Raw genomic sequence first — 115,343 nt, forward strand, 5'->3', positions numbered from 1 at the left:
GTCACCGAGGCGAACCTGAACTATCACGGGTCGATAACGCTCGATCCAGCCCACTGCGAGGCGGCTGGCATCCTGCCAATGGAATTTGTCGAGATATGGAACAAGAATTCCGGCGCGCGGATTTCGACATATGTGATCCTTGGCGAGCGGGGCTCTCGGTGCTGTGTTCTGAACGGCGCCGCCGCGCGGACGTGCCAGCCCGGCGACCAGATCATCGTCTGCAATTCGATCTACCTCGACGAAACCGCACTCACCTCGCTGAAACCACGGATCGTCACCTTTGATCAGGACAATCACATTCGTGACCGCCTGAGCTATTCGGTCGATGTCGACGCAAACGGCCGATACAGTTTCAGTATCCTCGACGAGACAAACGCGCCTGTGGCCATTCCTGCCCGAGCCGCCGGCGCATGACCTGGTCAAATTGTCCCAAGCTAAAGCCGCGACGCTGGGACGGGCCGAGCCGGGGCTCCACCGATCCAGGCGGACACTTGATCGAAGTTGTTGCGGTGAAATCAATCGGCCGACCGCAAGATCGGGGCCGAGCGGGAAAGCTTGGCTCGTCCTCAACGCAATTGCCCCTACCCGTTGCTCCCGCATGAGATCACCGTCGGAAAAAGAAACTTGTCGACTGATCCCGTTTGCGGGCCGCTCCGGTCGGGCGCTCAATCGCAAGCTTGGTGCGGGGTGGAAGCTCTCCCACATGCAATTCAAGGAGACGCTGGTCCAGCTCCTTGTCCGCCGCTGTGAGCCGATGGTTCAGGCGAAGGTAATCCATCCAGGTCGGCGTGCGGAATGTCTCTGTCCAATGCTGCGGCTCCTGCAGATCGCGCTGAAGGGTCCAGTGCCGCGCACCGACGCGGCTTTGCACCCGGCGTCGTTCCCGCATCTGATCCAGGAAGGCTTCCAGATTGGTCTCCGGTATCGAGTACTCGATCTTGACGACGATCGGGCCGCTTCTCGACTTCAGGTCCAGGGCGAGTTCGGGCGTTTCGAAGCCCGGGGAATCCTGGTCAGAATCTTTCCATTGATGAATTGGCAGCAGGAAGCCGGTGGCGGCAACCAACAGGAGAGCGCCAGCGGAGCATTCCAGCGCCAGGCTGAGCGAATAATTCTCAGCCAGCACGCCCCAGAGCCAACTGCCGGCCGCGATGCCGCCCGAGGAAAGGGCAGAGTAGATCGAAAGCGTGCGACCAACGACCCACCGTGGGCTCGACAATTGCACGCTCACGTCAAGCCCCGTCCAGGTGACGACCCAGCCCGCACCGCCAAGCGTCAGCGCAATAGTTGCCACCAGCAGTGAAGGAGTAAACGCAAGAGCCAGACAGCACGCCGCGCAGGCGATGCACGCCAACGTCGTCAATCGCTCCTGCGACAGCGACCGTCTCAGCACGTTGTTGGATATGCCGGCGCATAAGGCGCCCGCCCCAAATCCGGCCATCAGGGTGCCATAAGCTATCGGTCCTCCCCCCAGCTGATCGCGGGCGACCAGTGGCAGCAGCGCCAGTATCGAGATGCTTGTCAAGCCAAACAGAGTTCCGCGCGCGATTGCCGCCTTGATCTCTCCCGACAGTGCCGTGAAGCGCGCTCCATCATGAATGGCCGTGGTCATTGGCTCTCGGGGGAGAGGCGAAGAGCGACCACTCCATTTGCAGAGCCCTATCGCCCACAGCATCGTCAGGTAGGTCAGCGTCGCGATGGCGAAAGCCGTCAACGGTCCAAACGAGGCAACGACGACGCCGCCGAGCGCCGGACCAATGCTTCGCATGGCATTGTAGCCCACGGAGATCAGCGTGACCGCGGCCGGAACTTCTCGCTTTTGCAGGATGTCGCCAACCGAGGCGTGCCAAGCCGGATCCGTAAAGGCAGCGCCGCATCCGGCCAGGCAGCTGAAGGCGAGGATCATCCATGGATTGTAAAATCCCAGCCCCACAAGAGCAGTCAACGTTATCGACGACAAGGCTATCACGCACCAGCCGAGCGCCATCACTTTGCGACGGCTGAAATTGTCGGCAATGGCCCCGGCAAAAATCGACAGAATGAACACGGGCAGCGTCGTCGAGGTCTGCACCAGGGCGACCATCACGTCCGAGGTCGAGATGGTTGCCATAAGCCAGCTGACCGCGACGGTCTGCAGCAGCCAGCCCAGGCTGGACACCTGTGCGGCAAGCCAGATCACTCGAAAGGTGGGGTTCTCCAGCGGAGCAAACGTAGCCGACGAAACTGCAGCCGCGTCCGCGCGCGCTACCCTGCTCATTGGGCTGAGCCTCTCTGTTCGTGTAGAGGTTAAGTTGGAGATTTCCCTCAGCCCACTTGCCCATGGACAATGGCAGGATCAGGGCGTCACAGGGGATGGCACAACTTAATTTTCGATGGCTCCCAAAGGCCAAAGCGAAAACAGGTCGCAACGTATGGGAGCCCCATCGCATAGCGCTCCGCGACGCGAAAAATGCAGGATCGCGCTTGTCAGCGGCAAAGGTCATCACCGCAAAATTTCCTCGCAGATCGATGATGGGGATCGTCACACCACAGCAAATGCGGGAAACACGCCCCTTCGCAAAAGGACCTTCGCTTAGCTTCTGATAGCCCAATACCCGTTCGTCCAAAGCCCCATCGCATAGGGCATCCGCTGAAGGCGACGCGCACGATGAGGGATCGACCCTCTGGTGCTGGGGCTGAAGACAGCGCGCCGTCCAGGGCGCCGGACAATTCGAGATCAACGTGGGCTTGTCACGAGGCCGCGGAGGCAGAGCAAGTTAGGAGAAGGAATGCCCTGCCGGCGGGGAGGTGCACCGGCAGGGCTCGCCGCCCGCGGTCAAATGGGAGGACCGGACAGCAGGGCAAAAAAGCAGGTTGGTGCTCGTAAAGATTATACGGGGCCGGGAATGTGAAACAGGTTGGCGATGGGATCGTGGATGAGACGAAGCACTGAAGCTGTCGCGCTGACTTGAACCGCTTCATAGTCCTCTCCCGCCGTCGAACCAGTTGGCGAGAATTCTCAGCGCGATTGTTCAGGCCCTAGTGTGAGCGATGCTCGACGCCCGGCATGATATCGCATCGCAGCACTGTAGGATCGAAGCTTGTCGGTGACCATCACACGCGGCCTCGTTTGACGGTGCCGGCCGCTGTCAGCAGGAGCAGAACGCGACGCTGGCGGAGAGCGGTCCGCCTCACAGTCGCTCGCGATCCATCTCGCTTGCGCGAGTCCGATGATAACCCCCAAAAAAGGGCGCCCGGGAACAGGGCGCCCTTCTCATCAACGGAATGCTCGGATTGGAGGTCCGTGATCAAGCAATCCGCCGAAACCTCTACAAGCCTCACCACAATGGTTCAGCCGTGAATTGAAGGCTCGCAGGTACCGCTTCGAACGCGGGCAACGAGCCCTTCAACCTCAGAACGAGCGCTGGAAGCGGAGGAAACCGCCAACGTTGTTCTTCTTGTCGGCAGCGGTCCAGTTGCCGAACGGGGTGCCGTCGTTGAAGTGACCAAAATGATCGTAGTCAACTTCCGCGGTCATCTTGAGGCCGGAGACGATGTCGTAGGCAACGTTCGCCGCCACGCCATAATTCTTGTCCTGGTCACCCGAAACCTGCAAGTTGAATGACGTCTTTGGATTGAACTTATAGGTGCCACCAGCCCACCAAGCCCAGTGACCGCCCCACTGCTTGTAGAAGTCGCGGCCGCTAGCCGCTGCGAGCGAATGTGTATCGGTGCCGTAGCCGAACATGGCGAACAGCGACAGCTCGCTAGTCACGTTGAAGTCAGCACGAACCTTGCCGGCCCATTCTTCGTAGTTGCTGTCATAGGCGACGACGCCGGTGATGGCGCCCCAGCCCTGCGTGTACTTCACACCGCCGACGACATGCGGAACGTAGCTATCGATCGTGCCCACGTAGAAGACATTGTTGACGTCAACCGAACCTTCTTCGAGCGAGACCACGGCCGAGAAGCCGTTGCCGGCGTCAAAGTTGTACTGGATGAGGTTAGTGTAGAAATCGCCATAGGGAACGATGGTGTCGTTGATAACATTGCCGGCATAGCCAATGAAAGTATCGAACGCCGAATCGTCCAGACCGACGCGGAGCCCACCAAGCTGGATCCAAGCTTTATTCAGCGTAGCGCTCTTGTTGTGGGCTTGATTGCCGTCTGCGCCAGCATAGTAGGCGCTGTTGCCGAAGTTGAAGCGGGTCTCGGTGTAGGTCTTCAACGTGCCAAGCTCGGTTTCCTGGCCAGTCCAGGTCTTCAGCGACAAGCGGGCATTCTTGTGCCATGTGCCCTGGTCCTTGCCGTTGAGAACGTCTGTCGAACGTGCGCCATCGAAGCTGCCTACATCGCCAGCGCTGATGTCGTAACGGACATAGCCGCCGATGCGCAGGCAAGTTTCAGTGCCCGGGATATAGAAGTAGCCCGAGCCGTATACGTCGCAGATCTTGACGTATTCAGCCGGTTCCGGCTCGGCGACGACGACGGCGTCGGCGGCGCGGGCACCGGAAACTGCGATCAGGGCCGCAGCTGAGCCGAGAAGAAGGCTCTTGATGTTCATATTTGATCTCCATTCAAAGATTTGAAAAAGGGCGAGGACGTCGATGGACGAACCGCTGCCTGTCCCCACGATCGAAAAAGATGCGCATCGCTATGCATCCTTCCCGGCCCGACGCTATCCACCGGGTGAATTAGTGCAAGTTCAAATTCCGTTTGCCGGCGACATAGCGAAGTATCAGTGGTATTTTTGACACTAAAAAAGTCGTATTAGTTGCACGAATTGTACATTTATACATTTGCACAAATCGCACAAATGGCACATTGCCTTATTTGCGCAGTAAAGTATGCGCCGAGAGCGGCCAACAACACGTGAGAGAGACGGCTTCGGGCGAGGGAAAGCTGGCGTCCGGCCAATTGTCAGATAGATTGGACCAGAGAAAGAGCCTGGGCGGCCGACGCAACGACTTCTGTGTTCATACCTTCTTTGAGCAATTCGATAGGAACACGGCCCTTGAGAAGAGGCGACGGACTGATCAGCCATAGCCAAGCCAATCTGGGATCGGAGATTGAGGAAAGCACCTGCCTAATTCCCGGCATTGGTCTGCCGTCGATGAACTGGGCTAAGGGAAAAACATGCTTGCGGGAGCCTCTCCGAAAGGCAATCACGTCATTGTGCCGCTGCCACCAATGCAGTGTGGACCGAGGTATTCCAAAACGGCTCTCGAGACGCGTCGACCCTGCAACCGGGCCAGCCCACTCTGCAATGCGCGCGCCTTCTCTCGAGCAATCTTTCAGAACCGGATGCCCGAGGGGATGATCTGGCAGGGGTCGCGAAGCGATCTCACACGCCTGGGCGTCTAGCCGTCGCGCCGCTTCAGCCTCAAGCCTACCAAGAAATTCGGCTGCCACGGCGGTCAAATCGTTGGAGGCAGAACCCGAAGGCACGACAGCAGCCTTTTCACCTTGTCTCGCCTCATCGCATTGGGCAAGAATTCGCTGCACCTCCCTCATGACAAAGCTTGAAAGCTCGGTCTGGCGCTTTTCATCCCCGGACATATGTGGCTTTCCCGATAGCATTCCCTCAGCAAACCGCCGAAAGAGCGTTGGATACATTGAAGTTTTGAGGACGGCGATGGGCCTTGATATCATTACGCCGAGGAGTCTCATCATTAAATGCAGCGCGACATCAGGATCAATCTTGAGAAAACAGACGGGATGACCCGAGGCGCTTGCCGTGCTGCGGCACGCGCCTGAGATGCGGTTGGAACGGTTGATCTCACCGCCGTTGGCGTTGGCACCTGCGACCATTCTTGCAACAGGAGTTGACTAACTCAACATCGCCGTTCCGCTCATGGTCGAGGGCGACTCTGGGCTCGAGCTCTCGATCTGGCCGAGAGCATCGAACGGGTCTTCGACCCGCGGCCAGAAGGGCGTCCTGAATTTGGTGTACGGCACCGTTGCATAGTCGAGGGTCAGAAGACCATCGGTTGCGGGGTATAGAATCTCAGTTGCAATCGGCGCGAATCCCGCCCGGAAATGGTTGGACGATTTCACAATGATTGCACGTTTTCCCGTGAGTTCGATCCCGAACTGCGTGAAAGCGTCTGGCTGGTATATCTGTTGGCGCGTCTCGGTGAGCACAATATCGATGGCATCGTCTGTACGGACGCAAACCGCGTCGCCGATCGAGTCGGTGGTGCCGGCAAAATGCTGCGAGGCATTCTCGATGATGCGCATAACGGTCACATTCAGGTCTAGCGGCTGACCGGACGCCCTGCAAACCTTGCCGCCGATCCGCAGATCGAGCTTGGCGCCTTCCCCGGCGGCGATGCAAAGGCCGACAGCGCCCTGGTCCCAGATAAAGCCGCAAGCGGAATTTCCGATTCCCCGCTCCACCAGCGCGCGGAGAATATGCGTTGAATCGCTCGGCGCGCCACCTCCGGAATTGTCGCAAAAATCGGCAATGACGATCGGCCCCGACTTTGCTGTTGCCACTTTGTCGAGAACGGCGTCGAGGCTCTCCCATGTGCGGGCGGTTTCCCGCCGCATATCCCACAGCCTTTGTCCAAGGTCGCGCGCAAGCGTTTCGGCAGCAGCCGCATTCCCGTTCGCAATGACGAGAACCTTTGCGCCGCCTTCCGGCACGTCGGCCAATCCGAAACCATGCGCAAAAGAGGCTGAAAGAATATCCCCTCGCCCCTCGCAGTCCATCATGTACCGAACGAAGCCGGCCATGGGCTCGCGGTCCGTCGGCCACGTTGAAACCATCCGGCATTCATGGATCGCCGTGACCGGCTTTATTTCTCGGCGAACGGCTGCGTCGCAGAGGGCGAACACTTCCGGGGCCCTCTCCTCGACATCCGTGTGAGGGCTGAGTTTATAGGTGATAAGAATGTTCGCGGCGGCGACCATTTTGCGGGTTATGCTGCAGTGAGGATCGAGTTCTGCGCCAATAACTACATCGGGACCGACAATGGACCTCACCCGTTCAAGCAAGTCACCTTCGCAGTCGTCATAGCCCTCCGCGATCATCGAGCCATGTAGGGACAAAAGTACCATATCCACATCGCCCGCGCTGCGCAGGTCATTGAGAATCTCGTCCCGAAGCTCCTCATAAACAGCGCGCACCACCGGAGCGCCCGACCCGGCACTCGCACAAAGGCTCTCTATGACCTCGTAACCCTTTTGCTCGGCCAGTGTCTTCCAGATGTGCATCGGCGCCGAAGCCCAGCCCGGTGGGTGAGCCGTGGCGTCACCATGAAAGGTTTCCCCGGCGAAAGACCCGCGCCCAATGGGCACAGGAGAGAAACTGTTGGTCTCGGTATACAGACCACACATGAACATACGCATATTGGAAAGCCCTCTGCTTAACGGTCCCCAATGGTCCCAGCCGAGTGCTCTTCCGTCAAATTCAGTTTGTTCGCTAACAACGCTGATGAGGTTATGAAGTCATGGTTCGATGCATCGCCATGCCCGCCGTGCGAGCTTTTGCAGGAGGAAGTAAAATGGGCTCGCTGACGAAGCCCTGAATCGTCGCCATTGCGGATGTAGAAATGGAAAACGAGGCGGGCGGGCGTACCGATGGTCACCGTCCGCGACCGTAGGCTGGATCGTTCTCGTCGCAACCTTGCCACGAGGCTCGGCGCCGGGCGGCGACGTCGCGAACGTTAAGAAAGCCTTGCAAATAGGGAAGCAGAGACACGGCGTCATCGACCAACCCACAACCAGTTCACTGGGCCGCCAAGCGGACCGGGATGTCCCCCGCCGGGACGGCGATTGCAGTGATCTCGTTGTTTCGGCAGAACGCGGCCTGACCGCCTTTGCCATGCACAGATTGAGGCCCCCGACCGCGACATGATCATGAGGCCATGACCTCGAATAGGACCATGACACCCGCGATGACAGCTACAAACAGCATTAACTATTGACCGCAACTAAAGGGCCGAAACATTCTGGTGACGGCAATGATGCTCGTCCAGACCAATTCCGAAATCTCCAAATCCAGGGTCTTGCGACTGACCGTTGAAGGCTGCACGATCCGGATGACCGACCGGTGCCTACCGGCGAACTTCCAACTGCTAAGCACGACGGAAAGCTTAAGTGCGCTCGTCGGTCGCCGATAGTCGGCGGGAGAAAAGACACATGATCACAGAGGCACTACACGGTGTGCTGGATATCTCTCTCGAGGACACAAGCGTCTGCATTATCGACAAGGACGGCTCGCATCTGCGCGGGATAGGGTACGCAGCGTACCTGCTATCATGCCGCCCGGCTGCGCGTCGTATGCTGCCGGCTGTTCGGCCTAGACCAACCACGCTTTTGACCAGGTGCATCGCGGCTGCAATTACATTCTCCTTCATCATACCGCGGCGGCAGGTAGCATTTCACACCGCAGCAAAGTCAACAGCGGTCCGCTATCACCCCTCCTTAGCTGCGAAACAGCATCGATCACCTGTTGCTGTGCATCTCGAGACATCAAACGCCGGGTCGCAAAACGAAACTTTTCTTCGAGTTCCTGCAGTGACATGGGGCTTGTCGGCCCGCCATGCGGCTCAGTCACCGGAGAGGAAATCTTGCGCCCTCCAGACGTGATCTCGACACGCGCCAACCGGCTTCGGGGAAAGAGTCTCGAGAATTCCGGGTCAGGGCGGACCGTAATTCGCTCTGCAAGTTCGGAAATGTCCGCACGGTTCAAAAGAGAGGCGTCAATGGGTAACAGGGCATTCCCGCCGCAAATTGACGCAATCGCAAGGCTGTAGGGAATACTGTACTGTATGTCCGTCAGCGTCTCCGGCTTTGTCTTGTTAGGCAGCGCTAATGCGAAGTCAAAAGTATGTACATCAATCTTTTCGATAGTATCTGGTCGCAATTCGTGGTCCATGATCAATTTTTCAAGTGCCCGCAACGGACCGTGAATGTGCCTACATACCGCATAGGGCTTGAAATAGGTCTCACAGATTCTCGGCGCCTCTTGGCCCAATCCGGCGAGAATACGCTCAGCATCATAATAAGCTTTGTGATCAAAAATATCTTCGCAGGCGGTAAAGCCGTGCTCTGCAAGCAGTAAAGCCTGATATGCAGTGGTTGCGCTCCAAGGAATGCCCTCTTTGATGTCGCTGCCGCTGAAGGCGGTGTAGTCCCCGACTATCAAGTTGGGGCTGAAGCCGCCGGCCAAGGCGATTGCATTTGAGAGTGCCGCCGGGGTCAGACGGCGCAGTTTGCCCGCAGCAGCGGCTACCGCAAATCCGGTCCACACGCCGCTCGGACCATGCGTTCGAGCCGACTTTATCCGCACCCCTACCTCGTAGCCCAGGACGATCGCAATTAGCAGCTCTTCGGCCGAAACGCCTGTCTCCGCAGCGACAGCCAAAATTGTGGGAATGACCGCGGCCCCAGGATGGCCACGCGCTTCCCAATGCCCGTCATCGAGATCAAGCACTGAGGCAGCGCTGCTGTTCGAAAGTATCGCGCCGGCCGCAGTACTGGACGTACCCGTAAACCAGACCGGCACCTGCCCTGCACCGTAGAGTGAACGTGTTGCTGTACGTGTCGAAACAACGCTAGGCTCCTCATGCCCCGCGACCGCAGCGGTGAGGGCATCAAGGATGCAGTTCGCGGCCATTTCGAGGCTATCCGCCGGCAGGGTTGCCGCGTTGCTGGTGCAGATATATTCAGCAAGAGTTCTTGTAGTGGACATCGTGCTTCTCTCTTCCAACCCGATCAACAAAATTATTTACTTCAAAAACCTAAACCGATGGGTGTTGTAAAACAGAACTCAACCACCCGTAGCCACGTACGCCGCGTTTCGCGCGCCTTGCCCGACGAGCGCATTGACCTGCAGCGCGTTAAGGGATTTCGCCGCGCCACCGGCGCGGCGGTCGCCGCAAACCGTGACAATCTCCTCGGGTATCGATTGTTCACCATTCTCGGCCATCCGTTTCCGAACCGTGACGGTGGACCGACTCAGTTGGGGAGAGCCTCAGAGCTCGCCCACTTGAATCAGATGCCCAGGGGTCACTTCGGAAAAAGCAACATCGGGCGGAACATAGCCCACCGGATGGATCGAGGACTTCAGACTATCTTCAGGCGCTGCGCTGCGTATGCGTGGGTGGTCGGGGTCGGGTATGGGCACGGCTTGCATAAGCTTTTTGGTGTAGGGATGTTGAGGGTTTTCAAACACAGCCTGACGCGGTCCGTATTCGACGACCCGCCCGCGACACATCACCGCGACCCTGTGGCTGATCCGCTCGACAACCGCGATGTCGTGAGATATGAAGATGTAGGAAAGTCCGAGTTCCTGCTGCAGATCCATCATCAGATTGACCACCTGCGCACGGATGGACACATCCAGCGCAGAAACCGCCTCGTCTGCAATGATCAGTTTGGGGCTGGTGCTTAAGGCGCGGGCGATACATATGCGCTGTCGCTGTCCGCCGGAAAATTCATGGGGATAGCGATAGGCGTGTTCTGCCGTAAGGCCGACCTTCTCCAGCAGGGCGACCGACCTATCCATCGCCTCATTTCCTTTCGCGATGCCGTGGACGATCATGGGTTCGGCAATGGCTGCGCCCACCATCTTCTTGGGGTTGAGCGAGGAATAGGGATCCTGAAAAATCATCTGCATCTGACGCCTGAGACGGCGCAGCGAGGAAGGATCGGCGGCAGAAACGTCCTCCCCATCCAAGACCACGCTACCGGATTGCGGTTCGACCAGACGTAGGATACTCCGTCCCGTTGTCGACTTGCCGCTACCACTTTCGCCCACGAGGCTGAGCGTTTCGCCCCTCTCAAGGGAAAGCGAGACATTTTCGACCGCGTGAATATGGCCCGCCACGCCATGCATCAGCCCCCCGCGAATGGAAAACTTCGTGCATAGGTTCCTCACATCGAGGAGCGGTTCGCGCGACACGACTGTCGCTTGAACCCGCTGTTTCGTTGTAGCCGGCACCGGGGTTGCACTGCTCGTTTCAAGCGTTGCGAATTTCTTCGGGAGCGGAACGCCGGTCATGCTGCCCAAAACCGGCACTGCGTACAGCAACCGGCGGGTGTACGGATGTGCCGGGGCGGAAAACAGCGTCCTTACGTCGGCCTCCTCGACTTTCTCGCCATCCTTCATCACCACAGCGCGACTTGCGATCTCGGCAACCACGCCCATGTCATGGGTGATGAACAGGACCGACATTCCGACCTCGGCCTGCAACTGTTCGATCAGTCCCAGAATCTGGGACTGGATGGTCACGTCCAGGGCCGTAGTTGGCTCGTCGGCAATCAGCAGTCTAGGCTTGCAGGCGAGGGCCATAGCGATCATGACCCGCTGCCGCATACCGCCCGAGAACAAGTGAGGATAATCGCTAAGCCGGGCCTTCGCATTGGGAATCTGCACCTGGTTGAGCAGTCGTAACGCCTCGGCTTCGGCTTCTGCAGCGTCCATGCCCCGGTGGCGCCGAAGGACCTCTCCCACCTGACGGCCTATGGTCATGACCGGATTGAGGCTGGTCATGGGCTCCTGGAAGATCATGGAAATGTCCTTGCCACGAATGTCGGACAGTTCCGACTCGTTCAGTCCAACAAGTTCACGGCCATCGAGGGTGATCGATCCGGTAACCTTGCCGTTCACCCTCGACACCAGACCGAGAATGGACATGGCCGTAACGGATTTTCCGGAGCCCGACTCGCCGACAATAGCAACCGTCGAATGATCGGGTACGCTAAAATTGAGATCCTTGACGACCCTCGTTTCCCGCCCGCCGCCGCGGAACGTCACGTTCAGATTTCTGACTTCAAGCATAGTAAATCCCGTCCATACCGACAAAACCAGACCAGATCCCGTTCACGCGACCTCCCCCCTCAGTTTGGGGTCGACCGCGTCGCGCAGCCCGTCGCCGATCAGGTTAAGCGAAAAGACCACTAAAAGGATTGCGATGCTCGGGACGATCGCGAGGGTGGGATTCGTCAGGATGCTTTCAAACCCCTCTCGTACCATGCCGCCCCAGGTTGGGATGGGCGGTCTTACACCCAGGCCAAGAAAGGCCAGGGACGCTTCGGTACGGATGGCCGTCGCCAGCCACATGGAGGTCACAACCAATATTTCAGGCAGGATGTTGGGGACAACATGGAAAATCATGATGCGGGCATTGGAAAACCCCATGGACCGGCAGGCGTCTACAAAATCGCGGTTCTTGATCCCGATGGTTGGCGCGCGCGCGATGCGCGCATAGGAGGGGACAAGCCCAACCGCGATCGCGATGACCAGGTTGGTCATTGTGGGACCGAGGACGGCCACAAGCAGAAGACCCAGAATGATGGAGGGCAAAGCCAGCATCGCATCCATGACCTGCATCACGACAATATCGAAACGCCCGCCGTAATAGCCTGCCAAAATTCCAAAAATAGAACCGACAAAAGCGCCCAGCATTGTCGACAAAAGGCCGATCAGAAGCGAAATCCGGGCTCCATACAAAAGGCGTGAAAGGATGTCCCGGCCAAGTTGATCGGTTCCAAGCAGGTATTTCACACTTGGCCCCTGCAGACGATCGACAATATGTTGCGCGTTGGGGTTGAACGGCGCGACCAGCGACGCGAAGGCGGCCAGAAGGATTAACGCTAGAAAGATCAATATTCCGATCCAGGTCGTCTTGTTGACGTTGAACGCCTGAAGTATCTGGCCGAGCGCATGACGCAGGGCTATCCGGAAGGCGGAGTGACGGAGCGTGTGCAAGCCTGTTGTCGTCATTTGAATTTCCTTAGTCAGTTGACCCTGATGCGCGGATCAATCAGGCCATAGGTCAAGTCGGTCACAAGATTCACGACAATCACAATGAAGGTGTAAACGACGATCAGCCCCTGCAGCATCGTGTAGTCGCGCTGAGAAATTGCACCCACGATAAGCTTTCCGAGCCCGGGCCGACTGAAGACTATCTCTGTTAAAACCGAACTGCCGATCAGGACCCCAATATAAAGGCCAATGACGGTTACGACCGGCATGAGCGCGTTGCGGAAGCAATGTCTCCAGACCACGACCGTTCCTTTAAGGCCCTTGGCGCGAGCGGTCCGGACATAGTCCTCATTGAGGACGCCCAGCATTGAGGATCGCGTCACGCGTGTGACATAGGCCGCCATGACGAGCGCGAGGCTGATCCCCGGCAGTACGAGACTGCGTAGTTGATTACCGAGACCACCCGAACCGTCGCTGACGACGGGAAATACCGGAAACCGGATTGAGAACACTAGCATGAGAACGATTCCGGATACGAAAACCGGGAACGACAGACCCGCCAGGGAAAGGATCCTTATCAGGTAATCCGCCATGCGGTTGCGCCGGATTGCCGCCCAAATGCCCAAGGGAAGGCCAACGGCGAGGCCGAACACGATGCCGACACCAGTAAGCTCCAGCGTCAGCGGAAGAACCTTCATCAATTCGCCAGAGACCGGCGCATCGGTGATCATGGATCTGCCAAGATCGCCATGGAAGATGCCGGACAGAAAATCCCAATACTGAATGATAAGCGGACGGTCGAGCCCCAGCCTCTCCCGGGTCGCAACCAGCGCTTCCGAACCCGCCTGGTCACCGAGAATGACGAGTGCGGGGTCGCCCGGGATGACGCGGACGATTAGGAACACAGCGGTCAAAACTGAAACCAGTGTGAAGATAGCGACGAGAAGACGGGTGATAAAGAACCTGACCATGAAACCTACTCCGGCGTAATAACGAGGGTACGGCTGATCCTGCAGCCGTTCGCCCTAAGTGACGAGACAACCACACTTAGGCGAGACATATCCCCTCGACAAAAAGTCCGCTGAATGCGCCGCTTTGGCGCATTCAGCGGGGATACTGCCCTACTTCGCAAAGTGCGTCTGCTCGGTCAGCATCGGACCGCCGGTAAGGCTGCCGACATATTCAAACCCAAGGTCCAGGTCGTTCGCCTTGCCCCAATCCCACAAGCCTTCATACAGTGGAATGGCGCAGACATTCTCGATCACCTTTCGCTGCGCTTTCGCCCAGAGCTGGAGCTGCTTATTTGCATCAGTCTCGACCCGAGCGGCGTCTATATCGACATCAGCCACGTCGCAATGCGAGAAGTTGGTTACCGCAGTCGGCTTATTAATGGCGCTACGCGAGTGGTAGAATTGGGTCAGATAAACATCCGCTATAGGGAACCTGGACGCGCCATAGTACACGACCTCGCTCAAATCTTTACGGATCTGCTGGTGATATGTGGCATGATCTACGACGTTGATCTCAAGCTCGACCCCTATCTGAGCTAACTGAGCCTGCAAGACTTGCATCGTAGGAAGAATAGTTGGCTTGTTGGAGACTATAGTGCTTAGTTTCAATCCGTCAGCAAAACCCGCTTCCGTCAGAAGGGCTTTGGCGGCCTTAATGTCGTATTTGGGAAGGATATCGGAGAAGTCCTTGTAGCCGAGGTTGTTGGACGGGATGACAGACGTTGCCGGCCATGCCGTGTGGCCGAACAGTGCGATTATGTCGTCCCTATTGATCGCCATGGCGAGCGCCTTGCGCACACGTATATCGTTGAGCGGAGGCACTGTCACATTCAGGTGGAGCACAGACAATTCAGGTGGTCCGCCAAGAAAAGCATGAAACCCGTTCTTGGCATTGATGCGGTCGACATAGTCCGATGTCCCAGTACCCTGCATAATATCGATCTCACCGGACATCAGTGCAAGTTCCCGGCTTGCATCCGATGGCAGGTACCGGTAGAGGATTTTCTTGATCTGCGGCGAACCTCGGAAATAGGCTTCATTCGCCGAAAGCGTGATCGCCTGCTGCGGAGCATAGCTTTCAAACACGAATGGTCCAGTACCGACCGGGTCGCGGGCAAAGTCATCGCCCAGCGCTTCTACCGCTGCTTTGCAGACAATATTGCCTCCTTGGAAATTGGTCACAAGGCCCAGAAGGCTGGGCACATGGTCGGACAAAGTGATCTTGACTGTATACCGATCGACGGCAACGACCGTCTTGAACTGGGCGAAGTCAGACGCAAAACTTGACGTCTTGGGGTTGGCGGCCCGATGGAGCGAGAACACGACGTCGTCCGCTGTCAATTCTCCATAGCCCTTGTGGCACATCACGCCGTGACGCAGGTGAAAGGTCCATTCCAGACCGTCGGCACTCGAGTCCCAGCTTTCGGCCAGATCCGGCTCGATGTATTTCGGGTTGGACTGGCCTGGTGCGATGCGAACGAGACCGTTGAAAATCCAACTTAGCACCACCTTGTCCTGAGTTGTGGCCGTCTTGTGCGGATCGAGGGAATTGGCATCAGCGGCTGCAATGCCAAAGTTCAGCGTGGTGCGTTGGGCAAGCGCTGGCGCCGCGCCTCCTCCCGCCAATGCGGCCGCTACAAATGCGGCTCCAATCAGTTTCCTAATTTTTCCCATTTGAGGTCTCCCTGTTTATTATTTTGCCCCTGCGAAAAAGGACTATGATTTGCAGGCTGGTTCAGAATCTCGCGGATGGCCGATACGATGGGCGAAACGTGCTGGCGCCGCAGGCAAGCTGGATCGACGATGAGAATGTTTTCGGCGATCAGGCGTTCGGTCAGCTGGATAGGTGGACTGGATTGACCGAGTTGGCGTGCCACGTCGATTGCGGCAAGACCCAAAGATATTTCATCGAAATGGAGCTCCAGCGCGGGCCGTCGGTAGGTGGTGGAGGCTGACCTCAATTCGGTCTTCAGCCCCCGGACGCCGGCGAGGCCATCGGCGATCGCGCGAAGAATGCCCTCCATCTCGGCAAACTCGCCTTCATGATCGCGCGCGACAAAGCGCTCGAGCGCGACGATCAAACCGAAAATCGTCTCCTTTGAAACCTTGAAACCGCGGCCAATTCCGTGCCTCGGAATAGCTGTCAAGTTGCCCCCTGGCAAAAGCGTTTCAGGCAGGCGCCAGTTGTCCGCGACGACATTCATGTCTAGCTGCTGGAGAAGCGCCGAGGCCACGAGTTCTTTTTGTCCGCAGAGAATGCCCGAGGCCTGCGGGCCACGAATAGCCTTGCCCCCGCTGAAGGCCACGAGCGACGCGCCCGCATCGCAAAAAAGGCGAAGATTTTCCACGGGCGGGAGCCAAGGTGCGGCATCAACCAGGACAGGAAGGCCATGCTTTTGACCGAGCCTCGCCCAGACTTCCAGTTCCCGCAGGTTGTGCGGGGTCGCCATAAAGGCGAAGCCGGCCGTCTTTTCAGAAATCGCACTCTCGATCTCCCAGGTATCGGTGCGCCTGATTCCCGCGTTGAGCGCCTGATCGTTCACGCCGACGTCGATGATCTTCGCCCCGGCGGCCCGTATGGCATGGTCGTAGCTCGACCGATGCGCCCGCATCATGATGAACTCAGACGGCATATTCGCCGCGTGCGGAAGCGCATCCATGCGCGCCGGATCGAGGCCGGCCATGCACGCTGCCGCCCCGAGTGTCAGAGCCGCCGTTGCGCCAGCGGTTACGATCCCCGATTCAGCTCCTGTGTGGCGGGCGATGATGCCCGCCGCGATTGCTTGGAGCTCCGCGATGTCGACAAACACTCCGGTGGCTTCGCGCATCGCCGACGACACTTCCTCCGGTAGCTCGTTGCCCCCGAGCCGAGTGAGATATCCGGCGGCATTGATCCATGTCCGGATGCCAAGGCTGTCGAGAGTGTGACCCTTCATGATCGCTCAATTCTCCTAATCGTGTTCGCGGCGTTGTTAGCAATGGTTCGCGCTCAACGCTTGAAGTTAGGGAGGATTTTGGCTTGCATGGCTAATTAACGTCAAATACAAAAGTATCCTGACGTTATTCACCAAGTTATGAAGTTGATGCGATATGAACCTGCGCCAGGTCGAGGCCTTCAGGGCGGTGATGCTGACTGGTACCGTAACGGCGGCCGCCGAAATGCTCCACATCTCGCAGCCTGCCGTCAGCCGGTTGATTGTCGACCTCGAGCGTGTCAGCGACCTGCGGCTTTTCGTGCGCGAGAAGAAACGGCTGACCCCCACGCCCGAAGCGAAGATCTTTTTCGTGGAGGTCCAGCGGGCGTTCGTGGGGGTAGAGCACCTCAGGAAGAAGGCTCAGGACATAAGAAACTTTAATACTGGGCACCTGCGGATCGCGGCCAACCCCGCATTAAGCATGGGGTTTTTGAGAACCGTGCTCGAAGAGTTCCTCACCTCGCACGAAGGGGTCACGGCAACGTTGCAAACCCATGTTTCGACCATCGTCAAGGACACCGTCGCTTCTCAACTCAACGACATTGGGCTGGTTTTCGGCGACGCGGACGAACCCTCCCTCCGCTCCGAGGTCTTTGCCCGGGTGAACGCTATCTGCATTCTGCCACCCGGCCATCGCCTCGCGGACAAGGACATCATTGAGCCGCAGGACCTTGCGGATGAGGATTTCGTCTCACTGGGCGCAAACGACACCACACGCCTTCGGATTGATCAGGCGTTCCAGCAGGCCGGCATCGACAGAGTAATTCCTCTTGAGGCACAGCTTGCGACAGTCGTCTGTGGCTTTGTCCTCGATGGGTTCGGCGTGTCTATCGTCAACCCGTTCACAGCCTTAGAATACCGCGAGCGCGGACTGCTCCTGAAAGCCTTCCGGCCGGAAATTCCGATCCACTTTCAGCTGGTGCGACCCGCGCAACAAACGCAATCGACGCTCACGGACGGCTTCGTCAAAACCCTTCACCGCTATTGCGGCGAGTGTCTCAAGACCTTCCAAGAATTGGGGCTGATGACCTGACCACATCCTTGCTTTCAGGAATAAGGTTCGCAACAAATTCTATTTGATCTTTCTCGGCCAAACCGAACTTCTCGACACGGAGAAACGTAAAATCGGAGTTTGGCCATGACGAGACAAATTAACATCACCACGCATTGCTGGCCGCTGACCCAACCGTTCCGGTCGGCTTATGGCCGGATCACCCAAGTCGAGTCGGTTCGGATCGAACTCACCGAGGGGCCCCATCGCGGGCGGGGCGAATGCCGGCCCTTCCATGCCTACGGCCAAGACGTGACCCGTGTGCTTTCGGAGATGGGCGCCGTCACCGAAAAGCTTGCCGAGGGCATGACCCGTGCCGCATTGCAGGAAGCGCTGCCGCCGGGCTCGGCGCGTAACGCCATCGATTGCGCATTGTGGGATCTCGGGGCCAAACAGGCCGGGGAACCGGTGTGGCGACTCGCCGGCTTGTCCGCACCACGCCCGTTCCCGCAGATGCTTTTCGTTCCGGCCATCGACCCGACGGGCGCGGGCGAGATTGCGGCGGAAGTCGCCGCCCCTTTTGCTGCGCCGCTGATGAAGGTGAAAATGCCAGGAGACAACGATCTAGAGCGGATCGTTGAAATCCATCGGCGCGCACCTCACGCCCGCATCGTGGTAGATCCCAATGGCTCTTGGACCGAACAGGACTATCTCAATGCCATGCCGGTTCTAGCTAGGAACGGCGTGGTGCTGGTCGAGCAACCATTTGCACCAGAGGAGGACCAGCGGCTGGACCATCTGCCCCATCCAGTCCCGCTCTGTGCGGACGAGTCGTGCCGAGACGCTGCCTCGCTTGACGGTCTCCGAAATCGATACAAGTGCATCAGCATCAAGCTAGAGAAAGCAGGAGGGCTGACCGAAGCTCTTGCCGTGTTGCGGCGAGCACGGGAGTTGCGGTTTGGTGTCATGGTCTCGTGCATGATCTCACCGTCGCTAGCGTTGGCGCCCGCGATAATTCTCGCGGGAGAAGCAGACTACCCGGATATCAGCGTTCCGGGCGGCATCGAGGGCGACCCTCAGCCCACCCTCGAGACACGCGACGGCCTGTGCCTGCCGCCGGCGCCCGAACTCTGGGGCTAGAGCGTGCTATTGTTCATGCGGAAGCATAGCCCACGCAATGGCCTCGACCGATTCGCCGGCTTTCGCCGTGTTGCCTCGACGGTTCGGCGGCTTTTCTGATCAGGAGCTGAGGCGAAGGCCCATGTGTGCCGGCGGCCAGGACGGCCGGCACACTACTCCACCTTTGTGACTGGCGATGTTTGTCGAGAATGACGACGTCGCCCTTCGCCACTGTAGACGAGGACTGTCTCGACACAGAGGTGAAGAGTTCGCCGTTGCTCGGTCCGTCATTGACCCGGGTCGCTGACTCTCCCGATCAGGGCGTCCCGTCAGTAGACCGCTCCTCCAATCACCACCTCTCCCGGGCCAACGGTTTGTTCAATCCCCGGCTCCGAAGTCGTGGCCGCAGCCTACACGGCCGGAGAGGATCAACGCGCCTCAAATGGGTCCTCAACGCACGGCCAGAAGGGGGTCTTGAATTTGGTGTATGGCACCGTTGCATAGTCGAGGGTCAGAAGACCATCGGTTGCGGGGTATAGAATCTCAGTTGCAATCGGCGCGAATCCCGCCCGGAAATGGTTGGACGATTTCACAATGATTGCACGTTTTCCCGTGAGTTCGATCCCGAACTGCGTGAAAGCGTCTGGCTGGTATATCTGTTGGCGCGTCTCGGTGAGCACAATATCGATGGCATCGTCTGTACGGACGCAAACCGCGTCGCCGATCGAGTCGGTGGTGCCGGCAAAATGCTGCGAGGCATTCTCGATGATGCGCATAACGGTCACATTCAGGTCTAGCGGCTGACCGGACGCCCTGCAAACCTTGCCGCCGATCCGCAGATCGAGCTTGGCGCCTTCCCCGGCGGCGATGCAAAGGCCGACAGCGCCCTGGTCCCAGATAAAGCCGCAAGCGGAATTTCCGATTCCCCGCTCCACCAGCGCGCGGAGAATATGCGTTGAATCGCTCGGCGCGCCACCTCCGGAATTGTCGCAAAAATCGGCAATGACGATCGGCCCCGACTTTGCTGTTGCCACTTTGTCGAGAACGGCGTCGAGGCTCTCCCATGTGCGGGCGGTTTCCCGCCGCATATCCCACAGCCTTTGTCCAAGGTCGCGCGCAAGCGTTTCGGCAGCAGCCGCATTCCCGTTCGCAATGACGAGAACCTTTGCGCCGCCTTCCGGCACGTCGGCCAATCCGAAACCATGCGCAAAAGAGGCTGAAAGAATATCCCCTCGCCCCTCGCAGTCCATCATGTACCGAACGAAGCCGGCCATGGGCTCGCGGTCCGTCGGCCACGTTGAAACCATCCGGCATTCATGGATCGCCGTGACCGGCTTTATTTCTCGGCGAACGGCTGCGTCGCAGAGGGCGAACACTTCCGGGGCCCTCTCCTCGACATCCGTGTGAGGGCTGAGTTTATAGGTGATAAGAATGTTCGCGGCGGCGACCATTTTGCGGGTTATGCTGCAGTGAGGATCGAGTTCTGCGCCAATAACTACATCGGGACCGACAATGGACCTCACCCGTTCAAGCAAGTCACCTTCGCAGTCGTCATAGCCCTCCGCGATCATCGAGCCATGTAGGGACAAAAGTACCATATCCACATCGCCCGCGCTGCGCAGGTCATTGAGAATCTCGTCCCGAAGCTCCTCATAAACAGCGCGCACCACCGGAGCGCCCGACCCGGCACTCGCACAAAGGCTCTCTATGACCTCGTAACCCTTTTGCTCGGCCAGTGTCTTCCAGATGTGCATCGGCGCCGAAGCCCAGCCCGGTGGGTGAGCCGTGGCGTCACCATGAAAGGTTTCCCCGGCGAAAGACCCGCGCCCAATGGGCACAGGAGAGAAACTGTTGGTCTCGGTATACAGACCGCACATGAACATACGCATATTGGAAAGCCCTCTGCTTAACGGTCCCCAATGGTCCCAGCCGAGTGCTCTTCCGTCAAATTCAGTTTGTTCGCTAACAACGCTGATGAGGTTATGAAGTCATGGTTCGATGCATCGCCATGCTCCAACTGGTTGCCTTGCCCAGGCGTATCGAGCGGCGCTTGAAGCGCAGGCTACCGTGGGCGTACATCGAGATCAGGTGCAGGTTAAGCCGCGTTTCCGGCTCGAGGTCGATCTCCGAACCTCCGAACGAAACGCAACCTTGCAAGCCGTCGGCGCCGTGAACCGGAACACAGAACCCCGTGACGAGGCCTACGTTGTGATTAGGCGTGGAATAAGGCCCCGTGATGTGGAGTGCGCCCCGTGGGGCGGACAGATTAGGATTTTGGGATTGACCCAGTCAGCCGGGTTTTCGGAAAGAAGACCATGGCAAGATATCGTACCCAGAGCATCGAGTTTAAGCGGCAGGTCAGCGACAGCTGATCCGTGTCTGGGTCCGCAAATATGAGGAAGGCGCGCTCGATGAGGACGCGCAGGCAGCCGACCTGATCCAGGAATATGAGGCCCGCATCGCAGCACTTGAACGGCTCGTGGGCAAGCAGGCTGTCGGAGACCGGTAACTTCTCTGGGGTTAGGCGGCGCGCAGAAGGGGCGGTTTGGGCTTGAATAATGGAGGCACGTTCGGTTCTGGCTGTCGGAACGGTGCCCGCAGCCGATCGCGAAGCTCACCATTGATCTCCGCCGTCCTGACCTGCATGAGCATGTGCGCACCGTGGAGAGACCAGCGCATCTGCTGCTTCTTGACCATGCGTTTGCCGACAAGCGAATTCACTGCTGACTCGGCGAGGCTGGTGGCGACACGAAGCCCAGCTCGGTATCGCTTGCCATAGTTGACGATCGCGCCGCGGTTCGATCTGACATAGGTCAGGAGCTGCGAGCCGAGGCTATGAAGCCGTGCGATCGAGAACTCGCTGTCTCCTTGCGAATACTCTCCAAGAGTTGCTCCAGGTCGCGGATCGCGCGATCGACGCGCCCATGCCACAGGCGCCACTTCACGGCTCTGATGTCCCTGTGGAGGGTTGGAAGGGGCCTGGCACCGTCCGCGCGAGATCGAACCATGTGGTCGGCGATCTGCTGCATTGGTTGGAGCTTCATGGCGATGTGGAACCAGTCGATGATATGGCTGGTCGGCCTTGGCATGGCGCGGGGCAGGCGCTTCAGGATTTCGGCGCCATCCGAGATCACGGTGACGTCGCCAAAGCCGCAATATCCTTCTTGCTGAAGCGCGTGGAGCGCTCGATCCCGGATTGCGGTTGGTCGGTGCTGCTGGTCACGAAATAGCGGCCACCGGGTTCGCCCCGACCGCCGCAACCGCATCTGGCTACAACGAGTTCGAAGTTTCGCGCTGCATTGGGATCGGCGCTGCGCACATGCGCTGTGTCGATGCTGATGATAAACTCTTTGCGCCGATCGCCGGGAAGCTCCATTTCGAGCTGGCGCCGATCATCAGCTTGCGCCCTTGCGCGCCGTTCTTCCTCTGCAACCTGCTCGCCCAGCCGTTCACCGATCCTGATGGTGCGCTTGCGCACGGTCGCATGCGTCTCGGTAGGCTCAATGGGCAGGAATTCGGTGAGCACTCTGGCGGCCTGCCGGTACGGCATCATGCTTCCCAGCCGCGCCGTCAGTTCCATCAGCTCGGGCGTCGCCCGATCCGGGCAGATTTCCTTCAGTGGCGCGAAAGCAACGACCATCCCTGGATGGCAACCCCACACAGCATCCAGCGGGGATTGCGCACCTCCACCGTGCCGAACACAGTTCGGATCCGGCGCGCCGTATAGTCTTTGACCGGCCGGAACGTGTGGCAGTCCGGGCAAACCCGCCGAAACAGAGCATAGGCATTCACCTCCTGGTTTACGACCGCGCTCTGCAGCGCCGTCATGATCTTCTTGCCGTCTTCGATCGACAGGCCGATTTCGCCGTCGAACAGGCGCTCCCAGCTCTTGTCGACCCGGACCTCCCGACGACAAACGTCGCCGAACTCGCTCGTGATAACCGCGATGCCGCGAGATGATCTTTTTTCTTTTCAGGGCGGCCGAGAATGTCGTTGTAGTACCAGACGAGCTTGATATTGGTTTCATTGGCATCGGACCCGGACAGGCCAAAATAAACCCTTTGCCGGTTCCGGGCTGCTCACCAGAAGCCTGGACAGGCCTTCCATTCTTTCACAAGTTCTTCGGCCATGTTCTGCCCGAAATCGGCCAAACGTGCGACAGGCTCCGTGCCCTGGCTGGCATAGACATGCGCGAAGGGCAGTTCGTACGCCTGCTTCGCAATGGCGTCGGCGATCTCCGTGCATCCATATCCCCTGTGACGCAGTAACGGCCGCCGAAACCACCGAGGCTCTTTCGACCTTCGGTATCCCAGCTGTAGACACCTTCCTCCAACGGCCTGCTAGGCTTTCGCCCAAGGCTATGTTTGGCGGCAAGCAGATAGAGACCGCAGGTCATACGATCGAAAGCTCCCTTGCCACCTCAGCAAACGCCTCGACCGCGCGGTCGATGTCGGCACTGGAGTGCGCCGCCGACATCTGCGTGCGGATGCGGGCCTGGCCCTTCGGCACCACCGGGAAGGAAAAGCCGATGACGTAGATGCCGCGCTTCAGCATGCGCGCCGCCATTTCCTGCGCCAGTGTCGCGTCGCCCAGCATCACCGGGATGATCGGATGGTCGGCGCCCGCCAGCGTGAAGCCGAGCTCGCCCATCTGCGACCGGAACCGCGCCGCATTGGCATTGAGGCGCTCGCGCAAGGCGTCGCCATTGCGGACCAGTTCGAACACCTTGATCGAGGCGCCGGCGATCGCCGGCATCAGCGTGTTTGAGAAGAGATAGGGCCGCGAGCGCTGACGCAGCCAGTCGACCACCTGTTTCCTGCCGGACGTGTAGCCGCCGGACGCGCCGCCGAGTGCCTTGCCCAGCGTGCCGGTGATGATGTCGACCCTGCCCTCGACGCCGCAATGTTCGGCCGAGCCGCGGCCATTTTTGCCCACGAAGCCGACGGCATGGCTGTCGTCGACCATCACCATGGCATCGTATTTGTCGGCGAGGTCGCAGACACCCCTGAGATTGGCGATGATGCCATCCATGGAAAACACCCCGTCGGTGGCGATCAGCCGGAAGCGGCAGTCCTTGGCTTCCTTCAAGCGCGCTTCGAGATCGGCCATGTCGTTGTTGGCGTAGCGGAAGCGTTTGGCCTTCGACAGCCGCACACCATCGATGATCGAGGCGTGGTTCAGCGCATCGGAAATGATCGCGTCGTCATCACCGAGCAACGTCTCGAACAGGCCGCCATTGGCGTCGAAGCAGGAGCCGTAAAGGATGGTGTCTTCCAGGCCGAGGAAGGATGAAATCGTCGCCTCGAGCTGCTTGTGCTCCTCTTGCGTGCCGCAGATGAAGCGTACCGAGGCCATGCCGTAGCCATAGCGGTCGAGCGCCCGGCTGGCCGCGGCACGCAGGTCGGCGCTGTCGGCGAGGCCGAGATAGTTGTTGGCGCAGAAATTAAGCACCTTCTCGCCGCCCACCACGATCTCGGCAGACTGCGTCGAGGCAATCACCCGCTCGGATTTGTAGAGGCCGGCGGACTTTAACCCGGCGAGCTCATTCGAGAGATAAGAAATGAAAGCGGAGGTCATTGGCAGACTCACGGCAGCACAGCCCTCGCCGCGCGAGGGAGGAACGCTCGACAAGATATCGCGGTACGATGCGTAATTTACGGCGGTCGACCATGCCGGATCGGCATGCTTCTCCCAATACAGGTCTGTCAGCTGGCGAGTCAGGGCACCAACCTTGCCGTCGCCTACAACGGTCTCGTTAATCTTGGATACTGGCATGATCCCGCCCGCTGTAGACGTAATGAAAACCTCATCGGAGCCCTTAAGCTCGTCGCGATCAATGTCGCCGGCGCTGACCGATAGGCTCAGTTCGCCGCATAGATCAAATACGGTCTGGCGGGTAATGCCGGTGAGGACGCCATAAGCCGGTGTCTTCAAGCGGCCGCCCTTCACGGTGAAAACGTTGAAGCCAGGCCCCTCGGCAATGTTGCCGTTGATGTCGACGATCAATGCAGTTTCGGCACCGTAGTCGTACGCATCGAACAGGCCTTTGATCAAATCGAGCCAGTGATAGTTCTTGATGGTCGAATCGATCGACTTGGGCGGGATTCGGACGGTGCTGCTGATGGCGACATGCAGGCCGCGCTCTAGTTGCTCCTTGTTGGCAACCGACCCGAAAGGCACCGCGAACGCGATGAAACGGTTCTCCGCCTCGCGCGGATCGCGGCTGAAGGTGGGCGAGCCACCGCGCGTGCAGATCATTTCGACATAGGCGGACTTGTGCCCGGACAACGCCACACAAGTTGACAGGATCTTTTCGATCTCGCAGCGGCTGTAGGGAACTTTCATGCGGAGCTTTTCCATTCCGCGGCAGAACCGGTCCAGGTGCAGGTCCAGCCTGAAAAACCTGCCGTCCCATACATGAACGGTATCGTAGGTGGCATCGGAATGCAGAAAGCCCCAGTCAAGAACGGATATCTTGGCTTCGGACATCGGCAGGTACTGACCATCCATGAAGGCTATGCCGTGAGGATAATGCCGTTGATCCCGGTGGCGTTTTTCTATGGCTGGGAGAGCTGTTGCAGGTTCGGCTGCAGCAAGTGTCATTCCTGAGTCCTCCAAATCTTGCAATCCAGACGCTCCGCACACCCGGTCACGATTTGCCGCCGCGAAACCGCCCCAGCGGCTCCATCTCAGCAGTTGGCGCACCTCGAACCGCCAGCACGCCGCGCCTGCCAGATTTCGTCATCGCGATCGGTTACCGCCTGGGCGGGTCCATAAGCCCGTTCGTGGGCGGCAGTCGCTCACCCGAAAGCCTAACTAAATCGCAGACTTCGATGCGTCGATAGCGATCAAAGTGGCTCCCCGGCCGCAATGCACGCTTCAAAAACGGGATGGGAGTGGCGAAACATTCAGTCTTAAAAGGGCTGCACCAGCACTCGGGGCGGTGGCGTCGCCTTATCCGGCTGGTGCGGATCCGTAGGATAGTCTACCTGCATGATTGAAGACTCGCCCGCCCGCTACAAACGTCACCTATTTCCTACCGAGATCATCGCGCACGCGGCATGGCTCTACTATCGGTTTCCACTGAGCCTGCGCGACGTCGAAGACCTGCTTGCCGAGCGCGGTATCGTTTCAGACAGTCTGGGAGTGGGCGGAAAAGTTCGGCCTCAAGTTCGCCATCAACTGCGGCAACGGTCCCGCGGTCACTTTGCCGACAAGTGCACCTCGACGAGATGGTCGTGTCCATCAAGGGAAAGAAGTTCTGGCTGTGGCGTGCCGTCGATGCCAATAGCTACCTTCTCGACGCTATTCTCCAAAACCGCAGAAACAGGGGGGCCGCTCTTTGGCTGATGCGCAAGCTTCTAAGCGCCAGGGCGTCCCGCCGCGGGTGATGGTGACCGAAAAGCTGCGCTCGTACTCCACCGCAAGGGCCGAGTTGATGCCGGGCGTCGAGCACCGTTCGCACAAAGGGCTCAACAATCGCGCCGTGAACTGTCATCTTGCTCTGCGGCGACGAGAGTGGCGCATGATGCGCTTCAAATCGGCACGAAAATGCCAACGTTTCGTCTCAACCCACAGTCAGATTGCCAATCTCTTCCACATTCACCGAAACTATCTCACTGTCGCCGATCATCGCCAACTTCGCGCACATGCTATTGCGAGTTGGCAAAAGATTGCCTTGTCAGCTTCTGCTTGAAGGAAAGTCCATATGCCCTCTTCCCGAGTCGAGCTCCGTCAAGGCGACGCCACCTTTCAGTATCTCGACGAGACAAACGCATGTGGCCATTCCAGCCCGAGTCGCTGGCGCATGACTTGACCGCGTTGTTTCCAACGCGCGCGTACCGTTTCCTGACGAATCGGGCAGGCCGGAATGTTCCAGCATGAAACGCGTCCGGCTTTTGATCGGAATGCTGTCTGGCAAACCGTCGGAATCTGCAGTCCGGATGTTGCCGGTGCGAAAGTGACCGGTCTCGATTAGCAATCGACAATCGTCGCCTTACGAGGGTCGGCTGAGCATCATGCATACTGCCTAATGCGTGGTCTCAGCCGCAGCCAAGCTCACGCTCACCAGCTTCTTCCGCTTGACAACCAGGAACGTGCACCTCCGTGCGGCATCCATTTGACGCACAACCCATGCATCTCCTTACTGCTGGGTCGTAGGTTTGTAAGGCAGAAGGGTCTCCACGAGCTTAACCCACCAGCCGATACCGTAAGGCAATGCTTCATCATTAAAATCAAATTTCGGATGGTGAAAATCCGCGCTCGGTCCATTACCAATGAAGATATAAGCACCGGGCCTCTCCTGAAGCATATAGGAGAAGTCCTCAGCGCCAACTTCTTCTCGAATGTTGTCATTCACGGACGCATCACCGACTAGATCGCGTGCTGCCGCGACGGCCAGTTTGGTTTGCTGTGGATAGTTGAAGGTCGCCGGCACTGAGCGCATGTACTTGAATTCGATTTCCGCGCCATAGCCTTGAGCAATTCCAGCTGCAATGACAGGTATCTGCTTTTCTGCGAAATCTTGGAGGCTGGCTCCCAACGCTCTGACCGTCCCCGATATTTCAGCCTGGTCAGGAATGACGTTATATGCCTTCGCAGCGCTCATCTTTGTGACGGACAAAGTAAGCGTTTCTCGAGGGTCAATTTTCCGGGAAACCAACGATTGGAGACCAAGAATGATATGTGCAGCTATCACAACCGGGTCCACGGTGAGATGAGGATCGCATGGATGTCCTCCTTTGCCTTTTACAACTATGTCGAAATCGTCCTGCGAACCCATTGCAGCACCAGGGCGAATGCCAAATTCACCAATTTTGAAACCCGGGTGGATGTGCATCCCGTAGACTTGGGATATGCCGAACCGATCGATGATTCCCTCCTGAACCATCCTCAGGGCGCCTGAAGGCAGTTCCACCTCTTCGGCAGGTTGGAATATCAAGGCAACGGTGCCTTTGAAGTTTCGGGTCGAGGCAAGATGTTTCGCAGCGCCTAACAGCATTGCGGTATGGCCATCATGACCGCATGCGTGCATAATACCAAGGTTTTTCGATGACCATGGCGCGTTTGTTTCTTCAATGATCGGCAGCGCATCCATGTCCGCCCTCAATCCAATTGTCGGTCCTTCGCCCCCTTCGCCTTGGATTAGCGCCACGATGCCGGTTTCAGCGATGCCGGTCTCGATGTGGTTGATGCCGAATGAAGCCAGCTTTTCCGCCACAAATCTTGCGGTGTTCTCCAACCGGTAGTCCAGCTCCGGATTTTCATGGAGATACCGACGCCACTCAGTCACCTCGCTCTGCAGCCCCCGGAAGGTTTCGATGCTGGTCATGCTGTGTTTGCCTTTCGGATCAATTCTGCCAGACGCCGGACAGGATAGGTCCGGCTATTGGAAGCCTTCTTGAGTAAGCGGTGCACCAAGGCACCTTGCAATAGGCCGATGAACATGGAGTTTTCGCGCCATGACATTGGAACATGCAGAGGGCGATTTGGTCGCCGAGTTAAGCGGTGCGGCGGCGGCCGAAGACCGTGCAACAGTGATTGGGCGCGCGCGGCAACGAAGGCTGTGGAGCTGCACTGAGAAGCGCGCGTTGGTCGACCTGGCGAGCGCGGCGGGGTCGTCGGTGACCGAAGTCGCGCAGGCTTTCGGCGTAGCCCCATCACAGCTCTATGCCTGGCGCAAGCAGATGGCCGGCGGCGAGCCTGATGCCGATCAGGCGATGGCGACCTTCGCGCGGATCGAGGTGAGCGATCTGCCCGAGGTTGAACGCCCCGTCGCCGATTGTCCGGACCCGGCCGGCAGGATCGTCGTGGCCTTTCCGAACGGCGCGCGATTGCGGATCGACGGGATCGTCGATCCGACAGCGCTACGTATCGTCCTGACGGAGTTGACCAGGTGATCACGGTGGTGCCGACCGACCGGATTTACCTTTGCTGCGGTGAGACCGATATGCGCCGCGGGATCAACAGCCTGGCACGCATGGTGCAGCAGGTGCTCGCGCTCAATCCGCACACTGGCGCGATCTTCTGCTTCCGTGGACGCAAGGGTCATATCATCAAGATTCTGGCGCATGACGACCAGGGGTTCTGCCTTTTTACAAAACGGCTTTCCGAGGGTTGTTTCGCCTGGCCAACCACCAAGGATCAGGTCGCCGTGTCGCTCACCAAGGCGCAGCTTTCGCTGCTTCTGGACGGGATCGACTGGCGCCGGCCGAGCAAGATTTATCGACCGCGTCTGGCTGGCTGATTTTGACGTTTCTCATTGATTTTGTGTCGATTCTGCTTCCGTAAAGAAGCTCTTTCGGGTATGTAATTTGGGTGTCGGAACAGACCCCCTCAATCGCTGATTTCCTCGCCCGGATCGCCCTTCTGGAGGCGGCCGTTTCTGCCCGTGACATCACCATCGCCGAGCGGGATGAGCAACTGCGAAGGGAGCGCGCCGAGGCCGCACTTCGCATCCAGCGCCTGCAGCTGCGGATCGATCGCTTCAACCGCAAGGCCTTCGGCCGCTCGTCCGAGAAGCTGGGCCAGATGCTGCTCGAACTCGAAGATCTCGAGACAGATTTTGCCGCCGGCGTGCCCGATATCGAGCTGCCCATCGTCGCCGACACCGACAAGGTCCGGGTGTTGCCGGTGCGCAAGCTCAACCCGAACCTGCCGCGAAAGAGGATCGTTCGCGAGCCGTCTTGCGCATGCTGTCCGGGCTGCGGCGGCGATCTGCGCGCCATGGGCGAAGATAGCGAGGAGATGCTCGATCTGGTCGCCCAGGCCTGGCAGGTGATGGAGACCATTCGACCCAAGTACAGCTGCCGGGCCTGCGATAAAATCATCCAGGCGCCGGCACCAGCCAATGCCATTGCACGCGGCAAACTCAGCTATGCCGCGCTCGCCCATATCATGATGGCGAAGTGGGGTTATCATCTACCCTTCTACCGTTTATGTTGATGTCAACATAATGCAGAGCGTTTTTAGCTTGGCGTCGCGCAGAAAGGCGGCTGGCGAGAGCGCGCTGTGGTGGATCGCGACGGTGAGCTAAAAACGTGTTGGACTAAGCCGCGGGCACAGGTGGCCGCTATGGGCGTTCAATTGAGGCCGTGCCCATGAACCGGCATGGCGTGGGCGCGGATGCGGTCGTGGACGCGGCGATTGCAGGGGTCGGTGCGCCGAAAGCGGCACGGATATCGGTTGCGGCAAGGTGAGGACCGGCGCCGCGCCCTGCCGGGAGAGGCTGCCCGGGGGTGACGGCGCGCACCTTCGCGGGACCGGCTCGGTTTTGCGGCCGAACGGCCCGGGCGATACGGTGACGACGAAAGCTGAGCGCTTCTTTCATGATGTATCCCGGTATGGCGGGGGTCCGGTGACGCCGTCGAACGTTTCGATGACGATCATCCGCCCCTGATGACAGGCCGGGCATTGCCGGAGGGAATGCCCGGTAAGGTCCTCGTAGCGGTCGCGGTAGTCCTTCGCCGAGCAGCTGTTCGACGCCTCTGGAGCCGGCATGCCGAGCAGGTCGCGGCAGTGGGCGAGCTTTTGCGCGCGATGGCGATTGCCGAGGAAGCCGTAATAGCGGATGCGATGGAAGCCGTCGGGCAGGACATGCAGCAGGAAGCGGCGCATGAACTCGTCGGCCGAGACGGTCATGACCTTTTGCCGATTGCCGTGCCGATAGTCCTTCCAGCGGAAACGAACGGTGCCATCCTCGATGGCGACGAGGCGATTGTTGGAAATGGCGACGCGGTGCGTATAGCGGCCGACGTAGTCGAGGACCTGTTCGGGTCCGGCGAAGGGCGGCTTGGCGAAGATCACCCACTCGGCCTTTCGAAGGGGCGCCAGATAGCGCCGGAAGGCGTCGCGCTCGCTCAAGGCCTGCAAGCTAGAGAAGAACTTCAACTGGCCGGCCGCGAAGGCTTTCTCCAGGTGCTCCAGAAACAAGCGTCGGAACAGGCGTGAGAGCACCCGGACCGGCAGGAAGAAGCCGGGTTTGCAGGCAATCCATCGCGTGCCGTCGGCAGAAAGGCCACCGCCTGGGACGACGCAGTGCAGGTGGGGATGGTGCAGCAAGTTCTGGCCCCAGGTGTGCAGCACGGCGAAGAAGCCGATCTCGGCACCCAGGTGTTTGGGATCGGCGGCAATGGTGCGCAGTGTCTCGGCGGTGGCGCGGAAGAGCAGACCGTAGACGAGCGCCTTGTTCTGATAGGCGATGGCGGCAATGTCACCCGGCAGCGTGAAGACGACGTGGAAGTACTGTGTGTCGAGAAGCTCGGCGCGACGGTCCTCCAGCCATTGCGCGCGGGCCAGCGATTGGCAGCGGGGACAATGTCTGTCGCGGCAGCTGTTGAAGGCGATGCGCTGGTGGCCGCATTGATCGCACTGCTCGATATGCCCGCCGAGCGCGGCGGTGCGGCAGAGTTCGATCGCCGTCATGACGCGACGCTGCGCGGTGCTGAGCGACGCGTCATGCTGCACGCGATAGGCTTCGCCATAGCGGCGGAATATATCCGCCACCTCCGGCCCCGAGCGGGCCATCGGCTTGAGCTCAGAAGTACTGAGGCTTGGCCGGCGGCGGCGGGGTGGGGGCCGGACGCGGTAAGAGCTCGTACGGGCTCGACGTGGCGCAGACCTTGTTGGTGGCAATCCGCAGGTAATGGGCGGTGGTCGCGAGGCTGCGGTGACCGAGCAGCAGTTGAATGGTGCGCACGTCGGCGCCGGCCTCCAATAGATGGACGGCAAAGGCGTGCCGCAGGCTGTGCGGCGTGACCGGTTTGGGCAAGCGGGAGAGGTCGCGCGCTTTCGCGCAGGCTTGTCCCACCGCATCCCTGGTGATCGGCTGGCCGGCGCGATCGCCGGGGAAGAGCCTCGCCTCTGGCCGGCACACCTTCCAATAGCTGCGCAGGATCTCCAGCAGCTTGGGCGACAGCATCACGTAGCGGTCCTTCTGGCCTTTGCCCTGCTCGACGCGGATGACCATTCTCTGGCTGTCGATGTCCGTGGTCTTCAGCTGAACCGCCTCCGAGATGCGCAAGCCGGCGGCATAGCAGGTGGTCAGGATGGCGTGGTGTTTGACGTTGAGGACGCAGCCGAGGAATTGCTGAACTTCCTCGGGGCTGAGGATGATCGGCAGCTTCTGCGGCTTCTTGGGAAACGGGAGGACCTCTTCAGGCGCCCAGTCCCTTTCGAGCGTCACACTGTAGAGAAAGCGCAGCGCAGCGATGGCGGTGTGGATCGAACCGGACGCCAGCTTCTTCTCGTTGGTCAGATAGACCTGATAGGTCCGAATGTCCTCGCGCCCGAGCACGTCCGGCGACTTGCCGAAGTGGCGGGCGAACAGCGACACCTGTTGCAGATAGGAGAGCTGGGTGTTGAGCGCGAAGTTGCGCACCTGCATGTCCTCGCTCATGCGTTGCCGAAGTTGGGTCATGACAAGCTCCTTTGTCCGATGGAATGGGCTGCAAGCAGCCACCCCATGCTCGCGCAGTTGGAGCTCCTATTGAACGCCTGACCGGCACGACAGAGGACGCCATCAAGACCGCGCCGTCGGCGTACACCCCCCTTGCCGCTCCGCCGTGGCGGAGCGGGTTAGTCCAAACGGTAAGATGTTGCGCAGAGGATTATGCTGCGGAGGCTCCATTTCCTCCCTGATTTCAGGCAATCTGGAGTAATCTCCGCAACATAATTTATTGGACTCAAATAGCGTTTAGGAACGCCATCACGCCCTTGTTCTCTTTCCACGGCCTTTCCGGTCGCGGAGCGGCGGCGCTGCAGAGTGCCATCGCTTTCGCTTTCATCTCGAGATCGATCTCGGCGTAGATGTTGGTGGTCTCAAGGCTTACATGTCCGAGCCATGCACGGATGGTGTTAAGGTCGACACCCGCCTGCAGCAGATGGCAGGCGCATGTATGGCGGATCACGTGGGGTGTGATCGGCCTTGCAGCGAGCGATGGCACCTGTGCCGCACATCGCTCGACAAGCCGATAAACTCCGAACCGCGTATATCGTTTGCGATGGCGGCTGAGGAAGACGGGCTCGCAGGTTTCCCGTCCCTGAATGAGCTCGCCGAGCGTATCCTCTGTGCGCGCCCACAGTGGGCATTGGCGGATTTTGTTGCCTTTGCCGTGAAGAGTGACGAGCGCATGATTATCGCCGCGCCGACTGATCTGAAGATCGCCGACCTCTAATCTCGTGGCTTCCGAGACCCGCGCTCCCGTGTTGTAGAGGAAGAGCAACAGGGCATGCTCGGCCTGGCCGCGTAGGGTTTGGCGGTCGGGAACCGTTACAAGCGCTTCCATTTCGTCCCTGCTCATCCACGAGACCGGCTGCGGCGCGGCCTTCTTTGTCGTGATGGCACGGATCTGCGCGCACCAGGCAAGATGAGCTGGGTCACGGCTGGCGACAAAGCGCGCGAAGGATCGGATCGCCGTCAGACGTTGGTTTCGGGTCTGTACCGAGCAACTGCGGCTCTCCTCAAGATGAGCAAGGAACTGCAGTATGAGTGCCGGAGTAATATCTTCGACATTCAGACGATCCGCTGATTTGCGGATCTTTGTACTGATAAATGGCAGCAGCAGCGTGAAGCTGTCGCGATAGCTCATTTGCGTATTGCGGGCGAGACGGCGTTCAGTGAAGATGTAATCAGCCAGAAAGCGCCGAAGCCAAGGGCCGAGTGTACGAAGATCACGCATGGTGTCCTCCGTTGACGTAGCGGTCGAAGCAGGCCGATGCTTCGTGTAACAGTTCCGGTGTCATCGACAGGTAGACGCTTGTGCCGTCCAGGTCGGCGTGACCGAGATATGTCGAGAGTGCTGGTAGCAGCCGTTGCACATCTGCGCCGTCGCGATACCAGGACGTCAGCCGATGGACGGCTGCAGTATGCCTCAGGGCGTGGAGACACGGGGCGCGTCGGCCATCATCCTTATGGTCGATTCCGACATGCTTGAGTAGCCGTTTGAATGCATGATCGACATTGTGTTTCCTTACCTGCGTTCCGTCGCGGTTTGCGAGAAAGGCGGACGCCATTCCTTCTGGCAGGGGGCGATCGGCACGGAGTTCGGCATAACGTCTAAGGGCACCGGCAAGTTGAGGCGCTACAGGAACGAGACGGCTCTTGTAGAATTTGGTGTTCCTCACCGTCAGGATGGCGTCCGCAAGCTCGACATCCTTCATGGTCAGATGGAGCGCTTCGCTGGTTCGCAGCCCCGCGCCATACAGGATCAAGAGCAACATATGGAAGGTCTCGGCGTCGAGCCGGATACTGCGCTTGCGGCTAATGCCAATGCTTCCAAACAGACGCTGCAGTTCCTCACGGGAGTAGATGTAAGAGGGCGCTGATTGCGGCTCCCGCGGCTCTTCGTCCGCCGGCGGCAACGGCGAGGCGACAGCATAACCGCGACTGATCGCATAACGGTAAAAACCGGCGAGAGTGCCATATTTGTTCGCGCGGCAACGCGTGAGCGGACCGGTTCCAGCGAGAAAGCGGCGCGCATCGCTTTCGGTAACCGCATCGCAGCACGCGTGCTCGGGGAAGTTCTTGCAAAATTGGTACAATGTCCTTGCGCTGGTGATAAATCGCGCGCCATGGGCGCGCCGCCATACGACATAGTGGTCGACCGCTTCACGAAGAATCATAGGAGGCCTCCCAGATCGATCTCCGCAACCTCGCGAAGAACATTGAGATTGACCTTGGCGTAGATCGCGGTGGCCCTCGTGCTTCGATGACCGAGATAGTCTCCGACCGCCTTCATCGATAAACCTTGATCCAGGAGATGTTGGGCCGCGGCATGGCGTAACGCATGTGGGCCGCGGCGCTTGCCTGTGATTCCGAGATCATTGAGACGAGTAAAGACGATCCCCTTAATTACCCCGCGGGTAAGCGGCCTAATCGGGGCTTTCATCGTCAGGAACAGTGTCCGTTCAGGGTGCGCGGGTCGAACCTCGCGCAAGTAACGCAGGATCGCTTGCCCCACATCTGGTGACAGCGGATAGAGATGGGTGCGTCCGGGCTTGGGGCAGCGTACCCGCAACATCTCCTGCTGCCAGTCTAAGTCTCCCAGCTGCAGGCCGCTGACTTCTCCGGCACGCAGACCGTAGGTGATCAGCAGCATCAGGATAGCGCGGGCGCGTATCTCGTGGGGATGGTTTCCTTCTGTGGTAGCGAGTAGACGGGTGACCTCGTCCCGGTTCAATCCCTTCGGAATTGTCTCGCCCGGATAGCGCCGTGGCGGCATGATCCCGTCGGCCAATCCCGGTCTGCACCAAGCCTGCTGCTCGGCGAACCGGATGAACCTACGAAGTTGTTGAGCATAGAGATGGGCGGTTGAACGATTAAAACCGCGCGCATGATAACGCGCGATAAACTGATCGAAGTAGGATATCCCTGCCGACGATAGATCGACGCCTGTTTCATCCAGCCAAACGAAAAAGCTGTCGACCGTTCGACAACAATCATCGATCGTCTTCTTCGCCCATCCGCGTTCGGAGGCCATGCGCGTGGCAAAGATAGCAACCTCGCGCGTATGGGAGTGGAACATAGCCCGCGGCTCAAACCAGCCCATAAAGCGCATCCACCGCTCAGCGTGCCCGAAGAAGCGCCGACCTGCGCGAGATCGTGACTTGCGTTCCGCGGGTGAGGACCACCGCCGGAGCGCGTTCTCGATCTTGGACAAGTTCGAACTGTCGTTGTCGTGCAAATCGAGAATGCGCACCAAATCCCACTGGTGGTATGCGATCTTCCGCAATGTCTCGATCTTAATGCCGAGACGCTCGCAATGCGAAAGATACTGAAGCCGCTCCTTCTGCAATGGGGCGGAACGATAGCGCGCGATCGTGCGCGGTTGTCCAAATAGAATTTCAAACATGATCCGAGTCTCCTTGTTGTTGGAGCCCTGATCATGCCACCGGCTTGGCTTCAGAAAATTATGTTGCGGAGATTACTTCAAATTGTCTGAAATCTGGGAGGAAATGGAGCCTCCGCAGCATAATCCTCTGCGCAACATCTTACCGTCAGACACAGATGATGGCCGCCAAGGGCGTCGATATCGAGCGATCCACCCTTGCGCGCAGCGCCGGCTACGCCGCCGCCTTGCTCGATCCGATCTACAATCGCATCCGCGAGATCGGCCGTACCCGCACCAAGATTCACACCGACGACACGCGGCTTCCGATCCTGGCGCCCGGCACCGGCAAGACGCACAAGGGCGCGCTCTGGGTTTACGTCGCCGACGACCGCAACTCAGGCTCGCAGGAGCCGCCGATCGCCTGGTATCGCGCCACCATGGGACGCGCCGGCGAGAGCGTGATGACCGAGCTCGCCGGATTTGCCGGCACGCTCCAGGCCGACGGTTTCAGCGGCTATAACCAGATCTACAAGGGCGGCGCCATTCGAGAAGCTGCCTGCCTGGCCCATCTGCGTCGCAAGATATTCGACGTTCACGACAGCCAGCCGACCGAACTCAGCACGACGGCGATGGCCGGTATCCAGGCGATCTACCGGATCGAGGAAGAGATACGGGGGCTCCCGCCCGCCGAGCGATTGGCCGCACGACGAAGGCGGACCCGCCCCCTGGTCCGGGCGCTGCGACGACAGCTCATGCGCCAGGGCAACGGTTTGTCGCGCCATGCCGATATCGCGAAGGCCTTCGCCTATGGCGCCAGGCGATGGCGCGCGTTCAACCGCTTCCTATACGATGGCCGGCTCGAGCCCGACAACCTGATCGCGGAGCGGGCGATTCGTGGATTTACGGTTGGCCGGCGCAATTGGCTTTTCTCGGGCAACTTCGCCGCGGCAGAGCGGTCCGCGGTCGTGCTCAGCATCATTGAGACCTGCAAGCTGTGCGGCGTCGATGCCGAAGCCTACATGGCCGATGTCACCGAGCGCATCCAGAACGACTGGCCAGCCTCGCGCTGGGACGAGCTGATGCCATGGAATTGGGGGCGCCGCCAAGAGATGCCGCTCCCCTTGGCGGCATGAGCGCGATCGATGACATGGCGCTGTCGGACGAGGCGCTCGAGGCCTGGATGGCCGCCAAGACCGCCCCCCGCCCGTTGGTGCGGACCATATCGGCGCTGGATGGCTTCGTAACGGCGGCGGTCACCGGGCCCCGGTTCGCGGACCCGCAAGACTGGATGTGCCCGCTCATGGGGTTGCCGCGCGACGTCCTGGCCAAAGGCTCTGCAACCGATCACGCGGTGTTTGCCAGCCTCGCCAGGATCCACAACCGGATCAACGAGACGCTGTTCGACAGACCGCAGGATTATGCGCCCCGGTTCGCCACCAAGCCCAGCGGCAGCATCGACCCCCGGCCGTGGTGCCAGGGCTTCCACACGGCCATGAATCTCAACATCAAACGCTGGAAACGGCTACTCGACCTCGACAACCCCAACCACGGCCTGCTGCTGCCGATCCTGATCTACTGCGTGGACAAAAAGGGCAGGCCCGTCCTCGGCAAGCCCCGACCGGGGCCTGAGACCGCGCACTTCATCGAGCACGAGGCCTACAAAGACATCGCCCTCGTCATCCCCGCCCTCCGCGAACTCCACTACGTCACCCACTACCATCAGTGATCGGCGCCGGCGCGCGCCGGCCAACGAGCGACCTACCATCGACGAGCCACAAGACGATTTTGGCCAAGGTGCCTTGGTGCATCGCTTACCTTCTTGAGGAAGATTCAGCGCTACATCGGCGCGCACACTGCGCTCACACAGGCACTGACGTTGCAAAGTCGGTTATTTCGATCGCAGAGACTCTCAACTTCAGACGACAGCTAACGGCGCCGGGCGCTCGCGCGTCGGCGGAGCCACCGGCGACCGGCCACCATCGCTACAACCGTGAGCGCGGCGGCGATGTAGAGCATCTCGGTGGTGCCGTCGCCTCCATCTGGAGCCACGCCGAAAATCCGCTCGATAAAATCCATGTGTTTCTCCTTCCTGAGATGAATAAGCTATCGGTATGCCTTCACGCGCTAGTTCCTTCCGATCCCTATTGGCTCGACGCCGGCGCTCCTGAGAGCGAGGTTGAGCGCGGCAGCCTCTTCCTTCCCCGCGTCAAACTTTTTGATTTCGGCATCGACCTTCGACACGATCTCATCGGCGACTTGTCGGGCGGGCTGCGTCGGCGCCTCGTCGGCAACGGCCACCACGCTGATGAGGTCAACCAGCTTATCCTTCAAGCCAGGCGGGTTCCGCTCTTGGTCTAGCGGCGTCTCCTGCTTGATGTCGATCAGCGCTCCCTCGATTGCCTCAAGCTGTCCAGCCAAGGCTTGAGCACGATCCCCAAGCGGAGTGCGCTTTTCTCCAAGCCACTTCTGCATATCCGCCATCTGTCGCTTCATCAGGCGAATATGATTGACCGTCTGATTGAGCGCAGAAAGCCTGCTGAACAACTCTTGTAGGAGCGCGAACTGCTCGGCGAATTCCTTCTCAGTCGTAACTACCCTTGGATCCTTGACGACGGAGAAGCTGACGATTTGATCCTTATCACCTGTTTCGAGCCGAACTCTATAGCTGCCTGGAATGACAGCAGGGCCGCTCGGATCCTCCCTCTCCGCCGCGAGAGCCTTGTACTTCGGGGTCTCCAGCGATCGGTCTAGCTGGGCCGCTCCCGGATATCTGAGATCCCAAACGAAGCGGTTGAGGCCAGCTTTCGTGCCGAGCTTCGAGTGAAGAGGAATGTCTTTGTCATCGCTTGAAAAGCTGGTGATGACGTCGCCGCGAGCGTCCTGGAAGGTCAGTTTAATCGGGTGTTCCGCATCGCTGGCCAACCAATAATTGATGATCGCTCCGTCCGGCGGATTCTCACCGCAGTCGAGATAGCGACGATCGCTTCGCCCGTCGTCGAACTCCACGACTTCTTTGGCGGCGCCTATGCCCCAGCCCATGTAGCCGATACCGGGTTTGGAGATGCCGACTTTGGAGAAACTTTGCCCAGCGGCCCATGCCAGCTTGGTCCGGATTGCAGAACGTGGGTTCATCAGCTTTACGTCTTTTTGATCGGCATCTAGTTCGCGCAGTGGGGTAATGTCATCGAGGATCCAGAAAGACCGGCCATGGGTACCGACGACGAGGTCGCTTCCTTTGATCTTCAGATCGTAGACAGGAACGATGGGCAAACCCCCAGCCATACGGGACCAATGCGTACCGTCATCGAGACTGAAGAAAACTCCGGTTTCAGTGCCGACGAAAAGCAGTCCAGAACGAATTGGATCAGCGCGTAACACACGAGTTATTTCGGCTTGCGGGAAGTTGCCGTTGATCGATTGCCAGCTCTTGCCTCCGTCCTTGGTGCGAAAGAGACAGGGCCGGTAGTCTGAAAGTTTGTATCGCGTGGCCGCGACATAAACGGTCTCTGCGTCGTGCGGGGAAATTTCCAGGCATCCCACATAGGCTAGTTCGGGCATCTGCTTGGGAGTGACGTTGCTCCACTGTGTTCCCTCGTTCCTTGTCACGTGGACAAGGCCGTCATCAGTAGACGCCCAGATCTCGCCTTTGCGGTGCGGAGACTCCATGAGCGAAGCGCACGTCGCATGAACCTCGGCACCCGAGTTGTCGCGGGTCAAGATGCCGCCCGAATAGTCCTGCCGAACGGGATCGTTGAGGCTTAGATCCGGCGACATGGCTGTCCAGCTCGAGCCTTCGTCGCGGCTGCGGAAGACGTGATTGCCCCCGGCATAGAGCGTCTTTGCATCATGCGGAGAGAAAGCAATCGGGAAAGTCCAACCGAAACGGTAGCGCATGTTCTTTGGCGCTTCACTGACCGTGTATTCCGGCCAGACGTTGACCACGCGGATCTGGCGAGTGCGATGGTCATAACGTTGCAGAGCCGAGGTGCTGCCTGGGCTTGAGCCGATCGCGCCGCAATAGACGATATTGGGATCCTTGGGATCGACGACAATGAATCCACTCTCGCCGGTGCCGGGATAGGTGCAGTCGCCCAGTGGAATGACACCCCACTCCGAAGCGCTCGGAACCGAGATCGCGGTATTGTCCTGCTGCGTGGCGTAGACGCGGTATGGATACTGGTTATCGACGTCGATGCGATAGAACTGCGCCGTCATCTGGTTGTAGATCGATGACCACGTTGTGCCGCCATTGAACGTCACACAGGCGCCGCCATCATTGCCTTGAATCATCCGCTTGGGGTTTGCTGGGTCGATCCAAAGGTCGTGATTGTCAGGGTGCGGTGTCGTCACTTCGGCAAAATTTACCCCGCCATCACTCGACTTCCACATCTGCAAATTGTTGACGTAAACTGTGTCGGCGTGGCGGGGATCGGCGAAGACATGTGTGTAGTAAAAAGGACGATGCATCAGATCACGGTTCTGCGAGACCTGTATCCAATGGTCACCATGATCATCAGTGCGATACAGCCCGATTCTGTCGCCCTCAGCCTCAATAAGCGCGTAGGCTCGCCCGGATTGGGCTTCGGAGACGGAAACACCAAGTTTCCCGAGTGGGCCGTCGGGTAAGCCGTTCCGCCCGGACAACTCCTCCCAGCTATCACCCCCGTCCAGAGACCTGAACAGTCCGCTTCCCGGCCCGCCGCTGCTCAGGTTCCAGAAGTTCCGCCGTGTCTGCCAGATAGTGGCAAGAAGGATGCGCGGGTTGTTAGCATCCATCGAGATGTCGACTGCGCCGGCGTCGGGGCCGCGATCAAGGACCTTCTGCCAAGTCTTGCCTCCGTCCTTGGAGCGAAATACGCCGCGTTCCTCGTTGGGTCCAAACGCATCGCCGAGTGCAGCAACAAAGACGATGTCGGGATCATGCGGATGAATGCAAATCTTGCCGATGTGTCGGGTGTCTTTCAAACCGAGATGAATCCAGCTGCGACCGGCGTCGGTCGACCTGTAAACGCCGTCGCCGTAGGAGACATCGTTGCGGATCGTCGTCTCGCCCATGCCCACATAGATGACGTTCGAGTCCGAGCGGGCGACCGCCAGCGCACCGACACTTGCGCTGGAAAAGTAACCGTCGGATATGCAGCGCCAATAGACGCCGCCGTCTATTGTCTTCCACACACCCCCGGCACAAGCACCGAAATAGAAGACCATCGGCTCGTTGGGGTCTCCCGCCACCGCCACAACACGGCCGCCTCTGGCTGGTCCTATGCATCTCCACTTAAGCGCTTCGAGGTGCTTGGGGTCCGTTACACGGATCGGCGTCGACATTGCACTACCTCCCGATGTTTAGGTCGTTACCATAACGCGCTGGCTCGTGTTGAGGGGTTTGGGTATTCACAGCGCCGAGACCGCTCCTAAGCGCTCGAGTGCATCGCAACGGACGCGAGTTCCATATCTTCTCATACAGCTACCCTTTGGTCCGCCTGCCCTGCCAACCGTCTGGAGCCGATCAGCCTCCAAGCCGAATGCAAATCGAATCCTCCATCGTGCCTGCGAAGGATGGTGCATCGGAGCGCGGGCTAGGCACCAATCCACAAGTAGCCCTGAAACAAATGTGCCAGAAAGCGCTTCGGTTTGAAACGCCGCCGGCTTTGTGACCCGCGGTAGAGCGGACGCTCAGTGGTAGCGTCCGTTGCATTGACAGCGCACGTGCATGTCCGCCCTGGCACAGGGATCCAGGCGATACCGGTGTCTGCAGAGCAAGCGCGCATATGGCTGATACAAGGCGAGTTTCTTGGTGAGGAGGAAGGACATTTTGTGCACCGCGAGTATCAACTCGAGAGCTCGAACAGAGAAGCCACCGCGAGGCTATGTCTTACAGACGTAAAGCAGTCATTCACTTGGTCCATGGCACCTTCAATCACGCTGGTATTGATCACCTCTTGCTAACGGCCCGAAGATGTGCGGACCCGCCAAGCAAGCCAAGGCACTCTGGTGCAAAGCTCAACAGCAGTACGGACAAGATTGTAGGCAAACCAGCCCGACCTATGAAACGAAAGGCTCACCGCAGGACCAAGAATGAAATGGAGTCGCCATTCATTTGGATATTGCAATAAACAGTCCGAGAGGCTATGCGATCGCATTGCTGAGCCAAGGGGAACATGATGGACGATCTCGATCGGCGGATCCTCGCAGCGCTCCAGAAGAACAACCGTCTGTCGTTTGCCGAGATCGCGGACCTTGTCGGTTCGTCGGCGGCCTCGTGCATGCGCCGCGTTAACAGGCTGCGCGCTGACGGCATCATTGTCGCCGATATTTCGCTTGTGGACCCGAAAGCGCTCGGCAAATCGCTCACTGTCGTCGTCACAGTAGAGCTGGATCGCGAGCGACTGGATCTAGTCGATGACTTCAAGCGAGCCATGCGCGCGGCACGGGAGGTGACGCAGTGCTATATGGTAACGGGCGATGCGGACTTCGTGCTCATTGTAGCAGTTGAGGATGTGGAGGCTTTCGACGTTTTTGTTAAGACAAAGCTCTACACGAACCAAAACGTCCGCAAATTCAAAAGCATGATCGCTTTGGACCGTGTGAAATTCGAGCCTAGGATTTTGCTCTAGCTAGTGTTTGGGCTGATCCGTTTCCATCACTTCCTGTAGGTTTTTGAAGCGCGCGTTGCGCGCACATGGCAACTTTGATCGCACCCCACGCGAGCAATCTGCGATTGAATCTATGCGGCCAACTAATCAGGCTGTCAGGATCAAAGGGGCGCCGACCGTGCACGTCGCTGCGCGCGACGACCTAAAGCATGGTCAAGGGCCCCATCAACACTCGAGCCAGCGAACTGCGAAGCCCGCGGGCGGTTGCAGCTGCTGGCTCCAAAGATAACTGGGCGGCGGATCGCCTGGTCGTCGCGGACATGGAGCGAAAAAGAATGACGTTTGCCGCTAGCGAGTCCGTGTCGGCTCCACCAATCGTCGAGCAGCACCACCGAGATCATCGATTCTATCCCTCGGGTGTGGCTTTCATGGACGGACAATACTTGCCCGTGTCGGAAGCCAAAGTTTCCGTACTAGATTGGGGGTTTCTGCACTCCGACGCAACCTATGACACGGTCCACGTTTGGGATGGCCGATTCTTCAGACTTAACCTACACCTCGATCGGTTCTTCCGAGGGATGGAACGTCTACGCATGAAGCTTCCTTACAGCCGGGCGGAGATCGAGGGCATCCTTGCCAACTGCGTTGCTCTTTCCGGTCACAAGTCCGCCTATGTTGAGATGATCTGCACTCGTGGCGCCTCGCCGACCTTCAGCCGCGATCCGCGCGAGGCGGAGAACCGTTTCATCGCGTTCGCGGTGCCGTTCGGGTCCGTCGCTAACAAGGAACAGCTCGAGCGCGGCCTGCACATCGCCATTAGCGACACGGTGCGCATCCCTCCGAAATCAATTGACCCTACTATCAAGAATTACCACTGGCTCGACCTCGTGAAAGGTCTTTTCGATGCGTATGACTCTGGAGCAGAGACGGCTCTGGTCGTCGATGACAACGACAACATCGCCGAGGGCCCCGGTTTCAATGTCTTCACCGTCAAGGACGGCCGTCTCCGGACACCGGGCTACGGGGTCCTCCCGGGCATCACGCGCCAGACGGTGCTCGATCTCTGCGGCGAGCTCGCCCTGACCGCTACCGTCGGCGACGTCGCACGTGGCGAGATCAAGGCTGCGGACGAAGTGTTCATCACCTCTACCGCCGGAGGTGTCATGCCGGTGACGAAAATCGACGACTCTGCAGTCGGCGATGGTACGGTCGGCGCCGTCACCCGCCAGTTGATGGATCTCTATTGGAAGAAGCACGCCGATCCAGGCTGGTCGACCCCGGTGTCGTATGGCTGATCCCGCCGCGTAGTTGGCTATGTGATTTACCGCCTCTAAGAGCCTTCTGTCATGGCGGTCGTTGAGGTCAAAGTGCTCCTGTACTTTTTCTCGGACCGTTCCGCGGGTCACTCGCTTCTCTTCGCGGTCGGCGCTTGGGCCGCCGCATGACGGGGTCAGGACAGCGAGGCGTCTCAATCTGTTTCACGACCTTGCCGAGTTTTGGCCTGCAGGTTCCGGGGCTCTTAACGAGATCGCCTCGCCCATCGTCACACGGAACGATCCGGGCATCGCCCGTTCGGGCGAAAGCTTTGCTTTTGCTCCTTCGGTGTTCGTCGCGGCTTACGCCTCCAGCGGGGCAGGCTCCTTTCCAAAGCGGAACTCGGTCGCGTCGGCCCACATGCGATGCAGGATAACCGCCAGCTTGCGGGCCACCGCCATGCCGAGGCGTCTGGCGATGTTCATGCCCCAGGCGCGCAAGCTCGACCATTTCTTCGAGCGCACGAGCTGGGAATGCGCCGCCTCGTAGAGGGCGGTGCGGGCGAGTTCGTCGCCGAAGCGGCTCTCACCGGACTGGTAGCGCAACTGCGTCAGCGGCCTCGCCTTGTTGAAGTCCTGCCTCCATTCGGCGATGGCGCTTCGGGCGTGGTCGAGGCTGAAGAACAGGCTCTCGTTCAAGAACTCATCGCGCATCCGGCCGTTGAAGGATCCATTTTGCATCGGCTTGCCCGGCGCGATGTAGTGCCATTCGACGCGGTGATCGTTCGACCAGGCGAGGATCGCGTTCGAGGTGAACTCCGTGCCGTGATCGGAGACGATCATGTCCGGCTTGCCCCGCTGGACGATCAGGTCCGTCAGTTCGCGAGCAACGCGGCGACCGGAGATCGAGGCGTCCGGGATCGCGGCAAGGCATTCGCGGGTCACGTCGTCGACGATGTTGAGCACGCGGAAGCGTCGTCTGCAGGCGAACTGCTCATGCACGAAGTCGAGCGACCAGCGCGCGTTCGGCTTCGCCTCGACCAGGATCGGCGCCCGCGTGCCAACCGCGCGGCGTCGCCCCTGGCGATCGGAAGCCCTGCATAATACGCTCCCGTTTTTGCAGCGGCACATACGAATTCTCCGCCCGTAGCCCCAGATGCGCTCCCACCGCCTGCGAGGAGCCGAACCGCTCCGGCCGGTCGATGGTGGCGCGGAAGGCGAGCGCGGTGATCGGCCCGACGCCCGGCGCACTTGTCAGCCGCCGGCAGACTTCCTCCTCCCGGACGATGTCGAGAACCTGCTTGGTCAGGCGGGCGAACTCCTTAGCATGACGACGTCAGGCCCTCCTCGCGGTAGAGCCGGTAGATGCGGTTGATCCCCGATGCCTCGACCCGCGCCGGAGCAGGATGAACAATCGTCGATAGCCGAAACGTCGTAAGCGCGAATTTCCCCGCACCTTTTGCTGTTGAGCGCTCTGATGCATGAGGTGTCCACCAAAATAGGTGGACACCAAGTGATGGAAGAAGATGAGCAGAAACTGCGGGTGAGGCTTGTCGGTCGGAACGGGCGACGCCGATACGACCCCGCATCGAAGGACCGTCTTGTCGCGGCCTGCCTTGAGCCTGGCGTGTCGGTATCGAGGCTTGCGCTCGAACATGGGGTCAATGCGAACCTTCTTCGGAAGTGGATAAAGAAGCGCGCGGAGACCCAGTCCCTCCCGCCGTCCTCACCACCGGCGTTCATCCCGGTTCAGATTGAAAGTGCTGCCGATCGGGCCCTGTCGCGACAGAGTAGTATGGCTGCGGTGGATTTGCCGGCGACCTGTGATGAAGTGCGTGGGTCGGAACCCAAAAGGGCTGCATCTTTTCCCTCTCCAGCCAAGATGAGCGCGTCGCTGCCGAACGGCGTGAAGCTGACGCTGGAATGCGGTGATGTGGATGCGTTGGCAGCCGTAATCGGAGCGCTGTGTCATGTTCACACTGGGCGCTAATTTGAAAGTCTACCTGCACCGCGAGCCGATCGACTTTCGGGCCGGGATCAACAGCCTTGCGGTTTTGGTTCAGGAGACGATGGCGCTCGACCCGTTTGCTCCGGCGATTTTTGCGTTCTGCAATCGCCGCCGCGACCGGATGAAGCTCCTGTTCTTCGATCGGTCGGGCTTTGTGCTGGTCCTGAAGCGGCTGACCGAGGACAGGTTCAGGTGGCCGCGCCGGGAGGCTGCGGTCGTCCAGCTTACGACCGAGCAATTGCACTGGATTCTCGACGGCATCGATATTGACGCAATGGTCCGCCATCCGGTGCGGCAATATCAGGTCGCAGGCTGACGGCTCCCGAATTGTGCGGTTGACGCGGCGGCATGCTTTCGATTCAAGAATCTGATGAATCGACCCGGCGAACCGACTGTTGAAGAGCTGATGGCGCGCATTGCTGCGCTGCAGGCGCAGAACCGTCAACTCGCCGACCGGGTCGTCAAACTCGAGGAAGAGTTGGCGCTTGCGCGGCTGCATCGTTTTGCGCCGAAGAGCGAAAAGCACATTGACCGCCTCTTCAATGAAGCCGAACAGGCCGCGGATGAGGAAGACGCCGACAGCGAAGATGGCGATGTCGTTGTCCTGCCGGACACGGGCTTGCCGGCGAGCGAAGGGGCGACGGGAAAGAAGCGCGGCCGCAAGGCCTTGCCGGAAAACCTGCCGCGCGAGCGTGTCGAGTATGACCTTCCCGACGCCCAGAAGGCTTGTCCTTGCTGCCGTCACCAGATGCATCGCATGGGCGAGAGCGTTACCGAACAGCTTCATATCGAGGTGAAGGCGAAGGTCCTGCAGAATGTGCGGTTCAAATATGCTTGCCGTCATTGCGACCGCACCGGGATCAACACGCCGGTCGTGATCGCGCCGATGCCCACGCAACCTTTGCCGGGCAGCATCGCTACGGCCTCGACGCTGGCCTTTGCGCTCGTTCACAAATACGTCGACGGCACGCCGCTCTACCGCCTGGCGCAGGCCTTCGAGCGCGCCGGTGTTCCTGTCAGCCGAGGCGCTCTGGGCCACTGGGTGATCGGCTCGAGCGAAAAGCATCTCTCCCGCATCTATGACGCGCTGAAGCTGCGGCTCAGATCGCAGCCCCTCATCCATGGTGACGAGACCACGGTCCAGGTGCTGAAGGAAATGGACAGAGAGGCCGCCAGCACGTCATATATGTGGGCTTACCGGAGCGGCGAGGACAGTGACGAGCCGATCGTCCTGCTCGATTATCAGCCGGGCCGCGGCCAGATACACCCGCAGGCCTTCCTCGGCGATTACCGCGGCATAGTGATGAGCGACGGCTACACCGCCTGGCGCACGCTGGAGGGCGCAACGCATCTTGGATGCATGGCCCATTCCAGGCGGCGCTTTGTCGAGGCCCTCAAGGCGAGAAAGAAGGGTGGCGGGCCGCCGGAACAGGCGGTCCGGTTCTTCGAACAGCTCTATCGGGTTGAAAGGCAGGCGCGGAACGAAATCCCCGATGACGGCGAAACGCGAGATCACTGCATTCGCCGCTTCCGCCAGCAACATAGTGTCCCCGTCCTCCATGCTCTCAAGCTATGGCTCGACGACATCGCCCCGAAAGTCTTGCCGGACAGCAAGCTCGGCGACGCCGTGTCCTACACCTTGAACCAATGGGATTATCTGACGCGCTACACCGGGGACGGCAGCATGCCGATCGACAACAATCTTCTCGAGCGTGACATCAGGATCTTTGCCACTGGCCGGAAGAGTTGGCTGTTCAGCGATACCGTCGACGGAGCCAGGGCCAGCGCCGTCATCTACAGCCTGATGTTGACCTGCCGCGCCTGTGGCGTCGAGCCGTTAGCGTGGCTGCGCCACGTCCTCACCGAATTGCCTCAACGCAACGAGGACGCTGATATCGACGATCTGCTGCCCTTCAACTTCGCCAAAGCCGCCGCAGCCTGACCCGACGCGTCCGTCTGAAAGCGATCAGTTGTTGCAAGGGCCGTCAACGTGCGGGGAAATGAGCGCTTACGAAACGTCTGCGCTCGTTGGCGAGGTCGCGCAACCTTGTGCGCAACTCCGTCTCTGGCGGACGCCGGGACCGATAGCGGACCATCCTGCTCGAGGCCGGCGTCAAGCTCGGCACGCCGTCGCGCACCGCCTTTGCCGGCCGCGTGCGCGAGCTGGCCGGCGCCGACGCCTAGGTAATGGCGATGGTCGAGCCACTGCTTGCGATCCTCAGCGGTGCGGAAGCGACGCTGCAACGCTCCGTCTCGATCTTATTAGCACTCAGAAATCTCTTCGTCCCAGCCCGCTCACACCGCTCCGCGTTCGAAATTCACCACCACCGCCTCCAGGCCCTGACGGCGTGGAAAACCGTGATTTGGGACCAGGTGAATCGGCGCCGCAGGCCTTATCGCGTTCTAATCTAGACAACGTGACATCGCCCTGTCGTCATCACCGCCAAAGTGATGCGCGCGGTCTTGTCTCCCAGCGCGACGATTGCGACGTGGATATGGCGTTGAGCGGCGACCCACGCTCCACTTGCCCGACCATAACAGCGGTCATAATATCTCGTCGTTCTCCCCAAACCGAATGACGGCTTGGTCGCGGAGGCCGTACATCTCATTACGTGCGAGACGATCGGCGATTTGTACGCTGATGCTTCAAGCTCTAATGAATGCACCCGAACCGCGTCGTTGGTCCAAGTTCGGCTGCAAACGGATCACTCCGACGCCTTTATCGATCTCAATTGCCGTGCCGAGCGACTTAGAGAGTTCCTGAATTCTCTTTAGAATTGAGTGCCCTTGCGTCGCTGGAGCTATACGCGGAACTCCGCGGTTGGCGAACCTCTCCAAGCGACGGAGCTCAATCGGGTAGAGCCGTATCTCAGCGATTTGGTTGTCCTCGAAACGGCTCACGCTGATGACGCTCTCATAAAACTCTGCCTCGCGAAGCGGTATAAAGCCTTCTGCCGACGGATATCCTACCGCCATTTCGTGAGCGCTTACCTCTGCATCGGTAGCAACCCGAGGATCCTTACCGTGTGCGTCGAACATGTCCGCACCCACTGGCGATCTTAAGTCCTGATTGAAGAAATTGCCCAATGCATAAAAAATTGGTCTGCCCTTGTAGATTTCGATACCCCTGACGTGATGAGGCCCATGATTAATATATACATCCGCTCCGGCGTCGATCAGTTTGCGCGCAAATGCTTGTTCGTAGTCAGCCGGTTCTCGGCTGAACTCGCCCGGCTCATGCCCGTGGTTCGTAGCTATGCAGAAGTCGCCGAATTGCTTACCCTGGCGCACGTTGCGAAGAATATTGTCAACGTCCTGCGCATTCGGTTCAAAGCTGTAGCCCGGCTTTTCCCCTGCTTTGAATACTACCTCTCCAAATGGCCATTGAATGGCCACACAGGAGGCCTTTTTGGGAGGGGGAGCATACCAGGGAAGGGACTCTCGCACACGCCTTAGGTTCTCGAGCATCTCTGACGAGACGACGATGCTTTTCGCCAAACGAAGGGGATTAAGGCCTGGTCTGCCGGGGGCCTCGCCCGCAGGATCGCCCGCACGAGCCATGGGCTCGAACGTAGCCGCAAAGGAAACCAACGCCACTCTACCACGTGGGGTTTCCAGGAAGCGGGCTGCACCGGCCTGCGCTAGATTCTCCCCGGCGCCTGCATGGACGATCCCGTGGTCATTTAGGGCGCGACTCGTCTCGCGCAAACCTTCAACGCCCCAGTCAAGTGTATGGTTATTCGCGCGGCTCACGATATTGAAACCCATTGTGCTCAGATCGGGTGCAACTTCTGGAACACTGATCAGGTAGGCTCCGCCATATTCAGCTTGAGGGCACCCCTTGGACTGAACATCCAAGATATTAGTCTCCAAATTTCCAAAGACCACGTCGTTGCCATGAAAAATCTTGAGGACCTCATCCAGCCCAGGGTAATAGCCTTTTGTTACAGGCCGTCCGTAAAGAAGATCGCCGACCGCAGCCATTGTGAAACCATCAGCAACATTTGTTGCAATAGAACCAACCTCGTCAAAACGATCATCGCTGTCAGTTGGATGAACGTCGTTTTCGCCTAAATCTTTCTGCATATGGTCTTCCACTTGTATGAGTGGCGAGAATCGCCTTGCCAAAAGTCTTCTTATCCAGAGATCGAGCTGTGCGATTCTGAAACCAGAGCGAGTTGATCCCCGGCAATTACATTCGATTGCTCCAAGAGATCGGTAACCGGAGCGCGCACATGACAGGCGACGACGCGCCCGTCCGCCATCGGCACCAGAGGCGGTACGTCGATGCGGCAACGCTCGACCGCGATCGGGCAGCGTGGATGGAACGCGCACCCGCTCGGCGGATTGATAGGGCTTGGTACCTCGCCCTCGACGGGCGCCTCCAGCCGAACCCGCGTCGGATCAGGTATCGGGGCTGCCGCAATCAGCGCCTCCGTGTAAGGGTGGACAGGTTTGGCGAAAAGGGCCTCGCAGGGAGCGAGCTCGACGATCCGCCCCAAATACATGACCGCGACGCGATGGCCGATATGCTCGACGACGCCAAGATCATGCGAGATGAAGACAAAGGCAATGCCCATCTGCTGCTGGAGATCCAGAAGCAGGTTCAGGATCTGTGCCTGCACGGAAACATCGAGGGCTGAGACCGCCTCGTCGGCGATGATGAGCGAGGGCTGAAGAGCCAGGGCCCGCGCAATGCCGAGCCGCTGCCGCTGGCCGCCCGACAACTCCGACGGGAGCCTGTTCATCATCTCGGGCGACATGCCGACCTTTCGCAGAAGCTCCGCGGCAAGTGCTTTGCGCTGTTTCCGGCTGAGGCGTTCAAAATTCTCGACGGGCTCAGTAATGATCTTTTCAACGGTCAGGCGTGGATTGAGCGACGAGTAAGGATCCTGGAAGACCATCTGCATCCGCCGGCGCCAGGCGCGAAGAGCATTCTTCTTGAGGCCGGCGATATCGGTGCCGTCGATCAGCACGCGCCCGGCAGTCGGTTCGACGAGCCGCATCAGGAGCCGCGCGACCGTGGACTTGCCGCAGCCGGATTCGCCGACGATGCAGAGCGTCTCGCCAGCCTCGACCGAGAAGGATACATCCTCCACCGCCCGCACCACCGGGATGGTCTTGTTCAGGAACCCAGTACCGAGCGGATAATGCTTGGTCAGGTTCTCGACTTTCAGCAGAGGACCGCTCATGCGCCCATCACCTCTTCAGCGCGCCAGCAAGCCGCCCCATGCCCGGGCACGACATCTCGCAAGATGGGCGTTTTCTCGCGGCAAATGTCGATCGCGAATGGACAGCGAGGCGCGAAGCTACATCCCACGATCGGCTCGCGCAGACTGGGCACGATACCGGGGATTTCCGGCAGGCGGCGCTGTCGGCCGCGCCGCCGATCAGGCACCGAGCGCATCAGGCCCTGCGTGTAGGGGTGCGAGGGCCGCGCGAACAGATCAACTACGCTCGCCTGCTCCACGATGCGGCCGGCATACATGACAATCACGCGTTGGCATGTCTCGGCGACGACGCCCAGATCGTGCGTGATGAACATGACCGCCGTTCCTGTACGCTCTTTCAGTTCAACCACCAGCCGCAGGATTTGTGCCTGGATAGTGACGTCGAGCGCAGTCGTAGGCTCGTCGGCGATCAAGAGTTCCGGCGAGCAGGCAAGCGCCATGGCGATCATGGCACGCTGTCGCATGCCGCCCGACATTTCGTGGGGATAGTTATTCACCCGACGCTCGGGGTCTGAGATGCGCACGAGACGCAGCAACTCTTGTGCCTTGGCCATGGCTTCTGATTTGGTGGCCTTGGTGTGGATCTGCACCGCTTCAGCGATCTGGTGACCGACCGTGTAAACCGGGTTCAGGCTTGTCATCGGCTCCTGGAAGATCATGGCGATCCGGTTGCCGCGGATGCCTCGCATCTCACGCTCGGAGAGTTTCAGGAGGTCGCGTCCGTGAAAGCGGATCTCGCCGCCGACGGTCTTGGCGGTGAGCTTCGGCAGCAGGCGAAGGATCGACAGCGCGGTGACGCTCTTGCCGCATCCGGATTCGCCGACGACGCCGAGCGTTTCGCCTCTCTTAACCTGGAAGCTAATGCCGCCCAGCGCGCGGGTGATGCTTTCGTCGCCGTAGAAGTGGGTCTCAAGATTTTGGACATCGAGAAGCACGTCATTGGCTATTGTCGTATGCATCAGCATGTCAGCGTCTCCGCTTCGCGCGGGGGTCGAATAGGTCGCGCAAGCCATCGCCGAGCAGGTTGACGGCAAGAACCGTGACAGCAAGGCAGATGCCTGGGGCAAAGATAGTCAATGGCGCGATGGCGAGATACAGTCGTGAACTGGCGATCATGTTTCCCCAACTGGGGATCTCGGGCGGTACGCCCACGCCGAGGAAACTCAGGGCGGCCTCGGTCAGTATCGCACTGGCACACACATTGGCGCCCTGGACCATCAGCGGCGGGATGGTGCTCGGCAGGATATGCCGCCACAATACCTTCGGCAGGCGCGCGCCGCCACAAACCGCGGCCTCGACATAGGGACGTTCACGCACACCTAGAACGACTGAACGGACCAGCCGCGCGACACCCGGTAGTTCGGGGATGGCGATTGCGACGATGAGGATGCCGATGCCCGGGCCGGTCAGCGAAATCAGCGCAATGGCCAGCAAAATCGTCGGGATCGACATCAGGCCATCCATCACCCGCATCGCGACACTGTCGAAGGCGCGGCTGTATCCGGCAAGGATGCCGATCAAAAGCCCACCCACGGCCGCGTACGCCGCCGATATCAATCCCACCATGAGGGAGATCCGGGTACCGAACATAGTTCGCGCAAACACGTCCCGGCCCAGATTGTCGCTCCCGAACCACATCTCGGGGGATGGCGGTTGAAGGCGTTTGAAGGGATCCATATTCAGTGGATCGCCGGCGTAAAGTGGTGCTGCAAGCGCCAGCACGATTAACAAGGTCAGGAGGCCCCCGCCTATGAAGACGAGAGGATGCCGCTTTGCCAGACGGGGAAGGTCGGATAGGCGCTGCCGGCCTATCGGCACGGTTTCAACGGGTGCGGAGAGGAGCGTCATATCAATACCGGATTCGAGGGTCGATCAGGGTGTACCCAAGATCGACGGCGAGATTGACAAGGACATACATGCCAGAAGCAAGGATCAGCACGCCCTGGATGATGGGATAGTCGCGGTTGTTGATCGCATCGACAGTCAGGCGGCCGATACCAGGGACGTTGAACACGGTTTCGGTAATGACGACGCCGGAGATCAGATAGGCGAAACATAAGCCTACGACGGTCAGGATCGGTACACCGGCATTCTTCAATGCATGGTGGAAAAGCATAGCGTAGGACGATGCGCCCTTTGCAGCGGCCGTTCGCATATAGTCTTCCGACAGAACCTCCAACATGCTGGCGCGCGTGATCCGGGCGATGAAGGCAATATAGCCGAGACTCAGAGCCAGGGTTGGCAGGATCAGGTGGTCAAACCACGGGCCGATGCCTTGACCAATCGGCTGGTAGCCCTGGACCGGTAGCCAATGCAAGTTGATTGCGAACCAGTATATGGCAAAAAAGCCGATGACGAATACCGGGACAGAAAAACCCAGTGCCGCGAAGGCAGAAAGCATGCGGTCGACGAGCCCGCCGGCCCGCCATGCGGCAACGATGCCGAAGGAAACGCCGACTGTTACCGAAACGATCATCGTCAGCATCGAAAGAGAAAGAGTCGGTTCAAGCCGCTGCCCGATGAGTTCGAGCACCGGTCGTCCGGCAAAGATGGAAGTTCCGAAATCTCCGCCGAGCATGTCGCGCACCCAACGGATGAACTGGATCGGCATGGGATCGTTGAGGCCCAGCTTTTCTCGGATGCCAGCAATCATCTCCGCCGTGGCTGACTTGCCGGCGATGATAGCAGCCGGGTCGCCTGGCGCCAGCCTGAGGAGCAGGAACACGAACATCCCGACCATCGCCATGACGGCGATGGCCGAAACCATCCTGCGAAGGATGTAGGCAGCCATCAGGCAGAAGTCTTCTGCATGTTCCACATCGGCACGATCGCAGGCACACCGATGAGGCCCGTGAGGGTCTTGCGGCGCGCGATCGGGGAAATGTATTTTCCCAACCTCACATCGCCGACGAAGTCCCACCAGATTGCTTGCATTTTTCGGGCAAGCTCCTTGCGCTCTTCGAGTGTTTGGACATCCGCCAACTTACGCCTAAGAGCCTCGTATTCGTCGTTATTCGGCCAGCCGTACCAAGCCTTATCGCCATTGGCGGTCAGGAGTGGGTCCGTCAGAGGGTTGCCAAGGGAGAAATCCATTTCAGATGTGATGAACATGCTCCAGCCACCGTTCTCAACGGGCCCCTTGTTCGCGCGTCGTGTCGTGACACCACCCCAGTCCATGGGTGCCAACTCGGCGTTTACTCCTACTTTCTGCAGCGCCGCCGCCAGAAGCTGAGAGGCATTGTCTCCCTCGTGCCAGTCCGTCGGATCGAGAATGACCACCTTCTGCCCGGCATATCCAGCTTGCTTAAAAAGCTCTTTTGCTTTTTCTGGATCGCCGCCCTTCTTGTACCATCCGGTATTCTCGCCGTTAGACAATAAGGTATCTTTACCGAATATCGAAGTGACAGAGTCGATGTATTTTGGGTCAGGGTACATGGCGCGCATGAACGCCTCCTGATCGATCAGGTGAAGCACCGCTTGGCGCGCTTTTACGTTGTCGAATGGCGGCTGCAGGAAATTCATGCGCACGAGCGCGTCCTGGCCCGCCTTATCCAGAACTTGAAGAGCAAGATTGGGATCGCTCTCGATCGACGAGTAGAAATCGGCAGGAGGCAACTCGAAATAGTCAATCTCACCGGCTTGTAAGGCCGCCATAGCCGTCTGCTGGTCGGCGATAACATCCCAGACGACTCGGTCGACCTTGACGACCTTCCCGCCAGCCATCCCGTCCGACGGCTCCTTACGAGGGATGTATTTTTCATTACGATCGTAGGTGATGCTTGCGCCGGGCTTTGCGAGAGCTTCATTGAATTTGAAAGGCCCCGATCCAATCTTTGTCGTCACTTGTTCGCTAGCGGGATGGCTGGCATCCTTCTCGCGCATGATGAACAAGCATGGGGGAGTTAGATCTGCCAAGAGATCGATCAGAAGCCCAAGCGGCTCCCTGAGCGAAATTGTGAAAGTCTTATCGTCCTTTTTCGAGATGTCGCTAGCCCGTTCCAAGAGGAGCTGCCCGCCGGGTGCCACTTGGCCCCAGCGATGGATCGAAGCGACGCAATCCGCGGCGGTAACGGAGGTGCCGTCATGCCAACCTAGGCCGTCCCGCAGCTCGAAAGTGTAAGTCTTCTTGTCGTCGGAGAGCCCCCACCTACCCACCATTTGTGGTTGAGGCATGAACTTCGAGTCGACTGAAAACAGCGTGTCGTAAATCGCCGCGCCGTGGTCGGCAGTGATGTTTGTCGCCGTCCAGATGGGATCGAACACGCGCAAGTCGGTAGACTTCACCATGCGGACCGTACGGTCGGGGGCTGGCTGTGTCTGCGCCCGGAGGATGGATGAGACGGATATGGCCGCTCCCGCAGCAATACCCGCCTTGAAGAGAGTGCGGCGAGAAAGTGTCATGACGATTCCCCTTTGGAGTTATAGCGCAGTTGGTTCGCGCGCCTCATTTTGACTTGTTACGCCGCCACCTACGGTTTCCTCACTAAGCTAACGAGCTATCGGTGGAGCATTTAAATCACTACTACCATCGTGAGCCAGAGTTCGTGCAAAAGGCATCGATCGATGAAATGCATGCCCCACACTGCGGCGCAATTTGAAATGACGTCAAGCATCACGGTCGGGGAACGGGATCCCGTATCCCACGAGCCGTACCGCACCGTGTGAACGACGACCTGGTAAGGTGGATATCCTAAGCTCCGCCATGAAACTGGCTCAACGTCATCGTCGAGGCAACCTAAACCCTACGCCACACCATCGGGTTCACGTCCTTCAGCATATGCGGAATTATAGGATGAAAACCTCATCGTCCGAGGCTGCCGTCTCTTCGAGCGTTTTGTTTGCTGCCCGTTTTGCCCTCCTCACATCCGCCGGCGTGCGCTTCCGCTCCGAGGGCGATTACAAGCTTGCCGCCAATGATGGAATATGGTGATGACCCAGTTCAATGGATTGCCGCGCAGCAATGGTCGAGCGGCAAGGTCGGGAGTTATGGCTGCTCTTCTTGTCTTCCCTGGCGGCCGGCCACCAAGACGTTGCTACCGCAGCTCGTCGAGGCGCTGAAGCAAAAGGGATCGGCAACATAATCGTGGTTTGCGACGGCGTCGTGCCCCGTCAGGACTCTCAATTTCTTGTCGAGCACTGTGTGGCGGCTGTCTTCGGCCCCTGTAGGCCTCGTTCTGACGGGGCAGGAGGCCGAGAGCGCGAAGGCACACTTCGTGTCCCGCTACTTCGCGCCAGGTGCAGGTATACCCGAAGACCCGGTTACGGGGTCGATCCATGCCACACTTGTTCCCTATTGGGCGAAGCGGTTGGGTTGCGACTAGCTCTTAGCTTATCAGGCGTCGGCCCGTGGGGGTTGGCTCGTCTGCGAATTGACTAAAGATCGTGTTTTCCTGTGTGGGAATGCTGTGACCTTCATGGAGGCGGAAATTTCTATTCCCAATGCTGCTTAATGCAAGGTTGTTGATCTGGCGTCAGGCGTGTTCTGTCCGAAGCAGCCCGGTAGCATAAAAAGCTGGGGGCCTCGTCGGCTCTACGTTTGCGTCTCGAAGCCGAACTCGGCCCCAAGCAGGCGACGTCGCAAACCGTCCCAGGCCAAATGGAACAAGATGCCGATGCCCGGACCGCCCGTGAGGATCGGCATCGGTGGCGGCTACGTGCGCAGTTGGACCAACAGACCGACCAATCGAGGTGATCGTCGGCAAATCCGTGCCCGAGGATGGGCCGGCACGGCGCTTTGGCTTCGTAGCCGGGCACGACGAAAAGCAAAAGGCCGTTTACACGAGCTGTTGGTCAATCAGGGCATCGTGATGAACCAGGAGGTGACCTTCATGTCGGATGGCGCCTGCAATCTGCGAGACCTCCAATATTACATGCGCCCCAACGCGGAGCACTTTCTCGACTATTTCATGGCTGGATGTCAGATACTTGCAAACACGCTGTTCACGGCGTCGGCGGTCCTGGCGACGATTGTGTCGGCCTCCTCACGCGTCAGGCAGAGCGGCGGCGCGAAGCCGAGAATGTCGCCCTGCGGCATGGCGCGGCCGATGACGCCGCTCGCCGCAAGCGCCGTAGCAATCTGCGGCCCGACCTTCAGCGACGGATCGAAGAAGACGCGGTCGTCGCGGTCCTTCACGAACTCGACCGCGGCCAGCATGCCGTCACCGCGCACCTCGCCAACGTGTTTGTGGCCGCCGACGGCCTTGGCGAGCTCGGCGCGGAAATAGGCGCCGGTCTCGCCGGCGTTCCGCACCAGGTCCATCTCGTCGATCAGTTCGAGATTGGCGACACCCGCGGCAACGCAGATCGGATGCGCCGAATAGGTCCAGCCGTGGCCGAGCGAACCGAGCTTGTCGGAACCCTGCACCAGCACCTGCCACATCTTGTCCGCGACAATCACGCCCGACAGTGGCGCATAGGCCGAGGTCAGGCCCTTGGCGATGGTGATCAGGTCCGGCTTGATGCCATAGTGGTCGGAGCCGAACATGGTGCCGAGCCGGCCAAAGCCGGTCACCACTTCGTCGGCGACCAGCAGCACGTCATATTTTTTCAGCACGGCCTGGATCTTTTCCCAGTAGGCGGCCGGCGGCGGCACGATGCCACCAGTACCGAGGATCGGCTCGCCGATGAAGGCGGCGACGGTGTCAGGGCCTTCGGCGAGGATCATCTGCTCGAGCTTGTCGGCGCAATGTTGCGAGAACTGCTCCTCGCTCATCGAGCGGTCGGCGCGGCGGAAATAATACGGCGCCTCGGTGTGCAGGATCGGCGCGCGCGGCAGGTCGAAGGCGTTGTGGAACAAGTCGAGCCCGGTCAGCGAACCGGTCATCACGCCCGAGCCGTGATAGCCGCGCCAGCGCGAGATGATCTTCTTCTTCTCGGGTCGTCCCAGCACATTGTTGTAGTACCAGATCAGCTTGATGTTGGTCTCGTTGGCATCGGAGCCCGACAGCCCGAAATAGACCCGGCTCATGCCCTGCGGCGCGCGGTCGATGATCATCTTGGCAAGCCGGATTGACGCCTCGGTGCCGTGTCCGACATAGGCATGATAGTAGGCGAGGTTTTTTGCCTGCTCGGCGATGGCATCGGCGATCTTCTGGCGGCCATAACCGACATTGACGCAATAGAGGCCGGCAAAGGCATCGATGCTCTTCCTGCCATTGTTGTCCCAGACGGTGACGCCTTCGCCGCCGGCCATGATGCGGGTCGGGCTTTCGCCGCGCGCGTGCGTGCCCATATGCGTCGAGGGATGGAAGAAGTGATCGCGATCCCAGGCGGCGAGTTCGTTGGACTGGTCGAGCATTCTTTTTGACTCCTTGAAAGACAAAGCGGTCGCAGCCTACGCCACGTCCAGGCAGAGGTATTTGAGATCGGTGAAGGCTTCGAGCCCGTGGCGCGATCCTTCGCGGCCGATGCCGGATTGCTTGACGCCCCCGAACGGGATTGGCGCGCCCGTGATCTTGACGCGGTTGATGGCAACCATGCCGTAGTCGAGTGCGCGGCCCATGCGCTGCTGGCGGGCGCCGTTCTCGGTCACGACATAGGCGACCAGGCCATATTCGGTGGCGTTGGCGCGGGCAATCACCTCGGCCTCGCTGTCGAACGGCGTGACGGCCGCGACGGGGCCAAAGGTCTCTTCGCGCATGATCAGCGCTTCGTCGGCGACATCTACCAGCAGCGTCGGCTGGTAGAACAGCGATCCCGCCGCGTGAAGCTTGCCGCCGGCAAGGCAGCGCGCGCCGCGGGCGAGCGCATCGGCGACCTGCTCCTCGACCTTCTTGATGGCGCGCTCATGCATCAGCGGTCCGATTTCGGTCTCATCGGCAAGCCCATTGCCGGTTCGCAGCGTCTCGATGCGCCGCGCAAAGGCGGCGCAGAAACGGTCGTAAAGCGAGCGCTGCACATAGATGCGGTTGGCGGCGAGGCAGTCCTGACCCGATGTGGCGAACTTGGCATCGATGGCGATGCTAACCGCTTTCTCGAGATCCGCGTCGGCAAACACGATCAGCGGCGCGTGGCCGCCGAGCTCCATCACCAGCCGCTTCATCGTCGGCGCGCTCTGTGCGGCGATCAGCCTGCCGATTTCTGTCGAGCCGGTGAAGCTCATGGCGCGAACGCGCGGGTCCTCGCACATCCGACCGACAATGATGGAAGCCTTTCCGGTAACGACGTTGAAGACGCCGGCGGGCAGCCCGGCGCGCTCGCCAAGCTCGGCAAGCGCCAGCGCGGACAGCGGCGTTTCCGAGGACGGATGCGCGACAATGGTGCAGCCGGCGGCGAGTGCTGCCGCCGCCTTGCGGGTCAACATCGCCGACGGAAAGTTCCATGGCGTGACGATGCCGACGACGCCGAGCGGTTCGCGCCGCGCCATCATCTCGGCCCCGGGCAGGTGGCTGGTGACGCTTTCGGCATTGAGGCGTTTGGCTTCTTCGGCGTACCACTCTACGAAGGATGCGGCGTAGTCGATCTCTCCCAGCGACTCCTTAAGTGGCTTGCCCTGTTCCAGCGTCATCAGCAGCGCCAGATCGTCCCTGGAGGCGACGACCAGCTCGAACCATTTTCGCAGGGTTCTCGACCGCTCTTGCGGCAGCAATGCCCTCCAGGCTGGAAAGGCGCGCGAAGCGGCGTTGATCGCCTTCGTTGTCTGTCCGGCATCGAGTGCGGCAACGAAGGCGACGGTGGCGCCGCTGGCTGGATCGGTGACTTCGAAGCTTTCAGCAACCTCGCTCGCCGTCCACTGTCCATCGACATAGGCGAGCTCGCGCAGCAGCCGACGATCGACGAGGCGGTCGAGTGCGTCATGGCGGATCGTGCGGGCAACGTGCGCGGACATGGTGGAGGCCTCCCGGATCGGACTGATACAGGGAGACTATTCGCCATCGGCAGACAGAGAGGCTGTTTGGATGCCTACGTGAAGAGAGATTCTCCTTATTGCGCGCGCCGGCAAGAGAATATCACTCTGGTTCCGCTACGAATGTGGTGGCAGCAGGTCGGCCAACGGCAAGACGGTCTCATCCTTCACCGTCTTGGTGACTATGTAAGTGAAGTAGCGGTCGATGCCGATCTCCCGCTCGAGCAAGGCATCGACCAGCCTCTGGTAGGCGTCGACATCGCGCGCCATAACCTTCAGCACATAGTCAACGCCGCCGCCCACCGACCAACATGCGACGATCTCGGGGACGTCGCGGATCACGCGCTCGAAGCGATCGAAGTCGGCTTGTCGATGGCTGGCCAGCGTCACTTCCATCAGCACGGTGGCGACCGGCGCCACGACACGCATGGCGATGCGGGCGTGATAGCCCGAGACGATGCCGGCCTTTTCCAGCTTGCGCAGCCGCATCCAGCACGGCGTCGGCGACAGGCCGACCTTGTCGGCCAGCGCCAGCTTGGTGATACGGCCATCGCGCTGGATGGCGTCGAGGATTTTCAGGTCGATCGGGTCAAGTTTTGCGGCGGTCATCAGTAAGTTTCCTGACCTATAGGCCAGCCCATAAGGCATCGAACTCGTGTTTGTGACCCTAGCCCAGCCTGCCCGCTAGCGCCCGGTAAAGTAATTCAGATCTTAGCATTCCCCTCTCATTCTCGCATCTAGACAGGCGATGTGTGGCGGCGATTTTACTGGTCACCGCGCGGTTTAGCAGCTTAAAGATCGCGAAATACGCGCGAGAAGTGCGCTCGGCGCTCAATATACTGTCAGCTAACAAGGGGAACAAAACGGACCATGACGAATTTCGCTGATGCTATGCACAGCAGAAGCCACGCTTCGGCCTTCGAGGAAGGTCAGCGAGTTGGCAACCAACTGGGCGTCGACCAGCGCGAACCAGTGGTATCCTGTTCCAACGTGTGGAAGATTTTCGGCACCCGTGCGCCGGAGGCTATGGAGGCTATCTTGGATGAAGGCCTCGGTAAGGACGAGGTTCTCGCGCGCTTCGGGTGTGTCGTTGCGGTCAGAGACGTAAGTTTTTCGATCAAGAAGGGCGAAATCCTTGCGATCATGGGCCTCTCCGGAAGTGGCAAGTCAACGCTCGTCAGACATGTGAACCGTCTCATCGAAGCGACAACCGGGATAATTCGCCTCAATGGCGTTGACATTTCCAAGGTTACGAGTGCGGAGCTCCGCTCAATTCGCTCCAAGCAGGTCGGGATGGTCTTCCAGGATTTTGCCCTCCTGCCCCACCGGACAGTCAGGGACAACGTCGCCTTTGGCCTTGAACTGCAAGGCGTGTCAAAGCGTCAGCGCTGGGCAAACGCTCAGGCCGCAATCGAACAGATGGACCTCAAGGGGTGGGAAGACCGGGTTCCCTCCGAGCTCTCTGGCGGTATGCGCCAGCGCGTCGGAATTGCGCGAGCTCTGGCTGCCGATCCGTCAGTCTTGCTGATGGATGAGCCGTTTGGAGCACTTGATCCGCTGATCCGCCGGGATCTGCAGGACCAATTCCTGGCGCTCTCACGCGACCTCGGAAAAACCACTTTGTTCATCACGCACGACCTGGAGGAAGCCTTCCATCTGGGTGACCGCATCGCGATCATGAAAGACGGCGCGATCGTCCAACTCGGAACGGCTGCAGACATCATTACCTCGCCGGCAGATGCCTATGTTGCAGACTTTGTCCGCGGCATCTCGCGCGTTCCCATCCTTACCGCGCGTCACGTGATGACTCCGGCAAATTCTACTGAGCCCCCCCACGTTGCAAACGCACCCGTCGCCACACTTGAAACGCCTCTGGCGGAGTTGATCGCCACAGGCGCAAAAACCCGCTCCGACATTGCAATCGTGGATCAATCCGGACGTACCGTCGGAATGGTGACAATAGAGACGATGCTGTCCGCAATGAAGGAAGTCCGCTGACATGACAAGGTCATACAGGGAGCAGGACTGGTCGAGTTCAATCGCCGAATTCACGGGCGTCAACAGCAGCTACTACCAAGGTAAGTTTGCGGACCTCTTTGAGGGAAGCCGCGCCAGACTCAGACCCAATTGGGCAGCCGCCATAGTAGGTCCATTGTGGGCTGCTTCACGCGGCTTGTTCGGGGCGTTCCTGGTAGCAGGGCTGGTCGAGATTGCCTTGGTCATCGGCATTGTCTTCCTGAGCACCGGTGGCCTCAGCGTCGACAACATGTCGCGTGCTCAGTCACTTGAAAAACTTAGTGAGGCGCGCCTCACCCAGGCGAATGACGAGCGCCAGAAAGGGAATGAGGCGGCGGCGAACCAGATGCAGGAACTTTCGAAGTCGCTCGCTCAGTCAGCGGCGAACGAAAGAGCAGTTGCCAACGACAAGGCTCGGGCCGCAACGATGCTAATCGTCTCAACTATCGCAGGCCTGCTAGGTTTGCGGGCGATTTTTGCAGTGGCAGGAGATTGGCTCTATTCGCGCCAGTACATGCGCTGGCGGCGGGACCGAGCCACGCCATCAAGACGCAGCTATCAGCGTGTCGTGGCCTGTGGGCTCTTGTTAGTCATCATCTACGTCGTCGCGCTTTTCGGCGCCAAAGTACCACAACTTGCCAGTACGCTGGCCATCCAGACGAACACCTCAGAGCTGGCAGGTATTACAGCAACTGCCCTCGATCGATTTTTTACGTCGATAACACAATCGGGCCGGTCGATCTTTGATGCGATTACAGGAAGCATCTCGGCACTAGTCGCCTCGGTGGAAAGCCTTCTCGAAGGACTTCCGTGGATTTGTACGATCCTGGTGGTTGTCTTTGCTGCATGGCTGCTTGCGGGCTCTGGAACCGCAGCGTTCACCGGGGCAGGATTGGTTTACCTGGCTCTTTTCGGTTTCTGGCAGAAGAGCATGGTTACGATCGCGCTTTTGGGAACGGCGGCTGTGTTGGCGCTCAGCATAGGCATTCCCTTGGGAATTATCTGCGGCAAGAGCCCAAGGGCGTACCGCATATTCCGGCCTATGCTCGATCTCATGCAGACGATGCCCGCGTTCATCTATCTGGTGCCCATCATCGCATTCTTTGGCATCGGTAAGACGCCGGGGGTCTTGGCCACGATTATCTTCGGAATGCCGCCGGTAGCGCGCCTGACAGCTCTGGGTCTTCAGCAGGTACCGCTCAGCATCAGGGAGGCGGCCGTCGCGTTCGGTGCGACCCCTTGGCAGAGTCTGGTGAAAGTCGAGTTGCCGCTCGCCATGCCGTCGATCATGGCAGGGATCAACCAGACGATCTTGATGTGTTTATCGATGGTGGTGATTGCTTCGCTCATTGGCGCCGGCGGCCTGGGCGAGGATGTTTTGCAGGCACTGCAATTCGCGTCCGTCGGACAAGGTTTCTTGGTGGGGGCGGCAGTGCTGATCTGCGCCATCATCTTGGATAGGCTCATACAAGGGAAAAGGAGTAATAACCAATGAAGATCAAGCTTTCGATGCTCGCTCTTGCCGTCGCAATGGGGTTGGCCGCACCGGCAGCGGCCCAGGAGAAAATCAAGATCGGATCCTCCAATTGGCCATCGCTCCAGGCGATGTCCAGTGTCCTGAAGGAAATAACAGAAAAATACTTCGGTGCGTCTGCCGAGGTGGTCAACAGTACACTGCCTATCATTATGGCATCGATGGATAAAGGCGAGATCGATATTCTGCCAGAAATCTGGTCTCCGAACCACGACAGTCTGATCAACACCTACGTCAAGGAAAAGCAAACCGTCAAACTGGGCAGTTTGACTTTCCCTTCAATTTCCGGGATGTGCACCACGCGTCACACGCAGGAGAAATTCGGCGTGAAGTCGATCTATGATCTGTCGCGTCCCGAGATCGCAGACGTATTCAGGTCGGCTGCAGGCGGCAAGCCGAAACTTTGGGTCGGCCCTGCCGGCTGGAGCTCGTCAAAAACCGAGCTTATCCGTGCCCGAGACTACGGATATGCCGACCTCTTTGAACTGACGACTGTCGAGGAAAGCCTTGCGATTGTGGACTTGGAACAGGCGATAAGAGCTGACACGCCATGGATAGGCATCTGCTACACCCCTCACCCGACCTTCTCCCGCAAGGAGGTCGTAATGCTCGACGAGCCGCCGCATGACCCGGCGAAGTGGAAGATTGTACAGCCCGACCAGAACCCGAACTGGCTTGCGATGTCATCGTCGACGACCGCCTGGGCTCCGATCTCGGTCAACATCGCCTATGCCAAGGAGCTGGAAGCAAAGGATCCGAAGCTTGTCGCACTCCTCAACAACATCACGCTTGATCCGGCTGAAATCGCCCAGTGGATCGATGCGGTTGGCACCAAGAAAATCGATCCCGACACCTTCGCGAAGGACTGGGTCTCGAAGAACGACGCAAAAATTCTCGGCTGGATGGCAGGCAAAGCCCAATAGGCACTAGAGTCAGAAAGTTGAGAAGTCACATGTCATATGTAATCCCATTCGACGCGGAAGAGTACGATGCGCGCCTTCGAAAGATCAAGGAGAGGATGGAAGGTGCTGGAATAGACCTTCTGCTTTGTACCGACCCGGCGAACATTAATTACCTAACGGGTCTTGATGCGCTCTCGTTCTATGTGCCCCAGGTCCTCCTGGTGCACAAAGACGAAGCTGAACCGTTCTGGTTCGGTCGCATGATGGACACATCGTCCCTCAAGGTTACCACCCGACTGCCCGAGAAGAATTTGTTGCCGTACCCAGAAACTATGCTGCATCAGCAGCACGTCCATCCCTTCCAGTTGCTAAGCGAGCACATCCAAACTCGCGGGTGGGCCAGCCAAACGATCGGGGTCGAAATGGACGTCGACTACTACACTGCCCGATGCCATCAGACTCTCGTGGTGGGGTTGCCCAACGCCAAGATCGTCGACAACCGTCGTCTCGTAAACTGGGTTCGGCTGGCTAAATCGCCAGCGGAACTCCGTTACATGCGAGAGGCCGGGAAAATCACCACCGTCGCCATGCAGGAGGCTATCGACAACTTGCTGGCCGGAAAAAGGAGCTATGAGGTAGCAGCTGACATCCTCCATACATCGGTCATGGGCACCGATGGGCTCTACGGGGACTCTCCTGCGGCATTTCCATTTGTGATGGTTGGTGAGAATGCCCACGCCTGCCATCTGTACTGGACCGACCGGGACATGCCCGAGAACGAAATGGTTGTTCTAGAACTGGCGGGCGTCCGCAAGCGGTATCACAGCCCGCTTGCTCGAACGATCCTTCTTGGTAAAGTGACCGACGAGCCGCGCCGACTTGCCGATATCATCATCGAAGGTGTCGATCGGGCACTTGAGGCTGCGAAACCGGGTGTGACGTGCGGCGAGGTCGAGAATATCTGGCAGGATGTCCTGCGAAGGAATAATCTTACAAAAGACAGCCGCGTTGGCTATCCTGTTGGCATTGCCTACCCGCCGGACTGGGGTGAGAAGACAGCCAACATCCAGAATGGTGATAAGACTGTCCTGGAAGCGGGAATGTGCTTCCACTTCCAGTCAGGCCTTTGGCTAGATAAGCAGGGTATTGCGCTCTCGGAGACGTTCGCAGTCACCGAAAACGGAGGTGAACGCCTAGCCCAGGTCCCACATCGCCTATTTTATCAACATTGAAAATGACGGCCGCCGCACCGTCGTGCGCTTTACAATGGTGCGGCCCCCACTCCAGACGTGAGATTTGCATGGTTTCCAAACCCCCGCCGAAACGTCTAGGTGTGGAAATCAACAGTGGGCATCAGACAGCCTTCTGGCTCAGACGACCAATGCGTTGGTCTGCTTTTATCTGGAGGTGTTGGCAGACAGTACAGGCTCCGGTTAAAACTTGCGGGGATCGCTGTTCAGTTTCGTCGGAGGCAACCTGTGAGCACTGAAGACATCGACGACTACGACAGGAAGATCCTCGAGATCATCCAGGTCGACGCCGAACTCCCGGCCTCGACGATCGCCGAAGTGGTGAACCTGTCGGCATCGGCGGTCCAGCGCCGAATCAAACGTCTGAAAGACTTAGGGGTTATCGTCGCTACCGTCGCTGTGGTTGACGGCAAAAAGGTCGGCCGCCCGCTGGTATTCCTAGCCGCCGTAGAGGTTGAGCGAGAGCGCAAGGACCTTCTTAACCAGCTTAAGAAATGGTTGCTGGGCGAGAGCTATGTACAGCAGGCGTTCTACACAACAGGTGCATCCGACCTCACCGTGATCATTACAGCGAAAGATGTTGAGGAATATGATCACATTACCCAGATGATGGTGGAGATGAACCCGAACATAAAGCGGATTAATACGAGCGTCTGTCTGCAGATTTACAAACGTGGAAGCATTATCCCAACTGACTGAGTGAACATCCGGTGCCCGCAGCCGGCAAGGATTTGGCACAAACCCGAGTCGGGCCATTGCATACTACCAATCTCCTAGAGACAATTTACTAACACTGATCCTGATATCAATTTGTACGCAACCATGCGGGATACAGGCCGGTGACGTATCCAGAATGGTCGGGATGATCATAGCTGTTTCTGGATTCCACTGATCCAAATGATTTTCGTTTGTGTTGTGTCCTCGTAAATACGCCTTCGAAGCTCGTGTTGCCGTGCTTGGACCCGCCGAAGCGCATGGCATCAAATACGGCAATCCGATGAACACTGATCATTACGCCCTCCGGGTCAATGCCCGCGGCGTACGCCGCGTCAGGAAATCTCGATCTCGTCAACACTAGTTGCAAGGGATTTCAAAGATAACCCAGCACGCGATCTAGCCCCCTACCCCGTCTCAGAGTGCATCTTCTACATGGTAAGACGGCATCTTAGGGATCGAACGCGCCTGTTAGCCGCAAAAGTTCGACGCCACTCGCGGCCAAATCGATCATTCTATGTAAAAAACGCAGAATATGCACGCCGCACACGGCTAACTTTGACCAAGTATTTGCAGAGAACGCGGCGGCTTCACATGCCCCTTCATTCAATCCATAGGGTTCCATGACACATTCCCCATTCGTGCGCCCCCGCGCTTTGGCAGCCCGTCATCACGAGATAGTCATTCTGGGAGGCGGCATAGCGGGCACCAGCGTTGCGTATCATCTTGCGAAGTTGGGCAAGAAGGATGTCGCGATCTTGGAGCGGAACACTCTCACTTCCGGCACGACTTGGCATGCGGCCGGCTTGATCATGCAGACACGTGGCACACATTCGTTGACCGAAATCGCAAAATACAATGCCGAGCTTTACGATGCCCTTGAGGCCGAAACAGGCCAGGCCACCGGTTTCAAACGCAACGGCACGCTCGGCGTTGCACGGACGAAGGATCGTCTCCACGAAACCGCCCGCAACGCGTCGGTCGCTAAGAGCTTTGGACTTGAAGCCCATATGATCTCCCCGGCGGAGGCGAAGGCGCTTTATCCTGCAATCGACGCTTCGATCATCGAGGGCGCAGTGTTCATCCCCCGGGATGGGCAGACAAACCCCATCGACACCTGCATGGCATTGGCAGCAGGTGCAAAGCAGAATGGGGTCCGAATTTTCGAAAACCAAGAGGTAAAAGACCTTTGGCGGACGCCGAAAGGTCTCTACCAGCTCCAGACCGACCATGGGGTCATAGAGGCGGAAACGCTGGTACTAGCCTGCGGGCTCTGGACACGTGATTTAGCAGCGCGGTTAGGTGCGCGCGTCCCATTGTACGCCGCCGAGCATTTCTACGTGGTCACGGAACCGATGGATTTCATCCGTCCTACGCTCCCGGTCCTGCGGGACACTGATGGTCACGTATACTTAAAGGAGGATGCGGGAAAGCTCCTTATCGGCGCCTTCGAGCCTTGGGGAAAGCCCCTCGCGATGGAGAGCCTGCCCAAGGAGACGGCTTTCATCGAACTTTTGGAAGATTGGGACCATTTCGAACTGCCTATGACCAAGGCTATTGAAATAGTTCCCGGACTTGCCGATGCGGGAATAGCTAAGTTCTTCAATGGCCCGGAAAGCTTTACTCCGGACCTGCTATTCATGATCGGCGAGGTCCCGGGACTGAACAACCTTTTTGTGTCTGCTGGTTACAACTCCGAAGGCATCGAGTATGGGGCGGGCGCCGGCCGCGCCTTAGCTGAATGGATCGTTGCCAAGTCCCCGCAGATGGACATCAGCTTCGTGGATGTGGCCCGCTTCCATCCCTTCCAGATCAACAAGCGTTACCTGCACGATCGCACGGCAGAAGTACTCGGCTTGCACTACAAGATGCACTGGCCGAGCCATCAACCAGAAACTTCGCGCGGGGTTCGCAAAAGTGCTCTCCATGATCGCTGGGCGAAACTTGGCGCGAGCTTTGGCGAGGGCATGGGCTGGGAGCGTCCAATGTGGTTCGCCGGAGAGGACCAGCCAACAAATAACGTTTACTCGTACGACGAACCAAACTGGTTCAGACATACTGCCGAGGAGTGCCGCGCTGCGCGTGCTGACGCGGTGTTGTTCGACCAAAGTTCCTTCGGCAAGCACCTCATCCAGGGAAGGGACGCGTGCCGGTTCCTCCAATGGCTGTGCGCGGGTAATGTCGACGTCCCCGTCGGCAAACTCGTCTATACGCATATGCTCAACAAGAACGGTGGTATCGAGACCGACATTACCGTCAACCGGCTTTCGGAAACTGAATACCTCATCATATCCTCGGCCACTGTGCATCCGCGCGACACAGCTTGGATCCGCAAACATATCGACGCGGAGTGGAACGTTACGCTGACGGATGTGACTTCAGCCTATGCGGTGCTATCCCTGCAGGGCCCAAAATCCCGTGACATCCTCTCGAAGGTCACCGACGCCGATCTCTCCAACGAATCGTTCCCTTTTGCCACCAGCCAAGTAATCGATGTCGGCTATGCGCGGGTCATCGCCAACCGCCTGACATATATCGGAGAGCTTGGCTGGGAACTGCATGTTCCTACGGAAATGGCTCAGCACGTTTTCGATATCTTATGGGAAGCCGGGGATGGGAATGGTCTGCGTCCAGCCGGCTACCATGCCCTGGAGCATCTTCGCTCAGAACGCGCTTACCGCGAGTATGAGCTTGACCTCACGCCAGTCGACACCCTGCTCGAAGCCGGACTCGGATTCACAATTGACTGGTCGAAGCCGTGCGGCTTCCAGGGCAAGGACGTCTTGGATGCACAGAAGGCGGCCCGCACACCTCGCAAGCGGCTGCTTTCATTTAAGCTGATGGATCCCAGCCCCGTGCTCTTCCGCGAAGAGCTTATCCGACGCAACGGCGATATCGTCGGTTACGTTTCGTCCGGCGTAAAGAGTTTCACGCTCGGGTCTTCGATAGGACTTGGCTATGTCAAACACGCTGACGGTGTAAGCCGAGAATGGATCGACGCGGGAAACTGGCAGATCGAAATCGCTGGCAAGCTGTATGACGCGGACGCTTCGCTCCAGGCCTTTTTCGACCCTAAGGGCCTTAGAGCGAAAGTCTGAACAGGCATTCACGCTCCTTCCATTACGCCATTACGTGATTTTCGCGCAGTTCTAAATTTAAGCAGGATTGCCGCGTGAAAAGCATAAATTTGGGGTCTTGCGGCACTCTGTAGCATTTATTGTCGGGCATGCAGCGCTCGCTCCCGCAGCAGCTAGATATAAATCTGCGCTCGGTTTGGCTTGCCAATATTTGAATATCCAATCTGAACTAAAGACATTCGTCAATCTGGTCGCATCAGAAAGGCTAACCCATGAAAGTCGCATGTCTGTGGCACGCAACCCAGGATGAACTCAACTTTATCAGGAGCTCATTGCCCGCCGACACCGTAGTGACTGCTCCGCAAGGCCAATACGATTCGAGATTTGAAAGTTCATTCGTTGAACTGGATCCAATCACTCACGATGCTGATGCCCTCTTGGCGTGGGCGATTCCAAGAGGAGTCGTAGAGAACGCCAAAAAGCTCAAATTTTTGAGCTGGATGCACAGCGGAGTAGATGACTTGGGACAATTAGGGATCTTGGGCCTTGCCATAAAAAATCACTTCCGCATTGCGAATATACGTGGAGCCAATTCGATCGCGGTAGCCGAACAAGCGATGATGTTTGTGCTTTGCCTCGCCAAGAAGACTTTGCGCAATCACAAGAGGGGGCTTCGGACGGGACACAACAATTTCCGCTTTGGGATCCGACTGATCGTTCCGGTATGCTCAGCGGACGTCGCCTTGCAGTTGTAGGCGTCGGTGAGATCGGAGCGAGCGTCGCCAAGCGGGCGAAGGCCTTCGATATGGAGGTTATTGGCGTGCGCCGACACAAAGAGCGCCCTGTTGAGTACGTGGACCACATGTATGGACCGGCCGATTTGACCGCAATCCTGCCTGATTGCGACTATGTTGTTTTGGCAACGCCGCAAACGGAAGAAACACAGGAACTGTTCGGCGCAGAAGAGATTTCTGCAATGAAGAAAGGGGCATACCTGATCAACGTGGGCCGAGGCGGTCTCATCAAAGAAAGACCGCTTTACGACGCGCTCGTTTCGGAACATCTGGGTGGCTTCGCCACAGATGTCTGGTGGAAGTATGAGTACGGCGCCGCCTTCCCGAATGGGTGGGGCTCTCGGCTTAATATACAAAAGCTTCCAAACGTTGTCCTATCTTGGCATGAAGCTCACAATGCAGACGACGTTCTTGAAAGGAACCTGGAGCTTGGTACACAAAATTTACGCCAGTTTCTTGCTGGGCAACCTGTCTGCCGCGAAATCAATCTTGAACTTGGATATTGAGCTCGAACGCAGCTGTCGCGCTATTGACGGCCGGCCTGTGAGCCAAGTCTGGGCGGCTATACAATAGAGCGGATGGGTTAACGTGGAGCGGCCAGATCGATAGATCATTTGCGGAGCAACAACTGACAGTATCGAATAGCCAGTTCAGTTGTCGGTATGAGCAAATCGTCGGAAGCTCCGAAGGTTGGCGTGTGAAGACCCGTTTCATAACCGGGTTCCTGACTGCCGAACCAAAAGTATATGGATGGAACGCAGCTGGAATAGTAGCCGAAATCGTCGCTTCCTGAGAGAGCTGGTGGCTCAACGAATTTGGACTCCCCAACCGTTTCAAGAACAAGATCTCGGAACAGCGCGACCATCCCGACGTCGTTGATAACGGGCGGATCGCCAAGATGGGAGGTAAACACCGCCTCACCTCGATGTGTTGCCGCAATGCCCTCGGCGACCTCGCGAACGCGACGCACGAGATGGGCACGCCGCACCAGGCTAGTGGTGCGTATCGTTCCTGTCAGCAGAACAGACGAACAGATAATATTGCGAGCCTCGCCTCCGTGAACGGTCCCGACGGTAACAATGACCCCGTCATCGCCGGGAAACTCGCGCGATGCCACTTTTTGAACCTCGTTGATGAACGCGGCCGCTATGGCGATGGCATCCACTCCCTCATGAGGCATGGCCCCATGAGCCATCAACCCCTTGAAAGTGACGTCAAACTGGTCAGCTGATTTGGTGGCCGCACCTGGCCGTGCGCCGTAGACTCCCGAGGGAATGCTTGGCATGATGTGCATTCCGACGGCCGCATCGAAACCATCGAGGAGCTTTTCCTTCAATACCGACAGGCCACCTACCGGTTCCATTTCTTCTGCAGGTTGGAAGAAAACTCGCACTCTACCGGAAAAATCTGCCCGCATCCGATGGAGAGCAAGCGCTGCTCCCAATGCGATCGAAGTATGCATGTCATGCCCACAGGCATGCATTCTACCAGGGAGCACTGACTGGTAGGACAAATCATCACGTTGCTCCTGGATTGGCAGCGCATCAATGTCCCCACGCAATGCCACAGAACGGCAAGGACCCTCAGCCAATCCTTCAATGTCGACATAGAGGCCGGTTTTATGAAATGCCTTGGACCCCGTTAGACCAAACGCCTCTAGGGCGTCGCGAAGTCTCGCTTGGGTCTTCCACTCATTGTTTGAGAGCTCGGGCTCCTGGTGCATCGCGTGACGCATTTCGATCACCGCGTGGCGCTCTTCGGATGAGAGCAGGTTGTTGGTCAAAGCAGACATTACATTGGCCTCTGCGCGTAAGCAGCATCATTCCAGTCCCTATGTTTAGACAAATGGCAACCTGTAAGGCCGCATGATCGTCGATCTTTACGCGCGATTTCGGCGTCAAACGCTGCCTTGTCAGTGAAATCCATCGCTGCAGGGTGATATGATTCCTATCGGTCGTATAGGCCAGTCGAGACTGTCCAACTCGCACGCAAGTACACCAACTCACCACCAGTCGCGCCGCCAACAGGGCCTTTGCAACGTAAGGAGTATCATACCCTTGATACAACTGCCCGACATAAACGAGGCGCGCCGGCGCATCAGCGATGTGATTGTGAACACACCCCTGGTTCGCTCCACAGGGCTTTCCCGCGAGTCAGGGGTCGAAGTCTTCCTAAAAATGGAGCACCGACAGAAGACAGGAAGCTTCAAGCTCCGCGGCGCGACGAACGCCATCAGCCAACTCACCGAAGCTGAAAAGATACGCGGCGTCGTGACGGCTTCGACGGGAAATCATGGTCGCGCAGTGTCGTATGCTGCCACTGCTGCGAAGGTGCGTGCTACGATATGCGTTTCAAACCTCGTTCATGAAAACAAGATCGCAGAGATTCGAAGGCTGGGCGCAGATCTGCGTATCATAGGCAACTCCTATGACGAGGCCGAACAAGAGGCTGAGCGTCTCGCAGAACACGATCGCATGGTGATGATTCATGCATCAGACGACCCAAGGATTATTGCGGGTCAAGGCACAATCGGTCTCGAGCTTCTCGAAGCATTGCCTAATGTCGCGACGGTTCTCGTGGCCGTCGGAAGCGGAGGGCTTTCCGCTGGCGTCGGGCTTGCAATCTCGAGCTTACGTCCAAGTGCCCGGATACTTGGTGTATCAATGGATCGTGGCGCCGCCATGAAGGCAAGCCTTGAGGCAGGCCATCCGGTTGAGGTTGAGGAATTGCCAAGTTTGGCAGACGCACTCTGCGGCGGAATTGGCTTGCAAAACAAACTAACCTTTAAGGCATGCCAGAGCCTGCTTGATGACGTTATCCTTGTCAGTGAGGAAGAGATCGCCGCAGGCATCCGATATGCCTACGATCATGAGCATGAAGTAGTCGAGGGTGCGGGAGCCGTAGGCATTTCTGCACTTCTTGCCGGCAAGGTCACCGCTCTAAAGGGGCCTATCGCGATCATCATCTCGGGCGGCAATATCAATATGGCCCTTCATCGCCGCGTCATGGCCGGCGATCACACCATTTTCCAGCAGGTCGGCTAATGCAAGAAGTCACCATTCTAACAGAGCAAGTCTTGAGAGGCCTCGTGCCATTGGACCAAAACGCTGTGCAATGCATCGAAGATGCCTTTCACGCGCTTGCCACTAAGCGGGTGGTGATGCCGCCAATCTTACGACTAGACATACCTGAACATCATGGCGAGGTGGACGTCAAAACGGCTTATGTGAGCGGTCTTGAAAGCTTCGCAGTGAAGATCGGACCCGGCTTTTTTGATAACCCTCGTATCGGACTGCCCAGCACAAGCGGGCTTATGGTGGTGCTTTCCAGCACGACCGGCCTGGTGCAGGCGGTGTTGCTTGACAATGGATACCTGACGGATATCCGCACCGCCGCAGCTGGAGCCGTGGCCGCAAAGCACCTCGCTCGCGACGATGCCTCCATTGCTGCAATCATTGGAGCCGGCGTCCAGGCGAAACTTCAGTTGCAGGCGCTCGCTCTCGTTCGGCCTATCCGAGAAGCCCGACTGTGGGCACGCAATATCACAAAGGCAGTAAGCGTTGCAGCAGAGCTTTCAAGTCGCCTAGGTTTCCCTGTTACTGCATATGCCGACCCTCGTGTCGCAATTGCCGGATCCGACGTCATCGTGACAACGACCCCGTCGACCCAGCCAATCCTGCTTGCCGAGTGGCTCGAACCCGGGCAGCATCTCACTGCCATGGGATCCGATGCAGAACATAAGAATGAAATTGCGCCTGGTGCAATCGCACGCGCCGATGTGTACGTGGCAGACAGCTTGGCACAAACTCGGAAGTTGGGCGAACTCCGTTGCGCGCTTGCAGATAATGTTATCCCAGAAGGTCAACGCCACGTGGAACTTGGGCAACTCATAGCGCGGTCAGAGGTTGGAAGGATTACAAAAGCTCAGATTACGGTCGCGGATCTGACCGGCACGGGGATTCAAGATACCGCAATTGCAACGCTCGCCTTTCACCGAGCGAAAGCTGTAGGTGCGGGTATGACCCTGTGGAACTGACCCTTTCCAGTCAGCATGAGTAGTAAACGCGAGCCTTTCTACGCGCCTCGTAGCGGCATGTGGCATCCAGTTTGGCGGCATTCGTGGTGGCGATCTCGGGTCGCTCCACATGCTCGGAGAGCGCTTGCGCAGGTCGATCCACGGTCTCGCAAGGAGGTGCTTCAGGATGCCGATGCAGAGATACTTCGTTTCATGGTTAGTGTTCGAACCCGTGGCGCGAACCCTCCTGCCCGATGCCGGGCTGCTTCATTCTGAAGGGTGCCGCTCCCGATGACATGCGTCCCGTGTTGATGCCCATGCCATGTTCCAAGGTCTCGGCCATCCGCCAGACACGAACCAGGTCCGCGGCAAGAAGTAGGCGGCCAGGCCGTAGACATTTGCCTCGTTCACAGCCTGACCCGCAGGGTCGAAGCGAAGGGATGTGGCCAGCGGCCCCCCTCTTGCGCAATCGGTTTTCGCCAGAGATTTGACTGAGGACCGGCGGTCGGAAAAGCGTGCCGTCCTTACCATTGTGCTTGCCCCCGTGGCCAATTTTGTCGCCGTTTGCGACCGCATCGGGGATATGAAATTCGATCTTGGCCAGAGCGTGACTATCGATTATCGGGCCGATTGCCGACCCTGAATCGAATCCGTCACCAACCCGAAATCGGCGATCCCGCTCGACAAACTCACCATGAACTCCCGATTGGACGTAAAGGCATTCGCGGTGGCAGGGCCGGCACTACGGCTCTCGCTTCGATCGCACCACGAATCCATCGTTTGTATCTTTTCGCCTCAAGAGCAACCACAACAAGGGCTAAGGCTGTCCTCTAGCTGTTTGAAATTGGTTCGCGAAGAGTGCCGGGCGTGACACCAAAATTCTCTCGAAAAGCTCTTGTGAAATGAGATGCGTTTTCAAACCCAACCTCAATAGCAATATCCAGCAGTGGCGCGTGAGTAGCGATAATGAGTTGCCTTGCCCTTTCGAGCCGCAGCCGTTTGTAGACCACCGCTGGCGAACTTTTGATCGTTTTTGTGAACAAGCGCTCCAGCTGTCTCCGAGACAAACCGACCTCGGCCGCAAGTTCGGAAATCGAAAGCGTCCTGTCAATATTGCCATCCATCGCAATTAAAGCCGCCTGGACTCGTGGATCGCTGCTTCCAATAGACTCCGGTCTTCGCGGCTGTACATGAATTGCCGGACGTGCTTTGTCGATCTGGAGAACCTCCAAGGCGTTCCGTTCAGCCCTGTGACTAATGTGCCGCCTGACTATCGAAAAGGCCATGTCGGCAGCGCTGCTGCCACCAGCACAGGATCCTCTGGTACGGTCGAGATTGAATATGCGATCCGATCGGACTTGGTGATCCGGAAAACGCTGACGGAATTCTCTGAAGTGCAGCCAACTCACACAAGTCCGGTGGTGCCTCATCAGCCCTGCGTCAGCCAAAATGAATGTGCCCGTGCAGACACCAATTAGGGGGACCTTCTTGCTCGCAGCTTGCTTGAGATAATTAACTGTCGCGCTATCGACTGGGGAATCGTGCCTTAATAGACCTCCGATCACGACAATATAGTCGAAATTGCCGGGGTCCGTGAAATCCGACGTCGGGGTTACGCGGATACCGCAGCTTGAATCGATCGTATTCCGACAACTCGCCAAGACCTGCCAATCTGCAAAAACTCGACCCGATTTGTCGCCGTCGTCGCTAGCCAAACGTAAAGTGTCAACGAACAAAGCAAACGCCGTGAGCGTGAACGAGCGTGCGAGTATGAAGCCCACTCTTAGTCGTGCGGTCTTTGTAATTTCTCCCAACACCTGGTTTAGCCTCCTCTAGATATGATTGTGTTTGGCTGCGAGCCTGCGCAATGAAGAAGGGTAAGCTTGCCTCCGCTCAACCTCCTACGGGCCTGAGAAGAGAAAAAAGCAAGTAGCACCTTTTGTGCGCGCTTCTTAATCGCATCGAAGGCCGAAAACGCGGGATCGCCGCTCTTCAGCGCGTTAGACTGATTGTGCTTGACGGGTTATCCGATCAAGATTCAACCACGAGGCACTCACATGACAGCAGCAGGGAAGTTGGGAGTAAAGCATTTCGCACTCGCAGTCGTTCTGACAGCAATCACGCTTGGTGCTACGGGACTAGCTGTTGCCGATGATCTGCTTACGCGCACGCGCGCCGGCGCCCCTCTTAGAATTGGCTTTTCAAATGAACGACCTTGGGCATTTCCCGATGAAAGCGGTAAAGCCGCAGGCCTGATGAATGTCGTCGCAATCAACACTCTCAAGGCAATGGGGATCACGAATATCGAGCCGGTTGTTGTAGAGTGGAATTCCTTAATTCCCGGCTTGCAGGCAGGGCGATATGACATGATCACCGGAGGGATGTACGTCCTGAAGACCCGCTGCGATAGCATCGTCTTCTCGGATCCAGTCATAAGGATGGGGGATGTCTTTGGGGTCCCCAAGGGTAACCCAAAGAAGATCGAAACATTCGAAGACATCAAGAATCAAAATTCCGTCTTGGTCACCACCGCAGGTAACAACACGGTCGAAGTTGCCAAAAAGGTCGGGATTACAGACGACAAAATAATGCAAGTTCCCGGCCCCACAGAAATGCTAGCCGCAGTGCTAAGTAACCGGGCGGACGCGGCTGGAACAAATTATTTCAGCATAAAGGCTCTCGTCGACCAGAGTGATGGAAAGCTCGAAATCACAGATCTTAACAAAATGCCGGAGTGGACCTTGAATTGGGCTGCAATGGGCTTTCGCGAAGAGGACAAAAGTTTCATCGAGGAGTACAATAAATTTCAAAAGAAATATATAGGATCTGCCGAAATGATGAGCTCGGTCGCTGAATACGGTTACACAAAGGACAACCTGCCGGGTAATGTAGCGACGGATTGGTTGTGCAAGAACCGGTGAAATAATGACTCTGTTGTAGGTCTACCGACGATGGCGAAGAATCCAATTACGTCAACCGTTGATTTCCAGAGGGATGGAGTTCAGCATGGGTTCCTGAATTTGCCTTACTCGTGTGACCAGTCAGCCTGGGGATCGATTAGAATCCCAGTGACTGTAGCCAAAAATGGAGAGGGCCCGACGGTCCTCTTCACGGGTGCGAACCATGGGGACGAATACGAGGGCCCTATTGCCCTTTTCGATCTGGCACGCAACATAAGAGCAGACGAGCTTTACGGTCGCGTCATCATTGTGCCCGGAATGAATTATCCCGCATTCCGAAACGGCACAAGAACGTCACCCATCGATGGTGGGAACTTGAACCGAATGTTCCCCGGCGATCCGTCGGGCTCGGTGACGTCGAAGATAGCGGACTATTTTTATCGTGCACTTCTGCCACTTGCGGACTTCGTAGTGGACTTCCACTCCGGCGGTAAGACGTTGGAGTTTATTCCGTTCTGTTGCGCTCACGTTCTGGACAACAAAGAACAGGAAGAAAAATGTGTCGCCGCCATGCGAGCCTTCAACGCGCCATATTCAGTCATGCTGATGGAAATTGACCCGGAGAATATGTACGACACGGCTGCGGAACGAATGGGAAAGGTCGTCATCGGGACCGAGCTATCTGGCGGGGGAACGTCGACGGTCTATACAAATGAGATCGCGAAAAGGGGCATTAGAAATATCCTGAAGCACGCCGGAATAGTAAAGGGCGACCTGGAGCAGGCGTCCTCGACGGAGCTTAACGTGCCCGACCCGAGCTGTTTCCTATTTTGCGAGAATTCTGGTCTTTTGGAACCGTGTGTCGACCTGGGTGACGTTGTTGTTGCAGGTCAGATTGTTGCCCGAGTTCACCCGATCGGCCGCACAGGTGCCCAACCGGAGGAATACCATGCCGCGATTGGCGGAGTATTTTCCGGGCGACATTTCCCCGGCCTAATTTCGGCAGGAGATTTTCTAGGGTTGGTAACGATTCCTCTGTGAACAGTACTTGGTCAACGTAGACAGAAGGCATTTCTATGGCTGAACAACATGAAACCGTGCGACGGTTCGGTCGCTCGAATGCTGCAACATTCGATGACGGGCCGGGGAAGTACAGAATAGGACTTGTCGCGTTGTCCAACGACTATGTGACTGAACGAGATTTCATGAATATGCGACCCGATGACGACGTCGTCATCTACACGAGTCGGCTGGCGAATGCTCCTGACTGCTCTTTGACGTCGTTGCGCGAGATGGCGCCACGCATCACCGAAGCCACTTCGCTGCTTGTTCCGGAAGGCCGCCTCGATGTCGTTGCTTATTCCTGCACCTCGGGAACGGCCGTTATGGGCTACGAGAGGGTTCAGGAACTTGTTCATGCTGGTCGTCCGGACGTAGCCTTCAGCACTCCTCTTACTGCGTCACTAGCAGGGCTCAATCGCTTTTCGGTACGACGTGTCGCCGTTCTCACTCCTTATACCGACGAAGTGAATTACGTGATCGCCAGCAATATTGAGGCGTCCGGAATCGAAATAGCGGAGTTCAACAGTTTCAATCTGTCCGACAACGAGTTGATGGCGAGAATTACCCCGGATAGTATCGTTCGGTCTGCGTTGGAGCTTGATACATCGACCGCCGATGCCTTGTTCATTTCTTGCACCGCGATCAGGGCGGTTGAGGTAATAGAGATTATCGAAGCAAAAATCAAGAAACCGGTGATCACGGCGGTGCAGGCGCTGTTTTGGCAATCCTTGCGACTTGCAGGTTATAACAAGCCTGTTCCAGGATACGGGAGTTTATTGAGACTGTCCCAATAAATGGATATCGGGTCCCTTTAAATAGTGTGGAATTAATATGTTTTATGACAAGCCATTCAGCCCAGCTGAGTATGAGAGCCGAATATCAAAAGTGAAGCGGAGCATGGAAGCGGGCGGTTTCGACCTCCTCATCTGTCAAGACCCTGCAAGCATGAACTGGCTCTCCGGTTTTGATGGATGGTCCTTCTACACCCCACAGGCTGTTCTGATATGTTTAAGCGAAACCGCCCCAATTTGGTTCGGTCGCGCCCAAGATGCTAAGTCGGCGCAGATTACCACGGACATTCCAACTTGCAACATCATCGGCTATTCTGAACCGTTAGTCCATCACGCGTCGAAGCACCCATTTGACGAACTCTGCGGCCTCATCCAGACGCGAGGCTGGGCATCCGCACGCATAGGCGTCGAGATGGACGCCCACTATTATACAGCCAGGGCTCATCAGCATTTGGTAGCCGGCCTTCCAAATGCACGATTTGCGGATAGCAAGGAATTGGTCAATTGGGCAAGGCTGGTGAAGTCCGAGGCCGAATTGGTGTACATGCGGGAAGCCGGGCGGAACGTTTCGAGCACGATGAAGAAGGCAATTGCCAATGTCAAACCTGGCAGGAAGCAATATGAAATCGTCGCCGACGTGTATCACTCTCAGATCACCGGCCTCGATGGAAAGTACGGGGACTACACAAGCATTTGTCCGCTTATGCAGGTTGGCGAGGGCACGAGTACTCCCCATTTGACCTGGAGTGGCGAGGCTCTCCCAACCTCAGGCCTGGTTGTGATGGAGCTAGCGGCAGCGCGCCGACACTATCACACGCCTTTGACCCGCACGCTCCATCTTGGCGCCCCCCCCAGCCACATGGCCCGGCTCGCGGCCACGATCGTCGAGGGAGGCGACGCCGCACTCAGCGCGGCTAGACCTGGGGTAACTTGCGGCGAAGTTGAGAGAGTGTGGCAGGCCGTCCTCCGAAGGGATGGCTTTGAGAAATTAAGCCGCGTTGGATATTCGATTGGGTTGAACTATCCCCCCGATTGGGGTGAGAGAACCGCAAGCCTGCGCGATGGTGACACGACGGTCCTTGAAGAGGGCATGTGTTTTCATTTTCAATCAGGCGTGTGGCTGGCAGAATATGGTGTCGCGGTATCGGAGCCTTTTGTTGTGACAGACAAAGGCGGAGAACGGCTGTCTAATGTCGATCGTGAATTGATTGTAGTCGACTAAAGGTAACATAGCTCAAATGCGTCTTTTTGCATCCGATAACGTGACCGGCGCCTGCCCAGCTGTCGTAGAAGCGGTCCTCTCCGCCAACGCTGGTCTCGCTGCGTCGTACGGGGAAGATTACTGGTCGACTGCTTTGAGGGCTAAATTCTCGGAGATTTTTGAGACACAGGTAGAAGTATTTCCGGTTCTTTCCGGGACGGCCTCAAATGCACTGGCTCTGGCAGCCCTAACGCCGGTTTACGGAAAAGTGTACTGCCATGAGTTATCCCACATCAATACTGATGAATGTGGGGCGCCTGAGCTACTCACCGGCGGTGCAAAACTCATCCCGATGCGCGGTGCCAATGGCCGGATCGTGCCGGATGACCTTGCCCAGGCAATTCGCGGCCGTGGAAATGTTCACGTTCCTCAACCCGCCGTCGTTAGCATCACGCAGGCATGCGAAACCGGCACAGTTTACCGGCCTGGTGAGATTCTCGAAATTGCGGCGATCGCCCGTGATCATCACCTTAAAGTTCACATGGATGGCGCACGCTTTGCAAATGCACTTTCAACCTTGGGTGTCACTCCTGCACAAATGACATGGCAGGCCGGCGTCGATGTTCTGTCATTCGGCGGGACAAAAAATGGATGCTTCGTGGCTGAAGCGGTAATCTTCTTCAAGCCTGAAATGGCTGAAAATTTTGATTTTTTGCGCAAGAGGTCAGGACAGTTAATTTCAAAGATGCGTTTCGTTTCGTCACAGCTACTGGCCTATATCTCCGATGACCTTTGGCTTCAAAATGCAATGGTTGCAAACAAAATGGCTCAAAAACTGAGCCGCGGAATGGCGGCTCTCCCCGACATCGAACTGGCCTATCCGACCGAGTCTAATGAGGTCTTCGTGCGGCTACCAGATTACCTCATTGGCGGCCTAAGGGCAAAGCACCGATACATCAACGAAGATGAGCTTGATGGGAAAGCCGTTCGCTTTGTAGCATCATGGGTCACTACAGACGAGGAAGTTCAGAGCCTTCTCGACGATATCAGTCAATGCATCCTGGAAGCCAAAGCGTGAGAGTCAGAGCGCAGACATACTAAGTTCTCAACAGGGCGCCCCGCCGCGATGACATTTGTGGAATTCATCATCACCTACTATCCGCGCTTCCTCAGCGGTACGATAGTGACTATCGAGCAGTTCGTTTTGGCGTCAGTGTTGTGCATTTTCCTGGCCCTTCTAGCTGGGCTTATGAAGCTCTCACCTAGAACCTCGGTCCGCGCCTGCGCCACCGTCTATATTGAAATATTCCGCGGTACGTCGCTGTTAGTGCAATTATACTGGATCTTCTTCGTGTTACCACTATTTGGTATAACGCTTGACAAGTTTACGGCAGGATTTGTGGCCGTCGGTCTTAATGTGGGCGCCTACGGCGCAGAACTCGTTCGTGGGGGGGGTGCTTTCCGTCCCAACAGGACAATGGGAGGCGGCGGTTTCTATTAATATGTCGCCTGGAAAACGGATGTCCCGAATCATACTTCCTCAAGCATTGGTAAACATGCTGCCCGCATGGGGCAACTTGTTGATCGAACTGCTGAAAGGAACGGCTCTGGTGGCCACTATTGCTGTAGCAGACCTGACGTTTGAAGCGCGTCAAATCAATTATTCGACGTTCCTGTCGGCCCAAAGTTTCGGGACTGCGTTGATAATATATTACGTCCTGGCAAGGTTTCTTTTAACTCCTCTCATGCGCCGGCTCGAAAAGATCATGGCGAGTCAGATAGGAAGGGAATAGATGACCAACTGGCGCTGGGATTTTGTCTGGGAGATCCTTCCGAGATTAATCTGGGCAACCGGAAACACTCTGCTCGCCGCTGGCGGAGGGTACGCCATAGCGCTTGTACTGGGGCTGGCATTGGCAGTTGCACAAAGGTCGAGGCACAAACTATCCAAAAACATCCTGCGCGAATTGGTCGAATTCATCCGCTCGACACCTCTCGTGCTCCAAATATTCTTCATTTTCTATGTCGGCCCCCAATTTGGGGTGTGGCTGTCACCATGGACGGCGGGAATGGTGGCGATAGGCCTCCACTACGCAGCGTACCTGTCTGAGGTGTATCGTGGAGGCATTGATAGCGTACCCAAGGGTCAGTGGGAGGCGGCCACCGCGATAAACTTGACAACGACACAAACCTACTGGCGCATCATCCTTCCCCAGGCGTTGCCCCCCTCCCTGGCAGGTATGGGAAATTATCTCGTTGGCATATTCAAAGACACGCCTATGCTTTCGGTCATCGGCGTTGGTGAGTTGATGCATACGGCGAACGCGATCGGATCCGAAAGTTATCGCTTTTTGGAACCCTACACTCTCGTCGGCGTGATCTTCCTTGCCATATCGCTCCCGACTGCGGCCTTGGTCCGTCTGCTAGAAGCTTCGGTGCGTCGCACCTTGGGGATGAGTTGAATGAGTGAGGACATGACACAATTTCCACTGCGGCTTGAAGGCGAGAATGCACCGATGGTTCGGTTCATGAACGTGTCCAAGAGCTATGGCGAACTCACTGTGCTCGATCAGCTAAATTTGGACGTTGCTCCAGGTGAGATGATGACGATCATCGGGCCTTCCGGTTCAGGAAAAACAACCGTTCTGCGGATGTTAATGACGCTTGAGACCATCAATAGAGGCGTAATTTATGTCGATGGGGAACCCCTCACGCACATGGAGAAGAACGGGGTTCTTGTTCCCGCAAACAAAGTGCACCTTCGAAGGATGCGCGCCAAGATTGGCATGTGTTTTCAGCACTTCAATCTGTTCCCTCATATGACAGCGCTACAGAACTGCATGGAAGGGCCAGTGCAGGTCCTCGGACTCACAAAGGAAAGCGCGCGTCAGCGAGCCGAGGAATTGCTGGAAATGGTAGCCATGTCGGACAAGCGAGATCATCATCCGTCCCGCCTTTCTGGCGGTCAGCAGCAGCGTGTCGCAATTGCTCGAGCCCTTGCCATGCGGCCAAAGGTGATGCTGTTCGATGAGGTAACGTCAGCACTTGATCCAGAAGTCATAAACGAAGTCACTGGCGTTATCCGAAAGCTCGTGGGAGAGCATCATCTAACGATGATGATGGTAACGCACCAAATGGGATTCGCTAGGGACATATCTGACAGGGTATGCTTCTTCTACGGTGGGAAGATTGAAGAACAAGGCGCACCTGCCGATCTCTTTGGCAGCCCAAAGAAGCAAAGAACTAAGCAGTTTCTGAGCGCGGTCAAAGAAGCAGTATGACAGCTTGCTGAGGCGTCGTTTCGACAGAGATCATGTGCCGACAATCACTATTGGAAGGTAGAAGTGATGAATTATGTTCTACAGATATTCGCTAGTGTATCTGGTGCGAAGTCATGAGTAATTGTCTGACTGTGGAGGAATATAGAGCAATAGCGGGATCAATTCTGCTGCCAACGCAAGCATTCATAGACGGAACGTTTCGACCGGCTATCTCGGGAAAGACCTTCGAATCCATAAACCCGGCGACGGGCAAGGTGCTTGCTAATATTGCCGCTTGTGACAAGAATGATGTGGATCTCGCAGTGGCTAAGGCTCGCGAGGCCTTCAAGGATGGCCGCTGGTGCAAGATGCTGCCTGCAGACCGTAAGGCCGTGCTGCTGCGTTTGGTTGAGCTTTTGCGGCGCAATGCGCGCGAACTGGCTGTGATGGAGTCAATCGACAGCGGTAAGACGATCTACGATTGCGAGAGCGTTGACCTTCCCGAAGCCATTAACTGCATAAAATGGCATGCCGAGGCGATAGACAAGATTTACGATCAAGTGTCACCCGCGTCAGATGGTCACATGGCGATGATCGTGCGTGAGCCCATCGGCGTCGTCGGCCTTGTCTTGCCCTGGAACTTCCCACTGCTAATGCTGGCATGGAAAATTGGGCCGGCGCTGGCGGCGGGCTGTTCCGTTGTCGTCAAACCCGCGGAGGACACATCGCTTACAACCCTTCGTGTCGCCGAGCTGGCGCATGAAGCAGGGGTTCCTAAAGGAGTGCTGAATGTCGTAACGGGGTCCGGAGCTGATGTCGGCCAGCCGCTAGGCCTGCACACGGACGTCGATATGGTGTCCTTTACAGGCTCTACCGAAACCGGCCGACGGTTCTTACGCTATGCCGCCGACAGCAATATCAAGGAAATTGTTCTGGAAATGGGGGGCAAAAACCCCTGTATAGTGATGGATGATGCCGAGAACTTGGAAAGCGTGGCTGCCCATGTGGTGAACGGGGCTTTTTGGAACATGGGAGAGAACTGTTCTGCAATATCCCGGCTCATAGTTCACAAAGACGTCAAAGCCCCCTTGCTGGAGCGCATCGTGGCATGTGTTCGTGAATGGCCGCTAGGCGACCCGCTTAACCCGGGGAACCGTATTGGCGCCCTCGTCTCGAGAGCGCATTTCGACAAGGTTTGTTCCTATCTTGATGGCGGCGAGAAGTTGTACATCGGCGGTTCGACCGTCGAAGGCATCTATGTAGAGCCCACCGTAATGGATGTGTCCAACAATCAGGTAAGAGCCGCCCGCGACGAGATTTTCGGACCTATCCTATCAGTCATAACTGTAGAAAGCCTCGATGAAGCTATCCAAATCGCCAACGATACTGACTATGGTCTAACGGCGTCAATCTTCACCGGAAATGCAAAAAGAGCGCTCCATGGTGCACGAAGCTTGAAGGCTGGCACCGTTACCGTTAACAGCTTCGGAGAAGGCGACGCTTCTACTCCCTTCGGGGGATACAAGCAATCGGGCTTTGGAGGGCGCGATAAATCTATCCACGCCCACGATCAATATACTCAGCTCAAAACCATTTGGTTGGATTTGTCTTGAGAGGGTTGATTGGGTATAGTGCATGTTCTCATTCGTTATTGGTAAAGAGAGGGCCGCAATTGCATTGAGGCGGCAGCCTACAGCCCGCCGAAGCCGCGGATGATGCCCATCGGCTGGAAGATGTCTCTTCCTTCCCGCTATGTTCAACGCAGGTCGGCAAGGTCGTCATCCCCGATCTCTACATCGAGGCTGGCATTTCGGGCGCGATCCAACATCTCGCCGGCATGAGGGATTCGAAGGTCATCGTCGCTATCAACAAGGACGAGGAGGCACCGATCTTCCAAGTTGCGACTGGCCTGGTCGGCGATCTTTCCGTCACCCCTGCCAGAGTTGCAGAAGGCGCTTGAGTTCGGCCGGATGGCCCTCCGCTTCTTAAGCTGGGCAGGGGGGCCGATTGATGAGGTGTGCTGGGCTCAAACCGTCGGCCCTCGTTCAAAATGCTGAATGAATCTCCAACTGTCAGACCATCTTCGCCGCGATAATATCTTTTAGCCGCGTCGGGGCGAGATGAAAACGGAGAGCAGCCTGCACCTTTCACACCCTGACCCGAGCAAGTAGCCTGCCGTGGGTGGATGCGGCTAAATTATACCGGAGTGGCGGTAATACGCAGAATTGCCGCAATATACCGTCGAAAATCAATCTCACTCATTTGCGAAAATCGCTCAAAATGCAACTGCCGTGCCGATCACAGTTCTGGCTGGAGCATGACGATCAACGATCCAGATGCGCGGAATATACTTCCCTGCAAAGGCGCCAATTGCTTGCCGGCGTTATGCTTGGCATTAGATCGCCGACCAACCGAACTTGTGAAGGGGCCACCCTCAGGTCGGCTTGGCCGCGCGAGCGAAGCGCACGCACACGGGCTGATTTTTCGAACTACCGAGCGCGGCAAAGCACCATACGTTTCGTGCCTGTTATCGCACTTTGCGCCAAAACACATGTGTCGACGCGTCGATTCAATGCGAGAGGCGCGAACCTGAATTCTCATTGAGGGCATCATGACAGAACTTGACACTCAGATACTAGACCGCGTCACAAAACCATCTAAGGCAGCTACTGTTGGCCTGATCGTTCTCAATACCGACGAGGTGGCTGGCATAGCTTTCAACTCTATAATGCCAAAGGAAAAGGTTTCGGTCTTCGAGACGAGGTGTGGCTACAATACCGTTAACGGGTTTTCACTAACCAGGACCTTGGCTGAGGTGGCCAATGATCTGCCGCCGGTTGATCGAATGGACGTGGTGGCGTTCAGTTGCACCAGCGGTACTGTAGCTTGGGGTCTGGAAAGGCTGTTTTCCGAGCTTAGTAAGGCGTTCCCTGGCGCCAAGTATACGTCGCCGGCTTCGGCGGCCATCTTAGCTTTGAGGCGGTTAAACGCGTCGCGTATAGCATTATTGACCCCCTACGGATTAGAAACGCATAAATCATTTCTTAGCTTCTTTGGCGGAACCGGCTTCGAAATTGTAGCAAATGGAACTTTCCCTTATTCGACCGATCATGAAATATGCGAGCTAAGTAGCGAATCTATCTTCGGAGCAGCTAAGACATTGACTTTGGATGGTTTGCCGGATGCGCTTTTCATCTCATGCTGCGCAACGCCCGTCGTGCCTCATATCAAAGACTTGGAAAGGGAGCTTGGTATCCCCGTTGTTACCAGTTCCCAGGCCATGGCGTGGGATGCGCTTCATCTTGCTGATTGCTACGAGCCCATTCAAGGATTTGGACGGCTTTTGACATTGTCGCGGTAGTCGGATTGATAGGATTCCTAAACCAACGACGCTAAATATGGGTGAAGCTGGAATTCGGCGCTCGGGGCGCCCCATGACCGACCGAACAGGTGAAATACGTCAACTTAATTTCACAATTACGGCTTCAGCAAATGCTGAACGGCCCATAAACAGTGAAATCCCACGAGCGCGGCAACGTGCGCCAGGTGTGCGCGCGTCGTCGGTGCAATCGCGCGTTTAGACTTCGAACAGCTCAACCCGTGCCTGTCGAACAGCGGTATCAACGCTAGGAACCAACTTGAAGTCTTGAAGTGATCCAAAAAGGTTTCGCTTTCTACCGAGAGCGTTTTAATATGTGGCCCGAGCACCGACACTATTGCTTTCGCCGCATTTACGATAAGCGGCAAGGCATCGAAGAAGATCGGAAGCCTTGCATCTTGTAGGGAGGCGAAGGCAGCCATAGCCTCACCTCCGACATAGGAATATATGGTCGCCACCCGTTCCGCGCTAAGATGGGAGGCTTTGTGCGGCATGTTGAGCAGAGCGTCGGTATCTTCCCACGAAATCGCCTGGATAAAGGCCGGCTCCCCTACTTCCGGTGGCGGACCATAGGTAAACAACCCATAGTTCTTCGACCTCCCGGCTTGGCTCCCCCTTGTGAAGAAGGTCTCCAGGCTTCTGATTCGGTTGGCGTGGTTATGATGTCGGGCGTTCCGAATTGCCAACAGTGTCGCTGTTGGCGCAGTTCGGTTCCACTCAAACACGATTCGAGGATCGTCCTTTGCGGCGTCATAAATGCTATGAAATGCGTTCAGGATCGCCGAAAGACCTTGGTCCAGGTTTCTGGCACATTCCTGCGGGTCGATCCGCAGAAGCTTCGGTGCGCGCATGAGATGTTCGGTATTGATCCGCAACGCATGCGAAAAACTATCGAAAGCTTCGCTTATTGATTTCACGCTTTCCTCAAAACTTTTGGGAGATTTCAGCACTTAGGATTTCGCGGAACGAGCCGAAAATCCGAGAGACAAACCGCGGGCGAAAGGCGGAATGACAAACGATGTCTTCAAGTCGGACCGCGCATGGATCAGAATAAAGGTATTGTACGGAGTACCAAAACCTTCCGCGACGAACTCGACGATCTGGCCGTTCCTGTCTTCCATTGGCAGTGTGCCGGGTTTGGACATCTTTCGACCGCCTAGGGGAATGAAGCTGGCCAATGGATTCGCGCCATCGATCTGTTCGGGTAGGATTAACTCTCCGAAGCGCTTTTGAAAGAGCGGCGATATCTCAACCCGGCGAAGCGGAGACGTCATCCCCAGGAGAGGACATACCTCGACCGGGTTAAGGACTATAACCGCGCAGGCTCTGGTATTGCGCCTTACATACTCTCTCAGCGATGCGTAAATTGAGGCTCCAAATTTCTTGCTGAGAGCCAGCGGCACTTTAATGCCAAAGCTGCTGTCAGCCGCCATCTGTGCAAAGCGCGAATCCTGGAAAAAGACTACCGCAGCGAAGATGTTTGCCTCACGCTCGAACTGATCGGATATGTCGGGCGACAAGGACTTATCGCAGTCCTGTATCCACTTAAACATCGGCCTTTGGTGGGGGATGTGCTTATGTCCGGCCTCATGCAGTTTGATGAAATTCTGCTTTGTCTCCGTGACAGAGGTGTCGATATGGATGAGATCCGCCTGAACGTCGAATACCCCTCGCACCTTCTCGATTGCCGATTTCACAAATCGTGCGGCGCGATCCCCGAGATCCTGAGCGTAGCGCAGGAGAGTTCGTGGATCGAAGGCGCTCAGAGGCGAGACCCGGAGCTTGGCCGCGCTCAATAAATCAGGGACCGGCGTAGGCAGCCGGTCCCATGCATTTGCTTTATTCAACAGGTCGATCGCCGCGCGATGGATGGCGGTATACTCATTTGGCGAAAGCGAGCTGTCATCGGGCTTTCTCAAGATCAATCCTTCTTTGACCGTAGATAACCGAGGTATTTCAATAACTCTGCCTCCTCAGTCTGCGTTAAATGCAATTCAGCGAAGGTCGCCGCTCTCCCATGGCGCTCAACATCGGTACGCGCTGTAGTGATATAGCCCGCTAACTCCATAAGTTTGTCGTAATCCACGCCGTACAGGTTTGAGAGTGCATACAGGATATTCGGTGACGGTCTTTGAATCTTTCCGTTTTCAATCTGGCTGAGATAGGCATTTGATACTTCTTTGTTAGTGGCCTCCTCAACTTGGCGGAGGGTCAGCTTTCGGTCAGTGCGGATAGACCCGATATATTCTCCTAGGGTTACTTTCACGACTCTACTCTTTTCATGGCAGTGCATGATGCGCCGAGCACTACCTGGGTTTCACGGCGCAAGGCATTTTACCGCCACTGCTTGATAAGTCAAGCATGCGATGCATATGCTAATTATCTCAAGCGTGCGTATCTTTTGCTTGACAAACTGAGCAAGCTTGCCTCATCATGCAGGCATTGGATATCCGCGGTGGATCGCCAATAGCAACAGACGAGGCATTAAAGATGAAACTGACTGAAACTGAACATTCGAGTTCGCGCGTCGAGGAGCTTCTTGAGGAGATCCTCGACGAGATCGTCGATCTGGAAGCCTACGCCAAAGATGGCAAGCGCCCGCCATTGGCCAAGCGTTACCGCTTCAAGGTCAACGACACCGCTTACGTGTGGGACAAGCCGCACATCACCGGTCGCGAGGTTCTTGCGCTTGCTAGCCTGACGCCGCCTGAGAATTATACGCTGCGCGTAAAGCTCGCGGGGCACAAGCCGCAGAAGGTGGAACTAGATGAGCGTGTCGATCTCCGTCACCCTGGTACGGAGAAGTTCCGCGCGATCCGCAAAGAACAGACTGATGGTGAAGTCCAGGAGCGGCGCGATGCGCCGCTCCTGGACGCCGACCGGCTGTTCCTCGAGTCGTATGGCCTTCCGTTCGAGATCGTCCAAGACGGCTCTACGTGGGTGATTCTGCGCGATTTTCTCCTGCCACCCGGCTTCACGCACCAGCATGTCTCGGTTGCCATCCGCATCGAGCAGGGATACCCGCTGACTCAGCTCGATATGCTCTATGTCTTTCCGAAGCTTGCTCGGCTGGACGGCCGCGAAATCCCACAAACGCAGGTCGAGCAGTCCATCGAAGACAAAATATTCCAGCGCTGGTCGCGTCACCGCTCCGGCGAAAATCAGTGGATTCCGGGTGTCGATTGTCTCGAGACTCATGTCTTCCTCATCGAAGAGATTTTCGAGAAGGAGGCTGCGCGATGAATGTCACGCTCAGCATATCCGTCGACCAGCACGACAAACTATTCGATCATTTGTTCCCTGGCGATAACCTCGAGGCTGCCGCCCTTCTCCTGTGCGGCGGTGCTAAGCACGCCGATCGATACCGACTGTCAGTTCGGGAAATCATCCTGTTAGATCACGACAAGTGCAAACGCCTCGATGATCGGATTTCCTGGCCGACCGACCTGATAGTCCCGCATCTCGACACTGCCGAAGCGCTTGGCCTTAGTGTGATCAAGGTGCATTGCCATCCGGGCGGCCATTCCGCATTCTCCTCCGACGACGACGAGGGCGACGGAGAGCTTTTGCCCATCGTACGCTCTTGGGTTGCCGCCAATCTCCCGCACGGAAGCATCGTCATGTTGCCGAGCGGTCGCCTGTTTGGCCGTTACCTCTGGCAGGGTCACGCTATGCATAATTTGGATATGATCAGCGTGGCTGGACCCGACATTCGTTTCTTCCCGAATGTCCAAAGGAACACAGCGGCTGAGCCATCCTTCGGTGCATCTCAGGACCAGGCTTTTGGAGAAGGTACAACCTCAACCCTCGCCAAGCTTCGAGCTGGCATCGTAGGCATCTCGGGCACTGGCAGTCCACTGCTCGAGCAGTTGGTACGCCTCGGCTTCGGAGAAGTAGTCATTGTCGATCCAGACCACGTCGAGGATCGCAATCTAAACCGCATCTTGAATAGTTCCGTCGCCGACGCTCAGGCCGCACGACTCAAAGTGGATGTTGCCGAAACGGCTGTGCTTGCAACCGGCCTTCCAACCCGGATCATCAAGATGGCAACAACGTTGATGTCGGCGCCGGCGATTCACGCGCTCTCGGTTTGCGATGTCATTTTCGGATGCGTAGACACCCATACCGGGCGCTTTCTGACAAACTTGGTATCGACCTACCACACGATCCCCTATTTCGATATCGGTGTGATGCTTGATGCAGCTGTGGAAGGCGACGACAAGGGAAAGATCCTGGATATCTTCGGCACGGTCCACTATCTGGTGCCCGGCCGTTCTAGCCTGATCTCCCGGGATGTCATCTCTCTGAGCACCGTGGCAGCAGAGGGCTTGGCGACGTCGGACCCGGCGGCGGCGGCTCAACAGGTTCGCGACAAATACATTCGCGGTGCCGTCGCAAGCAGGCCTGCCGTCATCACCATCAACATGTTTGCCGCAGCGTTGGCCGCGAATGATTTTCTTGCCCGGGTACATAATTACCGCCAGATGCCAAATGCCGATGTCGCATCAATCGAGTTCAGTCTTGGTCAGTTGCGCCTTGTCGCAGACGAGGAACAGGAAGACTGTACGCTTCTGCGCCCATGGCTGGGGCATGGCGATATCGCGCCACTTTTGGGACTGCCCGAACTCTGGGAGATCTCGCAATGAATTGGTTGGGGGATGCAGCTCAGTATATGGCCGGCAGCATGCGCCACCTTTTTCGCCGGCCCTACCGGGCTATCGTGCGGGAGGGTAGCTTACCAAAGTTGATCGCCCCGCGAACGCTTTACATACTCAATGAAGATGGGGAAGCTTGGCAAGCTGTCGTACTGCAATTAAATGTGAGATTGCGGCAACTTCTCCAGAAAATTGCGCTTAATGATGAGAATCGATGCGCTTGAGTCTCAGTTCAGCTGCAGTGGCTGCGGGGTTCTCGAGCTGCCGGCGCCGATTGCAGCGAACCGCGTATAATGGGCGCCAAGCGTTTGGCGCTTGAGTTCGGACACTAGCGCCGGACCTTCCCGGTGGACGATTGAGATGCCAGCGAGCAGTGCTATGCGGAGTGCGATCGGCAAGATGGGTCTTGCAATCGTAGGTCTAGGAAGTCCCTGTTCCGCTACAAGCTCATCAAAACCTTGAACGACGGCACCAAGGATGGTGGAGTGGTCTATCAATGCATCATGGCGGAAGGGCTTTGGGCACCGCCTGATGAGCAGCAATCGGGCGATATCGATTGGCGATATCCGACCGGCAGATGCTTCCCTCAGCGACTGACCGATGAGCCGCTCGCCGTCGAGGGCATCTTCCCAAAGATCCTCGAACGGCGATGACGGGCTTGCCAGAGCAGATATTCCCTCCCTCTTGTCATGCTGCCGTTGTCTGCAAACGGGACAGGTTATCCGCCAACCCTCGATCCAGCTTCGCTGTACCGCAGTTGCCGCGCCTTGCCACCTGTTTTGCTCGGCACAGGCGGTGCAGCGTTGAATGGCGCGTGGCGCTACGAGCCGCGCCGCCGATTTTGGGAATCCAGAGGTGGCCATTGCCAGGATTGCCGAAGATTGGGTTCGAAACAGCCTCGCAACGTGGCCGGCGGCGGTTGGCCCCAGCTTTGTATCGGATTGCCGCAATGACGTTGCCTCCGGAATGGCATGGCGAAACATTATCAGCGGTGAGACGCCGTAGAAATCGGCATGGCGCGTGATCCATGACGACAGGAGCTCATCCGGGACAGGTTTGAGAATGACAGGAAGCGGCTTCGTGTCGCCGAGGTCTCGGATCATGCGTAAGCTGTTTCGGCGCTAACTGGAGGGCACCAACTTTCCACCGCTTCATCCGTGATGTGCTCTATGCCGCTCTCGATCGAATCGGCCGCCAGGCTCGTGATCGCGTGGAAAATATTTGCAGTGATGCCGCCGCTGATCTGCAGAATTCGGCGCAGAGATTTCGGCGTGAGCACCGTCGGTCGGCGAAGCGGCAAATTCCGCAAAATGGATGAGACCAGCGCTTCGAACTGTTCGTTGGCCGCCACCTATTTAAGGTCAGCTCGCCGAACCGGCGAGCAAGCTGTACGTCGCCGCTTATCGCCTCGCGGGCTTCGATGACGCCGAAGCAAACCAGGGAGATCTGAAGCCGATTGCTGAGAAATCGTAGCGTGTTCAGCACGACCCGCTGTTCGCGGTACGAGCCAGCGAGAATGTTATGTATTTCATCGATCACCAGGACCTGGACGCCGACGGTTTTCAGAAGTCGCAACGCCGCTTGCTCCATATGCACGATGTCGGCGCGGGGTGCCTGTGGTGCGCCAAGGGCAGCCAGAATCTCGGCATATAAACGGCGCTCACCTGGCTTCCCGGTCATCTCGATTGCCAGCACCGGTATAGCCTGAACGCCGGTCGTCGGATCAAAGCATGAGGGATTATTATCGCAGAATTTCTCCAGGATCATTGTCTTGCCCATGCCACTGTCGCCGTAGATGGCCACCGAAGGCATGCGAGTGCCGCGAGGATGATCGACCAGTAGGTTGAGACGATCGAGCGCCTGCTTGGCGCGCGGATAAAAAATCCAGCGGCGGGCCTGGATTGCGCGAACGCGCAGAACGTCGGGCTCGCTGAGGAGGTCTTTGGCCGCTTGCGTCAGATGGATGGTAGCGGATTGCTTCAGCGAGCTTGCTCTTCTGGCTGACCAGGGCGAGCTTCTCGCGCAGCCATGGCTGGAGGGTATCGATGATGGGGCGGCTTCTCTCCTGGCGCGCGGTGCGCCGCTCTTCGGGCGAGCGTCCCCGTATCTCGTTCTCGATCTTGTAGAGCTCGGCGATGCGCTGGAGCGCCTCCGTGGCGATCGGCGCGGGCCCGGACTGGGCCAGTTCGTAGAAGCGTCGACGGACATGCGCCCAGCAGAACGCCAGGCTCACGGCATTGCGCTCGGCCAACGCCCGGTATCCGGCGTAGCCGTCGACTTGCAGGATTCCGACGAAGCCCTGAAGGTGCCGCAGTGGCTGTTCGGCCTTGCGGTCGGGTGCATAGAGATAGGCGACGCCAGGTGGAGCGATCCCGCCCCAGGGGCGATCGTCGCGAGCATAAGCGAACAGCTGGCCCGTCTTGGTGCGGCCGCGCCCGGGATCGAGCACCGGCGCCGTGGTCTCGTCGGCGAAGAGCTTCCCGGAGGCCTTCAGCCGCTCGAACAACCGCTCGTGGATGGGGCGGAGCAGGAAAGCCGCCTTGCCGACCCAATCGGCAAGCGTCGAGCGATCCAGGTTCACGCCTTGGCGGGCGTAGATTTGCGCCTGGCGATAAGATGTTGCGCAGAGGATTATGCTGCGGAGGCTCCATTTCCTCCCTGATTTCAGGCAATCTGGAGTAATCTCCGCAACATAATTTATTGGACTCAAATAGCGTTTAGGAACGCCATCACGCCCTTGTTCTCTTTCCACGGCCTTTCCGGTCGCGGAGCGGCGGCGCTGCAGAGTGCCATCGCTTTCGCTTTCATCTCGAGATCGATCTCGGCGTAGATGTTGGTGGTCTCAAGGCTTACATGTCCGAGCCATGCACGGATGGTGTTAAGGTCGACACCCGCCTGCAGCAGATGGCAGGCGCATGTATGGCGGATCACGTGGGGTGTGATCGGCCTTGCAGCGAGCGATGGCACCTGTGCCGCACATCGCTCGACAAGCCGATAAACTCCGAACCGCGTATATCGTTTGCGATGGCGGCTGAGGAAGACGGGCTCGCAGGTTTCCCGTCCCTGAATGAGCTCGCCGAGCGTATCCTCTGTGCGCGCCCACAGTGGGCATTGGCGGATTTTGTGTCAAACGGCCTCCAAAACTGACCCCCGATCGGCGTCCAATTTTGGCTCTGACGCACTTTTGGTGGTGATGGAGCCTACCCAGCGCCGATGACGCGCGCCTGGAGTAGGTCGAGTTTTCCTCGGCCGTACATTTGGCGTTTCACGAGCTTGAGTTTGGTGATCTGCCCCTCGGTTTGGCCATTGGACCAGGGAGATGTGATCGCCGCGCTCACAGCCGCTCGGTCCTTGACGATGCCGTTGGCGAAGGGGGCAACAAGGCCCGATCGAGCTTGCTCCAGCCATGGCTCAAGATCGACGAGAGACTTCTTGCGGATCATGGCCTGGAAGGCGGCGATGATTCCTCGGGCATCGACCAGCTGGGGCACACCGCCCTCAATCGCGGCGACAAGGACGGTTTCGGACTTGGAGAGGTTGTCGCGACCGACGGTCATCAGCCGCGCTATGGTCCGCGCCGAGGGCGCCCGGCTCAAGGCGCCACCATCGACCTTTTCCGCCTTCCGACGGCGCGTAGCCCACTCGGTGACAACCCGAAGACTACCACGGAACCCTTGGCCTTTGAGCCGTCGCCATAGCTCGGCGCCGTTCCGCCGTCCGGCCGACCACTGGGCGTCGAGCCATGGCAGGTGCAGTTCGAGCGAGTTCTCGCGGACGCGGAAGATATCCGAGCGTTGACCGCGCATGACGCGACGGACAAGGCCGCGGCTGTACCCGGTCCGGCGAACGATCTCCTTGATCGTCACCCCGGTCTTGGCCAGGCCGAGAATGGCGGCGTTGGTGTCTTCCCGGCGAAGATATCCCTCATATTGGATCCGCTCGGCGGCAGTGAGCAGGTCGGGATTGATCGTGACTGCGCCGATCGCGGACCGAATCTGGCGCATGGATTTGCGCACGGCGTCGAGGAAGGCGCGGCTGGCGTTCTCCATCAAGTGCCAACGGTCGGCCACCTGGATCGCCTTCGGCAGAGCCTTGGCTGCAGCCATTGCGTAGCCACCGCCACGGTCGCGGGCGACGATGCCGATCTGAGGCTGGTCAGAGAGCCAGGCCTGAGCCGTCGCTGGTTCCCGGTCAGGCAGCAATGCGATGGTCTTGCGCCGCTCCAGATCGCAGATGAGGGTTCCATAGCGCTGGTTGCGTCGCCACGCCCAGTCGTCGATCCCGATCACGGCTGGCGGAACGAAGCGCGGGCTGCCGCGCCGCCGCACGACGCGCAGCAGGGTGTCGTTGCTCACTGGCAGCATCAGTCTCCGGGCGAAGCCCGCTGCCGGGCGCCCGCCCAGAACAAGCCCAAGATGATGAACGATATCGTCGAGGCGAGCGGTTCGCCGCGCCCATGGCGCCAGGACGCCCTCGTCAAAGCGCTCGGCGAAGATTCGCCGGCCGCACAGAACCGCGTCGCAGTGGAACCGGCGCACCAGGACGACCAGCCGAACAGGCTTTCCAGCCAACGGCAGATCCGCCAAGCGCCGCTGATACCGGCTGTGGATCCGCTCCGATCTCGTTCCGCAGCCCGGACAGGCACTCGCCATGCTCAAAGGTCGGATCGTGATGAGCGTCGCGTCGACCGCACTGGCGGCATCTTCAACAACAAAGCCGCGAGGGACGAGAGTCGATGGTCGGAGGGCCTGGCCCATGGCATTGATTCCTTTTGTGAAACCAGTGCCAGCCGACGTCACAATGTCATCAAAACTGAGTCAGAGCCAATTTTGCACGCCGATTCCCCGGCTTATGGGGTCAATTTTGGGCTCTGACGCACTTTTGGTGGTGATGGAGCCTACCCAGCGCCGATGACGCGCGCCTGGAGTAGGTCGAGTTTTCCTCGGCCGTACATTTGGCGTTTCACGAGCTTGAGTTTGGTGATCTGCCCCTCGGTTTGGCCATTGGACCAGGGAGATGTGATCGCCGCGCTCACAGCCGCTCGGTCCTTGACGATGCCGTTGGCGAAGGGGGCAACAAGGCCCGATCGAGCTTGCTCCAGCCATGGCTCAAGATCGACGAGAGACTTCTTGCGGATCATGGCCTGGAAGGCGGCGATGATTCCTCGGGCATCGACCAGCTGGGGCACACCGCCCTCAATCGCGGCGACAAGGACGGTTTCGGACTTGGAGAGGTTGTCGCGACCGACGGTCATCAGCCGCGCTATGGTCCGCGCCGAGGGCGCCCGGCTCAAGGCGCCACCATCGACCTTTTCCGCCTTCCGACGGCGCGTAGCCCACTCGGTGACAACCCGAAGACTACCACGGAACCCTTGGCCTTTGAGCCGTCGCCATAGCTCGGCGCCGTTCCGCCGTCCGGCCGACCACTGGGCGTCGAGCCATGGCAGGTGCAGTTCGAGCGAGTTCTCGCGGACGCGGAAGATATCCGAGCGTTGACCGCGCATGACGCGACGGACAAGGCCGCGGCTGTACCCGGTCCGGCGAACGATCTCCTTGATCGTCACCCCGGTCTTGGCCAGGCCGAGAATGGCGGCGTTGGTGTCTTCCCGGCGAAGATATCCCTCATATTGGATCCGCTCGGCGGCAGTGAGCAGGTCGGGATTGATCGTGACTGCGCCGATCGCGGACCGAATCTGGCGCATGGATTTGCGCACGGCGTCGAGGAAGGCGCGGCTGGCGTTCTCCATCAAGTGCCAACGGTCGGCCACCTGGATCGCCTTCGGCAGAGCCTTGGCTGCAGCCATTGCGTAGCCACCGCCACGGTCGCGGGCGACGATGCCGATCTGAGGCTGGTCAGAGAGCCAGGCCTGAGCCGTCGCTGGTTCCCGGTCAGGCAGCAATGCGATGGTCTTGCGCCGCTCCAGATCGCAGATGAGGGTTCCATAGCGCTGGTTGCGTCGCCACGCCCAGTCGTCGATCCCGATCACGGCTGGCGGAACGAAGCGCGGGCTGCCGCGCCGCCGCACGACGCGCAGCAGGGTGTCGTTGCTCACTGGCAGCATCAGTCTCCGGGCGAAGCCCGCTGCCGGGCGCCCGCCCAGAACAAGCCCAAGATGATGAACGATATCGTCGAGGCGAGCGGTTCGCCGCGCCCATGGCGCCAGGACGCCCTCGTCAAAGCGCTCGGCGAAGATTCGCCGGCCGCACAGAACCGCGTCGCAGTGGAACCGGCGCACCAGGACGACCAGCCGAACAGGCTTTCCAGCCAACGGCAGATCCGCCAAGCGCCGCTGATACCGGCTGTGGATCCGCTCCGATCTCGTTCCGCAGCCCGGACAGGCACTCGCCATGCTCAAAGGTCGGATCGTGATGAGCGTCGCGTCGACCGCACTGGCGGCATCTTCAACAACAAAGCCGCGAGGGACGAGAGTCGATGGTCGGAGGGCCTGGCCCATGGCATTGATTCCTTTTGTGAAACCAGTGCCAGCCGACGTCACAATGTCATCAAAACTGAGTCAGAGCCAATTTTGCACGCCGATTCACAGATTTTGTTGCCTTTGCCGTGAAGAGTGACGAGCGCATGATTATCGCCGCGCCGACTGATCTGAAGATCGCCGACCTCTAATCTCGTGGCTTCCGAGACCCGCGCTCCCGTGTTGTAGAGGAAGAGCAACAGGGCATGCTCGGCCTGGCCGCGTAGGGTTTGGCGGTCGGGAACCGTTACAAGCGCTTCCATTTCGTCCCTGCTCATCCACGAGACCGGCTGCGGCGCGGCCTTCTTTGTCGTGATGGCACGGATCTGCGCGCACCAGGCAAGATGAGCTGGGTCACGGCTGGCGACAAAGCGCGCGAAGGATCGGATCGCCGTCAGACGTTGGTTTCGGGTCTGTACCGAGCAACTGCGGCTCTCCTCAAGATGAGCAAGGAACTGCAGTATGAGTGCCGGAGTAATATCTTCGACATTCAGACGATCCGCTGATTTGCGGATCTTTGTACTGATAAATGGCAGCAGCAGCGTGAAGCTGTCGCGATAGCTCATTTGCGTATTGCGGGCGAGACGGCGTTCAGTGAAGATGTAATCAGCCAGAAAGCGCCGAAGCCAAGGGCCGAGTGTACGAAGATCACGCATGGTGTCCTCCGTTGACGTAGCGGTCGAAGCAGGCCGATGCTTCGTGTAACAGTTCCGGTGTCATCGACAGGTAGACGCTTGTGCCGTCCAGGTCGGCGTGACCGAGATATGTCGAGAGTGCTGGTAGCAGCCGTTGCACATCTGCGCCGTCGCGATACCAGGACGTCAGCCGATGGACGGCTGCAGTATGCCTCAGGGCGTGGAGACACGGGGCGCGTCGGCCATCATCCTTATGGTCGATTCCGACATGCTTGAGTAGCCGTTTGAATGCATGATCGACATTGTGTTTCCTTACCTGCGTTCCGTCGCGGTTTGCGAGAAAGGCGGACGCCATTCCTTCTGGCAGGGGGGCGATCGGCACGGAGTTCGGCATAACGTCTAAGGGCACCGGCAAGTTGAGGCGCTACAGGAACGAGACGGCTCTTGTAGAATTTGGTGTTCCTCACCGTCAGGATGGCGTCCGCAAGCTCGACATCCTTCATGGTCAGATGGAGCGCTTCGCTGGTTCGCAGCCCCGCGCCATACAGGATCAAGAGCAACATATGGAAGGTCTCGGCGTCGAGCCGGATACTGCGCTTGCGGCTAATGCCAATGCTTCCAAACAGACGCTGCAGTTCCTCACGGGAGTAGATGTAAGAGGGCGCTGATTGCGGCTCCCGCGGCTCTTCGTCCGCCGGCGGCAACGGCGAGGCGACAGCATAACCGCGACTGATCGCATAACGGTAAAAAACCGGCGAGAGTGCCATATTTGTTCGCGCGGCAACGCGTGAGCGGACCGGTTCCAGCGAGAAAGCGGCGCGCATCGCTTTCGGTAACCGCATCGCAGCACGCGTGCTCGGGGAAGTTCTTGCAAAATTGGTACAATGTCCTTGCGCTGGTGATAAATCGCGCGCCATGGGCGCGCCGCCATACGACATAGTGGTCGACCGCTTCACGAAGAATCATAGGAGGCCTCCCAGATCGATCTCCGCAACCTCGCGAAGAACATTGAGATTGACCTTGGCGTAGATCGCGGTGGCCCTCGTGCTTCGATGACCGAGATAGTCTCCGACCGCCTTCATCGATAAACCTTGATCCAGGAGATGTTGGGCCGCGGCATGGCGTAACGCATGTGGGCCGCGGCGCTTGCCTGTGATTCCGAGATCATTGAGACGAGTAAAGACGATCCCCTTAATTACCCCGCGGGTAAGCGGCCTAATCGGGGCTTTCATCGTCAGGAACAGTGTCCGTTCAGGGTGCGCGGGTCGAACCTCGCGCAAGTAACGCAGGATCGCTTGCCCCACATCTGGTGACAGCGGATAGAGATGGGTGCGTCCGGGCTTGGGGCAGCGTACCCGCAACATCTCCTGCTGCCAGTCTAAGTCTCCCAGCTGCAGGCCGCTGACTTCTCCGGCACGCAGACCGTAGGTGATCAGCAGCATCAGGATAGCGCGGGCGCGTATCTCGTGGGGATGGTTTCCTTCTGTGGTAGCGAGTAGACGGGTGACCTCGTCCCGGTTCAATCCCTTCGGAATTGTCTCGCCCGGATAGCGCCGTGGCGGCATGATCCCGTCGGCCAATCCCGGTCTGCACCAAGCCTGCTGCTCGGCGAACCGGATGAACCTACGAAGTTGTTGAGCATAGAGATGGGCGGTTGAACGATTAAAACCGCGCGCATGATAACGCGCGATAAACTGATCGAAGTAGGATATCCCTGCCGACGATAGATCGACGCCTGTTTCATCCAGCCAAACGAAAAAAGCTGTCGACCGTTCGACAACAATCATCGATCGTCTTCTTCGCCCATCCGCGTTCGGAGGCCATGCGCGTGGCAAAGATAGCAACCTCGCGCGTATGGGAGTGGAACATAGCCCGCGGCTCAAACCAGCCCATAAAGCGCATCCACCGCTCAGCGTGCCCGAAGAAGCGCCGACCTGCGCGAGATCGTGACTTGCGTTCCGCGGGTGAGGACCACCGCCGGAGCGCGTTCTCGATCTTGGACAAGTTCGAACTGTCGTTGTCGTGCAAATCGAGAATGCGCACCAAATCCCACTGGTGGTATGCGATCTTCCGCAATGTCTCGATCTTAATGCCGAGACGCTCGCAATGCGAAAGATACTGAAGCCGCTCCTTCTGCAATGGGGCGGAACGATAGCGCGCGATCGTGCGCGGTTGTCCAAATAGAATTTCAAACATGATCCGAGTCTCCTTGTTGTTGGAGCCCTGATCATGCCACCGGCTTGGCTTCAGAAAATTATGTTGCGGAGATTACTTCAAATTGTCTGAAATCTGGGAGGAAATGGAGCCTCCGCAGCATAATCCTCTGCGCAACATCTTACCGTTTGGACTAACCCGCTCCGCCACGGCGGCGCGGCAAGGGGGGTGTACGCCGACGGCGCGGTCTTGATGGCGTCCTCTGTCGTGCCGGTCAGGCGTTCAATAGGAGCTCCAACTGCGCGAGCATGGGGTGGCTGCTTGCAGCCCATTCCATCGGACAAAGGAGCTTGTCATGACCCAACTTCGGCAACGCATGAGCGAGGACATGCAGGTGCGCAACTTCGCGCTCAACACCCAGCTCTCCTATCTGCAACAGGTGTCGCTGTTCGCCCGCCACTTCGGCAAGTCGCCGGACGTGCTCGGGCGCGAGGACATTCGGACCTATCAGGTCTATCTGACCAACGAGAAGAAGCTGGCGTCCGGTTCGATCCACACCGCCATCGCTGCGCTGCGCTTTCTCTACAGTGTGACGCTCGAAAGGGACTGGGCGCCTGAAGAGGTCCTCCCGTTTCCCAAGAAGCCGCAGAAGCTGCCGATCATCCTCAGCCCCGAGGAAGTTCAGCAATTCCTCGGCTGCGTCCTCAACGTCAAACACCACGCCATCCTGACCACCTGCTATGCCGCCGGCTTGCGCATCTCGGAGGCGGTTCAGCTGAAGACCACGGACATCGACAGCCAGAGAATGGTCATCCGCGTCGAGCAGGGCAAAGGCCAGAAGGACCGCTACGTGATGCTGTCGCCCAAGCTGCTGGAGATCCTGCGCAGCTATTGGAAGGTGTGCCGGCCAGAGGCGAGGCTCTTCCCCGGCGATCGCGCCGGCCAGCCGATCACCAGGGATGCGGTGGGACAAGCCTGCGCGAAAGCGCGCGACCTCTCCCGCTTGCCCAAACCGGTCACGCCGCACAGCCTGCGGCACGCCTTTGCCGTCCATCTATTGGAGGCCGGCGCCGACGTGCGCACCATTCAACTGCTGCTCGGTCACCGCAGCCTCGCGACCACCGCCCATTACCTGCGGATTGCCACCAACAAGGTCTGCGCCACGTCGAGCCCGTACGAGCTCTTACCGCGTCCGGCCCCCCCCCCACCCCGCCGCCGCCGGCCAAGCCTCAGTACTTCTGAGCTCAAGCCGATGGCCCGCTCGGGGCCGGAGGTGGCGGATATATTCCGCCGCTATGGCGAAGCCTATCGCGTGCAGCATGACGCGTCGCTCAGCACCGCGCAGCGTCGCGTCATGACGGCGATCGAACTCTGCCGCACCGCCGCGCTCGGCGGGCATATCGAGCAGTGCGATCAATGCGGCCACCAGCGCATCGCCTTCAACAGCTGCCGCGACAGACATTGTCCCCGCTGCCAATCGCTGGCCCGCGCGCAATGGCTGGAGGACCGTCGCGCCGAGCTTCTCGACACACAGTACTTCCACGTCGTCTTCACGCTGCCGGGTGACATTGCCGCCATCGCCTATCAGAACAAGGCGCTCGTCTACGGTCTGCTCTTCCGCGCCACCGCCGAGACACTGCGCACCATTGCCGCCGATCCCAAACACCTGGGTGCCGAGATCGGCTTCTTCGCCGTGCTGCACACCTGGGGCCAGAACTTGCTGCACCATCCCCACCTGCACTGCGTCGTCCCAGGCGGTGGCCTTTCTGCCGACGGCACGCGATGGATTGCCTGCAAACCCGGCTTCTTCCTGCCGGTCCGGGTGCTCTCACGCCTGTTCCGACGCTTGTTTCTGGAGCACCTGGAGAAAGCCTTCGCGGCCGGCCAGTTGAAGTTCTTCTCTAGCTTGCAGGCCTTGAGCGAGCGCGACGCCTTCCGGCGCTATCTGGCGCCCCTTCGAAAGGCCGAGTGGGTGATCTTCGCCAAGCCGCCCTTCGCCGGACCCGAACAGGTCCTCGACTACGTCGGCCGCTATACGCACCGCGTCGCCATTTCCAACAATCGCCTCGTCGCCATCGAGGATGGCACCGTTCGTTTCCGCTGGAAGGACTATCGGCACGGCAATCGGCAAAAGGTCATGACCGTCTCGGCCGACGAGTTCATGCGCCGCTTCCTGCTGCATGTCCTGCCCGACGGCTTCCATCGCATCCGCTATTACGGCTTCCTCGGCAATCGCCATCGCGCGCAAAAGCTCGCCCACTGCCGCGACCTGCTCGGCATGCCGGCTCCAGAGGCGTCGAACAGCTGCTCGGCGAAGGACTACCGCGACCGCTACGAGGACCTTACCGGGCATTCCCTCCGGCAATGCCCGGCCTGTCATCAGGGGCGGATGATCGTCATCGAAACGTTCGACGGCGTCACCGGACCCCCCCCCCGCCATACCGGGATACATCATGAAAGAAGCGCTCAGCTTTCGTCGTCACCGTATCGCCCGGGCCGTTCGGCCGCAAAACCGAGCCGGTCCCGCGAAGGTGCGCGCCGTCACCCCCGGGCAGCCTCTCCCGGCAGGGCGCGGCGCCGGTCCTCACCTTGCCGCAACCGATATCCGTGCCGCTTTCGGCGCACCGACCCCTGCAATCGCCGCGTCCACGACCGCATCCGCGCCCACGCCATGCCGGTTCATGGGCACGGCCTCAATTGAACGCCCATAGCGGCCACCTGTGCCCGCGGCTTAGTCCAACACGTTTTTAGCTCACCGTCGCGATCCACCACAGCGCGCTCTCGCCAGCCGCCTTTCTGCGCGACGCCAAGCTAAAAACGCTCTGCATTATGTTGATGTCAACATAAACGGTACAGGGGAAGATGGTCGGCGTACTTGGAGACCAGCACATGGGCGACGGTCGCCTCAGTCGGGATGCCGCCCTCGACAAGCCGTGGCGGAGCCGGTGCCTGCACCACGACCTCCTCGCAGCTCCGGCAGGCGTATTTCGGTCGGCGCGTGACGATGACGCGGAATTGGGCCGGCACGATGTCGAGGCGCTCGGAGCGATCCTCGCCCATGACATGCAGCATTCCCTTGCAGCACGGGCAGATCTTGTCGGGAATGTCGATGATCTGCTCGATACGCGGCAGATGCGCGGGCAGTGATCCACGGTTGGCGCGGCGCTTCCTGGCGCGAGCCTCGCGCTTGGCAGTATCGGCGGTGTCCTCCGCGGCGAAGCCTTCAGCCTCGATCTGCTCGGCCTCTTCCAGGCCCAGCAGCAGCTGGTCGACCGGCAGGCTCTCTGCCCTGCGGCCGAAGCGGTGGCGCTGCAGTTCCTTGATGATCTGGCGCAGCCGCTCGTTCTCGGCGCGCTCCGCCGCGAGCATCGCCTGAAGCGCGATCGGATCGTTGGTCTGAGGCTCGGCCGGGTTGCTCACAAGGCCGATTCAATCATGCATTCCAATGCTTTGCCAGCGCCTCTAGCCTCCCATGGAATCAACTTGCCGCGACCGGCGCGCGCGTCTCGCGGGCGTCATGCACGCGCCGCCAATCCAACCCTTCCAGGAGCGCCTGCAATTGCGCCGCCGACAACCTCACCACGCCATCGGTGATGGCAGGCCAGCAGAACTTCCCGTCCTCCAGACGCTTCGCCAGCAGGCACACGCCGGTGCCGTCGAAGTACACCAGCTTGACCCGGTCGGCGCGCTTGGCCCTGAAGACGTAGACCGCGCCAGAGAACGGATCGGCGCCCATCGTCTCGCGCACCAGCGCCGCCAGGCCTTCGGCCCCCTTGCGGAAGTCCACCGGCTTCGTCGCGACCATCACCTTGACCACACCCGTCGGCCCGATCACGACGGCGCCTTCAGCGCACGGATCACCGCCGCCACCGTCCTGGCGTCGGCGCCACGACCGACCCGCATGGCGACGCCGTCAATCTCCAGCTCTATCACGCCGGTTTCTCGCGCGGCCTTCCGCTGCCGTGTCGATCTCGCGCGCTTCCCCGCCGGTTCGGGCTCCTGTGCCGCGACCACCGCTGGAACAAACAACGGCTCCGGTGCCGGCGCATTCGCCAACGGCACCCGCGCGGACCGGCGCCAGGCGAACAGCTGCTGCGGGGACAATGCATGTCGCCGAGCCACCGCGCTCACCGTCTCGCCAGCATCGTAGCTTTCCGCCACGATCCGCGCTTTCTCCTCCGGCAACCATTCGCGCCGCCGTCCAGAACCCGTGAATATCTCAAGCCGTCGAACCGGCTCCTCGTCCCTGGACTTAAGCGTAAGCTCTGAAATCGTCATGTGTCGAAGCCCTCAAAGGCTCCGAGCATCGTCGCTCACGACAACGCGCGAAAGGTGCCAACGGGACAGCGCTTACTGCGATGGCGGCGGGTGGTATTGTGAAAGGCATGGCAGCGACAAACCGATTATTGACCTGGCCGCTGTAATTGCCCACCCCCGTCACCCGCTCAATGCGGCACAATGCCTTGTCACTCGTCTTCGATGTCCGGGTACTGCGGGGGAGCCTTGCCGATCTTGCTGAGGATTTGCGGGTAGCTTGTATTGGGCCGCGGCTGCGCTGTTCCAATAACTTCAACGCGGAAGCGCCATTCGTCACCGTAGTCGTACAGGAAGGTCATGGCCGATCCCACCTTCTGGAAGGCCGTGATGACGCGTGTGCGCTTTACGCTGCGAGAGCCGCTCCCCTCCATGTCGGCGAAAAGTTCGAACCGCCGGGGCGAGTCAAACAGCTTTCCCGTCAACTTTGAATAGAAGCCATAGGCATGGTCCATGTCGAAGTCATATGCCGCTACGATGGCTTCGGCCAGATCCGCTAGCGTGCTCGAACTCGACACCTCGATGTCCCGATAAAGTCGTGCCCGAAGAGAGACCCGGAAGATCAAGGTGACCGGTTCACTCATCACGATATCAGCCGCTGACGGTTTGAAGGATGATTTTGAAGACGTTCGCGCCCGGATGAGACGCGCGGTATCGACGACGGTTCGAATGTCGGCTTCGCCCTGTGCGGCCCACATGGCGCGATAGCCGTTGGTGACCTTTCGCTGAACGACGGCGGGTCTGAGCGCCCGTTCACATCCGTTGTTGGTCGCCTCGACCAGACCCGGCCAATCGACGAAGGTCAAAAGCTGATCGCGAGCCCGCCCGAACTTGTTCTGGATGTCGCGGGCCAGGTCGCACGATGTCGGTGCGGCCAGGATGTCGTCCAGACTTCGCTCCAGGGCGCGGCGCTTGGCGGCGATGGTCGAGGCGGCGAATGTTTCGAGGCCGTCGGCCAGGGTGAAGGCCCGTCGCAGCCACAGCTTGAGCCGCGCGGCAGCATGTCCTGGCCCGCCTCGTCGGCATAGGCGACGTCGCGGGCGAGATGCGCCAGGCAGGTCTGGGGCGCACTCGCGTGGCCCTGTTGTGCGGCATAGCGATCGGAACACCACACGTCGGGTCGATGCCCGTCCATCAGGGTCCGCACCACGATGGCGCCGCGTGTCGGAGCGGCCTGATGAACGACCGCCTCCGGGCAGCGGAACACCCAGTGGTATGAATTGCTCCCCTCGATCCGCACCCCGGTCTCGTCGCAGGCGACGACCCTGGTGCGACGCAACGCCATGATCGCGTTGTCGCGCTCGGCCATGAAGGCGCCCTGGGCCCGACGCAGCATGTTCATCAGGCCGCCCTGGCTGACGGCAAGACCGAAAAGGTCCGCGAACGCGCCCTGCAGCCGCTCGTAGGACAGCGCCTGGAAGGTCTTGAGATAGGTCGCCACCGCATGCGCTCGCGGCCCGAATGGCGTCCCCTTCGCCGCGTCCGGCACGGCCGCGACGACCAGCGTGCCGCAGGAAGGGCAACGAACCGCCAGACGCCGATGGCGCTCGATCAAGGGCCTGATCGCGGGAAGATCGATCTTGTCGTGCGCGCTGACGGTTTCGGCGGGAAGATCGTTAGAAAGGCTGGCCCGGCAGCAAGGGCATTGGTCGGGATGATGCTCGACGAGGCGATCGAAATCCTCGCTCAGGGCGCGGCTGTGCCCCTTATGTCCCGGCTTGGCGCCGCCTGGCTTCGCCTTGTCCCGACGCTCCTTGCGATCGCCCGACGGAGGCTTCGATGACGTGCGCGACGTCTTGTCCGGTCGCTGCATCCGCAGCACCAGATCGATCAGTTCCTCCTTCGTCAGCCGCTCCAAATCACTGCGATCCATATCCACATGGATTCAGGGTTTCGCACGCCTGACAAGGTGGTGGGTAATTGGCCGCTCGCCTACGCCAGTTCGATTTGCGTTGTTCTCATAACAATTTGGCGTGCGCCACATGAGTTTTTGTCTGGTTGTCTTGCCCTACACCGGCGGCTAGCGTGCCCCTGTCCTGCCAGCACCAGCAAAGTGGGCAAAATGGCAGCGTCTGGTATATTCCTCACTCCAGTAACCTTGCGCAACCGGCGGAACAATCACCGAGTTCAATGGCACGCCTGGATTGCCGAAGCGAAGACAGCCGCCAAGTAACGCTTTGCAGACCGGCTCGCCCGGGCTGCTACGTTATTGCTTGGCCTTGTTGAATGAATGTCGCTCATTGGCGCAAAGAAGGCGAGTGCTCATATGGCGAAGATGGCAGATCGGCTTGAATTAAATTCGGTGAGAACAGAAATTCTGGCGATCATCAAGGCTTTTATCGTGTGCGTTGCCCTCTTCCTTGCCGTGCTTACATTCAAATTTGGAATGGTCTTGTAACTTTCGGTTGGCTTAAACGGCGGGCTGCATCGCTAAGTCTTCCGTCCCGGGCCGCATCGGGTCGTTCAGGCTAAGCCTCAGCGTCAGCTGGTGAGTGCCGGTTAGCGTTGAACCCATCCGAAGGTCAATCTGAGAAAAAGGAAGATACCGTGTCCGACTGCGCCATCAAGAGTATTGATGTTTTCAAGGTGGATCTTCGTTATGAGGGCGGGATTTATCAATTGTCCGGTGGGCGAGAGTACAGCCTCTTCGATGCCACGATCGTTAGAGTCACGACGAAGGATGGCCTCGAGGGTTGGGGGGAAAGCACCCCCTGGGGCTCCAATTATGTCGCGTCCCATGCTCTAGGCGTTCGATCAGGTATCGCAGAAATGGCGCCGCAGTTGATTGGTCTAGACCCCAGACGAGTGGACCGGACCTATGACGCCATGGATGCAGCGCTGTTGGGCCACGAGCATGCCAAGACAGCAATCGACGTCGCCTGCTGGGATATTTTTGGTAAATCGGTGGGTTTGCCCGTGTGCGAACTATTGGGGGGACGCACTAACGTCAAGATGCCGGTTATTTCGTCGATCCATATGGATGATCCGGAACATATGCGCCGGAGCGTCGCTGAGCATCGCGCGATGGGATATCGAGGACACTCAGTCAAGGTTGGCGGGGAGCCTGCGGAGGACGCCGCAAGAATTGCAGCTGCGCTGGCAGATCAGAAGCCGGGAGAATTCTTTATCGTCGACGCAAACGGGGGGCTGACTGTCGAGACTGCTTTGCGTATGCTTCGGCTTCTTCCGCAGGGCCTAGACTTTGTTCTGGAGGCGCCGTGCGCAACGTGGCGGGAATGCATTTCCCTGCGCAGAAGGACCAATATTCCGATCTTCTTCGACGAACTGGCTACCAGTGATGCTTCAATCGTTCAGCTGATAGCTGATGATGCGACGGACGGAATAGGCTTGAAAATTTCCAAGAATGGCGGGCTTACGAAGGGGCGCCGCCACCGCGATATCTGTATTGCGGCCGGCTACACGATGAGCGTCCAAGAGACCGCAGGCTCTGATATTGCCTTCGCCGCCATCGTACATATGGGCCAGACCGTGCCGGAGAGATACCTTCGCTGTGTGCTTGAAAGTCGCGGTGTCTTATCCGGAAAAACTGCTGACGGCCCTTACGACGTCATTGACGGGCGTATTGTCGCGCCGAATCTGCCGGGCCTGGGCATCACGCCTCGCCTCGACTTCTTGGGGGATCCTGTTGCGAGTTACTCTTAGGCAGATATGGTTCTTTGAAACTCCTAAGGCTTCTAGAATAAGTTGGTTGGCACTCCCGATGGCTTGAAATCCAGCCATGTGTTTTCGCGCAGAAAACCATTCGATTTCCCCATCCTGTCGGAGCTCTCACCACAACGTTTTGCGTTGGCATTTGTTGGCCATCGGAGGATGCCATAGAACGATAGACTTCAGACAGTTGCGGTGTGACAGGGATGCGATCCAAAACGCTGTACCAGAACATCCAGAGGTTACTGCCGACCTTCGAGGCAGCTGCCCGTTGGGGAAACTTTACTTTGGCTGGCGAGGAAGTGGGTCTGTCGCAAAGCTCGGTTAGCAAACAGAATAGTCAGCTCGAAGGCCGGCTTGGGCAGCCGCTCTTCGCTAAGGCGCATAAGAAAATTGCGCTGACGCCGGCTGGCGATCGGCTCTTAAGGGCCTACTCCGTGGCTGCCTCTCAAATCATTGATGCTCTTGAGGATTTAATCCAGGAGCGATCCCGACAGCAAATCGTCCTCTCGACATCATCGGCCAACGCGACCTTCATGCTGCTGCCACGGGTCGCCGAGGTCACGCACTTAAAGCGAGTTATGATCAACGGTTATCGGGTGCCCCAGAAATACTCATTTGAAGACGGTAGCCTTGCCGGGTTATCTCGTCTTTCCCGGCCATTGTATGGCCCGGGTTGGGCGCCTGCGAGAACCGCTTCCACTGTTGGAGATGACCTTTGTCGCATACCGTCTTGATGTCGCTCAATCAAGGCAGTGCGCAGCAGTGAGGAGCTACTAGTGCGCGGCGCGTACCGACCGCAGGTCGGCCAAGGTCCCAAGGACCGCCGTCAGCTTTCCAACTTGCCAGCCTCTTCCCAACGGGAGCTGTTCCAGCGATCCAAAGGCCGCTGTGAGAATTGCGGCCGCCCGCACGGCAAGACCGTCGCGCACCTTGGAGACGGCCGTTGGTGGGACGTTGAAGCTACGATGTGGAGGTCAGGCTTGGGAAAAGCCCTGCGGGACCTTCCCCCGCTCCTGAACTACCAGGAAACAATTCAGTACATCAGAGTGTTTCTCGCTGCCGTTCACCTCGACCGTGACTCGTTGGCGCCGAATAGGCGCGTCTATTGCCAACGCTGCGCGATGCTGCATCATCAGCAGGAGAACCTCCGTAAGCGCTGTTCTGATGGCACCTTTCGCGCCTGGAAATAGAGCCGCGTACAGAGGTTTCTCGCACCCCCGCCATTCACTCACTACTCGCGAAGGCCTCCGCGCGCGTTCTTGGCCCCGCCACGGCTCGAATAGATTACGGTTGCGAGGTTTCTCCCTACCCCGGATTGGGCGCCTCGCTTGTCGCGGACGGGGCGGAACATGTATCGTTTGGCCGAGAGTTGGAGGGGGACATTCCGCATGTACAACGGCTGGGCGCTTTTTGCTGCCTTGATCTACAGCTTTGCGGTGTTGCCGACATGGCTTGAGAAATTGCGCGCGATCGGGTCACCAGCTGCCCCACGCATCGCTGCTTCCGGCGTGGGCGTCATAAGTTCTGCTTACCTAATTCTCTGCGGCGCGATCTTGCTGACGGACTGGACAAATCCTTTCGAGGGGAAAGGGGGCGCCTTGGGCTCAGCGGTCCACAATGCAAAGGGCTGGCTAATAGTGGGGGCAATTGTTGTCTGGCCATATCTCCTGACCCTGGTGGGATTGGTGATTGGCTTGATCGCCGTTCGCGAACTGCGGGGGGGCGACACGGCGATCAAACTGAGCCTCGATCAGACGCCTTTCGCCTGGGCGTAAGGCGACGGCTTTGGGGGCGTTTCGGCCAGGTGTCGAGTAAATTCCTTTTCGAGCGCAGCCACCGCAACGTACCTTGGTTGCGTCGCCGCCTCGCCCGCCGCCGAGACGCGGCCTTTTATTTGCGATCGCTCTCAGGCCGGTATGAACCGGCCTTCGCCGTGCGAGCGTCGCTTGGACCCAACGCTCGACCCTGTCCAATGCCGCAATGGAACTTGACGCCGTCTCGTCAGCCCCGCGCATAACCCTCAGTCGTGCACGACATAACTTTTTGTCCCGTTGTTTTGCCCCTCTTCGCGCGTTAGCGTGCCCTTCCTGCCGACAGCAGAGTAGGCGCAATGGCAGCTTCACTAAAGTTCCTCTCGCCCATCGAACTGCGCACCAAGGCACTGCGCAACCGCGTCGTTTTTGGTGCCCATACTGCAAACATGGCCGAGAACGGTTTGTCCGGGGCCCGCCATATAGCCTATTACGAGGAGCGGGCGCGGGGCGGCGCAGCTATGATCGTCGTCGAACCTATGCCCGTGCATGCGGCAACGGTCTTAACCAGAGGCAATTTTCGGCCTAGCGACGATTTGGTAATACCCGCGTTTACGCAGGTGACCGATGCGATCAAGCGTCATGGCGCGCTGGCAATCCAGCAAATTTACCACGTTGGCAGCCACGGCGACTCGGATCTTTCTTACCACGCCCATTGGTCTCCATCCGGTTCCCCAAGCTATCATGACAGTGACGGTTCACACGTCATGTCCGCAGCCGAGATCGAAGAAACGATCGATGGATTCGTGAACGCGGCACGCCGATGCCATGAGGCTGGCTTCAACGGGGTGGAAGTTTGGGCTGCCTATCACAGCTTGCTCGACCAGTTCTGGACACCATGGTCCAATCGCCGCGACGATCAATGGGGCGGCTCGCTCGGAAATAGGACGCGGCTGTCGCGAACGATCCTTCAGCGCATCCGGGAGGTTTGTGGGCCGGAGTTCATAGTCGGACTCGCCATCTCTGACGAACAGGATTCCGGTGGTGTTTTGGCTCGCCCGGACTTGGTCGACATCATTGCTGTACATGATGAAGCTCGTTTGATCGATTATGTCACCTGTGGCACCGGCAGCTACTTCGACTTCTATAAGATTATGCCCACCTTTCTGTATCCCGAAAAGTTGGGGGTCGATCTAGCAGAAACCGTCAAGAAACGTGTCACGCACGCGCTGGTGATTGCGGAAAGCCATATCCGCACTCCGGAGAACGCCGAAGCCGTCATAGCGTCCGGGTCAGCGGACCTTGTGTCCATCGTGCGAGGCCAGATCGCCGATCCTCATCTTGTCAACAAAGCTGCCGCAGGCAGGCCCGAAGATGTGAGGGGGTGCCTTTCCTGTAATCAGATGTGCTGGGGCCGACGCTCACGCGATTACTGGATAAGTTGTCTTGTGAACCCGTCCGCCGGTCGAGAATTTGAGTGGGGTGGTGACCGCTTCGATAAGGCCTCTCGGCCTAACCGAGTCCTGGTTGTTGGTGGCGGCCCAGCAGGCCTCGAGGCCGCGCGTGTGGCAGCCGAACGTGGCCACACTGTTACGCTTGCCGAGGCTTCTAGCGTGCTTGGCGGGAATTTCCGCCTTGCAGGCCTGCAGCCGCGAAGGGCGCAGATCTTGGAATTGCTCGAGTGGTACGAAAGGCAGCTGCAAAGGCTGAACGTTGAAGTTCGACTGAACACCTACGTGGAAGCCGCCGAAGTGGTCGCTGAAGCAGCCGACCATGTGATCATTGCCACGGGCTCACTTCCACGAGAAACGGGTTTTCAAAAGGCGTTGCCCCAATGGGACATCATGCCAGGGTGGGAGCGTGGCAACACGTATTCTGTCGAAGCGATCATGGCTCGGCAGGCGCGGCCTGGTAAACGTGTTCTTCTACTCGATGAAAGCGGCGGCTGGCGAGGTTGCGGCACAGCTTGGAAACTCGCTGACGATGGCCATGAGGTGACGCTCGTAACGCCGGATCCCATGGTCGGCCGCGAATTGCAGCGAATGGCCGCAGATGCGCCCCTCCGAAAGGTGCTCGCCAAGCTTGGCGTTCACTTTGTTTTGGAAAGCAGCATACTCGAGTGGCACGGAGACGGCGCGACAGTTCTGTCGCACCTTGACGGCAGGCGTAGCTTTATCGAGGCCGATACGATCGTTACGGCAACTACAAACGTGGCTGCGAATTCGTTGGCGCAGGAACTGCTAGCGTTAGCGGTCCCATTTCACGAAATTGGGGACGGGGTGGCGCCGCGGCAGGCCCCCTATGCAATATTCGAGGGTCGCAAGATCGGGCTCGCGCTTTAATGGGACGGCTGCGCAACGTATACGACTTCTTCTACATGGTTTTTTTCGCCGAAATCGAATCTCCTGCAACAGAATCATTTCACGTTCAGATCGGCGGCGGCGTTATATGGTTTGATGATTGGTTACCCCCGGTAACACTGCAACTGGAAGCGCGGACTGAGGCCGATAATAGTGAGCCGTTCGCTTCCGCAGTCATTTAAACGCACCAGATACTGCCGAGGATGCGCCATTAAATCGATGCCCGGACCTAGCGTCGGCAAGTGCAGTACGACCGCAAGGTGGAAGGAGCGATGCGCGAAATCGATTAAACCGAAATCTATGATGGATGGAAATGCAAAGCAGTTCCGGATGGCCAGTTCGATGGCAGTCATCAGCCAAAGTTGGCTGTGTTCGACCGCCCACCCTACGCGCCCGCATTCATTGCCGTTTGCAGGAGTTGGGGCACCGCCAAAAGCTCAATAGACGGCCTTGGCGCCGGCAACTTCGAGGGTGGTTCCGGCAATGAAGCGGGCTGCATCTGAGCTCAGAAAATACACCGCATCAGCAATATCGTCGGGTGCTCCTAGCCGGCCAAGAGGATTGGACTTGCTGAGCTCGGCCACAGCCGTGTCCGGGTCGAACCCACGATGTACAAACCCAGAGCGTAGCATGGGCGTATCAATCTCGCCGGGACATATAGCATTGACCCTTATTCCATCCCCGGCATGGTCGCGGCCAAGACACTTTGAGAACGTCGCGACAGCCGCTTTGCTGGTGCAATATGCTGCGTGACTGGGTCCAGGATGGATGCCCCAGGTGGACGAGATATTCACGATCGATCCACCGCCGTTTTCCTTCATGTAAGAAATCGCACGTCGGCAGGTGTAAAAAACTGCTTTTAAATTGATATCAAACGTTCTCTCCCAATCCTCGTCGGTCGTTTCCAAAACGGTACCTCTTGTGATGATCCCCGCGTTGTTGACGAGCGCGTCCAGACGGCCGGTCAGGCCGACGGCGGTATCGATCAGGCCCTCGCAGTACGCCTTGCTGCGTAGGTCCCCGGCTTTAGCCAATGCATTTTGACCCGACCGGTTCAGTTCAAGGGTTGTCTCATTCAGTCGGTCCGAATTGGTGTCGCTGGCGACGACGAAATATCCGTGTGCGGCGAAACGTTTGCAGATGGCTTCACCCATTCCGCCAGCGGCACCGGTAACAACGACGGTTTTGGTTTCAAGAGTCATCTAAAGCACCATCTCCGGAATTGCAGCTCGAACGTCATAAGCTAGACCACAATTTGGTTCCGTCGCGCTTGGAAGCGACGTCGATTGGGCGGACCTGTCGTTCTTGTATGGCCCGCAAGATCGACATTCCCTTATTCTGGCCCAAGCGGTCGTCGTGGCAGCTAGTGACCAGCGCGTGCACTCACTACTTCAATACGTGGCAGGGCAATTAGCCTATAATCGAAGGCGGGTGATGGGACCAGAGCTGCGCAAAGTGCCAAAGGTCAAGCTATCGGTCGGCATCATTGTCACTCCCCGTTTCACGTTGAGTGCCCTAGGAAATTTCGTCGATGTGCTGAGGCTGTCGAGCGACGAGGGTGACCGAAGCGAACGGAGAAACTGTGATTGGAGAATGGTGTCAGACACCATGAGCCCGGTTCGCTCGAGCTGCGGTCTCAACGTTCAGCCTGATCAACGATTAGGCGACCCGAGGCGGTTTGACTATATTGCAGTTGTTGGAGGGCTTATCGAGCGATCTGCAGAAGTAGGTCCAGCCTACCAAGGGTTCCTGCGCGAAGCCGCCCAAAGGGCAGTGCCGCTTATTGGAATTTGTACGGGGTCGTTCCTGCTTTACAAACTCGGCCTGTTGGACGGCTACAGGTGTTGCGTTAGCTGGTTCCACCACAACGATTTCCTTGAAAATTGCGGAGGACCAGAGCCCGTCTCGAACCGGATGTTCGTTGTGGATCGTGACCGCTTGACATGCCCGGGGGGTAATAGTTCCGCGTATCTAGCGGCTTGGCTCGTTGAGCGCCACGTAAGTGAGACAGCAGCAAAAAAAAGCCTGCGTATGTTGAACATACCGGACCTGAAGGGCCCTGAGGAAGTTCAGCCAGGCGTTCCGCTGAAGATGGCGACGAATGAGCCTACGACCCGGAAGGCCCTGTTGTTTATGCACCAGAATCTTGATGCCGCCCTAACAATCGATCGTGTATCCAGACACGTTGGTCTCAGCAGGCGGCAGCTCGAACGTAAATTTATCGACGATTTGGGAATGACGCCCAGTAAAGCGCTTCGCCAGATGCGCTTGGACCAGGCCGAAGCTCTGCTCCTAACGACCGGCAAAAGCTTGGCAAATATAGCATTGGAATCCGGTTTTTCAGACGACTCTCATCTCGTCCGGTTGTTCAGGCACTATCGGGGGGTGACGCCCAACACCTTTCGCAGTGCCGCGATATCCAATCCCACACAAGAAATCTATGCGGGCAGCTGAGAGATCATTAATTGGACCAATGAGGCAGGCACAACCGGTTCTTCGAGCCGGCTGATAGAATCGAACTTGGCGGGTATGTCCGACGTATTATGCCCGACCAGAAATATGAAAGGGATCTTGCGACGTGCCAAGTGTTCTGCCGCCACAAAGGTCGCCTCGCCCTGTAGATTGACACCTAGGATGGCTCCGTTGATCGGAGCCGACGACATGATGATATCAAGTGTGTCTTCAATCGTGCTGACCGGGTAAATGACGTCCGCACCAACTTGTACAAACGACTCTCTAAGCGCGAAAGCGACTGCGAAATCGTCCAATGCAATCAGGATGCTGCAGTCTTTGAGGGTCCTAAGGTTCAAAGCTTTTCTCCGACCAATGCCGTTGCTCACCGCTGTTGGTGCCTCGAGGTCGATGACACGGGTCGCTGCCTGCC

The 115,343-nt window shown here is 58.3% G+C and carries 90 protein-coding genes and 18 pseudogenes (1 of these 108 cut by a window edge); 47 read left to right on the forward strand and 61 right to left on the reverse strand.

What is annotated here, in order from left to right:
- Window positions 1-414 carry the 3' portion of an aspartate 1-decarboxylase gene (panD, locus tag HGP13_RS36690; RefSeq protein ID WP_172235118.1) on the forward strand. Its footprint begins 39 nt before the window's first position, so 414 of the gene's 453 nt are visible here — the last part of the coding sequence; the start codon falls outside the window, past its left edge; its stop codon occupies window positions 412-414.
- Between the two features lie 190 nt (window positions 415-604).
- On the opposite strand, the gene HGP13_RS36695 is transcribed toward panD, so the two are convergent.
- The 3 genes and pseudogenes from HGP13_RS36695 to HGP13_RS36710 all read right to left on the reverse strand — a co-directional run bounded on the left by HGP13_RS36695 (window position 605) and on the right by HGP13_RS36710 (window position 4,543).
- Window positions 605-2,257: an MFS transporter gene (locus HGP13_RS36695; protein WP_172235119.1), complete on the reverse strand. Its 1,653-nt coding sequence runs from the start codon at window positions 2,255-2,257 to the stop codon at window positions 605-607.
- A 659-nt stretch (window positions 2,258-2,916) separates the two neighbouring features.
- Window positions 2,917-3,103: pseudogene (locus HGP13_RS36705) on the reverse strand (DDE-type integrase/transposase/recombinase); the annotation flags it as partial.
- Window positions 3,104-3,391: 288 nt separating this feature from the next.
- Window positions 3,392-4,543, reverse strand: a complete 1,152-nt coding sequence (locus tag HGP13_RS36710; RefSeq protein ID WP_172235120.1) for a porin — start codon at window positions 4,541-4,543, stop codon at window positions 3,392-3,394.
- 43 nt (window positions 4,544-4,586) lie between these two features.
- Here HGP13_RS36710 and HGP13_RS36715 point away from each other — a divergent pair, with 43 nt between their 5' ends.
- Window positions 4,587-4,733 (forward strand): hypothetical protein, encoded by a 147-nt coding sequence (locus HGP13_RS36715; RefSeq protein WP_172235121.1) that lies wholly within the window; start codon window positions 4,587-4,589, stop codon window positions 4,731-4,733.
- A gap of 166 nt (window positions 4,734-4,899) precedes the next feature.
- Here the strand turns inward: HGP13_RS36715 and HGP13_RS36720 are convergent, their stop codons facing one another.
- The 9 genes from HGP13_RS36720 to HGP13_RS36760 all read right to left on the reverse strand — a co-directional run bounded on the left by HGP13_RS36720 (window position 4,900) and on the right by HGP13_RS36760 (window position 16,643).
- On the reverse strand, window positions 4,900-5,790 hold the full coding sequence (locus HGP13_RS36720) for a hypothetical protein (protein ID WP_172235122.1): 891 nt from the start codon (window positions 5,788-5,790) through the stop codon (window positions 4,900-4,902).
- A gap of 18 nt (window positions 5,791-5,808) precedes the next feature.
- Window positions 5,809-7,332, reverse strand: coding sequence for a M81 family metallopeptidase (locus HGP13_RS36725; RefSeq protein ID WP_172235123.1), 1,524 nt, complete (start codon window positions 7,330-7,332; stop codon window positions 5,809-5,811).
- Between the two features lie 1,009 nt (window positions 7,333-8,341).
- Window positions 8,342-9,679 carry an MmgE/PrpD family protein gene (locus HGP13_RS36730; RefSeq protein WP_172235124.1) on the reverse strand — a complete coding sequence of 446 codons (1,338 nt, stop codon included), beginning with the start codon at window positions 9,677-9,679 and terminating at the stop codon, window positions 8,342-8,344.
- Between the two features lie 78 nt (window positions 9,680-9,757).
- Window positions 9,758-9,916: a hypothetical protein gene (locus tag HGP13_RS36735; protein ID WP_172235125.1), complete on the reverse strand. Its 159-nt coding sequence runs from the start codon at window positions 9,914-9,916 to the stop codon at window positions 9,758-9,760.
- Window positions 9,917-9,961: 45 nt separating this feature from the next.
- Window positions 9,962-11,770 carry an ABC transporter ATP-binding protein gene (locus tag HGP13_RS36740; RefSeq protein WP_172235126.1) on the reverse strand — a complete coding sequence of 603 codons (1,809 nt, stop codon included), beginning with the start codon at window positions 11,768-11,770 and terminating at the stop codon, window positions 9,962-9,964.
- A 42-nt stretch (window positions 11,771-11,812) separates the two neighbouring features.
- Window positions 11,813-12,715, reverse strand: coding sequence for an ABC transporter permease (locus tag HGP13_RS36745; RefSeq protein ID WP_172235127.1), 903 nt, complete (start codon window positions 12,713-12,715; stop codon window positions 11,813-11,815).
- Between the two features lie 14 nt (window positions 12,716-12,729).
- Window positions 12,730-13,668, reverse strand: coding sequence for an ABC transporter permease (locus HGP13_RS36750; RefSeq protein ID WP_172235128.1), 939 nt, complete (start codon window positions 13,666-13,668; stop codon window positions 12,730-12,732).
- A gap of 150 nt (window positions 13,669-13,818) precedes the next feature.
- Entirely contained in the window at window positions 13,819-15,381 is a 1,563-nt protein-coding gene (locus HGP13_RS36755; protein WP_172235129.1) for an ABC transporter substrate-binding protein, read from the reverse strand.
- Window positions 15,360-16,643, reverse strand: coding sequence for a DegT/DnrJ/EryC1/StrS family aminotransferase (locus HGP13_RS36760; protein ID WP_172235130.1), 1,284 nt, complete (start codon window positions 16,641-16,643; stop codon window positions 15,360-15,362). The genes HGP13_RS36755 and HGP13_RS36760 overlap by 22 nt, the downstream gene beginning before the upstream one ends.
- A gap of 154 nt (window positions 16,644-16,797) precedes the next feature.
- Here HGP13_RS36760 and HGP13_RS36765 point away from each other — a divergent pair, with 154 nt between their 5' ends.
- Both HGP13_RS36765 and HGP13_RS36770 read left to right on the forward strand, forming a co-directional pair.
- Window positions 16,798-17,715, forward strand: coding sequence for a LysR substrate-binding domain-containing protein (locus HGP13_RS36765; RefSeq protein ID WP_172235131.1), 918 nt, complete (start codon window positions 16,798-16,800; stop codon window positions 17,713-17,715).
- Window positions 17,716-17,820: 105 nt separating this feature from the next.
- Window positions 17,821-18,813: a dipeptide epimerase gene (locus HGP13_RS36770; RefSeq protein ID WP_172235132.1), complete on the forward strand. Its 993-nt coding sequence runs from the start codon at window positions 17,821-17,823 to the stop codon at window positions 18,811-18,813.
- A 407-nt stretch (window positions 18,814-19,220) separates the two neighbouring features.
- Here HGP13_RS36770 and HGP13_RS36775 read toward each other — a convergent pair whose 3' ends face one another.
- A complete protein-coding gene (locus tag HGP13_RS36775) occupies window positions 19,221-20,681 on the reverse strand; it encodes a M81 family metallopeptidase (protein ID WP_172235133.1) in 1,461 nt (486 codons plus the stop codon).
- Between the two features lie 426 nt (window positions 20,682-21,107).
- On the opposite strand from HGP13_RS36775, the pseudogene HGP13_RS38465 reads away from it, so the two are divergent.
- Window positions 21,108-21,289: pseudogene (locus HGP13_RS38465) on the forward strand (helix-turn-helix domain-containing protein); the annotation flags it as partial.
- Between the two features lie 23 nt (window positions 21,290-21,312).
- On the opposite strand, the pseudogene HGP13_RS36785 reads toward HGP13_RS38465, so the two are convergent.
- The 4 genes and pseudogenes from HGP13_RS36785 to HGP13_RS36800 form a co-directional block, all read right to left on the reverse strand.
- Window positions 21,313-22,740 (reverse strand): annotated as a pseudogene (locus tag HGP13_RS36785) (ISKra4 family transposase).
- Window positions 22,727-23,188: pseudogene (locus tag HGP13_RS38470) on the reverse strand (aminotransferase class III-fold pyridoxal phosphate-dependent enzyme); the annotation flags it as partial. The pseudogenes HGP13_RS38470 and HGP13_RS36785, both read right to left, overlap by 14 nt.
- Entirely contained in the window at window positions 23,185-24,369 is a 1,185-nt protein-coding gene (locus HGP13_RS36795; protein ID WP_172235242.1) for a glycine C-acetyltransferase, read from the reverse strand. The pseudogene HGP13_RS38470 and the gene HGP13_RS36795, both read right to left, overlap by 4 nt.
- Window positions 24,370-24,561: 192 nt before the next feature.
- A pseudogene (locus HGP13_RS36800) lies at window positions 24,562-25,395 on the reverse strand (aminotransferase class IV); the annotation flags it as partial.
- A gap of 390 nt (window positions 25,396-25,785) precedes the next feature.
- Between HGP13_RS36800 and HGP13_RS36805 the strand changes: the two are divergent.
- A pseudogene (locus HGP13_RS36805) lies at window positions 25,786-26,488 on the forward strand (IS6 family transposase).
- Window positions 26,489-26,935: 447 nt separating this feature from the next.
- On the opposite strand, the gene HGP13_RS36810 reads toward HGP13_RS36805, so the two are convergent.
- Entirely contained in the window at window positions 26,936-28,123 is a 1,188-nt protein-coding gene (locus tag HGP13_RS36810; RefSeq protein ID WP_172235135.1) for a M20 aminoacylase family protein, read from the reverse strand.
- A gap of 130 nt (window positions 28,124-28,253) precedes the next feature.
- On the opposite strand from HGP13_RS36810, the gene HGP13_RS36815 reads away from it, so the two are divergent.
- From HGP13_RS36815 to HGP13_RS36825, 3 genes are all read left to right on the forward strand, one after another.
- Window positions 28,254-28,691 (forward strand): transposase, encoded by a 438-nt coding sequence (locus HGP13_RS36815; protein WP_172235136.1) that lies wholly within the window; start codon window positions 28,254-28,256, stop codon window positions 28,689-28,691.
- On the forward strand, window positions 28,688-29,038 hold the full coding sequence (gene tnpB / locus HGP13_RS36820; RefSeq protein ID WP_172235137.1) for an IS66 family insertion sequence element accessory protein TnpB: 351 nt from the start codon (window positions 28,688-28,690) through the stop codon (window positions 29,036-29,038). Before HGP13_RS36815 ends, tnpB (HGP13_RS36820) begins: the two co-directional genes overlap by 4 nt.
- Before the next feature lie 71 nt (window positions 29,039-29,109).
- A complete protein-coding gene (locus HGP13_RS36825) occupies window positions 29,110-29,736 on the forward strand; it encodes an IS66 family transposase zinc-finger binding domain-containing protein (protein WP_172235138.1) in 627 nt (208 codons plus the stop codon).
- A 381-nt stretch (window positions 29,737-30,117) separates the two neighbouring features.
- Here HGP13_RS36825 and HGP13_RS36830 read toward each other — a convergent pair whose 3' ends face one another.
- The 5 genes from HGP13_RS36830 to HGP13_RS36850 all read right to left on the reverse strand — a co-directional run bounded on the left by HGP13_RS36830 (window position 30,118) and on the right by HGP13_RS36850 (window position 35,642).
- Entirely contained in the window at window positions 30,118-31,317 is a 1,200-nt protein-coding gene (locus HGP13_RS36830) for an IS91 family transposase (protein WP_172235052.1), read from the reverse strand.
- Window positions 31,318-31,327: 10 nt separating this feature from the next.
- Entirely contained in the window at window positions 31,328-32,209 is an 882-nt protein-coding gene (locus tag HGP13_RS36835) for a tyrosine-type recombinase/integrase (RefSeq protein ID WP_172235051.1), read from the reverse strand.
- A 265-nt stretch (window positions 32,210-32,474) separates the two neighbouring features.
- Window positions 32,475-33,470, reverse strand: coding sequence for a tyrosine-type recombinase/integrase (locus HGP13_RS36840; RefSeq protein ID WP_172235139.1), 996 nt, complete (start codon window positions 33,468-33,470; stop codon window positions 32,475-32,477).
- Window positions 33,463-34,413: a tyrosine-type recombinase/integrase gene (locus HGP13_RS36845; protein ID WP_172235140.1), complete on the reverse strand. Its 951-nt coding sequence runs from the start codon at window positions 34,411-34,413 to the stop codon at window positions 33,463-33,465. The genes HGP13_RS36840 and HGP13_RS36845 overlap by 8 nt, the downstream gene beginning before the upstream one ends.
- Window positions 34,410-35,642 (reverse strand): tyrosine-type recombinase/integrase, encoded by a 1,233-nt coding sequence (locus HGP13_RS36850; RefSeq protein ID WP_172235141.1) that lies wholly within the window; start codon window positions 35,640-35,642, stop codon window positions 34,410-34,412. The genes HGP13_RS36845 and HGP13_RS36850 overlap by 4 nt, the downstream gene beginning before the upstream one ends.
- 44 nt (window positions 35,643-35,686) lie before the next feature.
- Between HGP13_RS36850 and HGP13_RS36855 the strand changes: the two genes are divergently transcribed.
- Window positions 35,687-36,754 carry an IS66 family transposase gene (locus HGP13_RS36855; RefSeq protein WP_281411011.1) on the forward strand — a complete coding sequence of 356 codons (1,068 nt, stop codon included), beginning with the start codon at window positions 35,687-35,689 and terminating at the stop codon, window positions 36,752-36,754.
- A complete protein-coding gene (locus HGP13_RS36860; RefSeq protein ID WP_172235142.1) occupies window positions 36,751-37,347 on the forward strand; it encodes a UPF0149 family protein in 597 nt (198 codons plus the stop codon). Before HGP13_RS36855 ends, HGP13_RS36860 begins: the two co-directional genes overlap by 4 nt.
- Window positions 37,348-37,547: 200 nt before the next feature.
- Here HGP13_RS36860 and HGP13_RS36865 read toward each other — a convergent pair whose 3' ends face one another.
- Together HGP13_RS36865 and HGP13_RS36870 are read right to left on the reverse strand one after the other, a co-directional pair.
- Window positions 37,548-37,697 carry a hypothetical protein gene (locus HGP13_RS36865; protein ID WP_172235143.1) on the reverse strand — a complete coding sequence of 50 codons (150 nt, stop codon included), beginning with the start codon at window positions 37,695-37,697 and terminating at the stop codon, window positions 37,548-37,550.
- Between the two features lie 48 nt (window positions 37,698-37,745).
- Window positions 37,746-40,946 carry a sialidase family protein gene (locus tag HGP13_RS36870; RefSeq protein ID WP_172235144.1) on the reverse strand — a complete coding sequence of 1,067 codons (3,201 nt, stop codon included), beginning with the start codon at window positions 40,944-40,946 and terminating at the stop codon, window positions 37,746-37,748.
- An 833-nt stretch (window positions 40,947-41,779) separates the two neighbouring features.
- Between HGP13_RS36870 and HGP13_RS36875 the strand changes: the two genes are divergently transcribed.
- Window positions 41,780-42,235 (forward strand): Lrp/AsnC family transcriptional regulator, encoded by a 456-nt coding sequence (locus HGP13_RS36875; protein ID WP_172235145.1) that lies wholly within the window; start codon window positions 41,780-41,782, stop codon window positions 42,233-42,235.
- Between the two features lie 314 nt (window positions 42,236-42,549).
- Window positions 42,550-43,509: an aminotransferase class IV gene (locus HGP13_RS36880; protein ID WP_172235243.1), complete on the forward strand. Its 960-nt coding sequence runs from the start codon at window positions 42,550-42,552 to the stop codon at window positions 43,507-43,509.
- Window positions 43,510-43,830: 321 nt separating this feature from the next.
- Here the strand turns inward: HGP13_RS36880 and HGP13_RS36885 are convergent.
- The 3 pseudogenes from HGP13_RS36885 to HGP13_RS36895 all read right to left on the reverse strand — a co-directional run.
- A pseudogene (locus HGP13_RS36885) lies at window positions 43,831-44,052 on the reverse strand (IS110 family transposase); the annotation flags it as partial.
- A gap of 6 nt (window positions 44,053-44,058) precedes the next feature.
- Window positions 44,059-44,553: pseudogene (locus HGP13_RS36890) on the reverse strand (integrase core domain-containing protein); the annotation flags it as partial.
- Between the two features lie 61 nt (window positions 44,554-44,614).
- Window positions 44,615-44,782 (reverse strand): annotated as a pseudogene (locus HGP13_RS36895) (transposase); the annotation flags it as partial.
- A 201-nt stretch (window positions 44,783-44,983) separates the two neighbouring features.
- Between HGP13_RS36895 and HGP13_RS36900 the strand changes: the two are divergent.
- Genes HGP13_RS36900 through HGP13_RS36910 form a run of 3 tightly spaced genes read left to right on the forward strand, consistent with a single transcriptional unit; the run spans window position 44,984 to window position 47,417 of the window.
- Entirely contained in the window at window positions 44,984-45,457 is a 474-nt protein-coding gene (locus HGP13_RS36900; RefSeq protein WP_167481077.1) for a transposase, read from the forward strand.
- Entirely contained in the window at window positions 45,438-45,791 is a 354-nt protein-coding gene (tnpB, locus tag HGP13_RS36905) for an IS66 family insertion sequence element accessory protein TnpB (RefSeq protein ID WP_120019434.1), read from the forward strand. Before HGP13_RS36900 ends, tnpB (HGP13_RS36905) begins: the two co-directional genes overlap by 20 nt.
- A gap of 54 nt (window positions 45,792-45,845) precedes the next feature.
- Entirely contained in the window at window positions 45,846-47,417 is a 1,572-nt protein-coding gene (locus HGP13_RS36910) for an IS66 family transposase (protein ID WP_172235146.1), read from the forward strand.
- A 704-nt stretch (window positions 47,418-48,121) separates the two neighbouring features.
- Here the strand turns inward: HGP13_RS36910 and HGP13_RS36915 are convergent.
- From HGP13_RS36915 to HGP13_RS36940, 6 genes are read right to left on the reverse strand one after another with little or no spacing between them, the layout of a single operon-like run.
- Window positions 48,122-49,561: a CapA family protein gene (locus tag HGP13_RS36915; protein ID WP_172235147.1), complete on the reverse strand. Its 1,440-nt coding sequence runs from the start codon at window positions 49,559-49,561 to the stop codon at window positions 48,122-48,124.
- Window positions 49,562-49,611: 50 nt separating this feature from the next.
- A complete protein-coding gene (locus HGP13_RS36920) occupies window positions 49,612-50,667 on the reverse strand; it encodes a dipeptide ABC transporter ATP-binding protein (protein ID WP_109670693.1) in 1,056 nt (351 codons plus the stop codon).
- On the reverse strand, window positions 50,664-51,671 hold the full coding sequence (locus tag HGP13_RS36925) for an ABC transporter ATP-binding protein (protein WP_109670695.1): 1,008 nt from the start codon (window positions 51,669-51,671) through the stop codon (window positions 50,664-50,666). The genes HGP13_RS36920 and HGP13_RS36925 overlap by 4 nt, the downstream gene beginning before the upstream one ends.
- A 1-nt stretch (window position 51,672) precedes the next feature.
- Window positions 51,673-52,554 carry an ABC transporter permease gene (locus HGP13_RS36930; protein WP_109670697.1) on the reverse strand — a complete coding sequence of 294 codons (882 nt, stop codon included), beginning with the start codon at window positions 52,552-52,554 and terminating at the stop codon, window positions 51,673-51,675.
- A gap of 1 nt (window position 52,555) precedes the next feature.
- Window positions 52,556-53,497: an ABC transporter permease gene (locus HGP13_RS36935; RefSeq protein ID WP_109670699.1), complete on the reverse strand. Its 942-nt coding sequence runs from the start codon at window positions 53,495-53,497 to the stop codon at window positions 52,556-52,558.
- The gene (locus HGP13_RS36940; RefSeq protein ID WP_109670701.1) at window positions 53,497-55,107 is read right to left on the reverse strand and encodes an ABC transporter substrate-binding protein; all 1,611 of its coding nucleotides are present in this window, start codon (window positions 55,105-55,107) and stop codon (window positions 53,497-53,499) included. Before HGP13_RS36940 ends, HGP13_RS36935 begins: the two co-directional genes overlap by 1 nt.
- Before the next feature lie 761 nt (window positions 55,108-55,868).
- Here HGP13_RS36940 and HGP13_RS36945 point away from each other — a divergent pair.
- Window positions 55,869-56,156: pseudogene (locus HGP13_RS36945) on the forward strand (PhzF family phenazine biosynthesis protein); the annotation flags it as partial.
- Between the two features lie 467 nt (window positions 56,157-56,623).
- Here HGP13_RS36945 and HGP13_RS36950 read toward each other — a convergent pair.
- The 3 genes from HGP13_RS36950 to HGP13_RS36960 form a co-directional block, all read right to left on the reverse strand.
- Window positions 56,624-58,003, reverse strand: coding sequence for an aspartate aminotransferase family protein (locus tag HGP13_RS36950; protein WP_109670703.1), 1,380 nt, complete (start codon window positions 58,001-58,003; stop codon window positions 56,624-56,626).
- A 36-nt stretch (window positions 58,004-58,039) separates the two neighbouring features.
- Window positions 58,040-59,533, reverse strand: a complete 1,494-nt coding sequence (locus HGP13_RS36955; RefSeq protein WP_172235148.1) for an NAD-dependent succinate-semialdehyde dehydrogenase — start codon at window positions 59,531-59,533, stop codon at window positions 58,040-58,042.
- A gap of 135 nt (window positions 59,534-59,668) precedes the next feature.
- Window positions 59,669-60,160, reverse strand: coding sequence for an Lrp/AsnC family transcriptional regulator (locus tag HGP13_RS36960; RefSeq protein WP_172235149.1), 492 nt, complete (start codon window positions 60,158-60,160; stop codon window positions 59,669-59,671).
- A gap of 261 nt (window positions 60,161-60,421) precedes the next feature.
- Here HGP13_RS36960 and HGP13_RS36965 point away from each other — a divergent pair, with 261 nt between their 5' ends.
- The 8 genes from HGP13_RS36965 to HGP13_RS38480 all read left to right on the forward strand — a co-directional run bounded on the left by HGP13_RS36965 (window position 60,422) and on the right by HGP13_RS38480 (window position 70,344).
- Entirely contained in the window at window positions 60,422-61,549 is a 1,128-nt protein-coding gene (locus tag HGP13_RS36965; protein WP_246707506.1) for a betaine/proline/choline family ABC transporter ATP-binding protein, read from the forward strand.
- A gap of 1 nt (window position 61,550) precedes the next feature.
- Window positions 61,551-63,062 carry a proline/glycine betaine ABC transporter permease gene (locus HGP13_RS36970; protein ID WP_172235150.1) on the forward strand — a complete coding sequence of 504 codons (1,512 nt, stop codon included), beginning with the start codon at window positions 61,551-61,553 and terminating at the stop codon, window positions 63,060-63,062.
- The gene (locus HGP13_RS36975; protein WP_109670715.1) at window positions 63,059-64,024 is read left to right on the forward strand and encodes a glycine betaine ABC transporter substrate-binding protein; all 966 of its coding nucleotides are present in this window, start codon (window positions 63,059-63,061) and stop codon (window positions 64,022-64,024) included. The genes HGP13_RS36970 and HGP13_RS36975 overlap by 4 nt, the downstream gene beginning before the upstream one ends.
- A 29-nt stretch (window positions 64,025-64,053) precedes the next feature.
- Window positions 64,054-65,235 (forward strand): M24 family metallopeptidase, encoded by a 1,182-nt coding sequence (locus HGP13_RS36980; RefSeq protein WP_172235151.1) that lies wholly within the window; start codon window positions 64,054-64,056, stop codon window positions 65,233-65,235.
- A gap of 246 nt (window positions 65,236-65,481) precedes the next feature.
- Window positions 65,482-65,952: an Lrp/AsnC family transcriptional regulator gene (locus HGP13_RS36985; RefSeq protein WP_109670719.1), complete on the forward strand. Its 471-nt coding sequence runs from the start codon at window positions 65,482-65,484 to the stop codon at window positions 65,950-65,952.
- Between the two features lie 638 nt (window positions 65,953-66,590).
- A complete protein-coding gene (locus HGP13_RS36990; protein WP_172235152.1) occupies window positions 66,591-69,065 on the forward strand; it encodes an FAD-dependent oxidoreductase in 2,475 nt (824 codons plus the stop codon).
- Window positions 69,066-69,376: 311 nt separating this feature from the next.
- Window positions 69,377-69,799 carry a hypothetical protein gene (locus HGP13_RS38475; RefSeq protein WP_246707507.1) on the forward strand — a complete coding sequence of 141 codons (423 nt, stop codon included), beginning with the start codon at window positions 69,377-69,379 and terminating at the stop codon, window positions 69,797-69,799.
- The gene (locus HGP13_RS38480) at window positions 69,769-70,344 is read left to right on the forward strand and encodes an NAD(P)-dependent oxidoreductase (protein ID WP_246707508.1); all 576 of its coding nucleotides are present in this window, start codon (window positions 69,769-69,771) and stop codon (window positions 70,342-70,344) included. Before HGP13_RS38475 ends, HGP13_RS38480 begins: the two co-directional genes overlap by 31 nt.
- Before the next feature lie 104 nt (window positions 70,345-70,448).
- On the opposite strand, the gene HGP13_RS37000 is transcribed toward HGP13_RS38480, so the two are convergent.
- On the reverse strand, window positions 70,449-71,630 hold the full coding sequence (locus tag HGP13_RS37000; RefSeq protein ID WP_172235153.1) for a M20 family metallopeptidase: 1,182 nt from the start codon (window positions 71,628-71,630) through the stop codon (window positions 70,449-70,451).
- A 265-nt stretch (window positions 71,631-71,895) separates the two neighbouring features.
- Here HGP13_RS37000 and eutB point away from each other — a divergent pair, with 265 nt between their 5' ends.
- Together eutB and eutC are read left to right on the forward strand one after the other, a co-directional pair.
- Window positions 71,896-72,882, forward strand: a complete 987-nt coding sequence (eutB, locus tag HGP13_RS37005) for a hydroxyectoine utilization dehydratase EutB (protein ID WP_246707509.1) — start codon at window positions 71,896-71,898, stop codon at window positions 72,880-72,882.
- Window positions 72,882-73,874 (forward strand): ectoine utilization protein EutC, encoded by a 993-nt coding sequence (eutC, locus tag HGP13_RS37010; RefSeq protein WP_172235155.1) that lies wholly within the window; start codon window positions 72,882-72,884, stop codon window positions 73,872-73,874. Before eutB ends, eutC begins: the two co-directional genes overlap by 1 nt.
- A 196-nt stretch (window positions 73,875-74,070) precedes the next feature.
- Here the strand turns inward: eutC and HGP13_RS37015 are convergent.
- A pseudogene (locus HGP13_RS37015) lies at window positions 74,071-74,511 on the reverse strand (aldehyde dehydrogenase family protein); the annotation flags it as partial.
- 172 nt (window positions 74,512-74,683) lie between these two features.
- Window positions 74,684-75,670: a GlxA family transcriptional regulator gene (locus tag HGP13_RS37020; protein WP_109670853.1), complete on the reverse strand. Its 987-nt coding sequence runs from the start codon at window positions 75,668-75,670 to the stop codon at window positions 74,684-74,686.
- Between the two features lie 240 nt (window positions 75,671-75,910).
- Here HGP13_RS37020 and HGP13_RS37025 point away from each other — a divergent pair, with 240 nt between their 5' ends.
- The 11 genes and pseudogenes from HGP13_RS37025 (at window position 75,911) to HGP13_RS37075 (ending at window position 86,428) form a co-directional block, all read left to right on the forward strand.
- Window positions 75,911-76,774 carry a transporter substrate-binding domain-containing protein gene (locus HGP13_RS37025; RefSeq protein WP_172235156.1) on the forward strand — a complete coding sequence of 288 codons (864 nt, stop codon included), beginning with the start codon at window positions 75,911-75,913 and terminating at the stop codon, window positions 76,772-76,774.
- 30 nt (window positions 76,775-76,804) lie between these two features.
- On the forward strand, window positions 76,805-77,794 hold the full coding sequence (gene doeB / locus HGP13_RS37030; protein ID WP_172235157.1) for a N(2)-acetyl-L-2,4-diaminobutanoate deacetylase DoeB: 990 nt from the start codon (window positions 76,805-76,807) through the stop codon (window positions 77,792-77,794).
- Window positions 77,795-77,829: 35 nt separating this feature from the next.
- Window positions 77,830-78,609 (forward strand): hypothetical protein, encoded by a 780-nt coding sequence (locus tag HGP13_RS37035; protein WP_246707510.1) that lies wholly within the window; start codon window positions 77,830-77,832, stop codon window positions 78,607-78,609.
- A gap of 37 nt (window positions 78,610-78,646) precedes the next feature.
- The gene (locus HGP13_RS37040; RefSeq protein WP_172235158.1) at window positions 78,647-79,828 is read left to right on the forward strand and encodes a M24 family metallopeptidase; all 1,182 of its coding nucleotides are present in this window, start codon (window positions 78,647-78,649) and stop codon (window positions 79,826-79,828) included.
- 16 nt (window positions 79,829-79,844) lie between these two features.
- The gene (locus HGP13_RS37045) at window positions 79,845-80,885 is read left to right on the forward strand and encodes a low specificity L-threonine aldolase (RefSeq protein WP_172235159.1); all 1,041 of its coding nucleotides are present in this window, start codon (window positions 79,845-79,847) and stop codon (window positions 80,883-80,885) included.
- 48 nt (window positions 80,886-80,933) lie between these two features.
- Window positions 80,934-81,600, forward strand: a pseudogene (ehuC, locus tag HGP13_RS37050) (ectoine/hydroxyectoine ABC transporter permease subunit EhuC).
- On the forward strand, window positions 81,601-82,269 hold the full coding sequence (gene ehuD / locus HGP13_RS37055; RefSeq protein ID WP_109670744.1) for an ectoine/hydroxyectoine ABC transporter permease subunit EhuD: 669 nt from the start codon (window positions 81,601-81,603) through the stop codon (window positions 82,267-82,269). It abuts the pseudogene before it with no gap.
- The gene (ehuA, locus tag HGP13_RS37060; RefSeq protein WP_281411012.1) at window positions 82,270-83,088 is read left to right on the forward strand and encodes an ectoine/hydroxyectoine ABC transporter ATP-binding protein EhuA; all 819 of its coding nucleotides are present in this window, start codon (window positions 82,270-82,272) and stop codon (window positions 83,086-83,088) included. It begins immediately after the preceding gene.
- Window positions 83,089-83,201: 113 nt separating this feature from the next.
- Window positions 83,202-84,680 (forward strand): aldehyde dehydrogenase, encoded by a 1,479-nt coding sequence (locus HGP13_RS37065; RefSeq protein ID WP_172235160.1) that lies wholly within the window; start codon window positions 83,202-83,204, stop codon window positions 84,678-84,680.
- Between the two features lie 56 nt (window positions 84,681-84,736).
- Window positions 84,737-85,025: pseudogene (locus tag HGP13_RS37070) on the forward strand (FAD-binding protein); the annotation flags it as partial.
- A gap of 653 nt (window positions 85,026-85,678) precedes the next feature.
- Complete coding sequence (locus HGP13_RS37075) at window positions 85,679-86,428, forward strand: hypothetical protein (RefSeq protein WP_109670748.1); 750 nt, start codon at window positions 85,679-85,681, stop codon at window positions 86,426-86,428.
- 116 nt (window positions 86,429-86,544) lie between these two features.
- Here HGP13_RS37075 and HGP13_RS37080 read toward each other — a convergent pair whose 3' ends face one another.
- The 3 genes from HGP13_RS37080 to HGP13_RS37090 are packed head-to-tail and all read right to left on the reverse strand — an operon-like array spanning window position 86,545 to window position 88,712.
- The gene (locus tag HGP13_RS37080; RefSeq protein WP_172235161.1) at window positions 86,545-87,396 is read right to left on the reverse strand and encodes a hypothetical protein; all 852 of its coding nucleotides are present in this window, start codon (window positions 87,394-87,396) and stop codon (window positions 86,545-86,547) included.
- The gene (locus tag HGP13_RS37085; protein WP_172235162.1) at window positions 87,397-88,365 is read right to left on the reverse strand and encodes an ImmA/IrrE family metallo-endopeptidase; all 969 of its coding nucleotides are present in this window, start codon (window positions 88,363-88,365) and stop codon (window positions 87,397-87,399) included.
- A 2-nt stretch (window positions 88,366-88,367) separates the two neighbouring features.
- Complete coding sequence (locus HGP13_RS37090; RefSeq protein ID WP_246707511.1) at window positions 88,368-88,712, reverse strand: helix-turn-helix transcriptional regulator; 345 nt, start codon at window positions 88,710-88,712, stop codon at window positions 88,368-88,370.
- Between the two features lie 224 nt (window positions 88,713-88,936).
- Here HGP13_RS37090 and HGP13_RS37095 point away from each other — a divergent pair, with 224 nt between their 5' ends.
- Both HGP13_RS37095 and HGP13_RS37100 read left to right on the forward strand, forming a co-directional pair.
- Window positions 88,937-89,689 (forward strand): multiubiquitin domain-containing protein, encoded by a 753-nt coding sequence (locus HGP13_RS37095; protein WP_172235164.1) that lies wholly within the window; start codon window positions 88,937-88,939, stop codon window positions 89,687-89,689.
- The gene (locus HGP13_RS37100) at window positions 89,686-91,092 is read left to right on the forward strand and encodes a ThiF family adenylyltransferase (protein ID WP_172235165.1); all 1,407 of its coding nucleotides are present in this window, start codon (window positions 89,686-89,688) and stop codon (window positions 91,090-91,092) included. The genes HGP13_RS37095 and HGP13_RS37100 overlap by 4 nt, the downstream gene beginning before the upstream one ends.
- Window positions 91,093-91,328: 236 nt before the next feature.
- Here the strand turns inward: HGP13_RS37100 and HGP13_RS37105 are convergent, their stop codons facing one another.
- From HGP13_RS37105 to HGP13_RS37150, 11 genes and pseudogenes are all read right to left on the reverse strand, one after another.
- Complete coding sequence (locus HGP13_RS37105; protein WP_172235166.1) at window positions 91,329-92,204, reverse strand: TniQ family protein; 876 nt, start codon at window positions 92,202-92,204, stop codon at window positions 91,329-91,331.
- Between the two features lie 64 nt (window positions 92,205-92,268).
- Window positions 92,269-93,144: a TniB family NTP-binding protein gene (locus HGP13_RS37110; protein WP_246707535.1), complete on the reverse strand. Its 876-nt coding sequence runs from the start codon at window positions 93,142-93,144 to the stop codon at window positions 92,269-92,271.
- Window positions 93,068-93,715: pseudogene (locus HGP13_RS37115) on the reverse strand (IS66 family transposase); the annotation flags it as partial. The pseudogene HGP13_RS37115 and the gene HGP13_RS37110, both read right to left, overlap by 77 nt.
- A 92-nt stretch (window positions 93,716-93,807) precedes the next feature.
- Complete coding sequence (locus HGP13_RS37120) at window positions 93,808-94,221, reverse strand: tyrosine-type recombinase/integrase (RefSeq protein ID WP_172235247.1); 414 nt, start codon at window positions 94,219-94,221, stop codon at window positions 93,808-93,810.
- Between the two features lie 80 nt (window positions 94,222-94,301).
- Window positions 94,302-95,858 (reverse strand): ISL3 family transposase, encoded by a 1,557-nt coding sequence (locus HGP13_RS37125; RefSeq protein ID WP_172234322.1) that lies wholly within the window; start codon window positions 95,856-95,858, stop codon window positions 94,302-94,304.
- A 140-nt stretch (window positions 95,859-95,998) separates the two neighbouring features.
- Window positions 95,999-97,555 carry an ISL3 family transposase gene (locus HGP13_RS37130; RefSeq protein ID WP_172234322.1) on the reverse strand — a complete coding sequence of 519 codons (1,557 nt, stop codon included), beginning with the start codon at window positions 97,553-97,555 and terminating at the stop codon, window positions 95,999-96,001.
- A gap of 38 nt (window positions 97,556-97,593) precedes the next feature.
- Window positions 97,594-98,229, reverse strand: a complete 636-nt coding sequence (locus HGP13_RS37135) for a tyrosine-type recombinase/integrase (protein ID WP_172235167.1) — start codon at window positions 98,227-98,229, stop codon at window positions 97,594-97,596.
- On the reverse strand, window positions 98,222-98,563 hold the full coding sequence (locus HGP13_RS38485; protein ID WP_246707512.1) for a tyrosine-type recombinase/integrase: 342 nt from the start codon (window positions 98,561-98,563) through the stop codon (window positions 98,222-98,224). Before HGP13_RS38485 ends, HGP13_RS37135 begins: the two co-directional genes overlap by 8 nt.
- Window positions 98,460-99,125 carry a tyrosine-type recombinase/integrase gene (locus tag HGP13_RS37140; RefSeq protein WP_246707513.1) on the reverse strand — a complete coding sequence of 222 codons (666 nt, stop codon included), beginning with the start codon at window positions 99,123-99,125 and terminating at the stop codon, window positions 98,460-98,462. The genes HGP13_RS38485 and HGP13_RS37140 overlap by 104 nt, the downstream gene beginning before the upstream one ends.
- 45 nt (window positions 99,126-99,170) lie before the next feature.
- Window positions 99,171-99,995 (reverse strand): tyrosine-type recombinase/integrase, encoded by an 825-nt coding sequence (locus tag HGP13_RS37145; protein WP_172235168.1) that lies wholly within the window; start codon window positions 99,993-99,995, stop codon window positions 99,171-99,173.
- On the reverse strand, window positions 99,949-100,404 hold the full coding sequence (locus HGP13_RS37150; protein WP_172235169.1) for a hypothetical protein: 456 nt from the start codon (window positions 100,402-100,404) through the stop codon (window positions 99,949-99,951). The genes HGP13_RS37145 and HGP13_RS37150 overlap by 47 nt, the downstream gene beginning before the upstream one ends.
- A 313-nt stretch (window positions 100,405-100,717) precedes the next feature.
- Between HGP13_RS37150 and HGP13_RS37155 the strand changes: the two are divergent.
- Window positions 100,718-101,604 (forward strand): annotated as a pseudogene (locus HGP13_RS37155) (tyrosine-type recombinase/integrase).
- Between the two features lie 10 nt (window positions 101,605-101,614).
- Window positions 101,615-102,772: pseudogene (locus HGP13_RS37160) on the forward strand (IS91 family transposase); the annotation flags it as partial.
- A gap of 437 nt (window positions 102,773-103,209) precedes the next feature.
- Here the strand turns inward: HGP13_RS37160 and HGP13_RS37165 are convergent.
- The 5 genes and pseudogenes from HGP13_RS37165 to HGP13_RS37185 form a co-directional block, all read right to left on the reverse strand.
- Window positions 103,210-103,731: pseudogene (locus tag HGP13_RS37165) on the reverse strand (IS66 family transposase zinc-finger binding domain-containing protein); the annotation flags it as partial.
- Window positions 103,732-103,840: 109 nt separating this feature from the next.
- Window positions 103,841-104,197, reverse strand: coding sequence for an IS66 family insertion sequence element accessory protein TnpB (tnpB, locus tag HGP13_RS37170; RefSeq protein ID WP_023772705.1), 357 nt, complete (start codon window positions 104,195-104,197; stop codon window positions 103,841-103,843).
- A complete protein-coding gene (locus tag HGP13_RS38715) occupies window positions 104,194-104,640 on the reverse strand; it encodes a transposase (RefSeq protein ID WP_095205360.1) in 447 nt (148 codons plus the stop codon). The genes tnpB (HGP13_RS37170) and HGP13_RS38715 overlap by 4 nt, the downstream gene beginning before the upstream one ends.
- 188 nt (window positions 104,641-104,828) lie before the next feature.
- Complete coding sequence (locus HGP13_RS37180; RefSeq protein WP_172235170.1) at window positions 104,829-105,260, reverse strand: hypothetical protein; 432 nt, start codon at window positions 105,258-105,260, stop codon at window positions 104,829-104,831.
- A gap of 7 nt (window positions 105,261-105,267) precedes the next feature.
- Window positions 105,268-106,549 (reverse strand): annotated as a pseudogene (locus HGP13_RS37185) (IS66 family transposase).
- 674 nt (window positions 106,550-107,223) lie between these two features.
- Here HGP13_RS37185 and HGP13_RS37190 point away from each other — a divergent pair.
- From HGP13_RS37190 to HGP13_RS37205, 4 genes are all read left to right on the forward strand, one after another.
- Entirely contained in the window at window positions 107,224-108,339 is a 1,116-nt protein-coding gene (locus tag HGP13_RS37190) for a mandelate racemase/muconate lactonizing enzyme family protein (RefSeq protein WP_172235248.1), read from the forward strand.
- 212 nt (window positions 108,340-108,551) lie between these two features.
- On the forward strand, window positions 108,552-109,082 hold the full coding sequence (locus HGP13_RS37195; RefSeq protein ID WP_172235171.1) for a LysR family transcriptional regulator: 531 nt from the start codon (window positions 108,552-108,554) through the stop codon (window positions 109,080-109,082).
- 654 nt (window positions 109,083-109,736) lie between these two features.
- Entirely contained in the window at window positions 109,737-110,123 is a 387-nt protein-coding gene (locus HGP13_RS37200) for a hypothetical protein (protein WP_246707514.1), read from the forward strand.
- A gap of 335 nt (window positions 110,124-110,458) precedes the next feature.
- On the forward strand, window positions 110,459-112,441 hold the full coding sequence (locus HGP13_RS37205; RefSeq protein ID WP_172235172.1) for an FAD-dependent oxidoreductase: 1,983 nt from the start codon (window positions 110,459-110,461) through the stop codon (window positions 112,439-112,441).
- Window positions 112,442-112,896: 455 nt separating this feature from the next.
- Here the strand turns inward: HGP13_RS37205 and HGP13_RS37210 are convergent, their stop codons facing one another.
- Window positions 112,897-113,661: an SDR family NAD(P)-dependent oxidoreductase gene (locus HGP13_RS37210; protein WP_172235173.1), complete on the reverse strand. Its 765-nt coding sequence runs from the start codon at window positions 113,659-113,661 to the stop codon at window positions 112,897-112,899.
- 232 nt (window positions 113,662-113,893) lie between these two features.
- Here HGP13_RS37210 and HGP13_RS37215 point away from each other — a divergent pair, with 232 nt between their 5' ends.
- On the forward strand, window positions 113,894-114,913 hold the full coding sequence (locus HGP13_RS37215; protein ID WP_172235174.1) for a GlxA family transcriptional regulator: 1,020 nt from the start codon (window positions 113,894-113,896) through the stop codon (window positions 114,911-114,913).
- Here the strand turns inward: HGP13_RS37215 and HGP13_RS37220 are convergent.
- On the reverse strand, window positions 114,898-115,299 hold the full coding sequence (locus HGP13_RS37220) for a response regulator (RefSeq protein ID WP_172235175.1): 402 nt from the start codon (window positions 115,297-115,299) through the stop codon (window positions 114,898-114,900). The genes HGP13_RS37215 and HGP13_RS37220 overlap by 16 nt on opposite strands.
- Between the last annotated feature and the right edge of the window lie 44 nt (window positions 115,300-115,343).

Source organism: Mesorhizobium sp. NZP2077, assembly GCF_013170805.1.
In the GTDB taxonomy this organism is placed as follows: domain Bacteria; phylum Pseudomonadota; class Alphaproteobacteria; order Rhizobiales; family Rhizobiaceae; genus Mesorhizobium.

Excerpts from the sequence above, each read along its gene's own strand:
- HGP13_RS36695 (WP_172235119.1), bottom strand. The coding sequence starts at position 2,257 with ATGAGCAGGGTAGCGCGCGCGGACGCGGCTGCAGTTTCGTCGGCTACG.
- HGP13_RS36710 (WP_172235120.1), bottom strand. The coding sequence starts at position 4,543 with ATGAACATCAAGAGCCTTCTTCTCGGCTCAGCTGCGGCCCTGATCGCA.
- HGP13_RS36715 (WP_172235121.1), top strand. The coding sequence starts at position 4,587 with ATGGACGAACCGCTGCCTGTCCCCACGATCGAAAAAGATGCGCATCGC.
- HGP13_RS36720 (WP_172235122.1), bottom strand. The coding sequence starts at position 5,790 with ATGGTCGCAGGTGCCAACGCCAACGGCGGTGAGATCAACCGTTCCAAC.
- HGP13_RS36725 (WP_172235123.1), bottom strand. The coding sequence starts at position 7,332 with ATGCGTATGTTCATGTGTGGTCTGTATACCGAGACCAACAGTTTCTCT.
- HGP13_RS36730 (WP_172235124.1), bottom strand. The coding sequence starts at position 9,679 with ATGTCCACTACAAGAACTCTTGCTGAATATATCTGCACCAGCAACGCG.
- HGP13_RS36735 (WP_172235125.1), bottom strand. The coding sequence starts at position 9,916 with ATGGCCGAGAATGGTGAACAATCGATACCCGAGGAGATTGTCACGGTT.
- HGP13_RS36740 (WP_172235126.1), bottom strand. The coding sequence starts at position 11,770 with ATGCTTGAAGTCAGAAATCTGAACGTGACGTTCCGCGGCGGCGGGCGG.
- HGP13_RS36745 (WP_172235127.1), bottom strand. The coding sequence starts at position 12,715 with ATGACGACAACAGGCTTGCACACGCTCCGTCACTCCGCCTTCCGGATA.
- HGP13_RS36750 (WP_172235128.1), bottom strand. The coding sequence starts at position 13,668 with ATGGTCAGGTTCTTTATCACCCGTCTTCTCGTCGCTATCTTCACACTG.
- HGP13_RS36755 (WP_172235129.1), bottom strand. The coding sequence starts at position 15,381 with ATGGGAAAAATTAGGAAACTGATTGGAGCCGCATTTGTAGCGGCCGCA.
- HGP13_RS36760 (WP_172235130.1), bottom strand. The coding sequence starts at position 16,643 with ATGAAGGGTCACACTCTCGACAGCCTTGGCATCCGGACATGGATCAAT.
- HGP13_RS36765 (WP_172235131.1), top strand. The coding sequence starts at position 16,798 with ATGAACCTGCGCCAGGTCGAGGCCTTCAGGGCGGTGATGCTGACTGGT.
- HGP13_RS36770 (WP_172235132.1), top strand. The coding sequence starts at position 17,821 with ATGACGAGACAAATTAACATCACCACGCATTGCTGGCCGCTGACCCAA.
- HGP13_RS36775 (WP_172235133.1), bottom strand. The coding sequence starts at position 20,681 with ATGCGTATGTTCATGTGCGGTCTGTATACCGAGACCAACAGTTTCTCT.
- HGP13_RS36795 (WP_172235242.1), bottom strand. The coding sequence starts at position 24,369 with ATGACCTCCGCTTTCATTTCTTATCTCTCGAATGAGCTCGCCGGGTTA.
- HGP13_RS36810 (WP_172235135.1), bottom strand. The coding sequence starts at position 28,123 with ATGACCAGCATCGAAACCTTCCGGGGGCTGCAGAGCGAGGTGACTGAG.
- HGP13_RS36815 (WP_172235136.1), top strand. The coding sequence starts at position 28,254 with ATGACATTGGAACATGCAGAGGGCGATTTGGTCGCCGAGTTAAGCGGT.
- HGP13_RS36830 (WP_172235052.1), bottom strand. The coding sequence starts at position 31,317 with ATGGCCCGCTCGGGGCCGGAGGTGGCGGATATATTCCGCCGCTATGGC.
- HGP13_RS36835 (WP_172235051.1), bottom strand. The coding sequence starts at position 32,209 with ATGACCCAACTTCGGCAACGCATGAGCGAGGACATGCAGGTGCGCAAC.
- HGP13_RS36840 (WP_172235139.1), bottom strand. The coding sequence starts at position 33,470 with ATGCGTGATCTTCGTACACTCGGCCCTTGGCTTCGGCGCTTTCTGGCT.
- HGP13_RS36845 (WP_172235140.1), bottom strand. The coding sequence starts at position 34,413 with ATGATTCTTCGTGAAGCGGTCGACCACTATGTCGTATGGCGGCGCGCC.
- HGP13_RS36850 (WP_172235141.1), bottom strand. The coding sequence starts at position 35,642 with ATGTTTGAAATTCTATTTGGACAACCGCGCACGATCGCGCGCTATCGT.
- HGP13_RS36860 (WP_172235142.1), top strand. The coding sequence starts at position 36,751 with ATGAGCGCGATCGATGACATGGCGCTGTCGGACGAGGCGCTCGAGGCC.
- HGP13_RS36865 (WP_172235143.1), bottom strand. The coding sequence starts at position 37,697 with ATGGATTTTATCGAGCGGATTTTCGGCGTGGCTCCAGATGGAGGCGAC.
- HGP13_RS36870 (WP_172235144.1), bottom strand. The coding sequence starts at position 40,946 with ATGTCGACGCCGATCCGTGTAACGGACCCCAAGCACCTCGAAGCGCTT.
- HGP13_RS36875 (WP_172235145.1), top strand. The coding sequence starts at position 41,780 with ATGATGGACGATCTCGATCGGCGGATCCTCGCAGCGCTCCAGAAGAAC.
- HGP13_RS36880 (WP_172235243.1), top strand. The coding sequence starts at position 42,550 with ATGACGTTTGCCGCTAGCGAGTCCGTGTCGGCTCCACCAATCGTCGAG.
- HGP13_RS36900 (WP_167481077.1), top strand. The coding sequence starts at position 44,984 with ATGGAAGAAGATGAGCAGAAACTGCGGGTGAGGCTTGTCGGTCGGAAC.
- tnpB (WP_120019434.1), top strand. The coding sequence starts at position 45,438 with ATGTTCACACTGGGCGCTAATTTGAAAGTCTACCTGCACCGCGAGCCG.
- HGP13_RS36910 (WP_172235146.1), top strand. The coding sequence starts at position 45,846 with ATGAATCGACCCGGCGAACCGACTGTTGAAGAGCTGATGGCGCGCATT.
- HGP13_RS36915 (WP_172235147.1), bottom strand. The coding sequence starts at position 49,561 with ATGCAGAAAGATTTAGGCGAAAACGACGTTCATCCAACTGACAGCGAT.
- HGP13_RS36920 (WP_109670693.1), bottom strand. The coding sequence starts at position 50,667 with ATGAGCGGTCCTCTGCTGAAAGTCGAGAACCTGACCAAGCATTATCCG.
- HGP13_RS36925 (WP_109670695.1), bottom strand. The coding sequence starts at position 51,671 with ATGCTGATGCATACGACAATAGCCAATGACGTGCTTCTCGATGTCCAA.
- HGP13_RS36930 (WP_109670697.1), bottom strand. The coding sequence starts at position 52,554 with ATGACGCTCCTCTCCGCACCCGTTGAAACCGTGCCGATAGGCCGGCAG.
- HGP13_RS36935 (WP_109670699.1), bottom strand. The coding sequence starts at position 53,497 with ATGGCTGCCTACATCCTTCGCAGGATGGTTTCGGCCATCGCCGTCATG.
- HGP13_RS36940 (WP_109670701.1), bottom strand. The coding sequence starts at position 55,107 with ATGACACTTTCTCGCCGCACTCTCTTCAAGGCGGGTATTGCTGCGGGA.
- HGP13_RS36950 (WP_109670703.1), bottom strand. The coding sequence starts at position 58,003 with ATGCTCGACCAGTCCAACGAACTCGCCGCCTGGGATCGCGATCACTTC.
- HGP13_RS36955 (WP_172235148.1), bottom strand. The coding sequence starts at position 59,533 with ATGTCCGCGCACGTTGCCCGCACGATCCGCCATGACGCACTCGACCGC.
- HGP13_RS36960 (WP_172235149.1), bottom strand. The coding sequence starts at position 60,160 with ATGACCGCCGCAAAACTTGACCCGATCGACCTGAAAATCCTCGACGCC.
- HGP13_RS36965 (WP_246707506.1), top strand. The coding sequence starts at position 60,422 with ATGACGAATTTCGCTGATGCTATGCACAGCAGAAGCCACGCTTCGGCC.
- HGP13_RS36970 (WP_172235150.1), top strand. The coding sequence starts at position 61,551 with ATGACAAGGTCATACAGGGAGCAGGACTGGTCGAGTTCAATCGCCGAA.
- HGP13_RS36975 (WP_109670715.1), top strand. The coding sequence starts at position 63,059 with ATGAAGATCAAGCTTTCGATGCTCGCTCTTGCCGTCGCAATGGGGTTG.
- HGP13_RS36980 (WP_172235151.1), top strand. The coding sequence starts at position 64,054 with ATGTCATATGTAATCCCATTCGACGCGGAAGAGTACGATGCGCGCCTT.
- HGP13_RS36990 (WP_172235152.1), top strand. The coding sequence starts at position 66,591 with ATGACACATTCCCCATTCGTGCGCCCCCGCGCTTTGGCAGCCCGTCAT.
- HGP13_RS38480 (WP_246707508.1), top strand. The coding sequence starts at position 69,769 with ATGCTCAGCGGACGTCGCCTTGCAGTTGTAGGCGTCGGTGAGATCGGA.
- HGP13_RS37000 (WP_172235153.1), bottom strand. The coding sequence starts at position 71,630 with ATGTCTGCTTTGACCAACAACCTGCTCTCATCCGAAGAGCGCCACGCG.
- eutC (WP_172235155.1), top strand. The coding sequence starts at position 72,882 with ATGCAAGAAGTCACCATTCTAACAGAGCAAGTCTTGAGAGGCCTCGTG.
- HGP13_RS37025 (WP_172235156.1), top strand. The coding sequence starts at position 75,911 with ATGACAGCAGCAGGGAAGTTGGGAGTAAAGCATTTCGCACTCGCAGTC.
- doeB (WP_172235157.1), top strand. The coding sequence starts at position 76,805 with ATGGCGAAGAATCCAATTACGTCAACCGTTGATTTCCAGAGGGATGGA.
- HGP13_RS37035 (WP_246707510.1), top strand. The coding sequence starts at position 77,830 with ATGGCTGAACAACATGAAACCGTGCGACGGTTCGGTCGCTCGAATGCT.
- HGP13_RS37040 (WP_172235158.1), top strand. The coding sequence starts at position 78,647 with ATGTTTTATGACAAGCCATTCAGCCCAGCTGAGTATGAGAGCCGAATA.
- HGP13_RS37045 (WP_172235159.1), top strand. The coding sequence starts at position 79,845 with ATGCGTCTTTTTGCATCCGATAACGTGACCGGCGCCTGCCCAGCTGTC.
- ehuD (WP_109670744.1), top strand. The coding sequence starts at position 81,601 with ATGACCAACTGGCGCTGGGATTTTGTCTGGGAGATCCTTCCGAGATTA.
- ehuA (WP_281411012.1), top strand. The coding sequence starts at position 82,270 with ATGAGTGAGGACATGACACAATTTCCACTGCGGCTTGAAGGCGAGAAT.
- HGP13_RS37065 (WP_172235160.1), top strand. The coding sequence starts at position 83,202 with ATGAGTAATTGTCTGACTGTGGAGGAATATAGAGCAATAGCGGGATCA.
- HGP13_RS37075 (WP_109670748.1), top strand. The coding sequence starts at position 85,679 with ATGACAGAACTTGACACTCAGATACTAGACCGCGTCACAAAACCATCT.
- HGP13_RS37095 (WP_172235164.1), top strand. The coding sequence starts at position 88,937 with ATGAAACTGACTGAAACTGAACATTCGAGTTCGCGCGTCGAGGAGCTT.
- HGP13_RS37100 (WP_172235165.1), top strand. The coding sequence starts at position 89,686 with ATGAATGTCACGCTCAGCATATCCGTCGACCAGCACGACAAACTATTC.
- HGP13_RS37105 (WP_172235166.1), bottom strand. The coding sequence starts at position 92,204 with ATGATCCGAGACCTCGGCGACACGAAGCCGCTTCCTGTCATTCTCAAA.
- HGP13_RS37125 (WP_172234322.1), bottom strand. The coding sequence starts at position 95,858 with ATGGGCCAGGCCCTCCGACCATCGACTCTCGTCCCTCGCGGCTTTGTT.
- HGP13_RS37130 (WP_172234322.1), bottom strand. The coding sequence starts at position 97,555 with ATGGGCCAGGCCCTCCGACCATCGACTCTCGTCCCTCGCGGCTTTGTT.
- HGP13_RS37135 (WP_172235167.1), bottom strand. The coding sequence starts at position 98,229 with ATGCGTGATCTTCGTACACTCGGCCCTTGGCTTCGGCGCTTTCTGGCT.
- HGP13_RS38485 (WP_246707512.1), bottom strand. The coding sequence starts at position 98,563 with ATGGCGTCCGCCTTTCTCGCAAACCGCGACGGAACGCAGGTAAGGAAA.
- HGP13_RS37140 (WP_246707513.1), bottom strand. The coding sequence starts at position 99,125 with ATGGCGCGCGATTTATCACCAGCGCAAGGACATTGTACCAATTTTGCA.
- HGP13_RS37145 (WP_172235168.1), bottom strand. The coding sequence starts at position 99,995 with ATGATTGTTGTCGAACGGTCGACAGCTTTTTTCGTTTGGCTGGATGAA.
- HGP13_RS37150 (WP_172235169.1), bottom strand. The coding sequence starts at position 100,404 with ATGTTTGAAATTCTATTTGGACAACCGCGCACGATCGCGCGCTATCGT.
- HGP13_RS38715 (WP_095205360.1), bottom strand. The coding sequence starts at position 104,640 with ATGACGATTTCAGAGCTTACGCTTAAGTCCAGGGACGAGGAGCCGGTT.
- HGP13_RS37180 (WP_172235170.1), bottom strand. The coding sequence starts at position 105,260 with ATGAGTGAACCGGTCACCTTGATCTTCCGGGTCTCTCTTCGGGCACGA.
- HGP13_RS37195 (WP_172235171.1), top strand. The coding sequence starts at position 108,552 with ATGCGATCCAAAACGCTGTACCAGAACATCCAGAGGTTACTGCCGACC.
- HGP13_RS37200 (WP_246707514.1), top strand. The coding sequence starts at position 109,737 with ATGTACAACGGCTGGGCGCTTTTTGCTGCCTTGATCTACAGCTTTGCG.
- HGP13_RS37205 (WP_172235172.1), top strand. The coding sequence starts at position 110,459 with ATGGCAGCTTCACTAAAGTTCCTCTCGCCCATCGAACTGCGCACCAAG.
- HGP13_RS37210 (WP_172235173.1), bottom strand. The coding sequence starts at position 113,661 with ATGACTCTTGAAACCAAAACCGTCGTTGTTACCGGTGCCGCTGGCGGA.
- HGP13_RS37215 (WP_172235174.1), top strand. The coding sequence starts at position 113,894 with ATGGGACCAGAGCTGCGCAAAGTGCCAAAGGTCAAGCTATCGGTCGGC.